The organism is Pseudoalteromonas maricaloris (assembly GCF_024746855.1).
In the GTDB taxonomy this organism is placed as follows: Bacteria; Pseudomonadota; Gammaproteobacteria; order Enterobacterales; family Alteromonadaceae; genus Pseudoalteromonas; species Pseudoalteromonas maricaloris.
Genome location: NZ_CP024625.1, coordinates 1538701 through 1654043, shown reverse-complemented (window position 1 = coordinate 1654043; position 115343 = coordinate 1538701). Strand labels below are relative to the sequence as shown.

The following is a 115343-nucleotide window of genomic DNA, read 5'->3' as shown; positions in this document are numbered from 1 at the left end:
CGGATTTCTTCAAAAAACGCTTCAACTAAGTCTTTGGCATCTTTCTTATTGATCCCCAGTTTTTCAAATAGGTGTTCAGCTATGTCGGCTTTAGTAAGCGCCATATCTAGTCCCTCAACGATGCATTGAATTGTTTGGCCAGTTCGGCCACCACGTTTTCTACAACCGCGTTGATGTCTTTCTCTTCGAGCGTTCTATCAACCGCTTGCAATGTTAGAGCAATGGCTAAACTCTTATGATCAGGTTCAACCCCTTGCCCTTTGTACACATCGAATAAGTTTAGGTCAACTAATTGATTTCCGCCAACTTTCTCAATGCACTCTAAAATATCGCCTATTTTTACGTCATCTGCAACTAAAATAGCAATATCTCTTCTATTTGATGGGAATTTCGAGATACTAACAGCTTCTGGAAGCTGGCGATTTTCTAAAGCAGCCATGTCGATTTCAAATACATATGGCGTATCTTTAAGTTCTAACGGCTTTAATAGCTGAGGGTGAACTGCACCGATGAAACCAACCTTTTTACCGTCTGCATAAATTGCAGCTGATTGACCTGGGTGCAAACCATCGCTCGCTTCTGCTTTAAAACTAAAGCGTGCTTTGTCGTTACAAAGTGCAAGCAAAGCTTCTACATCGCCTTTCACATCAAAGAAATCAACTTTACGTGAAGGCACAGACCAATGTTCGTTATGCGTGTTACCATACGCGATGCCACCGATCACAGCGGTTTGACGTACGCCGTTTTCTGCGTTGTCGTCTTTGATAAACTTAAGGCCCGTTTCGAATAAGCGAATACGTGACTGTTGGCGGTTTTGGTTATAAGAAACCGCATTGATCAAGCCTGTCATCAGGCTTACACGCATTGCTGACATTTCAACCGAAATTGGATGCGGAAGAATTAATGCATCTGCTTCTGGGTGTAACTGCTGTTGTGCTTTTGGATCAACGAAGCTATATGTGATGGCTTCTTGATAACCACGGCTTACTAACTCATCTCTAAAACGCGCTACAGGCAAACGTGCTTCTTGATGATCTGTCATCTTTAACGCAGCGGTTGGCGCCACATTTGGAATATTGTTGTAGCCAAATACGCGCGCAACTTCTTCAATTAAGTCTTCTTCAATACTAATGTCGAAGCGATAGCTTGGTACTTGAGCTTGCCACTGGCCACCTGCAAATGTTACCGCTAAGCCCAGACGTGTTAAGATGTCTGATACTTTAGCATCTTCGATATGATAACCGATCACGCGGTCTAAACGCTCACGGCGTAAAGTGACTTGACGCTCTTTTGGTAAATCAGTTTCTGACACAGCTTCAACAATCGGCCCTGCTTCACCGCCAACGATTTCAAGTAGCAAGCCTGTTGCTCTTTCCATCGCATCACGCTGCAGTACCGGGTCTACACCACGCTCATAACGGTGCGATGCATCAGTATGCAAACCGTAGCTGCGAGCCTGGCCTGCAATCGCAAGCGGTGCAAAGAACGCGCTTTCTAACAAGATGTCTTTTGTCTCGTCACTAACACCTGACTGTTCGCCACCAAAAATACCTGCCATCGCAAGTGCTTTATTATCATCAGCAATCAGTAGTGTTGATGGATTAAGCTTCGCCGTGTTGCCGTCTAACAATACTAGCTCTTCATTCTCAAAGGCATTACGTACTTTAATTCCACCTTCGATTTGGCTTAAATCGAACGCGTGCATAGGGTGACCTAGCTCAAGCAATACGTAGTTCGTAACATCAACAACTGGGTCAATTGAGCGTACACCGCAGCGGCGCAGTTTTTCTACCATCCAAAAAGGGGTCTCTGCTTTAACATTAACGCCCTTGATCACACGACCTAAGTAGCGTGGACATGCTTCGCTGTTTACCAGTTCAATAGAGATTTTATCATCAATCGTTGGCGTAACTGGCGTGATAGCAACTTCTGTTACGTCGATGCTGTTTAGTACTCCAACTTCACGAGCCAGACCTTTGATCCCTAAACAGTCGCTACGATTAGCCGTTAAATCGACATCAATCGTTACATCGTTCAAGCCGAAGTATTCACGAATATCTTGACCGATTGGCGCATCCATAGGGAGTTCTAAAATACCGTCTGAACTTTCCGCCATACCAAGCTCTTCAAACGCACACAGCATACCGTGAGACGGCTGACCGCGAAGTTTAGCTTTCTTAATTTTGAAATCGCCTGGAAGCGTTGCGCCCACTTTAGCAACCGCCACTTTTAAACCGGCACGGCAGTTAGCGGCACCACAGACAATATCTAGTAGTTCGTCTTCGCCTACGTTTACTTTTGTTACTCTAAGTTTGTCAGCGTCTGGGTGTTGACCACATTCAACCACTTCACCGATCACCACACCTTGGAAGTCACCGGCAACAGGGTCTACACCATCAACTTCTAAACCCGCCATTGATAATTGCTCAGATAGCGCATCAGTATCAATTGCTGGATTGACCCACTCGCGTAACCACTTTTCACTGAATTTCATACTTTTGTCGCTCTTATCTGAATTGGTTTAGGAATTTTAAGTCGTTTTCGAAGAAAGCTCTTAAGTCAGTTACGCCATAACGTAACATCGTCAAACGCTCAACCCCCATACCAAAGGCGAAACCAGTGTATTTTTCAGGGTCAATGCCTACCGAGCGCAGTACGTTCGGGTGCACCATGCCGCAGCCTAGTACTTCAAGCCATTTACCATTTTTACCTTTTACGTCCACCTCAGCTGAAGGTTCTGTAAATGGGAAGTATGAAGGACGGAAGCGAATCTCCATATCTTCTTCAAAGAAGTTGCGTAGGAAATCGTGCAAAATCCCTTTAAGTTCTGTAAAGCTTACGTTAGTGTCTACCATCAAGCCTTCAACTTGGTGGAACATTGGCGTATGTGTTTGATCGTAATCGTTACGGTATACACGACCTGGCGAGATAATTCGCAAAGGCGGCTGCTCAGCTTCCATAGTACGGATCTGAACGCCACTGGTTTGTGTACGTAGTACCAATTTAGGATTGAAATAGAAAGTATCATGATCGGCACGCGCTGGGTGGTGCTCTGGAATATTTAGCGCGTCAAAGTTATGAAAGTCATCTTCAACCTCTGGGCCAGATTTAACAGCAAATCCTAGCTCACCAAAAAACTGCTCAATACGCTCTATGGTGCGAGTAACGGGGTGAAGGCCACCAGCTGGCATTGTACGACCCGGCAACGTCACATCAATCGTCTCAGCTGCTAGCTTCTGCTCAAGTGCTGCATTGGCTAACGCTTCACGTTTTACCGTAATCGCATCTTGTACTTGGGTCTTAGCTTGGTTAATCACTTGACCTGCATCTTTACGCTCTTCTGGTGCTAGTTTGCCTAGCGTTTTAAGAAGACCTGTGATCTCACCTTTTTTACCAAGGTAGTTAACTCTAACTTCCTCAAGGTGCGCAATTTCGCTTGCCTGCTCAACGGCTTCAAGCGCTTGCGCTAAAATATTTTCTAAATTCATTGTCTACCTGATCTTTGCTGAGGTAATTTGCTGTTATTTAATCTCTTATGATAACTGAATTGCAAGGCGATATTCTAGCCCTGTTACAGCTTTAAAGTGGCTTTTATAAAAGGAATTGTTAACTTTCTTTGCGCAGCCATGGATGCGTGATCGAGTTTATCCAATACATCAAGTAACGCGCGCATATCACGACTCAATCTCGTGAGCAAAAATCGCGCACATTCATCGGAGAGCTCAAGGCCACGCATGTGTGCTCTTTTTACTAAGGCTTCGGCTTTATCATCATCACTCATCGAGCGGATCTGAAAGGTCGTTCCCCAGGTTAGACGCGATTCTAAGTCTGGCAGTGACAAATTCAGCATGTTGGGCAACAGATCGGCAGTAACCACAAGGCATTTGCCTTTTTCATTAAAACGATTGAAAAAGTTAAATAAGGCTTTTTCCCACGCTTCATCTCCTGCAACCAAATGCACATCGTCTATACAAACTACATCCAATGCATCGAGCCCATCTAACACTAACGGACCAAAATCCAACACTTCTCGCATCGACAATAAAATAGTCGAGAGTCCAAGCTCTTGCGCTTCAATGCACGTAGCATATAGCAAGTGCGACTTGCCAGAGTCTGCCAATCCACACAGATAAGTGTACTGAAATCCGGCTGAACGACGGGCAAGACCATTTTTTAAGTGGCTTACTTCCAATGAAGCTTCGCCGCCAAAATACGAGGCAAAGGTTTCGTCATCAGGCAGCGTCACTGGCAACGCCATTTGACGTGGCGATTCCATCCTATTTACCCACCCAATTGTATTTAAGGTTGTTGTCGTCTGCGATTTGATAATAGGCTCTCGGGTCTTCGTACGCCTTAAAGCTTTGCTCCAATGCAATCGTTTTACGCAAGTCTGATACGCTTGAGGTATGTTCAATCGCAAACTTCACAGCTGTTTTCGCACGGTAGATCACATCAACATCCACCACGGTACTCATAGATAGAAAACGACGCTTCGCCATTTCTACATCCGTAAATGACTGTAATTGCTCAACCACAATTTCAGTTCGATGCGCTTCTAGAGTGAGATTAGGATCGATAACATATTTCTGAGCTAAGGTGCTAGATAGCTGGTTCACCATATCAATAATAACTTGCTGCTTGTCACCGACATACTGCTCAGGCTCAAAATATTCGGCATCAGTGTAGCGCCAGTCTAGCTGCCAAGAATTTGTATGGGCAGGCTGAAACAAACGTGCGGTGATAACGCGCTCCGCCTCATAACGCAATGACGCTTCCTCAACTTCATTAGAAAAGTTTCCCCATACCTCTGCGATACTCACATTGCTGCGATCTTCAAGATCCATCAAAGGAACAACCACTGGCACGCCCCATTCGTCTGCGGTGTCATAAATAAGGCGTTCGAGTTGAGGGTAACTTTCTTGCGTAACAAACTCTCGGCGGAAGTTATCTTCAATCACCATCCAAATCGCGACCATAGGACGGCGGTTACCCCAAAGCGGTAGGCCAGCTTCTCTGACTAGATCTTCGACCTTACCAGGCTCAAACTCCACCTTAATTTTGGTTACGCCTTGTCGATCATAATATTCATATCTCAGCATGTAATCTGAGATGCGCTTAAGGCTCGCTTGGATAGAAGGGTGAGAAAAATCATCGGCTTTACCTGTGAGCTTTTGCAACACTTTTAATAATGCCTGTTGGCTCGCTTGCGCTCGCGTTGCGCGAGATTTGTCGCTAACACTCAGCGAGGCTTCATATAAATTTTGAACTTCTACTGCTTTTGCCGTCATAGCAAAACAAAACAGTGCAATAAGGATCAGCCTGATGATCATAATGTCCATGTTTTTCTGACTATAAAGCCTGATCCTAAATCAATCATCTGCTTAAAGCAAAGGGCAACGAGCAATATCATGAAATTTTATAAAAACATGATAAATAACAAAATATTAATCTTATATTCAGTGTTATTTGAAGCTAAATGAGACCTGATTCTTGCCCTTTCCTTTAGACTCGTATAGCGCTTGATCCGCTACTTTTAATAACGATTCCGCACTGAATTCCACGCTCTCAGAAACCGCCATGCCGATGCTACACCCGACATTGACCAACTCACCATTGGTAAGCAAGATATCTTCATTTATCACGCTCAACAGGCGATTTGTTAAGCTTTCAAGCAAGTCTCTGGCAATTTTTTCATTGATCACAAAGACAAACTCATCTCCACCAATACGACACACAAAATCATATTCTCGTAACGCTTCTTGCAGACGTCTTGCTACATGTACCAAAACCTCGTCACCACTATGATGGCCGTGATTATCATTGATCGGCTTGAAGTTATCTAAATCGAGATACCCTAAATATACATTTACTGGCTGTCGCATCGAACGAGCGGACATTTTATTCAGCTCGTTAAAAAGGTATTTTCGGTTCGCCAGTTGCGTAAGGTTATCGTGGTAGGCATCAAACTCTAGCTTTTCTTGAAGTGATTTGCGCTTTTCGACCTCTGTTCTTAATTCTTCTAAACTCACACTAAGTTCATGGGTGCGTTTTTCTACCATTGCTTCCAATTCAAGCTCATGGGTTCTCAGGGCTGTATTCGCTTCAATGAGTGCTTGCTGGTTTGCAAATGCATCCATCGCAGACGCAATAACATGACTAACGGTATACAACAAATCCACCATGGCTTCTGAGTATTCATCGCTACGACGGTAGGATTGGATCACAAACGCGCCTAAATGCTTGTCGCGATTGATTAGCGGAAAGCACAACCATTGCTTGGGGAAACTGCCTAACATTTCAATAACCCCTTTCTCGGTCAGTGCCATCAAAGCGTGCTCAGAATAGTTCTTTACACTGTCAGAGCGCAGCGCATAACTAGTAAGCGTTTTGTCTATTTCTGTGCTAGTTAGGCTATTTAATTCCTCGAGCGAAATACTGTCTTTGACATCATGGAAATAGGGAAATTCAAACTCGCCATCTTGTCTTTGCAAAACCACATAGAAATTGTCCGCGTAAGTAATTTTTTGCACAATACAGTGCACATTCAACAAGAAGTGCTCCAAAGATTCGCTGGTGTTTAAACACGAAACGATATCTGTCATGCTATCTATTACTTCAGGAAGTTCTGCCATCATTGAGCGCCCTTTTGAATCGTTAATTCTCAATCTCACAAAAGCTTAACTAGCAGTGCTAAAAATTACCAGAAATCAATTACTTTTTTATCCGCTCATCTAGGTGCCCGAGGTCTGTTGACCTTTCAATCTGATGTGTAACACTTTAAAATTTGCTGACTAGAGTCTAAACGGAATACATAATGAAATACTTACATACTATGGTACGAGTACGTGATCTTGATGAATCCATGAAGTTTTATTGCGACCTCTTAGGTCTCGTTGAAGTGAAACGTTATGACAGTGAACAAGGCCGTTTTAGTTTAATTTATCTCGCCGCCCCTGATCAAGTTGAGCAGGCGCAGCAAAGCTTTTCTCCTACTATCGAACTTACCTATAACTGGGATCCGGAAGAATACACTGGTGGTCGTAATTTTGGCCACTTGGCCTTTGCCGTAGAAAACATCTATGCACTTTGCCAAAAGCTGCAAGATGCCGGTGTGGTGATCAACCGACCACCGCGCTGTGGTCACATGGCATTTGTTAAATCTCCAGATGGCATTTCGATCGAATTACTCCAACAAGGTGATGCATTGCCTTCAGCTGAGCCTTGGCAGTCAATGGAAAACACGGGTAGTTGGTAATAATTGCTGGTAATCACTAAAGTACCGGAGCGATGTATCTAACCTGAAATCAGAATAACTACGCTCCTTTCCCCCTTACTTCAATAAGCAAGATGGTAGCTTTTAAGCAATTTCACCAGTTGCTTTTTGAAAGGCTTGGAATCTAACACCTGTTGTAGCGCCTCAAAATCCGATGCTGAATTTTTAGGCGCCAATATTGCTCTAAAATAGGTTTCATGGGGATTTTGAGAAAAGTGAAACACTCGCTTCCAACCATTTTTAGCAACAAGATATTCTGTCGTAGAGCGACTGACAATGGCAATACTCACCCGCCTTTTGAGGATCATCTCCAATAGAGCTTCTTCGGAATTTACGTTCACTCGCTGGATATTGGCTTGCTCCACTCCTTGGTCCAAGTGGCGATAGTAGTACCCAGCAATGGCGCCAACTTGATTACCGTACAATGAGCTAGGGTGATAATACTCAAACGGTTGCTCTACATGCGAGACGAATTCGTCCGTGTCATACATTAACGGGCCGCTCCACAAATACTTTTGTTTTTTGCGGTCATCAAACCAAGCTGGGTTTACCCCTAAAATAAATCCTTTGAGTGTTTGCTGTTCAAGCTGCTTATCTAAGCGTTTACGTGGTACAAAACGTACTTCTACCTGCAGCTCTTTTTGCACGGCATTAATAAGTTTTGCTAAATCAAAATAAAGACCTTTTTGCGATTCTAGATCAATAATATAGGGCGGCTTGTGATGATATACGTAGAGAATTTGGGTTTCAGCGGCTGTCACTGAAAAGGCCACCATTAACCAAGTGGAAATGGCAATAAAGTACTTTTTTAACACTGAGTGCCTCGTGTCTAACCTAAACTTTTAATACAGTCTAAAACTACAGCCTAGCTCCTTCTCGGCATATCGGTTAATTCCTTTCACATGTTTTTAAATGAGCAAAGGGACCAAAGGCCCCTTATTTTACAAAAATATAACAAAAACAAATTATGAACAAGTAATAACTGTGATCTCTATCACCCGTTTTATTACTTTCATTATGTCTGCCTTAGTATTAGGCAATTACTGACAACCATCTTTGTTATAAGACACTTTCAGCGCTGCCCCCGTTGGTGCGCCTGACACTTTCAAGTATCCCCAATATTCAGATTGCACACTTATCTCAATGCACTCTTGGTTACCTTGATTGAACGAGCTTGCATCCACATTAGTGCCATTTGGCCATCCTGCATTGCTGTATTCAAGCCCAAGATCACCACTACCATGAGCTGTTTTGATCACCACCGATTGTTGACCACTTACATTCTCAAGGCTAAACCACATCGGCTCTTGGCTTCCAAGGCAAATTGTTTCATCCGCTGCTAATCTACCATTAGAGACACTACCCTGCGACTGACATACGTCCTCTATTGTTGAATTTGTTGCGATTTCTCCTAACAACTGCACATTTTCAAAGCGATTATAACCATGCAGCATAATGTAATAGGTGCCAGCGGTAGGTGTAGTGATTTCACATACCTCTTCGTTACCGGATTGGTATGGTCTGCAATCATATTCGCTGAACGTTGGCGCCGAGCCTAACTTAACGTAAAGATCGGCATCACCTGTACCTCCAGACGTGCTGATGACTAATTTATCAGTGCCAGCAGCGACATCGATTGAAAATGCAACTTGTTCATCTTGCTCGCCCGCAACCGTGACAGGTACGCCAGACTGTAGTTTGTTTGAAGTCGTTGCGCTTACAGTAGCCACTGTATTACTAGTGTGATTCAAACCGCTAGGATCGCTCACCGTTAAGCTAATTTGATACTCGCCTGCTTGCACATAACTGTGCGTGGGATTGGCTTCATTACTTTGGCTACCATCACCAAAACGCCACAGATAAGTGAGTACATCACCATCAGGGTCGACACTACCTTGGCTTGAAAATAGTATCGCTTGATTAACATCACCAGAGTATGGCCCATTAACCTCTGAAGTAGGTGCGTTATTCTGACCACCAGCAGCAAGCTCGTTGCACCATTGAACAAACTCTGATTGATACTGTGATGCGAGGCGGTCCATACGGGCTTGGTACGCATTCCAATTTGCTTGTCGCGTTTCCTGTCGCATTGCGAGCACTTCATCAAAGTGTTTTTCATACAGGAATCTCACCCCTAAATAACCCCAACGGTAAATTCTATCTTGATCAAAACCGTCATACGTCGTGCTGAAGATTTCGGCTAGCGTATATACTGAGCCATCTTTGATTGTGTCTATTGCGGCTTGATTATCATTGAGGTTTGCAATGTACTCAGCCACCCCTTCACTCCACCAGACGATAGGCTTAGTCGGAGCATTAAAGTCACCATACAGGTCAAAACGCCCATCAAGATAATGTACGTATTCATGCTCTAAGTTCCAGATGTAATGATCCGGCTTTGCATAACTGGCCTCGTATGCAACAAAATTAGCAACGTTATTCACATCGCTAGGATCACCCTCTAAATACATACCACCGTTGTCGGTGCTGATTTTAAAAATGGCTTTGGCATATTTTTTATAGTCTGCACTGCTATTAAAGATATTCACTTGCAGAAAATCATTGTTATCATCGGCAACCGGTAAGCGGCCTGTTTCCAGCATGGTGTGGAATCGCCCTTCTTCCGCTTCCATGGTTTGACACGCTGAAGTCAATTGCTGAGCGGTGAGTGCTTGTGATCTAATCTTTATTGTATCGCTACAACTATGTTGTTGAGAAAGTACTTTGCTCTCAAGTTCTTTATCAAAATTACAAATACCAAACTGGCCACAATCAGCATAATAGGTCGCGACATCAGCCGCAGCTAACCAGACACCATCGCCAAAACCATAACTGTTATAACGCGAGAATAAAGCGGTTAATTGCGTGTCGACTGACTCTTGAATAGCTGCACCATTGTATAATTTAAGTCGAGCCAATTCGCTCGCAGCATTGATGATTAGATATTCAGAATCTGAATTTACCATCCAAGTTTGTGCGGTGAAGCTCCCTAGTAAACTCACCAATTGTTGATCGTTTTTAACCAAAGCGACAAAGTTATCATTCCACTGACCTCGATATAAGATAGTGAAAATGCCGTTTACCGCACTGCGCATATTCCACTTTTGAGCGTAACTTTCATTCCATTTAGATAGCCATGCTTTTACAACTGGCAGATAGTGCCCCTGTAGTTCCGATGAGTCCATTGTAGTAATAGCCTCACCGAGTACTTTACCATGAGCATCATTGTCGTCGTAGAAATGGCTATTACCAACAAAAGCATCCAACGCATCTTTCACCGCAGGCTTAACCCAAGTAGCAAAAGTCACCTGGTCATTGTAAAACTCAACATAAAAGCCAGCGCGAATAAATAAATAAAGCGCTTCGAGGTCGGCACTGCCGTTGCCTGAATAGCTTTGCGAAAGCGATTTGGCATTTTGCGCCGCAGCGTACATTTTATCTGAAGTGAATACTTGTGTTTGGATGCTGCTGTCAGCGGAGAACAAAGCATTGATACAGCTCGTACCCTGTTGCTTTATTTCAGTAACAATTTGGCTACTGCTCGCACTTGCTAAGCTATTTAAATCACATGCAGCAATCGCTTCACTTTGGCTTACTGCCATCGCTTGCAATAATGGCGTGTGTTTAGCAGATAACAGCGGCATGCTCCTAGTTGGTGTATGTGCAACGGGTGCTCTATCATGCAAATTTTTGTGCTCATGGCCATGGGAAATGTTCGTTTCCACTTGAACCGATGCATCGAGCGGCTTAAAGAGTCGCTGTGATTCTTGATGTGCGTTGGCTGAATTTATTGCTGTAAGCGCAGATAGCGCCAAAGTGAGTTTTGTAATTTTCATCATTTACCTTTCCTGTTGTGTATCCAAACCCGATTGGGTTATAGGTTTTTAACACTAAAATTACAATGTATACAATATATTTTATATAACTTTATGGAATAGTGGCTCGACGGAAAAGCCACCATAATCTTAAAAGCGGGTATCCAAAGGGGGAAGGTCGTTGGTTATAAATTCACCCAATTGGTTGATCTTTATGATTAAAAGTCCAACCAATTGACGAAAAGAAGGAATAAAAATTTATAGTGAGTGGAATAAATTAGATCTTATCAATATGGGAAATGGCGCCAGAAGTGATTTTTACTCTCACTCGATAAGTGGATAGCGTGATTGAATAAACACCGTCATTTGGTTTTTGTGCTAATAAATGCTGTAGCCCTAACAGCAACTCATCTGTATCGTTACCACTGCTGGTGTTTCTTGAATCTAGGTATTCTTTTCCCTGCTTCATAGCCTTATCCAATACCACTGAAGCGACTTGCTGAGTAGACTTATTTTTCAACGTCTTAAACAATGCGCTTTTTAATAAACTCATGGTTATTCTCCTGATAAAGATACCGGCTCATACTAACATATCATTTATGAACCGGTGCCTGATTGGTTTTGGGAACAATCCGAGTGTAACAAGCTCGCACTAAAAGTCTAAAGCAAATTCGTTTCAAACTATGTCAGATGTGTATAATCCTATTCAATCTCAACTAAATAATTGACTTGCTCGGCAAGCTGCTTACCAGAGAAAAGCTTCGGTACAAAGTGTAATAGGTTCAAGGACAGCTGGTGCTCTGAGCGGGTGGTATTTACTAAACTGGGTAAAGTGCCTAATTCGCTGCTTATATCATGCCAAACGGGATTAGCCTCATTGAGCTTGTCATAAGCAATCGTATTGAACTCAAAATTTTCAAAATATTCATCAACCAAAAACAAGGGCTGAGTGAGCTTGAGCGAATTAAGTAACTCACGAGAAAAACTGTGTCGAGCTTCTGAGCTTTCACTGGTAAAAAAGTGGCCTGGCAGGTTATAACCAATGATTAAATCAGAGCTTGCGTATAAGCTGTTGGTATACAACAAAGCAGTAAGAATAAGGTAGGTATCGTATCTCGCTAAGCTCACCCCTTGCAAAAGCTCACTCTGCTTACTAAGGTCAATCGCACAGCGACTACGCATGGTACGCCAAAAACAATGTTGATTCAGGGAGAGGTCCCGCGCGCCAGCGCCTGCCAACTTAGATTTCCAACTCGATATAAACAATTCAAACCCTTCTGTTTTGAATTGATCGACTTCAAATGACATCCTTTTCTCCTAAAATTGTTTGTACCAAAAATATACAGGCATCACACAAAGCTATAAGAATATAGAGAAATGGCAATTACACGGCATTACAGCAGCAAAAGTAGAAATGATTGTTATAGTAAAAAGCCCGCGGATGCAGGCTTTAAAAGAAAGGATTACTTGTATTCAACTTCAATGATTTCATATTCAACAGCACCATTTGGTGTTTGAATATTCACTGTATCATCTAGTTCTTTACCGATTAACCCACGCGCAATCGGTGAATTAACAGAAATCAAGTTGTTCTTAAGATCGGCCTCGTCGTCACCAACGATACGATAAGTTACTTCTTTGTCTGTATCTACATTCACAATAGTCACAGTACTACCAAAAATAACCTTGCCGTTGTTCTGCATTTTAGTCACGTCGATGATTTGTGCTGTCGAAAGCTTAGCTTCAATTTCTTGAATTCGGCCTTCACAAAAACCTTGCTGCTCACGTGCAGCATGGTATTCAGCATTTTCTTTCAAATCACCGTGTTCACGCGCTTCTGCAATATCTGCAACGATTTTCGGGCGAACAACTTTTTTTAAATGATTCAGTTCATCACGAAGCAATTCTTCGCCTCGTACTGTCATCGGAATTGATTGCATAAGTATCTCACTCATTGCCAGAGCTGACGCTCTGGCCTTGTTCTTTTTAGTTCAAACGCTGGTGTAGTTCTTGAACAGAGTTTACAGAACTTCTGTCGTCAGCTTCATTCGCTGTACAGTTTGCAAACGCTGCATTTAGCGTAGTGGTGTAGTTAGTCTTATGCTGAAGTGCACCACGACGTAACACCTTCGAGTCCTCAATAGCTTGGCGACCTTCGGTAGTATTAACGATATAGCTGTACTCACCATTCTTGATACGGTCAAGAATATGAGGACGGCCTTCGAATACTTTGTTTACGCGACGTACTTCAATACCCGCTTCTTCAAGCGCTTTCGCCGTACCATTCGTTGCATCTAACTCAAAACCAATTGCTTTCATTGTCTTAGCTAGTTCAACTACGCGTGCCTTATCACCATTGCGCACAGATAGTAGCGCGCGGCCGCCACGTGGTAAAGTGTTTGATGCACCTAATTGGGCTTTTGCGAATGCTTCGGCGAAGTTTTCACCAACACCCATCACTTCACCCGTCGAGCGCATCTCTGGACCACGCATTGGGTCAACACCTGGGAACTTAGCGAATGGCAATACCACTTCTTTCACACTGTAATATGGAGGGATAACTTCCTTCGTTACACCTTGACTTTCAAGAGACTGGCCAACCATACAACGTGCAGCAACCTTTGCAAGTGCAACGCCTGTTGCTTTTGAAACAAATGGTACTGTACGAGCAGCACGCGGGTTAACTTCAATCAGGTAAACTTGGCCGTCTTTCACCGCAAACTGGGTATTCATCAGGCCAACAACACCTAGTTCCAGCGCCATATCACGGACTTGCTTACGCATCACATCTTGAATATCTTGCGGCAGCGTGTGTGCAGGCAATGAACAGGCCGAGTCACCCGAGTGAACACCTGCTTGCTCGATGTGCTCCATAATACCGCCGATGATAACGTTCTCACCGTCACAGATAGCATCAACATCTACTTCAATTGCATCATCTAAGAAACGGTCAAGTAGTACTGGCGCTTCATTAGAAACAGACACCGCTTCTGTCATGTAGCGACGTAAGTCGTCTTCATCGTACACGATTTCCATTGCACGACCACCAAGTACGTATGATGGACGAACAACCAGTGGGAAGCCAATTTCTTGTGATTTAGCAACCGCTTCTTCTAGTGACGTTACCGTTGCATTTTCTGGTTGTAGTAGGTTTAGACGCTCTACAAGCTGTTGGAAGCGCTCACGGTCTTCTGCGCGGTCGATAGCGTCAGGAGAAGTACCAATCACTGGCACACCATTCGCTTCAAGGTCTCGTGCCAGTTTAAGTGGAGTTTGACCACCATACTGAACGATCACGCCTTTTGGCTTTTCAACACGGACAATTTCTAGCACGTCTTCCAGTGTAATTGGCTCGAAGAATAAGCGGTCAGACGTATCGTAGTCTGTTGAAACTGTCTCTGGGTTACAGTTAACCATGATAGTTTCATAGCCATCTTCACGCATCGCAAGGGCTGCGTGTACACAGCAGTAATCGAATTCGATACCTTGACCGATACGGTTAGGACCGCCACCGATAACCATGATTTTGTCTTTGTCAGAAGGATTCGCTTCACATTCTTCATCATACGTTGAGTACATGTAAGCGGTGTCTGAGCTAAATTCTGCAGCACATGTGTCTACGCGCTTGTAAACAGGCAGAATTTCAAGCTGGTGACGCTTCTTGCGAATTTCTTTTTCTGATACGCCTGCGATTTCGGCAATGCGAGCATCTGAGAAACCTTTACGCTTCAAGCGGCGCAGGAAGTCTTTGTTTAGACCTGCCATGCCCACTTCAGCGATTGTCGCTTCATCTTTTAAGATGTCTTCGATTTGCACTAGATACCAAGGGTCAACTTTAGTGAGTTCAAATACCTCTTCAACAGACATACCGTGACGCATCGCATCAGCAATATACCAAATACGCTCAGCACCCGGCTCACGTAATTCGCGGATGATCGTTTCTTTTGCGTTTGGCGCGTCAAGTGCAACGATTGGGTTCAGACCCGTTGCACCCACTTCTAGGCCTCGTAGTGCTTTTTGTAATGATTCTTGTTGGTTACGACCAATTGCCATTACCTCACCAACAGACTTCATTTGCGTAGTTAGACGGTCGTTTGAACCTGCGAATTTTTCGAAGTTAAAACGAGGGATCTTAGTCACTACGTAGTCGATTGACGGCTCAAATGATGCTGGAGTTGCACCACCTGTGATGTCGTTTTGAAGCTCATCAAGCGTATAACCTACGGCAAGCTTGGCAGCGATTTTAGCGATCGGGAATCCCGTTGCTTTTGACGCAAGTGCAGAAGAGCGCGATACACGCGGGTTCATCTCGATGATAACCATACGGCCATCAACAGGATTAACACCAAACTGAACGTTTGAACCACCCGTTTCAACACCAATTTCACGAAGTACCGCCATCGAGGCGTTACGCATGATTTGATATTCTTTATCAGTTAGCGTTTGTGCTGGTGCAACTGTGATTGAGTCACCAGTGTGTACGCCCATTGGGTCGAAGTTTTCGATTGAACATACGATGATACAGTTGTCGTTTTTGTCACGAACCACTTCCATCTCATATTCTTTCCAGCCTAATAGGCTTTCATCGATAAGCAGCTCATTTGTTGGTGACAGGTCAAGACCACGAGTACAGATCTCGTCAAACTCTTCCATGTTATACGCAACACCACCACCGGTGCCGCCCATCGTGAATGAAGGACGAATAATACATGGGAACCCGATTCGAGTTAAGATATCGTGCGCTTCATCCATTGAGTGTGCAATTTCAGCACGAGGACATTCTAAGCCGATATTTTTCATCGCCGCGTCAAAACGCTCACGGTTTTCCGCTTTATCGATTGCATCTGCAGTCGCACCAATTAGCTCAACGCCATGTTTAGCAAGCACACCGTGCTTATCTAGGTCTAGCGCACAGTTAAGAGCTGTTTGGCCACCCATAGTCGGCAGCACCGCATCAGGCTTTTCTTTTTCGATGATCTTTTCTACCACTTCCCAGTGAATAGGCTCGATGTAAGTTGCATCCGCCATTTCAGGGTCAGTCATGATAGTCGCAGGGTTAGAGTTTACAAGAATAACTCTATAGCCTTCTTCTCTAAGCGCTTTACAGGCCTGAGCACCAGAGTAATCGAATTCACATGCTTGGCCGATAACGATTGGGCCTGCGCCCAAAATCAGAATGCTTTTTATGTCGGTACGTTTTGGCATTATTACTCCGGTCTAATTAAGCGTTGCGAGATTGCATTAATTCAATGAAATGGTCGAATAGCGGTGCCGCATCATGTGGACCAGGACTTGCTTCAGGGTGACCTTGGAAGCTAAACGCTGGCTTATCAGTACGGTGAATACCTTGCAGTGTGCCATCGAACAGTGACTTGTGCGTTGCACGTAGCGTATCAGGAAGCGTTGCTTCGTCAGCAGCAAAACCGTGGTTTTGTGCAGTGATCATCACGACATCACGATCTAAGTCTTTAACCGGGTGGTTACCACCATGGTGACCAAACTTCATTTTTACTGTTTTCGCACCAGAAGCAAGTGCTAATAACTGATGGCCTAAACAAATACCAAAAATAGGTGTATCTGTTTCTAAAAATGCTTTGATTGCTTCAATGGCATAAGTACATGGCTCAGGGTCGCCAGGGCCATTTGATAGGAAGATACCATCAGGGTTTAATGCAAGTACGTCAGCAGCGGAGGTTTCTGCTGGAACAACGGTTAACTTACAGCCTCTATCAACTAACATTCTAAGAATGTTCTTTTTCACACCAAAATCGTACGCAACAACATGGAATTTTTCTTCTTCAGCAGAAAGCGTTTTAAAGCCCTCGCCTAGAGTCCAGCTTGATTCACGCCATTCAAACTGAGATTCTGTTGTTACTACTTTTGCTAAATCCATCCCTTTCAAGCCAGGGAATGCTTGCGCCGCTTCTAGCGCTTTTTGCTCATCTACTTCGTCGCCTGCGATGATACAGCCGTTTTGAGCGCCTTTATCACGTAAAATGCGAGTTAGTTTACGAGTATCAATATCTGCGATCCCTAAGATATTGCGTTCTTTCAAGTAATCACTCAATGATTGTTCGTTACGGAAATTACTCGCAAGCAGTGGTAAGTCACGGATCACTAGGCCTTTTGCCCAGATCTTGTCCGCTTCCTCATCTTCGCTGTTAGTACCGGTGTTGCCGATATGTGGGTAAGTAAGCGTAACGATTTGTTCCGCGTATGAAGGATCCGTTAAGATCTCTTGATACCCCGTCATTGACGTATTGAATACCACCTCACCGACTGACATACCGTCAGCACCGATAGCAGTACCGCGAAACACCGTGCCGTCTTCAAGGACTAACAGAGCGGATTTAGTCAAGTTAACCTCCTAATAGTAAAAAACGGGCGAAAGCAAAACGCTCAACATCCCGTCTACAAAGCGCTTGGTAACACGCAGTTATTAAAATTTTGGCAAATTCGTTATAGTCTACAGCATGAATGCCTTTTCGTCTAATACAAATCACAAAAATTATAAAAATAAGCCATTAAACTCTTTTTTTGCTTTAAAGCCTCAAAATGTTATACCTACTTCTTTAAATCTAGCACATCTTGCATATCATAAAGGCCTGCTGGCTTATCTTTTAACCACTGCGCAGCCCTTACAGCACCTGACGCAAAGGTCAATCTCGACGCTGCTTTATGTGTTAATTCGAGCCTTTCCCCCATTGTCGAGAAGTAAGCCGTATGTTCACCTACTATATCTCCCGCTCTAAGGACCGAATAACCGATTTCTTGTTGAGATTTCGCTTCATGGCTCTGGCTTCGGTCGTAAACCGCAACCTCATCATGTTGCCAGCCTTTTGCTTCTGCAATCGCCTCTCCGATAGCGAGTGCAGTTCCTGAGGGTGCGTCGATTTTGTTGCGGTGGTGCGCTTCGAAAATTTCAATATCCATGTCGTCAGCCAGCTTTTGTGCGGCTGTTTGTACTAAGTTCAGTAGCAGGTTAATGCCAACGCTATAGTTGCGAGAAAACACAATTGGGATATCTTTTGCGGCTTCGACCAACAGCGCCATTTCACTTGCTGTCAGTCCAGTAGTACCGATCACCATCGGTTTTTTAGCGGCAATTGCAGCTGATAAATGCTGCTTCATGCCCTCTGGCAAAGTGAAGTCTATTAATACGTCAACATTTTCAAGCTTACTTTGCTCGGAGCTAAAACAGATATTTGCGTCTGCTTGAGGCTGCAATTGATTAACTGCTTTATCAAGATATTGTGAATTATCTCGTACAAAAGCGTTGGCTAGCTCTACTTGTCGCGACAAATAACAGGCTTCAATCAATGCTAACCCCATTCTGCCATTCGCACCGTAAATACCTATTCTTGTCATACGTTACCCTTTTTTATTTGCGATGTTGATTATCCAAAAGGCAGCAACGATGGCTAACCGGATAATAGAAATGTGTTTTTGCGGGAGTAGAGTTTACCGTATCTGTGTGTCATAGTCAGTTAAGTTGAAAATAATAAAACATTAGACTTTAGACGTCTAAACATATAAACTGCTGCGCTCGCTCACCTATTGAAGTTGAGAGATTTTCATCTTATACCAATTGCATTAAGTAAATGGGCTATTTTGAAGCGGAGAAATAGCTTTAGTAGCTAGGCAAAAATTTTGCTATTTAGTTGTTCTAAATGAAAAATTTTTAACGACGCTAATATGCTAGTTCCCCCTTCAAATTGGTTGGAGAATTAATACAATTGGTATTAGGTGTGTTGTGCGGTTTTACAGCTGGCTATTGGCTGTGCTTTATTGTTGGGGAGTGCTATGCAACCAAATTACAATCAAACAAAGGCAAAACTATCATTATTGCCGCTGTTGACCTTTGTAGGGATTTTTCTTGGCGCAGGATTGTATTTGCAATCGCAAGGCGTTGATTATGCGTTTTATCAATTAAAAGCTCCTGTCGCGATTTTACCAGCCATCGTTCTCGCTTTTTTACTTAATAAAGATACCATCAACCGCAGTGTCGAAACTTTTATTCAAGGCGCAGGACACAGCAATATCATCACCATGTGCCTCATCTATTTATTAGCAGGTGCTTTTTCTGCGGTTGCAAGTGCCACTGGCGGTGTTGACGCTGTGGTTAACGCCGGTTTATCACTTATTCCTCCGGCATTTTTATTACCCGGCTTGTTCCTTATTTCTGCTGTCGTCTCTACTGCAATGGGAACCTCCATGGGCACAATTGGTGCAATTGGACCTATTGCTGTTGCCGTCGCGATGAAAACCGGAATTGATCCGGCACTTATGGCTGGTACCATCGTTTCGGGGGCAATGTTTGGCGATAACTTATCTATTATTTCCGATACCACAATTGCAGCAACGCGAACGCAAGGCTGTGAAATGAAAGATAAATTTAGAGAGAATCTAAAAATAGCCCTACCAGCTGCACTGCTGACTGTTTTACTCTTGGTGTTTTTAACTCCAGAGCCGCAGGTTGTAGAAACCAAGCCGTTTGATTGGTTATTAGTTTTACCATACGCATTTATTTTGGTCTTGGCGGTGATTGGTATCAATGTTTTTGTTGTGCTCTTTAGTGGTATCGTTTTTGCTGGCTGTATGGGTTTTGCCGGTGACTATCAAGGCGCTGCGTTCTTAAACGATATCTATAAAGGCTTTAGTGATATGCAGGAGATTTTCTTGCTGTCGATGTTCATTGGTGGTTTATCTGAGTTTATTCGTATCAATGGCGGCCTAGATTTTTTAGCCAAACAGATCCAAAAAATTACCAGCATTATCGCAAAATGGCACCGTCAAGTTGCAGATCAACTCGGCATTGCTGCACTCGTGCTAACAAGTAACTTGTGTATCGCAAATAACACGGTAAGTATCATAGTTGCAGGCCCTGTCGCTAAAAAACTGGCTGACGATGGAAAGATCTCAGCTAAACGTTCAGCAAGCTTATTAGATATTTTCGCTTGTGTTATGCAAGGCTCTTTACCCTATGGTGCACAAGCGCTGCTACTCGGGGCCACGTTTAAAATCAGCCCTTGGGATGTATCTAGCTCTTCTTATTACTGTTTCATTTTGGCTTTCACCGCCATTACCGTTATCTGCCTAAGAAGAAATAAAGCATAATTTATTCGGTTTACGCGCCCAACTTTGGGCGCTTTTGTTATACTTTCATTTTTAACGCTATCCGAATTAATAAATGAAAATCAACACGCTCATCATTTCCTCCTCACTCGCTTTTAGCACATTTGGTTATGCTGCTGATTGGAGTACAACACAACTACATATAAACCACGGTGATTTCAAAAACCCGTTTAGCAGAAGCGAAGCAACGGCAACGGTTTACTCATTACAACATGCGTCTGGATATCGCTACGGCGATAATTTCTTCTTTATCGATTACAGCAAAGATGACCTTAGTGATGGATACCAAGACGGTGACTTTTATGGAGAGTGGTATTCGAGCTTCTCGATGTCAAAGATTGCAGGCTTTAAGTCTTCTTTCGACGCCATAGCTGACGTTAGCTTAACCATGGGTTTCAATGCAGCCGGAGACGCTAAGGTGATGAAATACTTACCTGGTGTCAAAGTAAATTGGAATTTTGATGGGTTCAATTTTTTCTCTTCTACATTCACACTTTATCAAGACGATAGCCAAGGTATTAGTCATGGCGGTGCGCCTAAAGAAAGTGATAGCTGGATGATAGATCTCGCTTGGGGTTACCCCTTTACAATTGGCGAGCAGAAGTTCTATCTCACAGGTCACGTAGAATATATTGGCGAGCGAGAAAACGAGTTGGGTAATGACGTAAAAGGCTGGTTGCTCGCGCAGCCAGTTCTACAATGGGATCTAGGCAACGCGGTAGGTATGCCTGACAATCAGTTAATGTTAGGGGTTGAATGGCAATATTGGCGTAACAAACTTGGCACAGATACCAATGAATCTGTTCCCCAGCTACATCTAGCGTGGACTTTCTAACTCTAAACTTGCTTTTGACCTTTGATGTTATACCAATTTAACTTAATACTTGTTCAATTTGAGGAATTAAATCTGACGCTAGCTGTGTTAAAAATTTATCATTTAGAACAACTAAATAGCAAAATTTTTGCCGGGCTATCGACAAGATTTTTTTGCCTCAAAATAGACCACTTAATTAAGTAAATTGGTATTGCTCTGTGATGGTTGAGTCAAAGGTACTCATTATTTATCAGCCCCACCTGACTACATCTACTATTCAAAGTATAAAGAGTAGTGCTGTGGTAATAGTTTTTTGTGATGGATTAGTGTTCACACCAAGATAGCGCAACTTCCGGTAGCGAAGTATCCGTCGATACACTGTCGGCCACTTTTTGCTGCTCAGACAGTAACGTATTATATGACGCTATCAATTCTGGGAGTTGCAATGTATAAACATACTTCTCCATATTGCTGCCGTAATCACTTTGGAGCAATATGGGTAAAGTCGAAATAAGAAACTCTACTTGATCTGCATTTGGCTGTATGCCATTTCTACTTTTTTGAAAAATTAGCTCCTGCCAAGTAAACACAATAGATAATTCTTTATCCTCTACCGCACTTAGCTGAGTTTTCACTGTATTCATATAGCGCCTAAAGTTTTTCCACTGATTGGCAAGCAAATAAACATTTAATAAATTTAACCCCGTATAGCTCGCTTCGTAAGCTTGTTCTGCTGTTTGATGATAGAGGAAAGCTTGCCTATATAGTCTTGCAGCATGCTGATACTTACTCATATCAAAATAAACATTAGCTAAGTTATTGTTAAGTGCCGCTTCCAGTTGTTCATCCTTCACCTCAGACAATGCCGGCGCTAAAATATTGATTGCTTCTTCTAACTGCCCTGTTGTTCGATATAAAACAGCAAGATTATTAACGATAAGTGGCCTTTGCTCGTGAGTTGAGTACTTAAGAGCACATTCATAGTTTTTTTGCGCAAGCGCAGGCTTACCGATCCGGCGATAATAAATCGCGAGGTAATTTGCAATTTGCCCCTTTTCGGACTGCAAATACGCAAGCCACTCAGTTTTGTCGGAAAATAGCGCTACTATTTCACGAATTCTGACCGTATCGTTTGTTTTAATTGCAGCTTCTAAACCGGAGCGATGTAACTCATAGATACCTTTAGAGGGCTGTTCTGGAAGTTTGGGTAACGCGGCTTCATATACTCGAGTTGCTTGTGTTGGGTTAGAGATGTTTAAATCTTGAATAACCTGTAATATCTTAAACAATTCATCAGGGGCGAGTACTGTCAGAGAAGAAACAATAATTAAAACTGGTAGCACTTTCGCTCTCCGATTTCCTGATTTAAAGTAATCATAGTGGAGCTTCCGCCGGTTGGCAAAATGCCCGAGCGTGCAGAAGTATAAAACCGCTAGCGACTTCACATTAAACACATCAAATCCATTAAAGTGGGTCATCAAAATATGGACTCTGTGACTACAAAAACTAAAAGCAGCACAACAAGGTATTTACTCGATGCAGAAAGACACAGCAATTAAACAGTCACAACTTAATAGAAAGATGACACAGGCCATCGAGTATTTTACTTCGGGCCAAGTTCAAGCAGCAGAGCAAGCATTTCAGCGGCTATATCAACAGCAGCCCACCCAGCAGGTCATTTTATATCTCGCGCAATTGGCGCAGCGTAGACAAGCCGGGAGTGAATGGATTGAACAACTTGAGGCACTGCTACATAAACACCCAGATGTACCAGATAGCTATTATATTCTCGCTCGCAGTTATCAACAAAACAGACAACTACCACTCGCCGCTCAAACCTTCTATCAAGCGCTAGGATGGCGCTTGCAGCATGACGCACTGACAAACATTGCTGAAGTTCAATCATCCGAAGTACCAATACATGAAAGCGCGAGCTCAACTAAACTAACTCCTGAACACGCTTTACACCTATTACTACAAACATTGTCATCCTTAAAAAAGGCGGGATTTTATGCTTTTCCTACGGCTGGTACTTTGCTCGGGTTAGAGCGTGAAGGTCAACTCTTAGAAAATGATAAAGATGTTGATATTGGTATCGACTGGTCTCACATGAAAAGCGCAATCGAACATTTACAGCATTTTGGCTGGCAGGAAGAAGCGCAATCCTATGGACTTATAAACCCTCGATGTTTTCGCCACCAATCAGGCTTAGTGCTTGACCTTTGCGGTTATGCCACAGAGCAAAGCACTGGAGACACCATATCAGGTTTATGGATGCAAGACGTACCTTTTACTTGGAATAGAGTGACGCGTTTCTCTGCTATTCAAGTTGTGAGCATCAGCTCACCTGCTGGAGAAATTTGTTATCCCCAGTATCCAGAACAAATCTTACAAGCATTATATGGGCTGGATTGGAAAATACCTGACGCAAATTTTGATACCATCGTCTGCGCCCCGAATATTAAGCAAGATTCCTACTTATATTACTGTTATGCCTACTCTCACCTCTACACTGAGTGGAAAAAAGGCAACTTCAAAAAAATGCATGCCATGCTTAAGGTGCTATTACAATTCAAACCTCATGACGGTCTTTTAAAAAATCTTATGCAGTTCGTACAAAAGCAGATGAAATCACAACAGCCGTGCCGTGTTTTAGCGCTTGGTTATTTTGATCTGCTTCACCCTGGTCACTTAACGTATTTGTCGTTAGCGAAATCACACGGAGATTACTTAGTTGTTGGGGTCGCACCGGATGCATTTGCGTTAAAAAGTAAGGGACGAGCGTCAATAATGGATCAAGACGAGCGCTTAAGTATTATTAAGGCATTAGCATGCGTAGATAAAGCGGTTTTAGTCGGTGCACCAATGGCTGATACTGAGCGAGCAGCGCACTGGATCGCACAACAAAGAGTAAACCTTGTGATCTGCGGTGATGAATGGCAACACACGCCCCGCTGGCAGGCATTGGAAGCCGCTTTAGCACCACAAAATATTCAGGTTGTTTATATCCCTTATACCCAAGGAATTTCTAGCACTAAAATTAAAGAAAGAATACAAAACTTCAATGAGAGTTAACGCTGTGTATCTGGTGGGAGCGAGTGTTGAAACGGGTTTTTATGTACATGTTTTTTTTGCCGGAACTTCATTGCAAGCCATCGGCGGGTAAACCACCTCCCACCATCATGTTGCACTGTGCTGATGCTGTGGTAGGAGCGAGTTCACCTCGCGATGTGTTGATTGGCTTGCGAGGTTTTATATCTCAAATCTCTATACACCAGACAGCAAAAAAACCGCCGCATTACTGTAACGGGTTTTTATGTACATGGTTTTTTTGCCGGAACTTCATTGCAACCTATCGGCGGATAAACCACCACCTACCATGTTGTACTGTGCTGATACTGTGGTGGGAGTGGGAACGAGTTTACCTCGCGAGGTTTTTAAATCTCAAATATCTATATCCCAAACAGCAAAAAACCCGCTGCATTACTGCAACGGGTTTCTCTTATTTGGCCCTGGCGATGTTCTACTTTCACATGGGTAATCCACACTATCATCGACGCTGTTTTGTTTCACTTCTGAGTTCGGCATGGGGTCAGGTGGGTCCAAAACGCTATAGTCACCAGGAAATTCTGTTCATCAATGAAGTCTCCCTCATCAATGTAAATCCGGAAAAAGCTATTAAATTCTTTTGTCTACTTTAGTCTATTAACTTCTGTCGCTTATAAACCACTTTGGCGTTGTATGGTTAAGCCTCACGGGTAATTAGTACGAGTTAGCTTAATGCCTCACAGCACTTCCACATCTCGCCTATCAACGTTGTAGTCTTCAACGGCCCTTCAGTTGACTCTAAGTCAAAGTGAGAACTCATCTCGAGGCCTGCTTCCCGCTTAGATGCTTTCAGCGGTTATCAGTTCCGAACGTAGCTACCGGGCAATGCAATTGGCATCACAACCCGAACACCAGCGGTTCGTCCACTCCGGTCCTCTCGTACTAGGAGCAGCCCCTCTCAATTCTCAAACGCCCACGGCAGATAGGGACCGAACTGTCTCACGACGTTCTAAACCCAGCTCGCGTACCACTTTAAATGGCGAACAGCCATACCCTTGGGACCGACTTCAGCCCCAGGATGTGATGAGCCGACATCGAGGTGCCAAACACCGCCGTCGATATGAACTCTTGGGCGGTATCAGCCTGTTATCCCCGGAGTACCTTTTATCCGTTGAGCGATGGCCCTTCCATTCAGAACCACCGGATCACTATGACCTACTTTCGTACCTGCTCGACGTGTCTGTCTCGCAGTTAAGCTTGCTTCTACCATTACACTAACCGTACGATGTCCGACCGTACTTAGCAAACCTTCGTGCTCCTCCGTTACTCTTTGGGAGGAGACCGCCCCAGTCAAACTACCCACCAGGCACTGTCCTCAACCCCGATTCAGGGGCCTAAGTTAGAACATCAACACTACAAGGGTGGTATTTCAAGGTCGGCTCCACAGAAACTAGCGTCTCTGCTTCAAAGCCTCCCACCTATCCTACACATGTAGGGTCAATGTTCAGTGCCAAGCTGTAGTAAAGGTTCACGGGGTCTTTCCGTCTAGCCGCGGGTACACAGCATCTTCACTGCGATTTCAATTTCACTGAGTCTCGGGTGGAGACAGCGTGGCCATGGTTACACCATTCGTGCAGGTCGGAACTTACCCGACAAGGAATTTCGCTACCTTAGGACCGTTATAGTTACGGCCGCCGTTTACCGGGGCTTCGATCAAGAGCTTCGCCTAAGCTAACCCCATCAATTAACCTTCCGGCACCGGGCAGGTGTCACACCGTATACGTCATCTTACGATTTTGCACAGTGCTGTGTTTTTAATAAACAGTCCCAGCCACCTGGTCACTGCGGCTCTCGTTTGCTTACAGAGCAAGTCTTTCACAAACAAGAGCGTACCTTCTCCCGAAGTTACGGTACAATTTTGCCTAGTTCCTTCACCCGAGTTCTCTCAAGCGCCTTAGTATTCTCTACCTGACCACCTGTGTCGGTTTAGGGTACGATTCAGTATGAACTGAAGCTTAGAGGCTTTTCCTGGAAGTAGGGCATCAACAACTTCACCACCTTAGTGGCTCGTCTCGACTCTCAGCCTTGGCAACTCGGATTTTCCTAAGTCACCAGCCTACAGCCTTTCACATGGACAACCAACGCCATGCTTGCCTAGCCTGCTCCGTCCCCCCATCGCATTCATACCGAGTACGGGAATATTAACCCGTTTCCCATCGACTACGCTCTTCAGCCTCGCCTTAGGGGTCGACTCACCCTACCCTGATTAACATGGGATAGGAACCCTTGGTCTTCCGGCGGAGGAGTTTTTCACTCCTCTTGTCGTTACTCATGTCAGCATTCGCACTTCTGATATGTCCAGCATGCCTCCCGGCACACCTTCAGCCACTTACAGAACGCTCCCCTACCCCGCAGACAAAGTCTGCAGCCGTAGCTTCGGTGGTATGTTTAGCCCCGTTACATCTTCCGCGCAGGCCGACTCGACTAGTGAGCTATTACGCTTTCTTTAAAGGGTGGCTGCTTCTAAGCCAACCTCCTAGCTGTTTTAGCCTTCCCACATCGTTTCCCACTTAACATACACTTTGGGACCTTAGCTGACGGTCTGGGTTGTTTCCCTCTCCACGACGGACGTTAGCACCCGCCGTGTGTCTCCCGGATATTACTTTACGGTATTCGGAGTTTGCAAAGGGTTGGTAAGTCGGGATGACCCCCTAGCCTTAACAGTGCTCTACCCCCGTAAGTATTCGTCCGAGGCTCTACCTAAATAGATTTCGGGGAGAACCAGCTATCTCCCGGTTTGATTAGCCTTTCACTCCTAGCCACAGGTCATCCCCTAACTTTTCAACGTTAGTGGGTTCGGTCCTCCAGTTGATGTTACTCAACCTTCAACCTGCCCATGGCTAGATCACCGGGTTTCGGGTCTATACCCTGCAACTTAAGCGCCCAGTTAAGACTCGCTTTCGCTACGGCTCCCCTAAATGGTTAACCTCGCTACAGAATATAAGTCGCTGACCCATTATACAAAAGGTACGCAGTCACCCAACAAGTAGGCTCCTACTGCTTGTACGTACACGGTTTCAGGTTCTATTTCACTCCCCTCACAGGGGTTCTTTTCGCCTTTCCCTCACGGTACTGGTTCACTATCGGTCAGTTGGGAGTATTTAGCCTTGGAGGATGGTCCCCCCATATTCAGTCAAAGTTTCACGTGCTCCGACCTACTCGATTTCACTTTAGATAAGTTTTTGTGTACGGGACTATCACCCTGTTTCGTCATGCTTTCCAACATGTTCCACTAACTACACTAAAGCTTAAGGGCTGGTCCGATTTCGCTCGCCGCTACTTTCGGAATCTCGGTTGATTTCTTTTCCTACGGGTACTTAGATGTTTCAGTTCTCCGCGTTCGCCTCGTTAACCTATGTATTCAGTTAACGATACCTGCAAGCAGGTGGGTTTCCCCATTCGGAAATCCTAGTCTCAAGCGCCTCTTACTGGCTTGACTAGGCTTATCGCAAGTTAGTACGTCCTTCATCGCCTCCAACTGCCAAGGCATCCACCGTGTACGCTTAGTCACTTAACCATACAACCCAAAATGGTTTGCATCGTCAAAGACAGTTTAACTTCGCCAGAAGTTAATATTGAATACTAAAGTAGACGCTAATTAATCATCGAAATGATTAATCGGCATTTTCTTTCGAAAACTCGACAAATAACTTTACGTTATCTATCAGAATTTAATTTTTCAGCTTTTCCAAATTTTTAAAGAGCAATATCACTTAGCCATCCGGCCAAGCAACAATCATCTGTGTGGACACTTCGAACAAATAAGTTCTAAATCGTATAAGGAGGTGATCCAGCCCCAGGTTCCCCTAGGGCTACCTTGTTACGACTTCACCCCAGTCATGAATCACTCCGTGGTGAACGTCCTCCCGAAGGTTAGACTATCCACTTCTGGAGCAACCCACTCCCATGGTGTGACGGGCGGTGTGTACAAGGCCCGGGAACGTATTCACCGCAACATTCTGATTTGCGATTACTAGCGATTCCGACTTCATGGAGTCGAGTTGCAGACTCCAATCCGGACTACGACAGGCTTTAAGGGATTCGCTCACTATCGCTAGCTCGCTGCTCTCTGTACCTGCCATTGTAGCACGTGTGTAGCCCTACACGTAAGGGCCATGATGACTTGACGTCGTCCCCACCTTCCTCCGGTTTATCACCGGCAGTCTCCTTAGAGTTCCCGACCGAATCGCTGGCAACTAAGGATAGGGGTTGCGCTCGTTGCGGGACTTAACCCAACATCTCACAACACGAGCTGACGACAGCCATGCAGCACCTGTATCAGAGCTCCCGAAGGCACCAAACCATCTCTGGTAAGTTCTCTGTATGTCAAGTGTAGGTAAGGTTCTTCGCGTTGCATCGAATTAAACCACATGCTCCACCGCTTGTGCGGGCCCCCGTCAATTCATTTGAGTTTTAACCTTGCGGCCGTACTCCCCAGGCGGTCTACTTAATGCGTTAGCTTTGGAAAAGTTGTCCGAAGACCCCAGCTCCTAGTAGACATCGTTTACGGCGTGGACTACCAGGGTATCTAATCCTGTTTGCTCCCCACGCTTTCGTACATGAGCGTCAGTGTTGACCCAGGTGGCTGCCTTCGCCATCGGTATTCCTTCAGATCTCTACGCATTTCACCGCTACACCTGAAATTCTACCACCCTCTATCACACTCTAGTTTGCCAGTTCGAAATGCAGTTCCCAGGTTAAGCCCGGGGCTTTCACATCTCGCTTAACAAACCGCCTGCGTACGCTTTACGCCCAGTAATTCCGATTAACGCTCGCACCCTCCGTATTACCGCGGCTGCTGGCACGGAGTTAGCCGGTGCTTCTTCTGTCAGTAACGTCACAGCTAGCAGGTATTAACTACTAACCTTTCCTCCTGACTGAAAGTGCTTTACAACCCGAAGGCCTTCTTCACACACGCGGCATGGCTGCATCAGGCTTGCGCCCATTGTGCAATATTCCCCACTGCTGCCTCCCGTAGGAGTCTGGACCGTGTCTCAGTTCCAGTGTGGCTGATCATCCTCTCAAACCAGCTAGGGATCGTTGCCTTGGTGAGCCGTTACCTCACCAACTAGCTAATCCCACTTGGGCCAATCTAAAGGCGAGAGCCGAAGCCCCCTTTGGTCCGTAGACATTATGCGGTATTAGCCATCGTTTCCAATGGTTGTCCCCCACCTCAAGGCATGTTCCCAAGTATTACTCACCCGTCCGCCGCTCGTCATCTTCTAGCAAGCTAGAAATGTTACCGCTCGACTTGCATGTGTTAGGCCTGCCGCCAGCGTTCAATCTGAGCCATGATCAAACTCTTCAATTAAAAGTTTTTTTGAAGCCTAAGCTTCGTGCTCATTGAATTCTGATTTTGATACCTTTCGGTATCGAATTGACTGTGCTGAATAAACTATGTTTATTCTGTTGGTCACTCAGCTCAATTGAGACTCTAAATTTGTTTGCGTCATCTAGCGAACTAGAATCTGCTGTTAGAACTCAACCTGTACGAGTGCCCACACAGATGATTGCTTCATATTTTTAAAGAACGTTTCGAGTCACTTTCGCATCTCGAGGGCTGTGCATTTTACTCAACCCGTTTTTGTTGTCAACACTTTATTTTAAGTTTCTTTTCGAAGCCTCAAAACCTAAGTTTTACTTGACCCTCACCTCGTTAGCCTGTTGCTTTTCAGCGTTGCGCTCGGTGTCGGTGGATGCGCATTATAGGGAGATCCGATTTTAGTGCAACCCCTTTTTTCATTAAAACTTATAAAAAAGATTTGTTCGAACAAAAAACAAACGAAACATGTCAAAACAGTATGTTTTTTGCTCAGGAAAACCGAATTGAGGTCACGCGAGCCTACATAAACTTTAAGCATCACAGTGGAACAACTAAAACAAATGGCGTTATATAGCATCTGTTAGCATATCAACTTGTCTACTTACATATAGAAATCGAAACAAAGCCAGGTCAATTCTGCTTTATGTAGAGAAGGTGTACGTAAATTATGTGGAAGTGAAAATGCAAAGCTACTAAGAAGCAGTAAGTCTATCCAATAAGCAGGACTAGATACCTAAATGATACCTTTTATCGAAAATATGAAGATAGGTGCGTTTATAAAGGTATTGAATACTAACTTTCGATCCTTCTTATTATTGGCTAGTAGCTATAGTAATGATTCTGGGATCTAAAGAAACAATGTCTAAGTAAAAAAGATGTGGATAAATCAGTAACAGTGGCGTTTTTGTATAATAAAAAAGGTAAATAAGAAAGATATTAAGAATAAGGAGAATATGCGATATGGAGGCGGAACCCGGAGTCGAACCGAGGTAGACGGATTTGCAATCCGCTGCATGGCCACTCTGCCATTCCGCCATGAAGAATATTGGAGCGAGTAACGAGGTTCGAACTCGTGACCTCGACCTTGGCAAGGTCGCGCTCTACCAGCTGAGCTATACTCGCATTCCATTTTTCACACTGGTAAATTTGATATGTGAAAAATAAATGGTGCCCGGGGCCGGACTTGAACCGGCACGCTGTTACCAGCGAGGGATTTTAAATCCCTTGTGTCTACCAATTCCACCACCCGGGCATCGGGTGTGAAAGCAAAAATTGGAGCGAGTAACGAGGTTCGAACTCGTGACCTCGACCTTGGCAAGGTCGCGCTCTACCAGCTGAGCTATACTCGCGTTCCGTTTTGTATATAAAAACCATATAGATTTGTTACATACAAATCCCGATATAAATGGTGCCCGGGGCCGGACTTGAACCGGCACGCTGTTACCAGCGAGGGATTTTAAATCCCTTGTGTCTACCAATTCCACCACCCGGGCATCGGGCTTGCTTTCGCATGTGGATATGTTGAGAAATGGAGGCGGAACCCGGAGTCGAACCGAGGTAGACGGATTTGCAATCCGCTGCATGGCCACTCTGCCATTCCGCCGCAAATTTGGAGCGAGTAACGAGGTTCGAACTCGTGACCTCGACCTTGGCAAGGTCGCGCTCTACCAGCTGAGCTATACTCGCGTTCCATTATTTAAATCTACTTATTTACTAAGCTTCTTTAAACTTTAACTTGCTAGGTGATGCTATCTAAATTTCATTTAGATGACATACTGCCCTCTCAACACGGACGCATTCTACAGAAGTTCTGGAACGCGTCAACATAAAAAATGAATGTTTTGAATCGTTTGCTCAAAATTTATCTAAACCGCTGGGTTTATAATCATTTCAAGTCAAGAATTAGTCAATTCTCCTTTTGCAGCATAGAGATACTGGATCATAGAAACTAATGTTAGCAATGTCGCGATAGCTAAAAGTGCGTAACTTAGCATTGTCATCCAATCTGATAATTGCCAAATCAAACCTATAATAGCTAACATCTGTGCAGCTGTTTTGAATTTGCCCAGCCAAGATACTGCAACACTACCTCTTTTACCTTGTTCGGCCATCCATTCACGCAGCGCAGAAATAACTATTTCTCTACTAATAATGACAACAGCAGAAATAGTAATGAAATAATTATCATAATGTGTAGCAAGTATCACTAAAGCAACACTGACCATCACCTTGTCGGCAACAGGATCTAAAAAAGCACCAAATGGTGTTGACTGTTCCAACTTACGCGCAAGATAGCCATCGAGGATATCGGTAACGGAAGCTAACCAGAAAATAAAAGCGGCGGCAAAAAACGCCCATGAATAAGGAAGATAAAAAACGACTGCAAACACGGGAATGAGTAGCAATCTAAATGTTGTGAGCGTATTTGGAATATTCCACATAACTACTTGGTATTGTCTTTTTTTCTATGTTCGCATGATTGCTTAAGCTTTGTCATGCAAATGATTAAATATCTTTTCAGCCATTTCAGGGCTGATCCCAGGAACTTGCTTTAATTGATGTATATTTGCAGATTTAACTCCCTGCATGCCTCCTAAAAACTTAAGTAGTGCCTGACGTCTTTTCTGACCTACGCCTTCAATCTCTTCAAGCACAGATTGCGTTCTTTGTTTTTGTCTTTTATTACGATGCCCTGCAATTGCAAAGCGATGTGATTCGTCGCGGATATGCTGGATAAGGTGTAATGCAGGTGAATCACTTTCGACATTCACCGTTTTACGACCACCATCTATTAGCAATGTTTCTAATCCAGGCTTTCGGCTTGTGCCTTTTGCAACCCCTATCAGTATCGGCATTTTACTGAGTTGCCAATCAGCGAAGAAAGATTCCGCCCTACCTAACTGCCCCTTACCACCATCAATAAAAATAATATCGGGTACTTTCGCTTCATCCGACATTTTGCCGTAGCGCTTATTTAATGCAAAATCCATCGCTGCGTAATCATCCCCAGGGGTGATCCCTGTGACGTTATATCTGCGATACTCTCTATTGTTTGGCCCTTGACCATCAAACACAACACACGATGCGACCGTGTTTTCTCCCATGGTATGACTGATATCAAAACACTCCATTCTTTGAATGTCTGACAGCCCTAGCACTGCTTTTAGTTTGGCGTATCGTTTGGTGATTGAGTCTTGTGCACTTTGTTTAACTTCAATACTGTTTTGCGCATTTTTATTTGCTAATGCAAGATATTGGGCTCGTTCCCCACGAACGTTACATTTGAAATTAACTTTGCGCTTCGAAACTTGAGTCAGTGCAGCTTCTAATGCACTTCCTTCTTCTATTTCGAATGGCAATACAATTTCTTTAGCAATTCTAGAGTGGTTACCCGTTGAAATATAATACTGCCCGATGAAAGAAGTTAGCACTTCATCTGCGCCAGAATCTTTTGGTACTTTTGGAAAATGTGTTTTCGTCCCAAGTACCTTGTGTTCCCTTATCATCAGTACATGAATGGCCACTAAACCGTTCTTCTGCTCATAACCAATGACATCAAGCTCTGCAAAGTTCCCTGCAATGGACTGCTGTTCTTGCATTTGCCTTAATAAAGCAATTTGATCTCTGTGTTTTGCTGCTTTCTCAAAATCCAAAGACATACTGGCGGTTTCCATTCGTTCCACCAGTGCTGAGATGACGTCCTGAGAGCGTCCCGTCAAAAACTGTCGAACCATGGCTACTTGTTCTTGGTATTCTTCGTCGCTTACTTTGCCAACGCATGGTCCTGAACATCTTTTTAACTGATACTGCAAACAAGGTCGGCTGCGTGCGCGGTAATACGCATCTTCGCATTGCCTAACCGGAAAGATCTTCTGCATTAACCTTAGACTTTCCGATACCGCAGCACTGCTAGGAAAAGGACCAAAATATTCGCCTTTTTGTTTTCTACTACCACGATGAAATGCAAGTCTTGGATGTTGATGGGCGCTCAGGAAAATATACGGATAACTTTTATCATCTCTTAAGAGGATGTTATATCGTGGTTGGTATTTCTTAATTAAGTTATTTTCTAAAAGCAGCGCTTCGGTTTCGGTATTCGTTAGCGTTACTTCAATATGGTCAATATTACTGACCAATACTCGCGTTTTACTATCTGTGATATTTGAACGGAAGTAGCTAGAAACTCGTTTTTTGAGGTTTTTTGCTTTACCAACATAGATAACCTGGTCGTCCACATCGTACATGCGGTACACACCAGGTTCTGTTGTTAATGTCTTAAGGAAAGGTTTGTAATCAAATTCAGTCATTTAAAAAGAACTTAATGACTGCTATCTATATCGATCATTTTATGGCGAATCGCCAAGTGGGTTAATTCCACATCACCGCTCACATTGAGCTTTTCAAACATGCGATAGCGATAACTATTTACCGTCTTAGAGCTCAGGTTCAAGCGATCTGCAATATTTTGTGCTTTCTCACCTTTGGTGATCATGAGCATGATCTGCAATTCTCTTTCCGATAGCGATTGGAAAGGGTTTTCGTCATTGCGGCCACTAAATTGCGCAAGAGCAATTTGCTGAGCAATTTCTGGCGCAATATAACGCTGACCAGCATTAACCGCACGTATTGCATTGATCATTTCATCAGGGCCAGCACCTTTTGTTAGGTAACCATGCGCACCAATTTGCATTACCTTGCTTGGGAAAGGATCTTCACAATGCACGGTAAGCACAATAACTTTTACATCTGGACAGTAACGGCAAATCTTTTTGGTCGCTTCCAATCCACCAATACCAGGCATGTTCATGTCCATTAGCACAATGTCAGGCTCACTTTGGCGACAAAAGGTTACGGCTTCCTCACCGGTTTTGGCTTCTCCTACCACTTTAAAGCCACGCACATCATCTAAAATGCGTTTTATGCCAGTCCTGACAAGTTCATGATCATCAACTAAAAGCACATTAATCAATGGCACACCCTCTACATATATATTGGTAAAAGGAGCGAAGCAACCAACAGCCCCGCTTCCAGATGTTTGAGATTACCACATATTTTTTAAAAGCATAACGATAGAAACGAGAGAAAAATACAATTTTGATATGAATTAACCAAATAGTTAATTAATGAAAGAAGCAGTTTGATTATAATTTCACCGCTTTGTGATTTTAAAGGCAGCCGCTATGGCATTTTAGCCATAGCAACTTATAGTAGATTTATTTTTATATGACTCAGCTTTGCTTTGAAAATTTATCGACCCAAAGTGCAATCACACCATCACCGGTTACATTACATGCTGTGCCAAAACTGTCTTGCGCTAAATATAAAGCAATCATCAATGCCACTGCGCCCTCATTAAAACCAAGCATACTGGTCAATAGTCCAAGCGCAGACATAACCGCGCCACCCGGCGCACCAGGAGCCGCAATCATTACGACACCAAGCATAAAGATGAATGGCAACATTTCCGACAATGACGGGACAACCATCTCAGGAGAAAGCAGCATCACAGCCATTGCACAAGTCACTATGGTAATAGTCGACCCTGACAAATGGATGGTGGCACAAAGTGGTACGGTAAAATTGGCAACCTCTTCGTTAACATTATTAGATTTACTTGCACGAAGAGACACAGGAATAGTTGCCGCGCTCGACATAGTACCAATAGCGGTAAAATACGCAGGTAGCATATTTTTGATTAATTCCAGTGGATTTCTACCAAGTAACAGGCCGCTCACCACAAACAAAGTGCTTAGCCATAGCCAATGCATAATAATCGCGGCAAGCAATACTACGCCAAACGTACTCAGGGTGTCGAATACCGTACCAGCTACTGCCATTTCAGCAAAAACACCTGCGATGTAAAGCGGTAATACTGGAATAATAACTTTCGCAAGCAGTGCATCTACCACATCTCTCGCTTCGTCAGTGACACCTTTAAGTTTAGTTAAACCGCACTGGCTCATCCCAATACCAAAGATAAATGCCGTTGCAAGTGCCGTCATCACTCCCATCAGCGGAGGGATCTCAATATTAATAAAGCTATTAAGATGAGACTCTTCCACAGCTTGATAAGCAACGCCCCCGTCAAAGAATGGGATGAAAGCATTAACTAATAAAAATGCTAATGTGCCAGCAATAATGGTTGACCCATAAGCAAAGCCGACTGTCTTACCAAGTAAGTGGCCCGATCCCTTTGGTAAACCTGCTATACCTGAAGCAATAAAAAGCAGGATTATCAGAGGAATAGTAAAGCTGATAAGTTGCCCTATGATCACCTTGAAGGTGTATAAGAGCTCAACTAACACAGCCGGCAAGTACAGACCCGCCAACATACCAGCGACGATACCCGCCACTAGCTTCAATATAAGAGACATAGTTACTTCCTAGCAGATTTTCAAAGGCGTTGTTGTAACATGTTTTTGACCATCTTTGCTATTAATTCGATGGAGATAAATAGATTTGTACATTTTATGTATACATATTCGCCACCTAACGTAAATAATTGCAACTTGACGAAAATAAATTGTTTCAGCTCATTGCATATTATCTAATACTGGAAAAAGTCTCTGTAAAATAATTAAATTCATGCTTAAAGCTGTAACCTACTCTTTTGTCGCGCTTAGTCTATCTAGCCAAACATGGGCACTAGACCCAAATAAAATCCCATTTATCGACAGTTCTGCAAAAATTGATGGTGCACTTGAAGCCGATATTTGGCAACGTGCATTAGAAATAGATATCAACAACATCACTTGGCCATACGAGAACCAATCAAGTCCAGTACAAACTAAGGCCTACGTATATGAGAATGGTCAATCTTTGTTTATTGCTTTTGATGCAAAGGATCCTAATCCTGAGTTGATCCGCGCATTTTATCGTGACCGTGACCGCGCCTGGGAAGATGATCTTGTCGGCATTAAAATTGATTCATTTAACAATGCCCAAAGCGCTTACCAGTTTTTCATCAATCCACTAGGTGTACAACAAGACTCAATTGAAAACGAACTTACTAAAAGTGAGAATGGTTCTTGGAATGGGATCTGGGATAGCGTCGGAAAGATAAACAAAGATGGTTATGTTGTTGAAGTTGAAATCCCACTTCGTGTATTAAATTTTAACGACTCCCTCGCAAGCAAAACAATGGCTTTAGAGTTTCTGCGTTTTTATCCAAGAAATGAAAGGTTGCGTATCTCCAGCATGCAATTGCGACATGCAAATTCTTGCTGGATCTGTCAAATGCCGAAATATCAAGGATTTGCTAAGGCTAAGCAAGGTAGTAACTTTGCCGTTATTCCAACACTAGTCACCAATAGGCGAGAATCTCGCGACATAGATGATGGTATCGCAGAGCCATGGCAAGCCAACAATAATGTCGAGCCGGGTTTAGACGTAAAGTGGGCTATCACACCAGACACGACGCTAAACGCAACGCTAAACCCTGATTTCTCACAAGTTGAAGCTGACACGGGACAATTGAGCGTTAACAATAGCTTTAGCCTATTTTTCCCTGAAAAACGGGCGTTCTTTTTAGATAATTCCGATTACTTTTCTTCTCACCTTAACCTTATTCATACTCGGAACATTTCGGCTCCCGATTATGGCGTCAAGCTTACCGGTAATAAAAACGGTCACACTTTTGCAGGATTTATTGCCAACGATGAAAGACTCAATGTCGTTGTTCCCGGAAATCTGGGCTCGAGCGTTGTCTCATTAGAGAGAAAAAGCCAAAACATGGCACTGAGATATCGTCATGACCTAAACAAAACCTTGTCAGTAGGCGTGACATCGACTACCAGGCAAAGCGACGACTATCGCAACCAAGTTGCGAGTATAGACGCCAAATACAAGCCAACAGATAACGATACCCTGCAAGTGCAGTTAATTGGCTCAGATACAGACTATGATAGCGCTTTTGCTGAAGCGTTATGTGATAGTACGCTCGCGGAGTGCGACCTAAACGAAAGTGTACTCAGAGTGATTGACGAAGATGACCGTGGTGCTGGCTATTACGTTAATTATGAGCACAATCGCAAGCATTGGAAGGCATTTACCAGCTATCAAGCTCGCGATGCAGCACTTAGAACCGATATGGGCTTTATCACTCAGGTCGACTTTAATAAATTTCTTTTCGGCGGTGAGTACCGTTGGTATGGCGATGACAACAACTGGTGGAACCGTGCACGTTGGTACGCCGACTGGGATATTTCCCACAACGAGCAAGGCGAGTTATTAGAAAAAGAAGTGCAAACCAACTTTGCAGTTGACGGCCCGTTGCAAAGCTTTCTTGATTTCGGTGTTGAACATAGAAAACGCACTGGACTGCGACATGATGAAACCCGTTTAGCGATTGACGGCAATACCGATCTATTTACCGAGAATTCACAGTGGACCTATATGGAGTTCAAGCCAATGGCCGGCGTTTTCGCAGGTTTGAACTTAAGTAAAGGAAACCGCGTTGACCTTGCAAACAACCGTGTTGGTGATTTGTATTTCGCCCGTCCGGTTATTAACGTCAATTTTGGCAAACATTTTGAAGTTAGATTACGCCACACATACGAAAAAATGAAAGCAGATGGCGCGGAAGTTTATACCGCAAATCTGAGCGATATCCGCCTGACTTACCAATTCAACATTAATAGCTATTTGAGATTGGCAATCATCAATACAGATATTTCGAGAAACCAGAGCAATTATAACGATGATGTTGATGCGACTTATAAAAGCATCAGCACCCAACTGCTCTATTCCTATAAACTAAACCCACAAACCGTTTTCTTTGCAGGCTATTCCGATCATGGTTATCAAGACGATGATTTGTCAAAGATAACTAAAGACGAAAAGACGGTATTTATGAAGTTCAGTTATGCCTGGTTGATTTAAATATCAACCTTTAAATAACTATTGGCTATAAGCAAATTTGATATATCTTATAGCCAATCTTTCCTTTCGTTTTGCGAAATGCGCAGTAAAGTGATGGAATACAAGCAAACCTAGATTAGGGAACACAAATGACTAAAGTATATGCAGACAACAGTCTAACTATCGGTAATACACCGCTGGTTAAAATCAATCGCGTTTCTGGCGGCAATGTTTACGCAAAAGTGGAAGCGCGTAACCCAAGCTTCAGCGTTAAATGCCGTATTGGTGCGTCTATGATCTGGGAAGCTGAAAAAGCAGGTCTTCTTAGCGAAGGTAAAGAGCTTATTGAACCAACTTCAGGTAACACGGGTATTGCACTGGCTTTCGTTGCTGCTTCTCGTGGTTATAAATTGACACTTACTATGCCAAATACGATGAGCCTTGAGCGTCGTAAACTACTTAAAGCACTTGGCGCAAATTTAGTGCTAACCGAAGGCGCTAAGGGCATGAAAGGCGCGATTGAAAAAGCAAATGAAATCCAAGCAAGTAACCCTGAAAAATACGTGTTACTGCAACAGTTTGAAAACCCAGCAAACCCGAAGATCCACTTTGAAACAACGGGTCCAGAAATTTTTGATGCACTTGAAGGTAATATCGATTACTTCGTTGCGGGCGTTGGTACGGGTGGCACGATCACCGGTGTTTCACGCTATCTGAAAAATGAAAAAGGCCTAAATGTTAAGTCAATCGCTGTTGAGCCAGTTGACTCACCAGTTATCACGCAAACCCTTGCGGGCGACGAAGTAAAACCAGGTCCACACAAAATTCAAGGGATTGGTGCTGGCTTTATTCCGGGCAACCTAGATCTTGAGCTTATTGATGGCGTTGAGTTGGTGTCGAATGAAGATGCAATTGCAATGGCACACCAGCTGATGAAAGACGAAGGTATTTTAGTAGGTATTTCTTCAGGCGCAGCCCTAGTTGCCGCAAAGCGTATTGCCGAGCAACCTGAAAATGCTGATAAAAACATCGTGGTTATTTTGCCAAGCGCTGCAGAGCGTTACCTAACTAGCCCACTCTTTGCAGACACATTCTCTGAACAAGAATTAGTGCAGTAAGAGTAGAGCTTCATATTCTAGATTACCAAGGGGCATCACTGCCCCTTTGTTTTTTATATTATTCCTTTTAATTTCACTTCCTTTCACTACACTTTATCTATTCGCTACGCTTTTTTGACTTCGATGATTGTAAAGACCTTATTACTCATGTTTTTTCTCATGTTTAGTAGTTTCATCTATGGGGAGAATTTAAACGTTGCCTACTTTAAGGGTGGAGAATTTCGCCTTGTTGCTGGAGAAAAGTATCAAGGGGGCTATCTATACAATAAGAAAGGCAAAAATGCCTTCATTCATATTGTGACATTAGATTGGCCACCTTATATCGGTGCAAACCTCTGCAATAAAGGCTGGGCCTTTCAGTTTGCCGTCGCGCTGCTTACAGATTTAGATTATCAAGTGTATGTTGAATTTTTGCCTTGGGCTCGTGCCGTAAGGGCCGCGGAAACGGGAAAAGCCGATATTTTATTCCCTGAATACTATATTGAGGATTCAGCACCGTCTGACAATCACAAGAATAAGACCCGCAGAGAGCTACTTGCTTTATCTAATGCCTTTCCTGGTGGTGAAATCGGCTTTTTGAAACGAAGAGGTGAAGAAGACCGCTTTGATGGCAATCTAAACTCGGTTAAGAATGAGCTCATTGGTGTCGTGAGGGGCTATCAGAATACCCCAGAGTTTGATGCTATGATGGATAATGGTGAATTTGTTACAGTAGAGGCCGTAAATGATTTACAGCTGGTGAAGTTACTCGTCGGTAAACGCGTAAATTTAGTAATAGGCGATCCAAAAGTACTGCGCTTTACGGTCAATTATTCAGACTTACCTAGAGCTGAGAAAATTGAATTACTAAGAAACATAGAAAACGTGACGCCACCTATAAAGTATAACCACCTCTACTTTGCGCTTAGCAAGCAAAAACCACATTGGCGTGAATTGCTCAAAGACATCAATCGCAATCTCTATCAATTTGAGAACAGTGGCGAAACGCAAAGAATGATTGAAATGGTCAGTAACGAGTGTTATTGACCTCTACATAGAACTTAACGCCTAAGCATCGCGGTTTGTTCAGTACCTCTACTTAAACACACTGCATTTTTAGCTAAAATACGCTTAGGCAAATCGCTTTAGTTAATCCCTAAATACTTGTGCACTTGAACTGATAAGCGCCAATTTTTCGCTTTGCAATTGTCTATTGCAAGCTTAGTGGCCTTGGCTTTTTGGCTGATTGGCTGAAGATACACTAACTTCGGTTCAACTCCAGTTTGTACAAATAACGCCTCTAATTCCTCAATATGCTTTTGCATCGCGACGGGGTGCTTTATCTCATCGGCACGAGCCATTGCACTTGGAAGTACTTTGTAACCCCCACGCATATTAATTTTTGGCGACACGGTAACCCAAGTTTCAGCTGGCGCGAGGATCTCAAATGTACCACTGGTTTCGATCTGTGTGCTGTACCCTTTACTATGCAATAACTCGCATAATGGGCGAAGATCAAACATACAAGGTTCACCACCGGTGATCACCACATGTTTGGCTTGGTAGCCCCGCGCCTCGAAAATCGCCAAGATCTCGTCAGCACTCGCGTTCGCCCACCACTCTGAGTCAGCCTTTTTTTCTACAGTGTTATCCAATGAAACAATAAAAGTGTCGTTGGTTTCCCAGGTTTGTTTGGTATCACACCAAGCACAACCAACTGGACAGCCCTGCAAACGTAAAAAGATTGAAGGCGTACCAGTGAAGCTTGCTTCACCCTGAATTGTTTCAAATATTTCGTTAACCTTGTACAAAATGGCCCCGTGTTTAAGATAAAGTTGTCGAAAAATACCGCGAGAAAATTGTTATTTCTCCAGCGGCCGTGTAGTATATCGCGCCCTGAAGTAAACCTCTATCAAAATCGAGGCAAATCACCTATGAGCGAAAAAGTTGTCGTAATCTATTCCGGCGGAATGGACTCTTACACTGTACTAAACAAGGCTGTCCGCGAGGGCCATGAGGTTTATGCACTGTCTTTTAACTATGGCCAGCGACATGTAAAAGAGCTACAAGTTGCCGCTGACGTATGTGCAAAACTCGGCGTTGCTCATAAGGTCGTTGATATCTCTGCTATCAATCAATTATTGTCAGGCTCTAGCCTAACAGATGACATCGACGTGCCAGAAGGCCACTATGAAGAAGAGAGCATGAAGAGCACGATTGTGCCTAATCGCAATATGATTTTGCTTTCTCTTGCGGTAGGTTACGCTGTCTCTCTAAAAGCAAATAAGGTATTTTACGGTGCTCACTCTGGCGATCATGCAATTTATCCCGATTGCCGCCCTGAGTTCGTTAAAAAGATGGATGATGTTTGCCGCATTGCGAACTACGACGCAGTTGAAATTGTCAGTCCTTACCTTAACAACTCAAAAATTGATATCCTGACCGACGGTCTAAAAATGGGATTAGATTACGCTGACACTTGGACGTGTTACAACGGCCGCGAAAAAGCATGTGGTAAGTGTGGTGCTTGCCAAGAGCGTCTCGAAGCGTTTGAGTTAAACCACGCAACAGATCCGCTCCCGTACGAATAACAGTATCGAAAAAGGCCTCTGTTGAGGCCTTTTTCATATGCTTTTCAAGTGCTTCACTTTACTGGAAGCGTCATACCTTCAAATAGCTTGTCGATATCATCTTGATTTCGTAGCAAGCTTGCACGCTCTACCACATCTTTTGTGAGATGCGGTGCAAATCGCTCAATAAAATCGTACATGTAGCCTCTTAGGAAGCTTCCTTTTCTGAAACCAATTTTCGTCGTACTTGCTTCAAATAGGTGACTCGCATCGATGCAAACTAAGTCGCTGTCAGACTTTTCATCAAGTGCCATTGACGCCAATACGCCAACGCCGAGTCCTAATCTTACGTAGGTTTTAATCACATCGGCGTCTGTTGCAGTAAACACGATGTGTGGCTCCAAACCATGAGCATTAAATGCTTTATCCAGTTCTGAGCGGCCAGTAAACCCAAACACATAAGTGATCAACGGATATTTAGCGACGTCTTGCACCGTAAGTGCACTGCCTTTTTGTGCAAGTGGATGGTCTTTGGCGACCACAATACTGCGATTCCAATGATAGCAAGGTAGCATGACCAGATCACTGTACAAATGCAGTGCCTCGGTGGCGATAGCAAAGTCAGCATCACCTCGAGCGGCAGCATCAGAGATTTGTTGTGGCGTACCTTGATGCATATGTAAAGAAACTGCAGGGTATTTTTTCATAAACCCTTGGATCACAGGAGGTAACGCGTAACGAGCTTGTGTATGCGTCGTTGCGATGTTCAGTTTACCTTGATCTGGTAAGGTATGTTCATTTGCAACCGCTTTGATCCCTTCCACTTTAGAGAGGATCTCACGAGCAATATTAATAATTTCATTACCCGCGCCCGTAACATGCGTTAAATGCTTACCGCTACGGCCAAAAATTTGTACCCCCAACTCGTCTTCAAGCATGCGCACTTGCTTTGAAATACCGGGTTGAGAGGTATATAAACTTTCCGCCGTCGCTGACACATTAAGGTTGTGATTCAACACTTCGACGATATATCTCAATTGTTGTAATTTCATATTGCTTTTATTCTTATGATCTCTTGATGTTGAGCATCAGCCCATAGCAAAACCGCTTTTTTGTTAGCTAGTTTAGTGCAAAGCGATAAAAACCGCCTGTTACGACCTTATGTAGGCTAGCACATTTGGTAAAAATGAGGTAGCCAAGAGGTACTAAATATCAGCATTTTCACTGACGCTCCGACAGTCATTTGGCCAAATAGCGAATATTTTGACACGCTTTTGCAAACTCACGTGCTAAATCTGGCGACTATCTTTCACTAAAACTAACCGCTCATTTAGGCATCGACTATACTAAAAAATAATGAATTCTTTATCTTTTTTACAGGTTATTGTCGTAAACCTGTTCAGAATAGTACGAATTCATGTAAGATTAAAAAATTACACTGGTGGTTACATGAAAGAGATTTCAGTATGTTTGTTTCTATTATAATAATGTTGATTGTTGCACTTATCGTCATAGCAGTTTGGGTAAGCGCGATCCAGCAACATAAAGAGAAACAAGAAGCGGAGAGACGTAAAGAACTTGCTAAGCAAAAACGCGTAATAGAAGAAGCGGAAGACGTCATCATGAACGGCAGCAATATTCCGATGTCTGAAGTCATGATCCGTATCATTCAGCGCCGCGTGCATGACGCTTTAGCCGCAATGGTGGAGTTGTCTCCTACTTCGAAAGAATTAAAAAGTCGCTTACACGAGTCGCAAGAGCGCTTAAATACTCAGCCTGAAAAAACAGCTGACTCAGACTCGATAGCACTTCCTGACAATGACAAGCAAATTATCGCATTAGTTCAAGGCATAAAGAAATTACGCCAACTACTGCGCTCTGAGCATAGTAAAGGTAAAGTAGACACTCAATTGTTCGTTAATGAAGACCGTAGGCTGGAGCGATTTCAGCTTAAAATCAATGTTGAAAGCCAGATAAAACGAGGGCTTTCAGCAAGGACTGCAAATATGGTCGGTTCGGCAAGACAATACTTTGAAAAAGCTTACGCTACAATTTGCGCCGTCTCATACAATGATGACTATGTAAAAGAGAAAAAAGCACAGCTGGAAGGTTATTTAGAAGAGATCAGCAGTGAACTTAGAGCGTCCAACGCATCAGCGGTGAAAAAGAAAGCAGAGCAAGAACAAGACGACTTGGACGTATTGTTTGCACCGAAGAAGAAATGGTAACACCATCATTTACGTAAAAGGCTGGTCACCCAGCCTTTTTTATTACAAATGAAGTAAACCCACTTGCTTAACCAAAAGCAAACTTAACGATAAAGAGTACTGTCAGTACCCAAACGCTGATACTGATTTCATTTGCCTTATTACACGCCAACTTAACTGCCGTATAAGAAATAAAACCCAAAGCAATACCATGCGCGATTGAAAACGTGAGCGGTGTCATCAATAACACAACACTGACCGGAATAGCATCGCTCATCTCATCCCAATTAATCAACTTTAGGTTTTGTAGCATTAATACCGACACATACAATATCGCGCCTGCCGTCGCATATGCAGGAACCATCTGTGCCAGTGGCGCAAAGAATATCATGAGTAAGAAGCAGATCCCCACGACCACGGCTGTCAACCCTGTTCGGCCACCAACGGATACACCTGACACTGATTCGATGTATGAAGTCGTCGTTGAGGTACCGAGCACTGAGCCAGCAATCGTCGCAGTGCTGTCAGCTGACAGTGCCCTACCCAACCTTGGCATGCGACCATGTTCGTCAGATAATCCAGCCTTTTGCGTCACCGCAACCAATGTGCCGCTGGTATCAAATAAATCGACAAATAAAAATGCAAATACCACGCTAAGCATGGAAAGCTCAAAAATTCCGCTCAAATCCAACTGCATATAGGTCGGCGCGATGCTTGGGGGCATATCAACAACCCCATGATAATCTACAAGCCCAAGCCCCCACGCAATACCCGTTACCATTAAAATGCTGATAAGCACGCCACTTTTGACTTCACGGTACATAAGCGCCGCAATCACAAAAAAGCTCGCAATAGCTAATAGCGGGCCGGGAGAAGTGATATCACCAAGTTGTACTAATGTAGCATCGCTTGCGATAACAATTTTCGCGTTCTTTAGCGCGATTAACGCTAAGAATGCGCCAATACCTGCCGCGATCGCACGCTTTAGCACGATAGGTATAGCTTGGATCACCCACTCGCGAACTTTGAATACGCTCAAAAATAGAAATAAACAGCCCGACATAAATACCGCGCCTAATGCACTTTGCCATGTATAACCCATGCCAAGCACAACACCATAGGTAAAAAAGGCGTTTAAGCCCATTCCAGGCGCAAGCGCTAACGGATAGTTTGCCCATAGCCCCATAATAAAACAGCCGATTGCGGCTGCGATACAAGTTGCTACAAAAGCAGCGCCGTGATCCATACCAGCTTCTGCTAGCATTGCAGGGTTTACAAAAACGATGTAAACCATAGTAACGAATGTCGTCAAGCCAGCAATCACCTCTGTTCTTACATTGGTGTGCATAGCTTGCAGTGAAAATAACCGCTCAAGCATAACTAAAATTACAAATTTGAGGAACAAGTGGTTGGATTTTAACACGAATCACTTTAAAACTCGGACAAAATAGTTAAAATTCAGCTACACTCTGCTTATCAACATTATTGCGAATAAAGATATGGATCAAAATAGCACCGACAACTCAGCAAACCATGACTTAGAACAGCAGCTGCTGAATGTGCTTGAATTTGTAACGTCGCCATTAAAAGCAGACGCAAAATTCCCAGATCTTCATGACAATACCCAAGCTTTGAAAAAAGGTCTCTATTACCTAAAAGAAAAGTCTTTTCCGCTTGCGGCAAAATGGCTAAGACTGGCGGCGATGTCTGGTGATTTGAAGGCACAGTTCTTTTTAGGTTTGTTGTTTATGAAAGGTCAAGGAGTGCCACCCAGTCCTTTTCATGCAGCCGCTTGGTTAAGTTTGGCCAGCAGCCAAGGGCACAAAGGCGCCGAACAGGTACTACTAGATGTACGCCGCTTCCTTACAACTAAGCGCTTTAGAGATGCACAGTGCTATGCTGCAACACTTTACGAGCAAATCCATCAACTACAGCATATTAGCCAATAAATTAAATTTTACTCACCAAAATATAGGCTAGGCGTAGCCAAGCCTCTCTTCAGTAAACGTACGCTTACCCTCTGCAACGATCACAATAGTACAGTAGGAAAACTACTGTATAGCAGCTGAGAAAACTTCCTAATGCTTTACTCATACTGAACTTTCGTCAATTAAGCTCTCATTTCAAAAAACCACAACCATTTGTTTTATATTAAAAATTTAAACTAAATAAAAATTAAGCTTGAATATTGATTAAAAAGCTAGCAATTTTCCTTGCATTCACACACTGTATAAACTACTGTATACAAATACTGTATAGATAACCAGTGAGACAATTATGTTACACAGCAATACACTTCTACAGCCAAATAATTCGACTTATTACACACTTAACGAAATCAATAATGTAATCGTTGAAGATGAGATCGTCGCTAGCTTAGAGTTACTTAAAGTTTTACATAAATGTCAGCATAAACAAGGCTGGACGCTACTCGTTGCGCCCGATAATGTACCAAACAAGTCACTGCTAGAAAGTGCTTCAGTTGATGCAAGCAAGTTGCTCGTCATTAGGCAAAAGCACATATACGACCTTGAGTATGTACTTAAAAGTGCTATCAGCAATGGTAATTTCGCTGCGGTGGTGATTTGGACTGATATTGCATCAGTGCAAACTATCAACAAAATGGAACTGCCGGTATCTGACGTTGCGATCCACTGTTTTCAAAGCGCTTAACAAGCTACAATAACAGGATATAAATTTGTTAAAACTGAAGTTTTTATGTCTTGTTATTGCAATTCATCCCTTCCCTATTCGCAATGTTGTGAGCCGTACCTTAAGGGACAAAAATTCGCAGAGCGTCCACAAATACTCATGCGCTCTCGCTATACTGCATACTGCTTAAAAGATGCAAAGTATATTCATGACACCTACGCCCAGGCTAAACAATCACAAAACAATATCGACGATATTGCTGCATTTGCTAATTATGCACACTTTATAAAATTGGAAGTGCTAGAAGAAGTAGTAGAAGCTACTCAGGGGATCGTTGAGTTTAAGGCGCACTATATCGCAGAAAACACACACTATATACTCCATGAGCGGTCAAATTTTATTACCGAAGCAGGCAGATGGTATTACTTAGATGGTGAATTGTACGATACACCTACAACCAAAGTAGGCAGAAATGACCTCTGTCCGTGCGGCAGTGACAAAAAGTACAAAAAGTGCCACGGTACCAAAAATAACCTGAATTAGAGATTAGATACAAAGCAATAAAAAAGCTTGAAGCAAGCTAAGGATGATTAAAGGCCGTTTAGCTTATACCAGTTGTATTAAGTAAATGATCTATCTTGAAGCGGGGAAATAGCTTTAGTAGCAAGGCAAACATTTTGCTATTTAGTTGTTCTAAATGAGAAATTTTTAACGAAGCTAATATGCTATTTCACCCTTCAAATTGATTAGAGAATTAATTCAATTGGTATTAAACATGAGGCACGATAAGCATGGCGTTTTATGTCAGTCTAGTAACGAAGCAAACAGCTGTGAAATGACAAGTTTTAATACCCGTTTGTCTTAAATTTGCTCAATTTTGAAGGAGTAAAAGCAGCTAATGTTGTTACGCCGTCGCGCGTAACATACTCTGCATATCACCCGTTGCAATTTGATCATAAAAACCAGCCGCATCCATTGCCTTATCAGCAACTAAGGCCTGTTTACCTTGCGCGCTCGCCAAACGTCTTTTAACCGCTGGTTCCAAATTTTCTACGACTTCGAGTGGAATATGCTTTTTATCATTTCGTGCGGCAAAAGGTTCTGGATTTAAATTTTCTTGCAATCGCAAGGTTGCCATCGCCCCCATAGATACCAGCTGCGCGTTATGCTGACCAATAAGCATATTGTACTCTTTTGGCGCAAGCGGCTTTTGTGGACCTATTTCAAATTGCTTTTTTAGTGTTTCTTCTGAGTTATCTTTTGCGGCAGCTTCAGATTTTGGTAGGTGAAATTGGCTAAAATCTAATGCATCGGTTGATAGCATAGATAACAGCATGGCAAAATCGGCAGAGCGCGTCTCATGAACACTAATGTTCAATGCGGATCCTAATTGCGACTCACTGATTAAAACGCCATCAATTTGCATGTATTCCAACCGATTATTTTGCTAATTATGAATTTATCGGCCTTTTTCCGAAAAACTTTAGTAGTTTTCTTTACTTCGAAAAAAACTTTGTTATTATCACCGCCGTTGTTTAGGAGGGGTTCCCGAGCGGCCAAAGGGATCAGACTGTAAATCTGACGGCTCAGCCTTCGCTGGTTCGAATCCAGCTCCCTCCACCATAAACAACAGTTACAATTTCGGAGGGGTTCCCGAGCGGCCAAAGGGATCAGACTGTAAATCTGACGGCTCAGCCTTCGCTGGTTCGAATCCAGCTCCCTCCACCACTTTCAAATTGTAACGCTTTAAAATGTATGGAGGGGTTCCCGAGCGGCCAAAGGGATCAGACTGTAAATCTGACGGCTCAGCCTTCGCTGGTTCGAATCCAGCTCCCTCCACCACTTTTAAAGTAAACGCTCCAAATGATGGAGGGGTTCCCGAGCGGCCAAAGGGATCAGACTGTAAATCTGACGGCTCAGCCTTCGCTGGTTCGAATCCAGCTCCCTCCACCACCTTCTATTGCTTGCTCTCACAATAAGCTTACATATATAAACGAGCTTAAAAACAATCCAAAGCCAAAAATCAAATGTGCTGCCATACTTTTTACCCTTGCCTTATTCGGCTCTGGTAATTTAGATGCTGCTACCCCTGCACCAAAACAGGGTTGCATAATAAAAAATGGAAAAACACACGTTATTAAGCCAAAAACTAACGCAATGAAAAGGCTAGGCTCAGTCAACCAAGGCTTGCCCACGCTCAGTAGTAACACCAAGGCGAATACAATCCCAATGAGATAATGCACGCCCCAGCCAATGACACGTTCACCAAATATTGGTTTACTACGCCCGATACCTTGATGCGTAAGCTGACCTTGACACAAGTGTCCAATCCACCTACCAACCAATGCATAATCTAAGCCCTTTATGGCAAACACGCGACTGAGCATAAATGCCCACAAATCCATAACAAGCGTTGCACCTACGCCAATCACAACTGCTGGCATTAACATCATATATAGGTTTTCCACAATTTTTACTCCTCTTTTTTACTGATAGCCGCTATCCTACTAGTTCAAGTTAACTTTAAGTCAAGGGCAAGAATGGATATCAGTGAAGTAGCAAAGAAGTCTGGTTTACCCGCATCCACGCTTAGATATTATGAAGAAAAAGGACTGATCCGATCGATTGGTCGACAAGGGCTCAAACGTGTTTTCCCCCCTTCGATACTTGAACGTCTAGCGCTTATTACACTAGGCAGAAACGCAGGCTTTTCGTTAGATGAAATAGCGGACATGTTTACCCCCGAGGGTAAAGCGGATATTGATAGGGCGAAGTTACAATCCAAAGGGGATGAATTAAATGAAACCATTAAGCATTTAACTGCAATGCGAGATGGCCTCTATCACGCTGCCAAATGTCCTGCGCCAAGCCACTTTGAATGTCCGACATTTCAGAAGCTGTTAAAACGCGCAGCAAAAGCGAGACCCGAGAAATAATAGGCATAAACAGGACACTATGCTAATGCTCAATCATCAAGTCACGACCGTGGTCACGTAAATAACGCCGAGCCATTTTATGGTCGTGGCCATAGTACTTTGTTACCAAATGCCAAAATGCGCTATTGTGTGCCATGACATGAAAATGGCAAAGTTCGTGCACTACCACATAATCAATTACCCACTTAGGCGCACCAATCAAAAGCGTATTAAACGCAAGCACGCCTTTAGATGAAAAGCTGCCCCAGCGGCTTTTATAAACGCGTATTTTTAGCGTATCAAAGCGAGCTTGAATATCAGGTTGATAGCGCGCAATAACCATATCTACATAGTCATTTAGCGTTTCGCTTAACAGCGTAACTAATTCACGCCATTCATTTTTGACAGCCTTAAGTAACACCCTTTTGTTATCAAAATCAATTACAGAGATCGTGCTTTCGCCCCTTTGAATGGTAAAGGTCTCACCGAATACTTGCACAATTCCTGTTTCCAGTGGCCGAGGGCTCTCAGGTGTGATTTTTAGAGCAAGCTTTGATTTTATCCAATCGGATTTGCTTTCCACCCAATTATGTAACCAGTGCTCGCAAACTTGCTCTGGTGCATACACAAATACTTGGCCAGCTTTTATTTTTATCGCAACGCTCTTACGCTTTCGGCTTTTCTTCAATTGATATTGCAAGGTAACAAATTCTTAGTCACTAAAGCATGCATTATAATATGAGCAACTTATCAGAGTCACTGCAAACGCCATGTAAGATGATGAATTTGATCAACAATGACAATACAACCATCAATAGTGTGGTTTCTAACACTCTATAAATTAGAAAGATTTTTTCGTTAAATCACCGTATTTATTATTTTTGCTGCTACGCTTAATGAAAAAGGCATTTTGATTTAGGCAAGCTATGGCTGATAAACCCATTTGCCAATATGTGTCACCTGAGGGAAAAAAATGCAGTGAAATCGATATGGGCTCAGGTTACTGCTTTTGGCATGACAATAAATTCGATAAAGGTGGCTTGGAGCTAAGCCAAAAGCTTGAACGCTACGCCAAGCGCGGCGGTTTGTTGCAAGGCTTAGAGTTGAAGCGAGCCAATTTAGAGGGGCTCAATCTTGTTAACTTTGAAAATCATCATGGCTATGATCTATCTTATAGCAACTTTTATCGTGCCAATTTGAAAGGGGCGCACCTGTTTAATAATACCATTAAGCATGCGTCGCTAATGAAGGCCGATTTGAGAGAAGCAAGTCTGCACTGCTGTAATTTAGAAAGCACCAATTTGCTCGGCATAAAGCTTGAAAACACCCGTATCGATAATATGGAACTCGGCGAGCAATTACTACAAGAGCAGCAAGCTTTTGAAGCTCGTAGAAACCGAGCCAAAGAAGACGCGGAAGACTTGTTTCTACAATCCGAAGAGATCTATCGTTTACTACGTAAGGGCGCAGAAAACCAAGGACTATTTGAAATGGTTGGGCGCTTTACATATAAAGAGCTGCGCATGCGACATGCACAGTATCCACGCTTTTCAAAACGTCACCTTATTTCCAGCTTTGTCGACTTATTATGTGGGTATGGAGAAAAGCCGGAAAATGTCATTCGCTTCAGTTTAGGTATGATAATTACCTGTGCATTTTGCTATTTTCTATTTGGCGTTTCGTTTCAAGACCAGATAATGCAACTGGACTTAGACAACAGTGTATCTGAAAACGTCATGGCGCTGCTGAACAGCTTTTATTTTAGTGTTGTTACCTTCACAACCTTGGGTTACGGGGATATTACGCCTGTGGGGATCTCCCGGCTGATCGCAGCAGTAGAGGCTTTTACCGGCAGCTTTTCATTAGCGCTATTTGTGGTGGTTTTTGTAAAGCAAATGACGAGATGATACTCATCTCGTCATTTTTTAATCCGCGATTTCTGATTTCAGTTGTTCTAAAAAATCCAGCATATATTGGGTGCGGGTTTGTGCCTGCTCACGGGCTGCGGTGGTATGCATGTTATCTTTAATATGCAGCAGCTTAATGAAGAAGTGATCTAAGGTATATTTGGTATCGTCAGCTTTTCTGTGCTCACAAAAGGGGTCTTCTACATTGTAAAGATTACGCGCTATCGCCCCACCTACTTTCATACAGCGGCTAACACCTATCGCCCCTAACGCATCCATTCTGTCTGCATCTTGGACAATTTTGGCTTCTAATGTCGTGGGTGTGACACCGGCGCTAAAGCTGTGTGCAACAATGGCGTGATGAATAGCCTCGAGTTTATCCGTGTCGTACTTCAACTCTGTTAGGAAGGCAACCGCCTTATCTGCAGCTAATTTCGACGCCAGCGGTCTATCTGGATGATTTTTTGCTACGGCAACACAATCATGTAACCAAGCAGCAGGGATCACCACAGCAGGATCCGCCCCCTCAGCTTCGCAAAGCGACTTTGCGACTTTAACTACACGCTTGATATGAGACAAATCATGGGCGGTATCTGCACATGGTGTCGACAGCATAAACTCTTCACATGCTTTTTCTAATTCATGCATTTTTAACGTCATTAAGCTCAACTTTTATTAATATTTGACAAATAAACCCACACAAATTCAGCGGGAAAGGCATTACTGATTGTATGTTGCCACACCCTTCACTAAAATGGCAGCTATCAGGAAAGATTAGAGAAAATATATGACTTGCGCGCTATATCTGCAACCAGGCAGAGAAAAATCCCTTAACAGAAAACACCCTTGGGTTTTCTCAAAGGCCATTAAAAAAGTAAAAGGTAAACCCGCCCTTGGCGATACCGTTAAGATATACAGCAATGAGGGTAAATACCTCGCGACAGCCGCTTACAGTCCAGACTCTCAGATCCGAGCCAGAATTTGGACATTTGATGAATCACAACATATCGACCAAGCGTTCTTTGAGCAAAAACTCGCACGTGCACTAGCAGCCAGAGAATATGTTATTGCTGAAGGTGGTTTAACTGGCTTTAGATTGTGTGCCGCAGAATCAGATGGTCTGCCAGGTGTAACAATTGACAAGTTTGATAACTACTTGGTTTGTCAGTTGCTAAGCGCTGGTGCCGAACGCCACAAGGGTGAAATAGTAATGGCATTGCAATCACTATTTCCTGATTGTCATGTTTACGAGCGCTCAGATGTTGATGTGCGCAAAAAAGAAGGCCTTGATAAAATTACCGGACCGCTTGCAGGCGACGCACCAACCGCACCAGTCCTTATAAGCGAAAATGGTTTAAAGATTGAAGTCGATATCATCGGCGGCCATAAAACCGGTTTTTATCTAGATCAACGCGACAGTAGAGCCGCGTTAGAGCGCTTTGTAAAAGACAAAGAAGTGCTTAACTGCTTCTGCTACACCGGTACATTTGGCCTTTATGCACTGCGCGGTGGCTGTAGTAAAGTAATCAACGTTGACGTATCGCAGCCAGCACTCGACACAGCTAAACGCAATGTAGAACATAATGAACTAGACTTATCGAAAGCTGAGTTTGTTAAGCAAGACGTGTTCAAACTACTAAGACAGTATCGTGATGAGGGCCGTCAATTCGATACTATCGTGATGGATCCACCAAAGTTTGCAGAAAGTAAGGCGCAACTTAACGGCGCTTGTCGTGGCTATAAAGATATCAATATGATTGCCATGCAGATATTAAAGCCAGGTGGCACGTTACTCACCTTCTCATGTTCTGGCCTTATGGAACAAAACCTGTTCCAGAAAGTCGTTGCAGACGCTGCGCTCGATGCCGGTAAAGAATTGTTAATTATGGAAAGGCTAAATCAAGCAGCCGACCACCCTATTGCAGGCAATTATCCAGAAGGCTTTTACCTAAAAGGCCTAATTTGTAAGGTCTATTGATTTAGCAATTTACAGTGGTATCGGAGGAAACTTCAATACCACCTTTAGGGCTTAGGTAATCTAATTAAACTTGGTGATTTCAAGCCCTACAATCCACTGCTCGTCCTGTTCTTGACTACAGCGGATCACGGTCGCGTGAGCACTAAGTGGCTGGATCATATCGCCACTGGAATCAATGAAAATGTCAACGGTTGAATTTGCTTCAATTGGGTCGCTCACTGTCACCGACAACCCTGTGGCGCTTAAATCGTGACAAACTCCTTGGTGCACTTTACCCGACTCAAGCTCGGTTAATTTTGCAACTGCATCCACCGACATACGCATAAAACGGCGTTTATCTTCATTGATCATATAATGCTCCTACACCATTGATTTTATTTTTTCTAATAGCGATTGCATTGAAAATGGCTTTACCACATAGGCATCGCAGCCGGCATCGAATCCCGCTTTTTGTTCTTTTTCGGACTCTAAACCAGATACCATTAATACAGGAATGTCCTTCGTCTCTGGTGTATTTTTCAACATTCGACAGGTGTCGTAACCGTCAAGGCCCGGCATACACACATCAAGCAAAATAGCATCTGGAGGATCAGCAATCGCATTAGACAAGCAACTCGTGCCCGAGTTTGCATAGCTCAGCTCAAACGCCCCTGACAGCGCCACTTCGAGCATTTCATAGTTAAAATACTCGTCGTCGACCACTAGCAGATGCGGTGCATTTTTCCTTTTCTCTCGTGTGGACATATTCAATGCCGCTTCCTTCTCACAATCCAAAACTTTACTTCCTCATATAATAAAGTAACTGTCGTACTCTAAAATGCAAGTTTATATTTCGCACTCTTTTATCGAATTCAGAACGCGTTTAGCCGAAATTGGGTAAGCCGTTCCTAATGTTTGAGCAAACAAAGACACGCGAAGTTCCTGTTGCATCCAAAAAATATTTATAAGCGACTCTGGTACAGGTAATCCAGAAGGAATTTTTGCCAACTTGTCTTGATAGGCCGCAGCAACTTTTTCCAATTCTAGTACACACAGCCTATCTCTGTTTGGATCTACCGCAAGTTTTTCAAGCCTTTTTTCAATCGCTTTCATGTAACGCAAAATATCAGAGATTTTGTCAGCACCATGAGCGGTGACAAAGCCTTTAAAGATAAGACCGGATAACTGAGATTTTATGTCGCCGTGCGCGGTGATCATCGTGAGATCCACTCTGCCTTTCATACGCTTGTTAATACTGTGGGCAATACTAAGCACAGCCTCAACTTGCTTCGCAATTTCAACTACAGTGTCACCTAGCTCAGCTCGAATGTGTTCTTTGGCTTTTTCAAACGCGACGTCATCTCTGATCTCACCAAATGCACGCAGCAACTTATCAACCCCAGCTTGCGTACAGTCATCAACTAAATCATGCACTTTACCAAAGGGGTTAAAGTACAATCCTAACTTAGCCTTATTTGGTAAGTGTTGCTGCAGGTATTTAACAGGCGAAGGAACATTGAGTAGCACAAGACGGCGCAATCCTGCTTGATGCGCCGCTTGGGCTTTTACTTCGTTATCAAACAGTTCTATAGCCGCACTTTGCTTTTTATCGACTAATGCAGGGAAAGCCTTAATCTCATAATTGCCTTGCTTTTTAGTATATTGCTCTGGCAGCTCGCCAAAATCCCACTGCTGAATATCCGTCTGCTCAATCCCTTGCTCTGCCACTTGCGAAAGCGTCTCGGTCACTTGCCCTTGCAACTTTGCCTTAAGTGCCAATAAATCAAAGCTATGGGCTATCACCTTGCCTTTGTCATCAACTACCTGAAATTGCATTTTTAAGTGCGGCTCAAGTGAACTAACGTCCCAATCTGACTCGGCGACTTTGACACCTGTCATTCTGAGTAAACGGTTGGCCACCGCTTCTATAAATGAGCCTTGCATTACCTCAACGGCGGCAAGCACAGCATCGGCATAATTTGGTGCCGGCACAAAGTTACGTCTTAAGGTCTTCGGCAGTGACTTAATAAGCCCACAAACCAGCTCATGTCTGAGCGCAGGGATATGCCAATCAAAACCTTCATCTTGAACTTGGTTTAATAATGCCAGAGGAATATTGACCACCACGCCGTCTAGTGCTTGGCCTGGGTCAAAGTGATAACTGAGAGGCAAGATCAAATGCCCTTGCTGCCACGTATCTGGATAATGAATATCCGTGATATGCTCGGCGTCATGCTTCATTAACAGATCGCGCGTCATATGCAAAAAGCGTTTGTCTTTTTGCTTTTGTGAACGCCACCATTTACTAAACGCAGCACGATTATTTACGTCTTGTGGAATTCGATCGTTATAAAACGCAACCACATCTTCTTCGTCGACTAGGATATCGCGACGCCTCGCTTTATCTTCAAGCGCCTGCACTTCTTCAACCAATTTTTGGTTTGCGCTTAAAAAACCTTCGCTCTGGCCAAGTTGACCGTTTGCTAACGCTTCACGAATAAATATCTCTCGGCTAACCACAGGATCAATATCGCTATACACCGTGCGTTTGCGGCCAACGATGATCAAGCCGTATAAGGTTTGTTGTTCAAATGCGATAACCGCCCCAGCCTTTTTTTCCCAATGCGGCTCGCTATAGCTGCTATTAACTAAATGCTTGGCGAGCGGTGCAATCCAATTTACATCGATCTTGGCATTAACCCGAGCATAAAGTTTACTGGTTTCCACAAGCTCCGCAGACATCAGCCACTTAGGGCTTTTCTTAAACAGTGTTGAACCGGGGAAAATATGAAATTGGCTGTTACGTGCGCCTTTAAAAACTTGCTTTTGCTTTTCGTCCTTCACACCAATATGGCTAAGCATACCGCTTAGCAATGATTGATGGACAGCCTCATCACTTGCAGGACTGCTATTTATTTTAAAGCCGAGCTCCTCACATACCGTGGTCAGCTGATATACAATATCTTGCCACTCACGTACGCGCATATAGGCCAAAAAGTCTTTTTGGCATTGCTTTCTAAACTGGTTGCGCGTTAGTGCTTGCTGCTGCGCTTCGATATAATTCCATAGGTTTAGATATGCAACAAAGTCAGAGTGTTCGCACTCAAAGCGATTGTGTTTTTCGTCAGCTGCTGCACGTTTGTCTTGAGGACGCTCTCTTGGGTCTTGAATAGACAGTGCCGCAGTGATCACTATCGCTTCCCAAAGCGCGTTGTTTTGTGCCCCTGACATCACCATCTTGGCAAGCCTTGGGTCTATGGGTAAGCGACTTAGTTTACGACCTGATTCTGTGAGCTTGGCTTTTTCTCTGCGCTGTGCAGGAACTATCGCCTCCAACTCTTCAAGTAACGACATACCATCTTTGATATTACGGCTATCAGGCGCTTGTACAAATGGGAATTGACTTATATCACCAAGTCCAAGTGCCAGCATTTGCAAAATAACCGAAGCTAAATTGGTTCTTAGAATTTCAGGGTCGGTAAACTCAGGACGCCCTAAAAAGTCGTCTTCAGAATATAAGCGAATACAAATACCGGATGCCACACGCCCACATCGACCTTTACGTTGGTTTGCACTGGCTTGTGATACCGCTTCAATCGGTAAGCGTTGCACTTTGGTTCGATAACTGTAGCGGCTTATTCTCGCAGTACCCGGGTCGATAACATAGCGAATACCTGGTACGGTCAATGACGTTTCTGCAACGTTTGTAGACAATACGATGCGCCGTTGGCTATGGGGCGCAAAAATGCGATTTTGTTCGGCATTAGACAGGCGCGCATACAAAGGTAAAATCTCAACGCCTTTTAAATTGCGTTTTGCCAGCGCATCAGCGGTGTCACGAATTTCACGCTCACCGTTCATAAATACCAAAATATCCCCGGGTCCTTCGGCACAAAGCTCATCAACCGCATCAAAAATGCCCTGCAACTGGTCATTTTCTGCTTCGCCATTTTGTGAGTCTACATCTTCAACTGGACGATATCTCACTTCTACTGGATAAGTTCGCCCTGACACTTCAATAATAGGTGCGTCACTAAAATGTTTGGAAAAACGCTCTGGGTCAATGGTTGCTGAGGTAATAATCACTTTAAGATCTGGACGCTTCGGCAACAACTGCTTTAAATAACCCAGAATAAAATCAATATTCAGGCTACGCTCGTGCGCTTCATCAATGATGATTGTGTCGTACTGGTTGAGGAATCTGTCTTGTTGAATTTCCGAGAGCAAAATACCGTCGGTCATCAGTTTGACGTATGTATTGTCAGAAACTTGATCTGAGAAGCGAATTTTAAATCCAACTTCTTGCCCCATCTCGCAGCCAATTTCTTCTGCGATACGGGTAGATACACTTCTTGCCGCTAGTCTTCTTGGTTGTGTATGACCAATATAGCCATCCACGCCTCGACCTAACTCTAAACAAATTTTAGGCAGCTGCGTGGTCTTCCCCGAGCCTGTTTCACCGGCAACAATAACCACTTGGTTATTCGCAATGGCTGCTTTGATGTCGTCTTTTTTCTGGCTAACAGGTAATTGCTCAGGATACTCTACTGCTGGAATATTAGCACTTCTTGTTACCTTTAATTCTTGGCTTTTTGCTATTGCAGCCGCTACTTTTGCGACTACCTGCTTTTGCTTTTCTTGATCGGTAATTTTTTTCGCACCATGGAGGCGCTTTTTGAGGATGAAGTGATCCTTTTTAAGACATGAATTTAGCTCTTTGAACAGCGAGTCAACCTGCACTACACGACACCTTGTGATTACATAAAACGCCGTGTAGTTTATCAAATCAGATTAGACGAACCCAACTAAATTTGGTTAGGAATTGAGATTTTTGCTGTTATTCTCAAGGCAACTCCTCATGGGTTAACTTAACAGCTCGTAAATTTCATCGCTTTATACGTAGCGGTGACCAGAGACATAAGCATCATGTAAATGCTTATCCAACGCTAATAACACATTTGCACGACTGATAACCCCAAGTAAGCGCCCTTCATCGTCAACTACCGGGTACACTTTGGGCTTATTACAAATCATCAAATCTGCCATTTGCACTATGCTGTCTTCGCGTTTTACACACAGAGGCTCTTTTGTCATCACATCGGACACCACGCTATGAGACTCATTTTGATAGGTCGCCTCTAACATTTTTTTGAGACAATCCTGCTCAGATAAAAACCCAATAACCCGCCTTGCTTCGTCTATAACCGGCCCGCCCGACTGGCCGCTTTGTAGCAGCTTTTCTACAGCTGATTCTACGCGCATGTCCTGTTTGAATGTTACGGGGCGATGATTTAAGTAGTCTGCGACTTTTATTGATTGCATTGCTCATCTCCATTAAAAACGCCAGCTATCATGATAATAGTAGCTGGCGTTTGAAGAACTTGCTTAATCTCAACGAAATATTGTTTTACTCGCTATAAATACCAACATAGGTCGGTGTTGTTGACGACTTGCTCGCACGATACATTCCAGCGGTATTAAATGGCATGCTAATATTTCCTTTAGGGTCAACTATGATCACCCCTCCCGTGCCACCAATTGGATATAGCGTATCAAAAATCACTTCTTGCCCCGCTTTTTCAATCGACTTGTTTTGATAAGCGACACGAGCACAAATATCAGCTGCGACATTATATCGAATAAAATACTCGCCATGTCCCGTTGCTGAAACAGCACAAGAGCGGTTATCCGCAAATGTGCCCGCACCAATAACCGGTGAGTCACCTATCCGTCCGAAGCGTTTAGCCGTCATGCCACCAGTTGACGTTCCAGCAGCTAAATTCCCCTGCTTATCGAGTGCGACAGCCCCCACAGTTCCCATCTTATATTGGCTCTCTAATTGTTGGTGTGCCGCCTGATAGTCTTTGGTCGCCGCTTCTTTCATCTGCAATCGCTTTTTCGCCTTTAGGAGCGATTGATAGCGAGCATCGGTGTCAAAATAGCTGTTTTCCACTAACGTAAATCCGCGTTTCTTAGCAAAGTCTTCCGCACCTTCACCACTTAGCATGACATGTACTGAATGCTGCATCACTTCTTTTGCCAGGTTGATTGGGTTTTTAATGTGCTTCACCCCCGCCACAGCGCCCGCTTGGCGATTACGACCATCCATGATTGACGCATCTAGCTCATGCCCTTCATCATAAGTGTACACGGCCCCCTTACCAGCATTAAAAAAAGGCGAGTCTTCAAGAATATTAATGGCTGCCGTTACCGCATCAAGGCTTTCCCCACCTTGTTCTAGTACCTTATACCCCGCTTCAACGGCTTCTTTTAATTTAGCTTTGTATTGTTTTTCTTTTTCTGGTGTGAAGTTACTGCGCTCAATCGTACCAGCTCCTCCATGAATGGCGATCGCAAACGGTGGCGCTTTCTCGTCAGCGACAGCAGCTGTCGCCGACAAGGCTAATAAGGCTGCTAACAAAGAGATTTTTTTCATTTTTATACCTTGGTTCGTTGTTAAACTTCAGCATGAGGTGAATTTTAGAACGATGCAAGCTTTCGCGTTAAAATTGTCAAGCTAACCTATTTACAGTGTGGTTGAAAGAAACTCATGAGCAGCAAGACACAACAGCAAATTTGAATATTTTTCAATCAATTCATGGTTGTTATTTCGACCACGAAATGGAAACATATTTATTACTTTGAAATAACTCAAAGTAATAAAATAACGAAATTCGACAGGAATCGATATGAAAAACATTCTAAAAATTGCAGTTTTTAGCACACTACTGCTTGGTACTGCTCAAGCCGCGTCTACTCAAGAGCAAATTAAAGTTATTGATTACAACACTTTTTATGACACCCAAGTAAACAATGTTGACTGCGGTGGCTACTGGGATGAGCGACGTGTGTGGGTATGTGACTACCGTACAGAGCTCGTTGATGTGAGTTATAAGACTTGCCACTACAAATTAATAGCAGGTGAACCTTACGGTCCCTATACTTTATGGCAAACTAAAACCGTACTCGCGACACAAAGCTGCCCCGGAGGTTGGACTATTCCTCATCCAATCCCAAACTATCAGGTGCCTGGAGGTGCCTATGTTCATCAACATGATACTTTTTCAACTCAACAAGAAGAACGCCGAGTAGCTTACAACTGTCGCTGGGAAACACGCTCGGTCTGGATCCCTCGTGGCGGTTCATACTGCCCTATTCCAAACGCTAAGTAATACCAATTTGTCTTAATACTTGCTCAATTTGAAGGAGCAAATTGGTGTGGCACTTATAAAATAGCATGCACAAAAAAGCGCTTCCTCTGGAAGCGCTTCTATCGAATCATTCAATATCTAAAAGCGATTAGCTCGCTTCACGCTGTGCCTTCATACGAGCAAGGCGCGCTACTTGATGTGTAGAAGTTAAGAATGCGAAGATCGGTGCTAAATAGCCACGTTTACGTAGCTCTAGGAAATCTTCGTCACCTAATTCATTTAGCTTACGCTCATCCACAAGGTAAATACCGTTGATGTCTTTTTTCTCACCACGGATTTCCACCGTTAGTGTTTGTTGAACTAGAAGCTCTTTGTCAGCAAGATACTGAGTAAACGCTTCAGTTACGCGAGCAAACTCAACATAGCTAACTAACGCTTCTTTACGACGACCTAGATATTCGGTTTCTTTACCGTCTTCGAAAAGCGCATTGCCTTCCTCTTCACCAACTAGCGGGCTTGCTTCATCAATAACAATACCAAACTGATCTTGCTCTGGGTGCTTAACCAAACCAAACGGGTAACGTGCTGCGGCCATTGGCACAAAGCTGCCAGTCCACTTATCACCATCAACAAATAGGTTTTCACCAGGCTGAAGACCAAACATAGCAACCGCTTGAAATTGACCTGACTCAGTGTTTTTAACAAACGCCATTGGGAATTCTGTCGCTACACGCGCAAACTCATGCGCCACTACAGGCATTAAGTGCTGAGTTTTAAGGAAATCAACGTTCACGCCATTTTTTACTTTGATATTAGCGTGCTTTTCGTTGTGTAAAGGCTGCACTTGTTGTTCCGCCATAATACTGCTCCATTATTTTACGTATTTGTTACTTTATTTATTGCCCCTAAGGCTAGCGGTTTTCGGGGCAAATTGGAAGTTAAATATTTATGAGAAGAGATACCGCTAACTATGGCAACCAAAAACCAAATAATTACCTCGCCTATATTCTTGAATATCTGTCTAAAAATTCTTGAATATCTGTCTAAAAATCAATCTAGACGCATCGTGCGAATCAATGACTAAAGAAGTAAAGAAATATATTAAACTCTTAGTTAAGAGTTTGATATATTGATGGTCTTGCCAACTTCCCTAGTGTAAAAAGAGAGCTAAATGAACGAAGCAATTAAACAACATATAAAATCTATTGAAAAGGTTGAACCCATTCAATTGTCGCCTTATGAAAGAGACACACCGATGATTTATATGGACTTTGGCAATATGAGCACAGTGTGGAAACAGCAAGCGCCAAGTTATCGTCCTGATTGGGTAAAACCGATAAACAGTTATCCAGGCTTATGGGCGCGAGTTTCAAATGACTATTTTGAATTTGTTAAGGAATTAGCACTTAAACTGGCTCCTTATTTTGGTGCATCACCATCACTAGAATCAATTAAACGTATCAGCTGCAATTATGCAATTGCCACCAAGTTAAATGAAGAACTTCATGCATATCAAACAATTCCACACTTCGACAATTTAAACTCAAACCAGATAGCATTGGTTCATTACCTTTGTGGTGGTGAATTTGGTGGAACTGGCTTTTACCAACACAAATCGACGGGAGTGAAGGAAGTTATCAGTGCAAATCATGACCGCTATCGAGATCACTTAGATATTGAGCTGTCACAAGGTGGCTACAAAGAAAAACAATATATCTCCAGTCACCATCCACTTTTTGACAGAACTCATTATATCGAAGCTGAGTTTGGCCGCATCGTGGCTTTCCCTAGCACTCGACTTCATTCAGCGTGTCTCGCGGAATCGCAACTTAACTCAGACGTAATATTGGATGGACGTTTAACGATTACGAGCTTCATTATTTTTGACCGACGTGAACTACCGAACGTTTAATATGCTCTAAGGTTTCTCTGTGCCCTCGTAAGTTATTACTGCAATAGCTTACTCCTTTCTGAATATCCTCCAATAGCTTCGATAATGCACTAGCCTCTCCCGAAGGCGGCTGAATCGAAAGGTGGGTATAATAATTCATGCCGTATAGAACATAGAGGTAATTGCTGACACGAAACAGATCTAAATTGGAACGGAAGTCGAATTGAGAAGGAATTTTAGCACGCCAAAGCTGTAGCTTTTCTTTTAACTCATTCGATAACGAGTTATCATTTCTATTATCAATCCAAAAAGCGCTATCATCTCTTTTTGATAAATAATAATGAAGTTTGATGAAGTCGGTCGTTGACTCCCACATCTGCGTAACATCTTCATTAAAACGCTTTTGCCTAAGTTTAATATTTTCTACATCACTCGGAAAAGCCTCTGCAAACATCCTTGCTGTAACATCAAACATAAGCAAACCTGTAGCTTCTAATGGCTCTACAAACCCTTGTGACAGCCCCATAGCCACACAATTATTTATCCACGGCGTTTGCTGGTATCCAACCTTCATTGGCAATTTTCGGACTTGGCTGAGCATCTTACTATCTTCTATATAATTCAGTAAGGTAGATCTCGCACTCTCCTCTGTTTGATACTTGCTGGAATAAACATACCCTATTCCTCTGCGTGTTGTTAAGCCTATATCCCAAATCCACCCATATTTTTGGGCGGTTGAAGTCGTGTAAGGTTTGATCGTGGCATTTGGAGTATCATAATCAACTTGAACAGCCAATGCAGTGTCTGCTAAAAGCTCACTCCCTTTATCAATAAACTTCCCTCCAAGTGACTGTTCAATCAGTAGCGATTGAAAACCGGAACAATCAACAAAGAAATCTCCCTTCACTCTTTCACCATTGTCGAGTTCTAAAGACTCGATAAAGTGCTCATCATTTAAGTTAGCCTTTGTGACATTACACTTAAGATTCTTAACGCCAAGCTTGTGTATTGCATGCTGACGCAGAAGCTCTGTAAATTTACCAGCATCAAGATGATAAGCATAATTAAAGAGTCCTGAAAACTCTTTATCTGATAACCGTTTTGGTGGTAATGCTTTTTCACAAATATACGACTGTACCGATACTAAATCTGCATACTTTTTGCTGGCTAACTCTTTATTTAATAACCAATGAGGTGTTACATCAAAAGGGCGAATATTTGGGAAATCAAAAAGGTGATGATAAAAATCTTCTTCTACTGCTGATGGATTATGACACCAATTCACGAATTTAATACTATGCTTGAAAGTGACATCACATTGACCTATAAAATCACTTTCTTTTATTCCAAAGTATTTTAGCGTGTCTTTGATTACAGGGACGGTTCCTTCTCCAACTCCGATGGTCGGAATATCGGGCGAGTCTAATAAAGTAATTGAAATATTGTCATTTTCATTAGGGTTTAATTTTTTGGCAATATGACATGCAGCAATCCATCCAGCCGTCCCACCACCAACGATTACGACCTTGCTAATTTCTTTCAAATTAATTACCTACGAAACATAGTAAAACATCAAAATCGAATTTCTATAGTACTAAATAGAAAGAAGCCCCATATAGGGGCTTCCTTGATAGTATGCTAAATCTTAAAAGCGGAAATCAACACCAAGAGAGTATCTCGCATCCCCTTTATATGACCAAGCAGCATAGCCGTCACGAATTGATGGCTTAGTACCAGCAGGGAATTCAGCTACCCCATACTGTACACTATCTTCCTCAGTTAAATTCACAGCTGCAAAACGTAGCGTAATTGCGTCAGTAACATTGTAACTTGCGGTTAAATCGAGTGATCCATAGTCATCGTGCATACGGTTACCGTAGAAGCCGGTCTCACGGATCATATACTTAGAACGCCAGTTGTAAGCAAGTCTTACGCTTACATCATCTTGCTCATAATACGCAACCGCATTGATTGTGTTTTCAGAACTATCTGAGAATAAGCCTACAGCATCAGAGAAGTTCGACTCATCAACAGAACCGTCAGCATAGGTGTAGTTGAATAGCGTGCCAAATCCACCACCTAGTTCGTGCTGAACTTGGAATTCAAAACCAAGAATATCACCACCATCACCATCAACCTGAGTGTTTACCTGCCAGTTATCTTGACCAGTCACAGGGTCAACAATTCCAACCGATTGGTTCAACGTAGTTTCACTAGTCGTAAAGTTACTGACATCTTTGTAGAACAATGTGATTGCAACCATATTTGCATCACCGTAGTAATACTCATATCCTAGGTCAGCTTGAGTAGCTTTAAACGGCTTAAGATTAGGGTTACCCTTAGTAAGCGTCTCATTACCGCGCTGAGTATCGCCATAACCTGCAATCTGCGTCGCTGCAAACATATCGTTGTAGTTAGGACGAGAAATAACTTGTGCTAGAGAAACACGTACAATGCTATCTTCACTTAAGTCGTAGGCTAAGTTAAAGCTAGGTAAGATTTCGCTGTAATCACCTTTATCTTCAACAATGCTTGAGCTCAGACCATTGTTTTGACCAATACCATTTGGATCAACAAAACCTGGCATAGGCGCAAAGTATTTAGATGATGCATCTGTTGATACATATCTCAAACCAAAATTACCTCTGTAATTTTCGCCTGAATAGTTAGCCATTAAGTAAATAGCTAAGTTTTCTTCTTCAACCGTAGAATAACCTGAACGGTCATGATACCAAGTACCAAAAGTTGCTTCTGCATTTGCTCTCATTGCATTAATGTCTGGTGTCGGAATTGTGACATTTGCATCCGTTCCTGACGTATCACTACCAGTCCAAAACTGCGTTGGGTCGATAGTATTGTGTGCATTATGCGTTGGGCGATACGAATCTCTTTCTACTTCGTGATCGGTCCAACGAACACCTGCTTTTATTGACGTAATATAATCATGATCTAGATTGTAGGTAAGATCTGCTTGGAAATATGTTTCTTCATCTTTATTTGGTGCTTTTTGAGAAGCCCAATTTTGCAGACCTCGACCGTCCCAACTAGGATCAAATTCTGAAATATTCCAGCCGCCTTTTGGCAGATTTACTGAAGACACCTTTCCTGAGTTATCTAAAACTAAACCGTTAAGATCTGCCGCAGTTCCTAAGTATGCTGCGTGGTTTATTGTTAAATCCGTTCCACCTTCAGCTGAAGTTGAGCCTAAACGAGTCTCAACCTTAAAGTTGTCGCCATGATAATTATAGGCTAAATCAATAACTTCAGATTCCATCGAAGCAAAACGAGCAAACGTTTGTAAGAATGCACGGTTTGGCGCTGGATTCTCTGCTGTATTCGAACGAACAGTACAGACATCTGACACTGCGATTTTTTTCTCACAGTTATTCAAGTTTGTGAATAAGAAAATACTGTTGTTAGCGTTATCAGCTTCTAGCTCTAATCCTAAGTAATGTAGGACAAACTCTGAATTTTCTGTTGGTGCGTACTGTGCAGTGATATCGATAGAAGTTCTTTCACGCTGCTGTTCGAAATAGTTTACTGACTCCGCACCATCCCAACCATAAGACGCTTCATTTCCGCGACGTACATATGTAGAATCTTCATACGCAACCGCCCCCATCACACCAAAAGTTTCATCAGCATTTTTCCAGCTGTAAAGCGCTGAGAGGCCAGGGTCTGTCTCTTCCGACTCTGTTGAATATTCACCTTCAACAGAGAAGAACGCTGAGTTTGAGTCCAAATCTAATGGTTTGCGAGTTTTAACGTTAACAGTACCACCCACTCCTCCTTCAACTAAATCGGCCTGTGAAGACTTAAATACTTCGATAGCGCTGATTAATTGAGGTGGTAACAATGTATAGTTGAAGCTTCGGTCGATTGCTTGTTGGTCATACCAACCAGTCGACGCAACTGACTGACCATTTAAAGTAGTCAGTGTCAATTGGTTTGAAGCTCCTCGGATAGATACTTGTTGACCTTGTCCAAATTGACGGTTTACCGCAACACCTGGAATACGACCAAGTGCTTCACCTACATCGCTGTCAGGAAACTTACCGATATCTTCTGCAGATACGGCGTCAACAACACTCGTTGCAAAACGCTTGGTATTGATAGATTCTTTTAAAGAACGGCGAATACCACGAACTTCAATGACTTCTACGTTTTCTTGTACTTGATTTTGGCTTTGACTTTCTTCTGCAACTACAACGCCTGAAAAGCCCGCACCTAGTGCGATACCGACGTTCACTGCTAGTAAGCTTTTTTTGAAATTATTAGCTAACACAGGATTCCCCTTGAATCATTTTGTTGGTTTTTTAAATCACTTCTGCCCAGTGATGATGACAACGCTGTCATCTAATAACAAACCATACACCCTAAATTACATATTCGCTACAATTTTTTTGGCCTGTTATTCAAAAAATATTCATATAGATATATATCTTATTGATAAATATAAACTTAAATATAGCCAAGATATGGTTTGTTACAAAAACGATTGGAGAATAGCACAAAAAATTTTGCTGCTGTAGGGTTTTAAGATGGAATTGTCTCAATAAAGGGACATTTTAGTTATCTGAATACACACAAGGGGATGTGTATTCAATTCCCTCATCAAGCTTGGGCAGAAGCTAAAGATGAGAATCAATATCAATGACAACGCTGTCATTATAGATTTATCTGTAAGTACTGTCTAGTTCTTTTAAGAGAATTTTTTATGACAAAGGCTTATAAAATCTACAATTAGCGAGTTAGCTATCACTATCTTTTGCACAAATTTAAATACCCCATTACGGGACTTGTTGATTTTATAATGATCGTATCTTGAATCAGTAAAATTTATTGCTTTTATTCGTAAGAAGTAAGAAGTAAGAAGTAAGAAGTAAGAAGTAAGAAGTGTTGTCGCTTCGAGCTGAATGTCCAGAGATATTCAATCAGTTGACCAAATAATCAAGACAAGGCCAGCTATCACGCCAGCCTTGCATTTTACTATTTTTAGTAGATGCACTCGGGTTACGGGCACCAAAATACGGTCAAATTAATATCAGGGTGATTTAATACAGCGCGCAGTGGTACTTCATACTCTGAGCCGGGTTGTTTTGCCGCTTCATACACCGCCTTTTTTTCATCACCAGAGATCAATAAAACAGCCGCCTTAGAGTTAGCTATTCCCGCCAAAGACAAACTCATGCGCTCGGTGATCTCACCTGTCACTTCGCTTTGATGAGCATTAATTGCGCATACAGTGTTTGTGGTCGTTAACGCGTGCTCTAGGCCCTTTGCATTTGGAAATAAACTGGCGGTATGACCATCAGGTCCCATTCCCAAAATAGTAACATCGAACGGTTTTTTCAACGCTGCATAAGCAGACTCACATAGATCAGCGCCCTCTTCTGCTGACACTGCCGCATTCTTCATTGTTACAAATCGAGCATTTGCCGCTTTGTCTTGCAGTAATGTCGACTTGATAAATGCTTCGTTAGACTTTTCGTGTTCCGGTTCGACCCAACGTTCATCAACCATAGCAACCGTAATTTTGTCCCAGCCTAGTTCAACACCAGAAAGGTAACGATACGCTGGAGCCGGTGATGAACCACCAGATACTAACAGCACAGCTTCACCATCTTGTGCAATCCCTTGGCTAAGCCCTGATTGGAGTAGCTCTGCAAGCGCTGCTGTCATCTCGTCTTTGGAGCTGAAATTTCTTTCTGTTAACTGTGCCATTACGCTTGCTCTCCCGCGTTGAACCAAACATGTTTGTTTTCTTCTAGCAGTTCATCGGCGTCTTCAGGACCCCAAGAGCCAGCACGATAAAGTGACGGAGCCCCTTTACTCTGCCAACGCTCAATGATTGGATCAACCCACTGCCACGCTTGGCGCACTTCGTCACGGTGAATAAATAAAGCAGGGTTATTTGCAGCGGCGTCTAGCATTAAGCGCTTATATGCGTCTGAATGATAGCCATTGTTATACTTTTCACTCAATGAGATATTTAGCGTCACTGGCTCTAGTTGCATTTCAAGGTTATCTAGACGCTTAGACATTAGCGTTAACTGAATACTTTCTTCAGGTTGTAATCTTATTACCAGACGGTTTGGCTGAATTGGACCCGCCGCATCACCATAAACATTGTGAGAAACAGGCTTGTACTCAACCACAATTTCAGCACAACGCTTTTTCATACGCTTCCCCGTTCTTAAATAGAAAGGCACGCCAGACCAACGCCAGTTATCAATGTGAGCACGAATAGCAACAAATGTTTCTGTTTTACTCGACCCTTCGCCCAACTCTTCTAGGTAGCCAGGTACCAGCTTACCTTCAAGGTCGCCTGGCACATATTGACCACGCACAACATTATTATCTACATCTGAGTCAATTAGCGGTCTAAGCGCTTCTAATACTTTAAGCTTTTCAGTGCGAATGCTGTTGGCATTAAGTTTATGTGGTGACTCCATCGCAACCAAGCAAAGTAGTTGCAATAAGTGATTTTGTACCATATCACGAAGTGCACCCGCTTTGTCGTAGAAGCCAGCTCTGCTTTCAAGACCGACTGTTTCAGAGATACTGATCTGAATATTATCTATGGCTTTAGCATCCCATAAATTCTCGAACAGTGCGTTTGAGAATCTAAGTGCCATCAGGTTTTGAACCGTTTCTTTACCTAGATAATGATCGATACGGAATACTTGCTCTTCCGAGAAGAACTCACCGATTTTGGCATTAATTTCTTCTGCAGATTTGCCGCAATAACCAATAGGCTTTTCAACAACTACACGTGATTGCTCAGTGATTAGCCCTTTGATTGACAATAGCTCACAACAACGGCCATAAACCGCTGGAGGAAGTGACAAGTAGAATACACGAGACTTATCTTCCCCATCAGCCAAAATATTCTTTAGCGTATCCCAGTGTTCATCTTCTTCAGTAACGTTGACTACCACAGGCACTAAAAACTGTTCAAATGCGGACCAATCTTTCTTGTTGTATTCGCCTTTGCCAAGGTGAGTTTGTAATGCGATATGTGCCGTTTCGATAAATTCTTGTTGTTTGTTTTGTTCACGAACGGTCGGTAAGATGCGAGTGCCTTCAGGTAAGTTACCTTCTTGATATGCACGATACAAGGCAGGTAGGAGTTTGCGAAGTGCTAAATCGCCTCCCCCACCAAAAATTACGATGTCAAAAGGATTAAGCATAATTCACTCTCATTAGGTTAGGCGTGCACTACAAGCACGCAGTGTTTATTCGATTTGGAGCCACTCCAAAGCCTACCAAACTCATTGTGTAACGGGTGATGATTTCGATTGCAATGCACTAGTAATATCAATTCGACTTAATACCTGCTCAATTTGAGAGATTAAGTAAGTTGGTATAAATGAGTCTTAGAAACCTGTATTTCCTCTCACAAAAATACAGGTTCTAAGTACTCCAGCGCTACCCGTTCAAAGGTATTCTGTTTACTTCCAGTTCCACTCGAAGTATTAATTTGTTCTCTTTTGCTTGTAATAAGCGATTAGACCCGCCGTTGAGCTATCATGCGGGTTAGTAACGCCTTCTTGCGTTAGCTCGGCTTCAATATTTGAAGCAAGCCCTTTACCAAGCTCAACACCCCACTGGTCAAATGAACACACATCCAAAATAATGCCTTGGCAGAAAATTTTGTGTTCATACAAGGCAATTAGTCGGCCCACAGCTTTTGCATCTACCTTATCCAAGATAAATGAAGAGGTTGGACGGTTACCTTGGTGTATTTTATGCGGGATCAACTTGTCGATTTCCGCATCCGACTTACCTTTAGCCGTTAAATCTTCACGTACCTGCTGTGCATCTACACCCGCCATCATCGCTTCCGTTTGCGCGAAGAAGTTAGACAGTAAAATATCGTGATGCTGGCCTACTTTGTTTTGCGGTTCAATCGAAGCGATAAAATCAGCCGGTACAATCACATTACCTTGGTGTAAACACTGATAAAAAGCATGCTGGCCATTTATCCCTGTCATGCCCCAAATAATTGGCACAGTCGTATAGTTTACCTGCTCTCCTGCAAAAGTAACATGCTTACCGTTACTTTCCATTTCACCTTGTTGTAAATACGCAGGCAGCATATGAAGCGCCTGATCATAAGGCAAAATCGCTTGTGCTTGATACCCCAAGAAGCTAGTATTCCATACACTAAGTAACGCCATCAACAGTGGAATATTGTCTTCGTTGTTTGCCGTTTTAAAGTGCTCATCAATTTCAAACGCACCTTCAAGTACTTCGACAAACTTATCGAAGCCTAAATAAAGTGCGATTGGTAATCCTATCGCGCTCCAAAGCGAGAAACGACCGCCAACCCAGTCCCACATCGTAAACACGTTGTCATCGCTAATACCAAACGCTCTGGTCTTCTCAAGGTTGGTGCTCACCGCAACAAAATGCTTGGCGATTGCCGCTCTATCATTTGCAGCATTCAAAAACCACTCAACGGCAGTCTTTGCATTGGTCATAGTTTCAGAGGTTGTGAAGGTTTTTGATGACACAACAAACAGGGTTGTTTCTGCGTCCAAACCTTTTAGTACTGAAGCAATCTGTACACCGTCAACATTCGAAACATAATGCACGTTTAGCGTTTCATCTGCATACGCGGCTAGCGCATCAGTCACCATTTGCGGACCTAAGTTAGAACCACCAACGCCAATCGCAACCACATCTTTGACAGCTTTGCCTGTATACCCTTGCCACTCACCTGAACGAACTCGGTTACTAAATGCTTGTAGTTTTTCTAATTCTGCATTGACTTGTTCAGTAACGTTTACACCATCCACATAAATAGGTGTATTAGCTCGGTTACGCAGTGCTGTATGTAAAACAGCTCGGTCCTCAGTGATATTTATTTTTTCACCTGAGAACATCTTTTCTCGCCAAAGCGCAATATCACTCTCTTTTGCGAGCTGCATCATCTCAGAGAATGTTTGGTCATCAATGCGTTGCTTGGAAAAGTCGAACAATACACCTGAGATTTGACGAGAAAACTTTTCAAACCTTTGTGCATCGTTTGCAAACATCGTTTTTAAATGCTGTTGCTCTACTCGCTGCGCAGAACCACTGAGCTTTTGCCAACTATCCAAATCTACACGACCACCCATTACATATTCCCCTAAGACGTAAGTGATTGTTAGTTACCTTACTTTTCAGGTAGTAACAACAAAGAAACATTATTAAACAAGCACATTATGCCAAAATGACAACGCTGTCAAATCGCTTCTTTTCAATTTTACATTGCGAATAATAACCTAAAATAAAATTTTTGACACCGGTATCATTCATTTATTTCTGCGAATTGTAGTGCTAAATTCTGTACTTATTAGATAGACTAAGAAAAACAGATGATCCTTTTATTAAGCCGATGGTCGCCTTAGCGGCTAAATATCTCAGAAATTGGGCGCTAGCTTCTGCATACATAAAGCGCTACTATTCCTCTGTGCTTAATAATGATCGATACAGACCTGTAAATAGAAGAACAACTACATGAAAGTCACTATTAATGATGTTGCCAAGCTAGCTGGCGTATCTATGAAAACCGTATCGCGGGTAATCAATAAAGAACCTTCGGTTAGAAAAAAAACCTACGATCAAGTAATGCAGGCTGTAAAAGAGCTTAATTATCAGCCTAATATCGCTGCGAGAAACTTAGCTGGTACTTCTTCATTTGCAATTGGCTTGGTCTACGACAATCCCAATGCGTATTATGTCATTGATATGCAAAACGGGGTGTTATCTCGCTGTAGAGATGAAGGATATGAGCTCGTCATCCACCCCTGTGAATCCAATTCGGAAAATATGGCCGAAGAATTCGTCACTATGATCAAACGCTCACGTCTTGCAGGTTTAGTCTTGACTCCTCCTCTATCCGAGCAACAATCCATTATTGATATGCTAGATGAGCTGGGCATACATTACGTGCGTCTACTTTCTGGTCGAGCGCAAGAAGCGAAAAATAGCGCAAATAACTGTATCTTTGTTGACGACTACGCTGCAGCCTATGAAATTACTGAGCATCTGATCCAACTTGGACATAAAAAAATTGCGTTTGTACTTGGGGATGAAGAACACAAATCAACGACGGAACGGTTAGCCGGATATCGCGATGCCCTAAAAGCACACGATATAAAACAAGACGATACACTGCTCTATCACGGTACTTACTCATTTGAATCAGGGGTAAAAGGCGCTAAAGCGCTGCTGGCCAATGGTAATCCAAACCAAATCACTGCGATTTTAGGTGGTAACGATGAGGTAGCCGCTGGAGCTTTATTTGCTGCGCGGCTGATGAACATAGAGATCCCGGGTCAATTGTCTATCAGTGGCTTTGAGGACTCTCCATTCTCCCGCCAAACTTGGCCAAAGCTTACGACTGCACATCAGGCTAACAACATTATTTCTGAACATGCTGCGCGTTTATTGTTTTCTAAAACACGGGGACATCGAAAAAATGATAAAGAAGTCTCACATGTGTTCACACCGAGTATGGTGGTTCGTGAAAGCACGGGTAGGATCACACAATAGCTATTTATTTAGTCGGCTCTTGAGCCGACTAACATCAAAAATTCTCACTATTTCGCCAACAGTTCTTCACTCTTACTCGACCATGCATTGATCAGCGCCTTGACCAGAGATGCAAGTGGAATCGCAAAGAATACGCCCCAAAATCCCCATAAACCACCAAAAAATAACACTGCAACAATGATATAAACAGGGTTGAGATCCACTGCTTCTGAAAACAATAACGGCACTAAAACATTACCATCTAATGCTTGAATAATGCCGTACGCGATGAGAATAGTCCAAAATTCTGGCGCTAGCCCAAATTGAAACAAAGCAACTGCGGCAACGGGTAAGGTAACGAGTGCAGCACCAATAAATGGGATAAGTACAGAGAGCCCAACCAACGTCCCCAGTAGTGCAGCATAACGTAAATCCAAAATAGAAAAGGTCACAAAGCTCACTACACCAACGATGACAATCTCAAAAACTTTACCACGAATATAATTCATGATTTGTTGGTCCATCTCGTGCCACACTTGTGAAATGAGCTTTCTGTCCTTGGGTATAATTTTTGAAATTCCAGATGTAAGCTCTGATTTGTCTTTCAACATGAAAAAAGCAAGCAGCGGCACTAAGACTAAATAAATCATCCAAGCGACAACGTCTTTTAATGAAGTTAATGAGGCTGACACAATGACTTCGCCAAGCTCTAACAGTTTGCTTTCCACAGAACTCACAATTGCCTGTACCTGAGTTGTAGAGATCAACGTCGGATAGTATTCAGGTAAATGTAAAAGGAAGTCCTTACCCTCTTCGACCATGGTTGGACTTTCTTGGAGCAAGTTACTTAACTGTTGCCACAAAACGGGAACGATACCAAATACCAGCCCCAAAGCGACCCCCACAAATACCGCCATTACCACTACTGCTGATAACATCCTACTGCCAGTGACACGGGTAAGCTTGTTCACTGGCCATTCTAGTAAATAAGCTATGACAATTGCGACCAGTACCGGCATGACATAACTGCCAAAAAAGTACAGCAATGCAACCGTAGCAACTAGCATCAGCAATAGAGTAACGGAATGTGGATCTGAAAACTTTTTGATATACCACGCTTTTACTAACTCAAACATCCATGATCTCCAAACACACTTCACCGCTTTCAATTTCAATAATTTGGTAACTCACCGAGTTACCATCCAAATATTTTTTTATGTCTAACAAGCTTTGATCCTGACTCATCAGCAACTTTAGTTTGCCTAGAGTATAGTCATGGCGCTTTAACCGCCACTTAAACTGAACAAATAATGCGGGACAGGTAAATTCTCGCAAATCATGCACAAATTTTGTTGTCTTGTCTCCACACAAATCACTCAATGCGGTAGCCCTCAAGGCGTTGATGGTTTATTCTTAATAGCATACTCTACTTCTTGGGAATCTTAATGCCAGGCGTTAATAATAAGGCCCGATTGCCAGCCAATCCAACACTAAAAGAAATAAATTGGTACAAAAAGCAAATTAATTGGGGTGAACTTCCGCCTTTTTATCACCTTGTCGCCTCAGCGGTAAGTGAATGTGAAGGTCTGCTCCATCACGGCTTTGATAATGCGGTAAAGCGTTTACTAGATAAGCGAAACTGGAATATCGAACTGTTAGGTGGTTATGAAGATGACAGTGGCATAATTCACTGTGACAATAAACCTCAAATAGCATTACATCAAGCATTTACTGATAGAGGCTTTGAGCTTTGGGCTTACCCAATAGCCAAAGGCACCAAAATTGATGCCTATGTTAAAGACAATCGTTTTTTGGAATTCCAAGTATGGGATCCGCATACGATGAAAAACTTACTGCGTATTAACCAACTCCATAAGTTCATTGCGTTTTACTTTGAACGCGGTGATATAGCTGACAAAGCTCTGATACTTCATGCGCACAAAGTGCTACATATGACAGTGACGTTTTTGCAAAAAGAATTGAACATCACAGGTGTTGATGGGGTCTCAATAAAAGATTTTTACCAACTTTGCGAAAAAGATGCTCGAGCATGCAATGATGAAGTCGACTTAGCTAGGATCATGCTCGGAGAAGACCTTAAAAGGGATTAAAATGCGGTTAAAGCCCCTATTAAATTCAATCGTTTTAACATTTGCGCTCGCTGCATCAAGCAGTGCTATGGCACAAACAGAGCTGAAACTACCTGATTTAGGCACTTCAGCTCTCCAAGTACTACCTATTGAAAAAGAGCAAGCGATCGGCGAAGTCATGATGATGCAGCTACGCTCGCGCTCCCCTGTGGTTGGCGATCCGGTACTTGAAGAGTACTTAACTAGCCTGGGCAATCGCCTCGTCGCCAATGCTAATGACGTACGCTTTCCATTTACTTTTTTTTGGATAAATAACAAAGATATTAATGCCTTCGCTTTTTACGGAGGCCACGTTGGTGTACATACGGGACTCATTGCGCAATCCGATAACGAGAGTCAATTAGCATCCGTTATTGGCCACGAAATTGCGCACGTTACCCAACGTCATTTAGCACGCCGCGTACAAAACGCAAAAGACAACAGCGCCTTGACCATAGCGGGGCTTATTACTGGCATTTTAGCAACCGTTGTTGCCCCGGATGCGGGTATCGCCATTTTATCCGCAAGCCAAACGCAATCATCGTTGAACCAACTAACGCATAGCCGAAAAGCCGAGCAAGAAGCCGACCGATTTGGTATGAATACATTACATAAAGCAGGCTTTGACCCCTATGCGGCCAGTGAATTTTTAACTAAGCTCTCGGATCAAATTCGCTTTAAAAATAAACCCCCTGCGTTTTTGCTTACACACCCGTTACCCGACAGCCGAGTATCGGACGTTAGACTTAGAGCACAACAATTCGAGAAAAAGCATTATCCCTCAAGCCTTTCCTACGCGTTGGCTAAAAGCCGTGTGCTTGCTCGATACTATTATTCCGAAGATGCTGGGGAAGCCTTTTTTAGAAACTCTTTAAGGCGCTCAGCAGAGCTCGACAAACGCGCCCTACAATACGGATTAGCAATTACGTTACTCGATCAAAAAAAATACGAGGAAGCTGGCAAATTATTGGATGAGTTGTTAGAAAAAGATCCAAATAACCTGTTTTATCTTGATGTGTATACCGATTATTTAATTGCGACAGAGCACTCAGACAAAGCCGTTGAGATGCTTCAAGCTCAACATCAACTTAGGCCCAATAACCAAGTTATCACACTGAATTATGCTAATGCCGCCATAAAAGCAAAACAGTATGAAGTTGCAGAGCAATTGCTTAAGATCTTTTTGCTTGAGAAACCAGACCATATCCTCGCTCGTGATTTACTCACACAAGCCTACGAAGCCCAAGAAAACAAGGCGGCTTACCATGAGTCAAAAGCGAGTGTCTATGCCCAGTACGGTGCATTTAATAAGGCAGCAGACGAAGTACAACGTGCACTCAATCATGTTGAAGACAAAGAAGATATCAAGCGTACAAGGTTAAAGGCACTACTTAGCCAATACCGTAATATGCAAAAAGAAATCGCTAAGCTGTAGGCTTAGCGATTTCTTACAGCAATAGTAAAAACGTATTTAAGCCAATTTTCTCGCACATCGCTTTTCGTCATCTCTACATTAAGCTATGATCCGCTTACATTACGACTTAGAGCAAAATAGAGCGAAATCATGTCAGTAGAAATCTATCACAACCCGCGCTGTTCAAAATCACGTGAAACCCTAGCTTTACTAGAGTCCAATGGCGTTAATCCTACCGTTATTGAATACCTAAAGACGCCAATTGATAGTGACACTTTGGCTAATTTACTTTCTAAACTTGGATTTAGTTCTGCTCACCAGCTCGTCCGCAGCAAAGAGACGCTCTACAAAGAGCTTGGACTATCGAAAGACTCGGACGAAGCGACGCTGCGCACAGCCATGCTTGAAAACCCTAAACTGATTGAGCGTCCTATCGTTGTCAACGGTGATAAGGCGGCAATTGGCAGGCCTCCAGAGTCAGTGCTTGATATCCTGTAATGAGTAAAATTCTTATTTTATACCACTCTAGCCATGGCTCTGTGGCGAATATGGCGCACGAATTTGCAGACACCATAGTGTCACAAGGCGGTGAATCCATAGTACGCGTTTTTGAGAAACGTCACGACCATGATGTGGTCGTAACAAAGCAAGATTTAGTAGCGTGCGACGGTTTGGCGTTTGGCACTCCTACACGCTTTGGTATGATGGCAGCTCAAGCGAAAGCGTTTTGGGAAACCACCAGCGATTTGTGGCTTAAAGGCGCGCTCATCGATAAACCAGCCTGCGTATTTTCTTCTTCAAGCAGTATGCACGGTGGCAATGAGGCTACTCTACTCAACCTCTCTTTACCGTTATTACACCACGGCATGATGTTGTTAGGTATCCCCTATGATGTTCCAGAGCTTTTGGCGACCGAAATGGGTGGGACGCCTTACGGTGCAACACATGTTGCAGGCAGCCAAAACAATACTTCTCTCACTCAAACAGAAATCAAAATTTGTCGTGCAGCAGCGAGTCGACTGCTACGCGTCGCGGAAAAGTTAACATGAATGAAATTGCAAAAAAGCCCATCACTAGACGCTTTCAACTCTGTGCGCTAGTCGGGTATTTTGGTCTCCTGATCCTAATGCCACTGTGGCTCTTTGTGCTTGCACCAAGAGAAGGTTACAGCTTGGGTTTTGTCTTTGTGGTGTACGTTTTGCCTTTATTACTCCCGCTTAAAGGTATTTTGCAAGATAAGCCATACACTTATGCGTGGGCAAACTTTGTCGTGATGTTTTATTTTATCCACGGCTTTACCCTGTTGTGGACATCTCCTGACGAGCTAGTGTTAGTCCTGCTTGAGATTGGCTTTGCAACATCCATGTTTATTGGTTGCACTTACTATGCAAGGCACAGAGGCCAAGAGTTAGGATTGAAGATCCGCAAGTTAAAAGAAGACCTTGCTGACGAAAAGGCAGCTCACGAACATAAAGAGTCATAATCTCGCTTGCGTAGCTAGATTAAAAAAGCGCAGTCTTCAATGAAGCAACTGCGCTTTTTTCGTATTCATGCCTTGGTATTATTCGATATGGTACGCTACTGCAACGAGAGTACAGCTATCAACACCAATACTGAAAACAATACCTGCACACCAATACTAAGCCAAGCTAACGCATTTACCCCGATAAGTGACCAAGGTGTTGAGCTATTCGGGTATAGAGGGTTACTGCGTTTTCGTCTCGCAAAAACAAAAATTGCGATAGAAGCAGCCGTAGTGACAAGTGTTGCAATGGTTTTTTCATCAACCTCATCAGTAAAAAATAAAAATAACTGAAGTGGTAGCAAAATAGCAGCAAAGGCATAAAGAATATGGACGGTTTTAATTTTTTGATACTTTGCCTCGTTAGAAAGCTCGATAATCCCGTGCTGTTCAAATGTTTGCTTAGAAGTAAGCGCCTGATTTTTCATAGCCACACGGTAAGGGGTGTCGCCATGAATATCCGCAAGCGTCGGGTCATCACCATGTTCAAAAATCATTTCGATCATAGCAGCAGAGTTCGATGCCGCCGCATAATGCATTAAGTTCCTGCCCGATTCGTCCAACTCATTTACTTTATGGTGCGGCAACATGGTTTCAACTGCACTCACAAAACCATTTTCAACCGCTAACATAATGGCAGAGCGCCCGTTGCTATCTCTTGCGGTTCCTTTCGCGCCCTGCGTTACCAGTGTAATAATCGCTGATTGCTTCACCTGTTGCTGGGTTAGCTGGAACAATAGCGCTTGTTCCAAAAGACCCGTCACTTCATCTTTGTCACACATCGCGCAAAGCAGCTCAAAAGTCTGCTGTCCATCCAGCAAACTATCCGTTGCTAGTTTAGCAGTAGCTGCTCGGTCAAGCAGACAAGTATCAATATGAGTCAATAGTGTCGTCTGTATTGCCTCTGAGCTGTTGCACCACAGAGCAACAATTTCTTTCGCACTAAACTTAAGCCCTTTCTCCAATAGCCATATCAGCGTTTTTTCATAATGTTTGTCACAGAGCAACTCCACAAACGATAAACTTTGCTCTTGTACCTGAGCTTGAATGTTAGAGTACTGACCAAGACGCTGAATAAGAGTTTTTATTAGCTCATCCTGATCAGTATCATTTTCCTCAATGTGTTGAATTACGCTATTAACGTATTGACGCTGTTTATCGTCATAGTCATCAATATGCTGAAAATAACAGGCTTCGAACGGCTCTAGCGGTCGTAGCCAAGCGAGGTAAAATAAAGGAGGTAGAACAGTGGTCGTTACGCCCTGCTCATCTTTCATTTGTTGGCAATTCGGCCATGCCTCTATGGCATCTAGAATGTAAGCACCGTTTTGTTCGATTAACCCCTTTAACAGCATGGGATACTGGGCAGGCCAAATTAACACTTGTTCCATGAATGCGCTATTATCCTCAGAATGTAAATATATGCAGCATAATTATCGCGAAATGACTAGGTGGTGAATAATATCAACAGTCGCGCTAAAATGCTCACCTATTTCAGGACAAATTTAAAAAATAGGGCTTTTTTGAGGAGCTAGAATGGGCAATCAATTAGAAACATGGCAAGTGATCTTGATCATTGCTGGTGTGTTAGGGGTGATTTGGAGCAATATTGCGTTGTTAAAATATTCCGCCAAATTTGAAATGAAAAAGAAAATAGACGAGCAAACGGCGCCTTTTGACAAAGATAAGGTAACATCCAAAAACAACACGCCTCAAAATAATCCAAAAAAGGATGAAGATTGAAGCATGTTGCGACGTTAGACGTGCTGACTAATCATTCATCCACATTTGAAATTTAATCGCACATCATAAGGCTTACCGAGCGCACCATCGGCTATTCCTCCACCTATGGTCATTGCAGCCCCTGCATCATCGACACTATTTCGACCAAAAATCCACATTGCCATACCAGCAGCCTCAACGGCGTTAGCTACGCCTTTTTGCGTGATATAAGTACTCTCAGGCGTATCACTGTTATAAATGATATCTAGATTCACAACATACGCGACCATATCAGCTTGTTTGCAATAGTGTCTGGCCTGCTTTAATGCCTCTTTACTACCCGCATCACGGCTGTCGGAAAATAACATAATATTATGCACACCATCAGACGATGGACGCACATCATCATGATGAGCACACCCGGATAACCAAACCGCTAAACCAACACTTAATAGAATTCTTTTCATCACACTCTCCTATTCATTAAGTGCAAGCTTAAGGGTTATTTCGGTTTAGTTCCGTTAGTCATTGTTTAAATTTGTAATAAGCGACACAATTGACCAATCACTGCGGTCACTTAACTTCCACGTCTACCCAAACTAAACGGTGATCGGAGCTGGCATGACGACTTTCCACTAAACGGAATAATTCATCTTCTTTGCTTGGCCAGAAAACCCCGCTGCTAATCACTCGAAAACCGAACTTGGATGGCAATACGTAATCTACACGAGCCCCCCAATGTGCGGTATAACTGCGACTCTCACTTTCCTTGCTATGTTCACTTCCCCCTCTGCTTTTTGGCGTAAAGTTCGAGAATACTTTAGGGTTATCTAATAATTGTTCTATCACGCCTGGTCTATGCTTATCGCCTTTATCAGCAGCGTTTAAATCACCGACGATGATAAATCGTGTATCATTTTTAAGGCCACCTTTAACACCATTGTCATCATAAATGTACTGGCTACGTTTAGGGTCGATATAATCAGCCATTAAGCGGATCTCATCGTGATTTCTGTTGCCATTCCTATCCTCTTCACCATCAAAGACAGGGGGAGTTGGGTGCATAGCCAACAGGTGAAACAATTTACCATTCACTTCAATTGGCAGATCCCAGTGAGATTTTGAGCTTAGCCTCAAGCTTTGCCACTCTTGCTCACTATACCAAGGCTGTCTCGTCGTCGGATCTATTGTCACCATATGGTTTGGCATATCTTTCCAAAGAAATGCCTGCAAAGTTCGGGCCTGCTCTTTTTTAATCGGGTACTTTGACAGCACAACCATCCCATATTGCCCCTCATATAACCCAAACCCTTGGGCATCACCGCCATAGTTAGATTGCTTACCGTCATTATCTAAATCATACGGTGTTGGTAATCCAGTATTGACTGGCGCAATATAAAAATAAGGGTACGATATCGGCTGCTGATCCGCTTGAGGTTGTGCTAGATAGTTATTTACAAATGCCTGTACACCTTTATTTGGTTCAGCGATGTAATCAAATTCATTGAGCAGCATCACATCTGGACGAACACGCTGAATGATTTCTGCAATATTCTTGATTTGTTGATGTTGACCATTTTGTAGCAACTTACTGAGCTTTTGAGAGTCCAGTGCTTGCCCTTTTTGTTGATAGTTCGTTGCTTCCATACTGACATTAAAGGTAGCAACACGAAGTGTTTGTGCACTTACGACCGTTGTCATTAATAAAAAAAGTAGACCTACGTATTTCATAGATTTGCCTTAAAAAATTGTGATAAATCCCGCGATGACTATTTTATTCATAATCCTTTGAAAAACGGAAATTATCTCGACAGACTCAAACGATTTAATGTTGGCAAGTTAGCAAAGAGCGGTTAAAGTTAAATGATTAACTGCCTTGTACTGCCAATGTGAAATTTGTGAGTATTTTAAAACGATTACACCTCATCACCACAAACCAAGACACCACATTTGAAGAAAAAGTGACGGCGCTGCTGACTCTTGGCCTCGATGTATTTGAGCTTGATATTGCAATCGTCAGTGAAATCCAAGCTGATGTATACACTGTAAGGCATGTGATCACTCCAGATAATTCTTTGTTGGTAGGTACGGATTTTGAACTGGCAAACACCTATTGCTGGCACACTTTACAAGCTGACAGCGCACTGTCATTTCATCACGCTGGTACCAGCGAAATTGCCACTCATCCTTGCTACGCAAACTTTGGCCTAGAGAGCTACATTGGTGCGCCAATTATTGTTGATGGTAAACGCTATGGTACCGTCAACTTTTCCGCATCCAGTGCCAAAGCTCAGGCGTTCAGTCAAGAACACTTAGATTACGTGAGTTTATTAGGTCAATGGATTGGTGTTGAAATTTCTCGGCAAAAGGCGTTAAAAAAGATACAACACCGCTCACAAGCATTAGCAGCGATGAGTCGTCTTGCTGATATTGGCTCATGGGAAGTCGACTTTAAAAAGAACAAAGTGTATTGGAGCCAACAAACGCGACTCATTCATGGCGTTGATGATAACTTTACACCAACACTCAACAATGCCATCAGCTTCTACAAACCCGGCATTCACCAAGGAAACATTAAACAAGCCATAGATGACGCCATCACCTCCAAAACCAAATGGGACATAGAGTCCATTATTATTGATGCCAACGGCAACGAAAAGTGGGTCGCCTCTCACGGTCAAGGTGAATATGAAAATGGCGAATGCGTTCGGGTTTTTGGTGCAATTCAAGACATTGATGAACAAGTCAAAATGCGTATTGCATTAGAGCAAAAGCGCGAAGAAGCGGAGCAACTTCTTAAGACTCGAAGTGAATTTATCGCCAAAATCAGCCATGAATTAAGAACCCCGCTGAATGGCTTAGTCGGCATGCTGCAAGCGTGCCGAAAAGAAACCGACATAAAAGAAATCAAGAGTAACCTGAGCGTCGCAGTCAACAGTGCAGATATGTTGATCACATTGATAAACGACGTATTAGACTTCAGTAAGTTAAATAGTAACAACCTGAAGCTAGACAATACCGCGTTTGATCTTCATCAGTTAGTCGAACAAGTTGTTGGCCTGTACAGTCCAGCCTGTCGCGAAAAAGGGCTTGCAATCAACTTCCATATTCATAAACAAGGCACAAATTGGCTCTATTCAGATCCGACACGAGTTAAACAAATTATTGCAAACCTCGTGAGTAACGCCATCAAATTTACACCAACGGGTAGTATCGATATTTATGCCGACGTGCTGGGAAGTGAAACTTCACCGGTTCTACAATTAAGTGTCTCAGACACAGGCATAGGGATTGCTAAGACCAATCAAGTACATCTTTTTCAGCCATTTAGCCAAGGCGATGCCAGTGTAAGTCGGCATTTTGGTGGTACTGGTCTTGGCCTTTCAATCGTATTTGAGCTTTGTAATTTGTTACAAGGCGAAGTACAGGTAGAAAGTGAGTTGGGTAAAGGAAGTACCTTTATCGTTACCTTCCCAATAGAGTTTGCAGACGAGGCCAACGACGTACAAGAGCAAAAGACTGAAGAGCAGCATATTTCCTTATCAGAATGTAAAATCCTGCTTGTAGATGATAATCAAATCAACGTACTGGTGATGGAAAAGTTACTGAATCAGTTTGGTGCAACTCACATCGACAAAGTTTATAACGGCGAGCAAGCCGTAAAATCATGCCAAGACAAAACCTTTGATATTGTGTTTATGGATTGCGTCATGCCGATTATGGATGGCTTTGAAGCCACTCGGAGTATTCGTCGGCTTGCAAAAGATAAACGCCAAGGACCACATATTATTGCGTTGACCGCCAATACTTCTGAGTCCGATAAGGCAGCCTGTTATGAAGCCGGCATGAATAACTTTCTGTCTAAGCCAATTCAGCTTGACGCACTAAGAGGCGCGCTTGAGCCCTTCACGCAATAAAAAAGGAGCTTGGCCTAGCTCCTTTCTTGTTATGACGTAGCGGTATTATTCCGCTGCTTTTTCTTTGCTCGCTTTAGTGCCGTTACTGCTCTTCTTTGATTGACCAGTGCGGTTAAAGATCCCTAAGCGAATTCGAATAAAGTGTAAAATCTCTCTCGCCACATCAATGTCTACAGCCTGTTCTAGCCCTTCAAAACCTGGACTTGAGTTTGCTTCACAAATTTTAAAATGCTCTTCATCGAATAATAAGTCGATGCCAGCAACATCTAGATTCAGGATATTAGCGGTCTGTGTTGCTAGCCATTCGATTTCAGGGGTGATCGGGTGTGGGCTACCTTTTGCACCTAAACTTACGTTGGCCTTAAAGTTCTTACCGCCAGAATTACGCTCCATACAAGCGACAGCACGGCCACCAATGGTCAATACACGTAAGTCTCGACCATGACTCGACTTCACAAAGCGCTGTAAAATGATATTTGCTTTTGGATTTGTCGCTTCAATAAGTTGCATCAAATCATCAAATTCACCGCGTGATTTAGACAAAAATACGCCGCTGCCCTGCGAGCCTGATAGCGTTTTAATCACCACCGGGAAACCAATTTGCTTCTCTACCAGTTCAATATTTACAGGGAACTTAACCAACATGGTTTTTGGTGTTGGTAAGTTTTGCTCTGCAAGGATCTGCTGCGCATACAGCTTATCTTTTACAGTTTCGATAGACTGTGAAGAGTTAAAACAATGTACGCCTAAACGCTCAAGGTGACGGATAATCGCAAGCGTAAAGTAAGTTGTGCCTGCCCCCATACGCGGCAGTACAAAGTCAGGTAACGCAACCGGCTGACCATCGATTAGAATACTTTCTTCATCTTCTCTGGTTACCAATAGATCAAATTGATCAGGTGAGTAAACTTGAAGATCAATACCTTCTTCCTTTGCCACCGCCATCAATCTATCTATTTCATAAATTTCAGGTTTTAACAAACTGGCAGAGTCTTTGTAAATGATCCAACCGCGCATACGAATTGCCCCTTGAGTAGCGGAATAAGAGGGTCGCTGTCGACACGAATTGTTAAGTGAAAACACCTAAGCAGGTTCGTGTATCACCGGCCCCCAAACAAAAGCGCGATTATGTGGACTCACCCGAAAACAGTACAGCAAAAAAAATTTATCGACACAATCTAAAAAACTACTCACGATTTTCAAAGTAAGATTGTGTCCCGTGGGCTTCCAAGGCGCTCTCAATCCGTTTTAACGCCAGTTTGTATACGGCATCTCGCATCTCAAGCCCTTCATCACTTCGCAGCTGCCACGCCGCTTCAAACGCACTCGATAAATATTGCGCCAATTTATTTTGCACAGTATGTTCGTCCCAGGCCTCACCTTGGCGATTCTGACACCACTCAAAATAGCTTACGATAACGCCGCCAGCATTAGCTAAAATATCAGGGATCACTATCACGCCCTGTTCATGCAAGGTTTCGTCGGCGTCCGCCTCAATGGGTCCATTGGCAATTTCGACAATATACTTTGCCGATACTGCTTTGGCGTTATCTCGGGTGATTGCGCCGGATAGCGCTGCGGGCACCAAAATGTCTACATCCAGCGCAAGCAGCTCTTCATTACTCAGCACTTTATGTTCAACGCTTTCACAGACCGAATCATCACAGTACACGGCTTTAAGTGCCTTATTGCGTTGCTTTTCTTGATAAATGCTTTCTATATCTAAGCCATCTTTACAGTAAATCCCGCCTTTTGAATCGCTTACTGCAACGACTTTATAGCCCGCTTGCTGCAATAGCCTTGCACAGTGATAGCCACCATTACCAAAGCCTTGAATAGCTACTGTTTGTTCCGCTTTATTCCAATTATTTTTTTCACTAAGCCGCTCTATCATTAAAAATGCACCGCGACCCGTGGCGGACTCTCGCCCTTCACTCCCTCCAAAAATAAGCGGTTTACCAGTGATCACGGCTGGACTTTTTTTACGGACGATTTTCTCGTATTCATCCATCATCCAACCCATGACTCTGGCATTGGTGTACACATCCGGTGCGGGAATATCTTGATCGGGTCCAATAAAATCAGCATTAGCTCTAATATATGCTCGAGCAAGGCGCTCAAGCTCCATCGGACTCAGTGATTTAGGGTCAACGGTTACGGCACCTTTACCACCGCCAAATGGCACGCCAACCGCCGCACACTTTAGTGTCATCCAAAGGGCTAAAGCTTGCACCTCACTCATATCAGACTCTTGGTGAAAGCGTATTCCGCCTTTTGTTGGGCCTAGCAAATCATTGTATTGACAACGATACGCCTTAAAATAGTCAAGCTTACCGTTGTCACGACGAATTGAGATATTGCTCGACAGCGTTCTTTGGGGCTGGGCTAACGCTTGATAGGTAGACTCGTTAATTCCTGTTTTTTCGACTATATGGTTTAATCTTTTCAACGCGTCTTGTAGTAGATCCGTACTCATCCTTTCCTCGCTTATTTTTTAATTCAACAAGTAACTGTATGAGTGCATGGCGCAAAAAGATCAAGTCCATCAACAGGGATTAATAATTATGCGATTTCCTCTAAAAAGTAAGAAGGTGCATCGTTTGGCGCTAATAAAAAGCATTGTTTCTTCGCTCTGGTTAACGCCACATAGAATAAGCGTCGCTCTTCTGCGTCGGGAAATGCCCCTTGTGCAGGTAAAAGCGCATCGACAAATGCTGGCGTTTTTACCTGTGACGGAAAGTTTCTATGCTTGAGACCAAATACTATCGTAAAGTCTGCTTCAGTCCCTTTAGCACCGTGAAAGGTGTTATGTGAAATAATAAGTTCTGGATAGAGCTGCCGCCACTGCGCAATCTTTGATTTATCAGGTAATGCTCTGTGATTTCTCGCCAGTAAGATAACAGAAGCTTTTCCTTCGTTGCGCTGCTCGATAAGATTGAGCAGTTGTTGCGCCTGCGACAATTCGTCATCCACCATAACTTTTACCACACCCTGCCCCGCCACGCCGGTGGTATGAGAAGTGATATGCTTAGTTATTTGTTCTGGGTTGCGGCAAATAAACTCACTCGCCGTATCTAAAATGGTTTGAGGATAACGGAATGTTTTATCCAAATATGTGGTCGTCGACTTACCAAAATACCGAGTAAATTCGGTGGTTAGGCGCATATCGCCACCACTAAAGCGATAAATAGCCTGCCAATCATCACCAACGGCGAACAATTGCGAGCCGGCTTTTTTATCTAGCAGCACCTGAATGAGCTTTGCCCGCACACGGGAGATGTCTTGAAATTCGTCGACCAAGATGAACTTCCACGGTGAAATAAACTGACCAGACTCTACGTAATAAATAGCCCGCTCCAGCATGTCATCGAAATCGATGCTAGACTCATTGCTTAAATACAGCTGATATTCCGCAAGAACTGGCATGATCACACTCATTTGATTACTAAATTGCGTCAGCAGTTGCTCAACCTCACCCATTATTTGAGCATGCTTCATCAAAGGTAATACCTGACTTATCAGGTCTATCGCCTGTGACGCTTGCTGTGTGCTCGAACTTTTCAGAAATAGCGCAAAGTCTCGCTCAAAGTGGCTTTCTTGTCGCAACGACTGCACGGTGTCTGCAACAAATTGTTTAAATAGTTTTTTATCCGTTGCTAGATTTGAAATTGTCGGCTTTGCCCCTGTAACCGCTTCGATGATCTGCATGCCAAGCGAGTGAAAGGTAGAGCAATTTAAGGTATCACAGAGAGGCTGACAGCGCTGACGCATCTCCGTCGCGGCATCATTACCATACGCAAGCAATAACAGCTCATTCGCCTGAGCTAATTTACGATGCAAAAGATACCCAACTTTGGCCTTGATAACGCTTGTCTTACCCGTGCCAGCGCCAGCAAGCAGTAATTGCCTGTCATCCTGGATCACACAAGCCTTACGCTGAGCTACTGTAAGGGGATTTGATTCAACGCTGTCAAAATAGTTAGCGTCTTTTGCCAAGTAGTGTTCGACAAAAGCAGACTGAAACTCAGCAATATCACGCTCATTCCAAAGTGCAATTTCTCGTACTGTTGCTATTTGAGGCTTTAACGAACTTGGCACGATATTGTCATCTAGGTGCTGCCAGCTGGACCATAAGGCACTGCAAACATGACGTACTAGAGTTTGATTATGATGGCTGAGATATCGACGCGTTAATAACTGCTCGATTTTACGAATTTTGACTTGCAAGTGCTTGCCATGGTGTAAGATCCACAGTCGTTGCAATTGTTGCACTAACTCATCTGCACCTTGATTTTTAACACTTAACACATAGGTCTCGTGACCCTGTTTGATCAGGACTTTTTGAGCAAGCCAACCACGCTGAGGTGCTGGCGGAACTGTCATAGCGCTAAAGGGGATGAAACTGTCAGCAGATTTCGACTTAAGGTGGAGGCCTTCTTTCGTACATTTGGCACTACGTACCCCATAAAACAGCCGACTAAAGAGATGTAATGCTATCAATTGGTCAATCAGACAAAGTAATTCCGTTGCAGCCATGCTAGCACGAAACCCAAAAACGCGCTTAATGAAATTTTGTCATTGCTATTTATTACCATTGATTTCAATTAACTAGACACCTTTTCATCACCATAAATCACCTTTTTGTCATCACAATTCTCGCCTTTATCACTTCTTTATACAGCGACTGCTGCATCATTTATCTATCCATCGTAATGAGAAAAATAATATGAAAAGTACTTTTAGCCAGAAACCCCACTTGATTGCGCTTTGCGTCTTATCCTGCATTACTTCCTCTTATAGTGAAGCAAATTGGCAACAGTTCACTCAGCCCGAAACACATATACCTAAAACCAATATCAAGCCCATTATTGATGGCAAGTTATCTAAAAGTGAATGGCAAGATGCGAGGCTGATTGAGGATTTTGTGGTATTTAGACCCAATGTTGGAGACCAGCCCACTCATAATATCGAAGCATATGTCAGCTATGACAGTGAATTCTTTTACGTGGCAGCAAAAATTTACCAACCAAAACATACATTGACCGACAGAGTACTCTCCCAAGGTGAATATATGTGGGACGAAGATTACTTTGGTCTAGTGCTCGACACAAATTTCGATAAATCCGATGCATATTTATTTCACGTCACTCCCTCCGGAGTAAAAGAGGATGGCCTTGTTGATGGCACCAGCTATATCGCACAGTGGAAAACGCTTTGGCATGCCAAAACTTCCGTAGAAGCAAACAGTTGGTCAGTTGAGATTGCGATCCCAATGCAATCCATCTCATTTGAGCAAAATGCCGCACTATGGGGGTTGCAGTTAAGGCATAGAACAGCAAGCCCGAACACGCAGATTTACTGGAACGTCAATAACCCCAACAATTATGCTTGGCACACTAATCAACTGGCACCAATCAGCGGTCTTCGCAACTTGAAGCAAGGTATCGGCCTAGAGCTAAAACCAAGCCTAGCACTAAAAAGCACTAATAATGAAAAAAGCGAGCTCACTCCTGCACTTGATGTGTTATACAAGCTCACTCCAAACCTATCAGCCATGCTGACTCTCAACACTGATTTTTCTGGCACAGAAGTGGACGAAGTCCCTTTAAATACCACTAGGTTTAGTCAGTACTTTACTGAAAAACGTGATTTTTTCCTGCAAGATAGTCAAATTTTCCGCTTTGGTGGCATGGATGATACCTATTCAAATGGCATGCCTTTCTATTCAAGGCGCATTGGGCAAGGTCGCCAATCCGGTCTGTTAGACATCAACTGGGGTACTAAGCTTACCGGGCAAATTGGTAACACCCGCCTAGGCATATTGAGCGTAAACCAAGAGCAAGATGCCATGCAGTCAGAAGATACTCAATTAAGTGTTGCCCGTATCATTCACCAAGTTGTAGACAAACATCAAATAGGCGCAATAGTGACGCACGGTAGCCCCAATGACCAATCAGATAGCACGCTATTCGGTGCAGACTATCGTTATCAAGGAAATATATTTGAACAGTTTCCTGTTGATGCACATGCCTATTATCAGGAAGCGGAATCGGCGTCACACAATGCTATTTCTAATGAAGATAATAAGTCTTACGGTGCGTCGATGCGCCTGCTCAGTGATACATTTTACATGCGCAACCGTTTTCAGTATGTAGGAAAGAACTTTAATCCTACTTTAGGTTTTGTGAACAGGAAAGATCTAAAATACTATGAAACGGTGAGTCACTACAGAATACGACCGCAATCAGGTTGGTTAGGTGAGCAGGTTAATTACTACCAATTTACCGGCTTTTATTATTTATGGGAGGACACGCAAGGTAAGCGTGAAGGACAAAGCATTTTTATAAGACCGCTACAAATCGATTTTAAAAGTGATGATTTTTTCTTCTTCACGCACAATCGCTATCAAAGGATGTTAACAAAACCCTTTAGCTTTACGAATAAACTCACTTTTGTGCCTAAGGAATATAATTACAACCAAAACGAAATTTACTTCAGTAGTGCCAATAGCAGACCTATTTATGTCACTTCCCGCATCACTAAGGGAGAATTTTATGATGCTGAGCTAGAGCGAGTCAGTCTTGACCTAAACTACCGCCCGAACAGACATCTATTTTTAAACTTGAGTCGTAATATGTATTACTATGAAAGAGATGGTATTAATGATCAGCTATTCAACACTCAGCTCAAAATTAACGTTGCATTTAACACTGAGTGGTCTTGGAATACGTTATTACAACACAATAACCAAACTAACAATTTCTCGCTATTTAGTCGGTTACGTTACGAGCCATCTCCAAATGCTGTCTATATCGCTAGCATCAATCGCGGTTACGACTTAGGATCTGGCTGGCATGAACGTGTAGAAACCACCGATGAGACGGCGATAAAACTAGCTTACACATATAGATGGTAAGGATCACATATTATTTTCTCTACTGTGCTCGGGTAGTGTATAAATCACTACTAAATGCCCGAGCACTGGCATAAATAATTTGACCATCTCTAACATCAAATCCGTAATAACCATCAAAACGCTTTTGGCTTAATCGCTGTAGCGAGTCATCATGAATCTTATAGGTAGTGAGTGTTGTCTCTTTATCGTTACCGGCATAAAGCACGCCTTTTTCTATAACACCTTGGTGAAAATGCGCTATTTCACCAAGTAAAGCCCCATTTTTCATCTGACCATTGAGAACATCAGCTAAGTTGAACCTATAAAGTTCGCTTTGCTGATTGTACACATACACAGACTTTTTATCTGTTTTATCAACCATTAGCCTTACCCATGATGAAGGGAGCTCTGCAACTAATTGTAGTTGACGGTTGTAGACTCTAACTTTACGCGTCTTATTTTGCTTCACTGTAATAGCAAATAACGTAGAATTAATCCAAGATTGGGCAAAGCCATAACCGTCTAAGTAGGTTTGCTGTGTTACCTTTCTCTCTTCATTGTCAAGCAACCACAATTGGTGATTATCGTGATTAAGTAGCACAAACCTATCATCGGGAGAGACAGAAAGGCCTCTCAATACTGCATGTTCTGCAATAGGAAAAATGGGTGTAGCTCGTTGTTCTGGAGCTTGAAAATAGATGTAACTATGACCAGCACGATTGGAAGCAAAGTAGATCCCGACTTGATCGTTTGCAAATGCAGGTAATCGCTCATTGCCGTTGCTATTATCTAACTCAAAACCTGCTGTTTGCCAATTTAGATCAATGTTTTTGTCGTATGTTGAGTAAATGTAATCTTTTTCATTGGGATGGCGCGCTAACTCACAACAAATTCTATCCCCCAAACTTACAAGCGTTTGTTCCTTGTCATTTTGCGTATTAAACAGTTGTAATTGGGTCGGCTTGGAAGCCGACACATAGACAACATCACCACCACCTTGTCCCCAAATTCCAAACTCAATTTGTTGCTGGATATCAGCTAGGATGGATAAAGTTTGCGACTCGATATCAAAGTCAAATAAGCGGCTGATGCCTTGGCTATTATGAGCTATTAATAACAAATCATTTGAATCGGGTTTTAAATCCACAGAGACAAAATGCCAATCTTGAGGCAAAGCAATGTTGACTAGCTCAACCCCACTTTCAAAATTAACTTTATATAATGTATTTCTATGCTCATGATTTCTGGCATGTCCCAACAACCATATCGCCTCTTGCTTGGTAGCATAGGTAAGCCGGTGAGCAACGAGATTGTCACAGCCTAACCGCTGAACATGTGCTCGCTCAATACTGTTTGCCTGTTCAGTAAAAGGAGCTTTGAACCAACCGCACTGACCTTCGTTATAACCATAAAAAATAAGACTTGTCGACGTTTGCGCAATTAAAGACTCAATGTAGTACTCTCCACTGCTCACTTCAGTACCAACATCATCGTGATTATTACCGAGATGTTTCATCCAAAGTGTATTCCCATGACCTCTAGTATCATTGATAAAACTCACTGAATTCCCTTTTGGGGCGACAACCAAACTACGCTTGGCACCCAAAACCCGAGTCAATACGCTGTTTTCACCATAACTCAGCTCAGTATCTTCAATACTGTTCCAAACGAAAACAGCAATAACGAGCAAACCGATCAACGCGCCACCAAGTACCTTATTATTATAACTAGAGCTGCTTTTCAAATATCTTTGATAATTAGGACCTTTAACATCACCGACCTTACTTATTGAAGCAATAAAGCGATAGCCCAGTTTAGGCACAGTTTGAATATATTGTGGAGATTTAGGGTCGTCATTTAGGGTTTTTCGTAAATTAGCAACCAATTTGTTGATAGCGTTATCGGTTACAATCACACCTTGCCAAATCGCATCTTGTAACTCATCCCGAGTAATTATTCGATTGGGATTGTCGAGGCAAAAAACCAGCAATGCGACCATTCTCGGATCAAGTGCGACAACTTGCCCGTGATATGTTAATTCATAGGCTCCAGTATCAAACTGAAACTCGCCAAATTGAATACGCTCCAAACTACATCTACTCCATGTAAGGCTTATTGTTATTCTTATTTACCAACCGACACTATAAGTTTGTTTGGCGTCAAATAATTAAAAAATATTTGAATCGTTAAAGTGTTTGCTAAAGCTTAGTCTATAACAATTACATTAAGTAAACGAGCCCTTTTGCAGCGAGGAAATGGCCTCTTAGTAAGGCTTCCACCCTTTGCAACCACCAATACGGTTACCTCTAAATAGGCCCAGCAAAAACTTTACTATGGTAACTACTCTTCGGATAACTAATGCCTTTCCAGCTAGATAAGAAAATAATTTAATGTGATAAAAAATAATACGTTAATCCATTTTTTTACCTAAACCTTAGGTTATTTCGTTGCGAAGCTTTTGACACATAGAATAGAGTATTTAGCCTTTTAAATTGGTTGGAAAGTGAATTTGATTGGTATTATGAGGACAGCAGACCATTGCAGTCTGCATATTAAATAAAGTGAAAATTGCGTGATTAGTATCAAGCAGCTGTTATTGTAGTTAGCTTTATTTTAGCCGCTAACGTTGCTTTACCAACCAGCACGAGCACCACTGCACCAATAATCACAGGCGTAAATAAAAAGCTCCAGCCCTCTAGTGCCAACATGATCAGTATTGGATTCGCGCCAGCCGGTGGGTGGGTGGTTTTTGTTACTAACATACTAAATACGCCAAGCCCCGTTGCTAATGCCAAAGTGAATTCGTTAACACCGATATACTGCGCAAAAATAATCCCGATTGTAGCGGTAATGATATGTCCAAATATGACATTTTTAGGCTGCGCTAGTGGGCTTTCAGGCACACCAAATACCAGCACTGCCGTCGCGCCCAAAGGTGCCATTAAAAAAATATGCTCAGCACTTATCGTTTGACTAAACGCCAATATTGCAATTGCGATAAACGCCCCTGCTCCAGCAATTAAAGCAAGTTGTATTTCTCTCATTGTATTCTTTCCCTTTCCAAAAGGTAGACCAACTTGTCTACCTCGCAAATAGTAGACAAGTTGGTCTACTTCTGTCAACCTATAATCACGCGAATAAACATGGCTGACTGATGAGTACAAAAAGACAACAACTGATCGATTGCGCAATGGGACTGTTTTATCAACATGGCATTCATGCCATTGGCATTAACGAAGTATTAAAGTCATCTGGCATTGCTAAAAAAACCCTGTACAACCATTTTGAGAGTAAAGAGGCGCTGGTGCTTGCAACACTTGAGCAGCGGCATCACCTATTTATATCTTGGTTATCTCGTTGCCTTGAAAATGCTCAAACGAATGAACAGCTCACAGAGCAGCTATTTTCAGCACTAGATCAGTGGATTAATAATAAAGTGGCGATGCTGGGCGATTTCCGTGGTTGTTACTTTATCAACACGGCGGTAGAATTTGGTGAGCTTACCAACCCAATAAATCAACTATGCCAGCGGCACAAACTTGCGGTAAAAACGTTACTTAAACAAGCGCTCAACGACGCTGATGATGCCGCTGTCGAGCGCTTGTTTCTATTGAGCGAAGGGATTATTTCAACGGCCTATACCTGTCACGATACGGACGTGGCCAAGCGGGCACTCAAGAATTAAGATATTTCTCTACTTCTGTAAAGCAAGATGCAAACTTGCTTGGTACAAACTCGATAATGTCATACCGAGCCACCTCGGCGACATAAAAGGGATCTTGACGAACAATATCAAGTAGCTCAGCTTCACTACTCGCCTTTGCCAAAATAACCCCACCAGTTCGTGGGATTTTTCTGCCAGAGGCGATAAAGGTACCATTGGCATAGAAGCGATCTAAAAACGCAATGTGAGGAGCGAGCAGCGGCTCTACCTGTTCAATTTCGGTAACATAAGTAAGGTTAACAATAAATATCGAAGCTGACATTAAGCTATTTTCCTGTGTGATTATGGTTCTGATTTAGGGGCTTTTTTACGTTGTTCTTGTTTGGCTTTCGCGACATTTTTAAAAACGGGTGGTGGAATAGGAAAAAGAGAAATGAGCGGCATTAAAGCCAAAAATAGATAGGCGCCTTTTGGCATTTTTTTGGCCCATATCACGACCTTAAAAAGTAAAAAGGACGCGATAAAAATCGCCGTAAATAACAACAATACTTCTGTGATCCCTATATCCATTATTATCTTCTCATCTATTCAATAAGCTTGATATGGAGATAAAACGGGTAAAAAGCAAGCGACGTAAAACAAATAAGATAAGAACGAAAAAAGGCCCTGTGGGCCTTTGGATTTTAGTTACTTTGGGATAATCTGCGATCAGTACAGCATCGCAGAAACTGTGCTGTGATTATCAATCGCCATCGCGATACTTAGGACTGTGATATTGACTATTGAGAATGCAAATACTTGCCTCGCCCAACCATGTAAATCTAAGTCTCTTTGGTATCCTTTTAGCGCCATCAATAACCACCAAAAACTGGTTGTACAGGCCACCGCCATAAATGCTATGCCGGTATAACCGCTAAGCGGTAGTAACATCACCACCAGTGCATAAATGGCGATATACAAAACAATGTGATGCTTGGCCTTTTCAACACCTCGCGCGACTGGCAACACCGGAATATTCGCGGCCCGGTAATCTTCAAAACGGAAAATCGCAATGGCGTAAGAGTGCGGCATTTGCCAAAGACAAAACATCAATAATAAAATGGCAGCGCCAGAGTCAAACACCCCGCTTACTGCGCAGTAACCAACCACAGGAGGCACTGCCCCAGACAGGCTACCAACCACCGTGCCATACACTGAGTTTCGTTTCATGTATAAGCTGTAAACACCGACATAAATAAAAAACCCAAATGCGGCAAAACCCAGCGCAATCCAATTGGTGAAATAGGCTAAGAGCCCAAAGCCAGATAATCCGAGTACCAGACTATGTGACAGTGCAGCAACTGAGGAAATTTCCCCAGTTACTGTCACGCGAGTTTTAGTGCGAGCCATTGCCGCATCGATATCCCTGTCGATGACATTGTTAACTACACAACCTGACGCAACGACTAAAGATAGCCCCAGTAGAGTCAAGGCAAATAGCAGCCAATCAACTTCACCTCGAGAGGCCAATAAAAAGCCTCCTGCGACTGAAATCAAGTTTCCCATAATGATCCCAGGTTTTGTCACCTGAAAATAACGACGCAGCATGACTACTCTCCTGTTAATACATCATCATGGCGTTCGATTCGTAGATGATCCAGACCGACAGCCCCACTACCATCACAATAATCAACGCACTAAAGATAAAGGAAAGCGTGCTTGCCTTGCCTTCTTCCGTAACAAAGTTCAGGTGTAAAAAGTACTTCAGGTGCACCCAAATTTGCACTAACGCGGTTGTCACTAACGTCCAAAATGTCGTGCTAGATGACAAGCTGCCACTCATCACGGCAGCAAAAGGAATGGCTGTCAAAATAACGGATAGCACAAAACCAATTAGATACGACTTCACACTACCGTGGCTGTCGTGTTCATGCTCATGAACATCCATCTGTGCTAACGCTTGAGATTCACTATGGCTCATTACATTGCCCCCATTAAATAAACAACGGTAAATACACAGATCCACACGATATCTAAAAAGTGCCAGAACAAGCTTAAGCAGCTCAAACGCGTTACCGTTTGTGGCTTAAGACCACGACGTGTCACTTCAATCATCATCACAGTCATCCAAATCAAGCCTGCCGTCACGTGCATGCCGTGCAGACCCACCAATGAGAAGAAAGAAGTCAGAAAAGCACTATGCTGCGGTCCATGACCATGTACTATTAAGTGATGGAATTCATATACTTCCATACCAATAAACACCGCACCAAAGGCAAATGTCACCGCAAGCCAAGATAAGGTTTGCGACTTTTTCTGCTTGTTTGCCGCTATCATGGCAAAACCAAAGGTAATACTACTTAACAGTAGGGCCGCGGTTTCAACCGCAACAAAGCCCAGCTCGAATATGTCTTTGCCAGACACCCCGCCTGCCGTGTTCATGTACAACACGGCATAAGTGGCAAAGAAAGAGGCAAACAACAAACAGTCCGTCATCAGATATAGCCAAAAACCGAATACGGTATTTGAACCTGTGTCATGATCTGCATGCTCGTGAGCATCTTCTAACGCATGCAGCGTAGCGGGAGTAATTGCACTCATGAATTAACCCTCCTGTAATGCGCGAGAAAGGTGGGCAGACTCAATCTGCTCAATCTCGTCAACCTGAACATAATAATCAACGTCGCTGGTGTAACAACGCTTAATAAATACCGCGATAGCACTGACAAAACCCACCGCCGCTAACCACCAAATATGCCAAATCATGGCAAAGCAAAACACGGTCAATGACGCGCTGATAAGCACTCCAGCCGGGGTATTTTTTGGCATGTGAATAGGCTGATAATGTGCAGGCTTTTGATATGCCTGTCCCTGCTCTTTCATTTCTGTCCAAGCGTCAATATCGTCAACCACAGGGGTTTTCGCGAAATTGTAGTACTGCGGAGGAGAGTCCGTTGACCATTCTAGCGTATGCCCATTCCACGGATCGCCTGTGGTGTCTTGCAATTGCTCGCGGTTTTTGTAACTCACCACTAGCTGTACCACTTGGAAAACTATCCCAAACATAATGATAAAGGCACCAATACACGCGATGTATAGCCAAATGTTCCACTCTGGCGTGTTGGTATGATTAAGACGACGTGTCATGCCCAAGAAGCCGAGCACATAAAGCGGCATAAAGGCCACAAAGAAGCCAACCAGCCAGCACCAAAATGAGGCTTTACCCCAACGCTCATCAAGCTTGTAACCCATAACTTTAGGGAACCAGTAAGCAAAACCCGCCAGATAACCAAACACTGCCCCACCGATAATGGTGTTATGGAAATGTGCAATTAGGAAAAGACTGTTGTGCAGCACATAGTCCGCGCCAGGAATCGCAAGCAGTACGCCAGTCATCCCACCAACGGTAAAGGTCACCATAAACCCTAACGTCCAAAGGACCGGCACCGTGATCCGCAAACGACCGCGATACATGGTAAATAACCAGTTAAAGAGTTTTACTCCCGTCGGGACCGCAATGACCATCGTCATGACCCCAAAGAAAGCATTAACATTGGCGCTTGAACCCATAGTAAAGAAGTGATGTAGCCAAACAATAAAGCCCAAAATAGAAATCGCACCGCTGGCATACACCATCGACTTATAGCCAAACAGGCGTTTACCTGTAAAGGTTGAAATAATTTCTGAGAAAATCCCAAACGCAGGTAAGATCAAAATATAAACTTCAGGGTGACCCCATGCCCAGAACAGATTGATATACATCATGGCATTACCACCGGCTTCATTGGTGAAGAAGTGGAAATCCATATAACGGTCAAGCGTTAGCATCGCGAGCACCGCAGTAAGAATTGGGAAAGACGCCGCAACTAGGATATTTGCCCAAGTACAAGTCCAAGTAAAAATAGGCATTTTCATTAGCGTCATGCCAGGTGCACGCATCTTAAATACGGTTACCAAGAAATTCACGGCAGTGAGCAATGTCCCAAGCCCGGATATTTGCAGTGCCCAAATATAGTAATCCACCCCGACGCCGGGACTAAACGACAACTCCGACAATGGCGGATACGCAACCCAACCGGTTTTTGCAAACTCACCAAATGCCAAGGATAAATTGATCAGAATTGCCCCGCCCGCCGTCAGCCAAAAACTGAGATTATTCAAAAACGGAAAAGCAACATCTCTAGCACCAATTTGCAGTGGCAAGATGATATTCATCAAACCAATCATAAATGGCATCGCCATAAAGATGATCATGATCACCCCGTGTGCAGTGAAGATCTGGTCATAGTGCTCAGGAGGTAAGTAACCGGCAGCGCCGCTTGTGGCCATCGCCAACTGTGTACGCATCATGATGGCGTCGGCAAAACCACGCATTAACATAATTAATGCCAAGATAATGTACATCACGCCTAGGCGTTTATGATCGATTGAAGTAATCCAATCGTGCCACAGCACGCCCCATTTTTTGTGTTTTGTGACCATTGCAGCCACAATTAGACCAACAATCGCCACCACAGCTAACGTCACCATAATGATGGGTTCGTGATAAGGGATTGCCTCGATGGATAATTTACCAAACAACGACATAATTACTCCTCAGCCTTGCCGTAATGTGGATGCGCAGCATGCTCTGGTTTGGCGTAATAACTCATTTCGCCATGGCCCTGCATGTACTTCATAACTATGGTGTGGAATAAGCCCTGCTCTACCGAGCCAAAATATTCAACGGGGTGATATTCCGAAGGCTCAGCCAGTTGCGTGTAACGACCTGCGGTTAAGGCTTCGCCGTTTGCTTTGACATCGGCAACCCAGTTATCAAAACTTGCTTTGTCTTTGGTCGCAATGGCATCGAACTTCATACCCGTAAAGCCCGCTCCGCTGTAGTTAGCAGAAAAGCCTTTGAACGTCCCCGGCTCGTTGGCAATCAGGTGAAGCTGCGTTTCCATCCCTGCCATCGAGTAGATTTGGCTACCAAGCTGTGGAATGAAAAAAGAGTTCATGGTGCTTTCGGAAGTGATTTTATACTCCACTGGTACATTCGCTGGAAATACCAGCTCATTCACTGTAGCAATGCCTTGCTCAGGATAGATAAATAACCACTTCCAGTTGAGCGATACCACCTGAACAGTGAGGTGTTCACCTTTACCTTCCAACGGCTTATACGGATCAAGTGATTGTGTAGAGCGCCAAGTGATCACCCCAAGTACAATAATAATCACAATCGGAATGGTCCAAACCACGGCTTCTATTTTGTTAGAGTGAGCCCATTTAGGTGCATAAATCTCGTGGTCACGACCGTCTCGGTACTTCCACGCAAAATATAAGGTAAGAATAATAACTGGTACTACAACGAGTAACATCAGTACAGTGGCAATGATGATCAAGGACTTCTCATCCATGCCAATTTGCCCCTTGGGATCTAAAATGCCACCACTACAGCCGGTGAGCATAAGCCCCAATGAAGCGAACGCATAATTCACAACACTACGTTTATTCAATTGATTACCCTTCAACGATAAGCTGCGGCTTATTTATCAAGCGCGCTGAGTATCTATTTGTGCAAGCTATGCTGCACAAGTTCGAATTGCACTGTATCCATCAGGGAAAATGTATTAGTGAAGGGAAAAGCTCCTTTGATACCAGTCACTAACCATTTACCAAATAATCGATACAGTAAACGGACAATCACATTTACTAAGCTTACAATTCGCCCTAAAAGGACGGTAAGTAGCCGATTAATGTAATTGAAACTGAATTGCTGACTGCAGATCCAAATCGCGTAAATCAAACGCACTGGACTCAAATATTGCGATTACGCAAACAGACAGCGGTACCCAAAAGGAGGAGCACGACAACCATGTGCGCTAGGCACCGGTTGAGGTTGAATAGCCTCAGTAGAGGCGAATGCCGTTTTACGCAGGACAACGCCAGCGCGTGTAGGCAAAATAGTATGGAAAACTAACCAATAAAGACCTATCAATAATTGTAATGACAAGATAGGCTGAGCCCAAAACTCTCCAAGCATCACCAAAACAGAGTCAGGTAGTGAATTATCTGCAAAAAGTGCTTCTAATTCAGCTACATCACCTAGCATGCCAGTGAATAATAATGCCGTGTTAAACATCATCAATGCGCTTAGCACACTGAAAATACGACCGAATAACTGCGCACGCGTGATCGTACAACCTTGATAGGTTGTGTCGTCAGTAGTAGCAGTATGTCGAACATAGCTTAACAGTGGCACAGATTATCCTGATGTTTTTATCTTGATAGAATTGATTAGTTCAGAACTTTCAGTCTAAACTGAAAATTCGCAGCGAGTATAACAAAGTCGCTATTCGATTCAAGAGATATCTGCAATGATCTATATCAAATTTTCTTGATCTATCCCTAAACTCCATCCTTCCCTAAGACAAAACCCTTACACTTACTTATTAACAATAGTTCTCATTCACAATCATTTACAAAACGTAAATATTAACATTTTTATTAACTATCAATTAGATAGCCGTCTGCACGGCTTAACGCCTTATTCATCTCTTGTTCATGCTATTTATTTTTGGTTCGTTCTAAGTATGATCCACGCCAACTAACATCGCTGTCATTTTAACTAATTCTTTGTTACTAGAGGAACTCATGAAGCAGCTGAATAAACTCCTAGGTTTGATGAAAGTGCCCAATAAACTCAGACTCAGTCTGCTTTTGTCTGTCGTGATCATTGCCCTTGTGCAACTCTCATCAGCACTCGTTTTACGAGACAGCTTAACGCAAGAAAGACGTATTAATGCAAAAAACCTAATGAAAACCACAGTTGCACAACTTAATATGGTTGCCACCGAGACCTCACTCTCCCCACAACAAAGACAAGAAAAAATAAAAAAACTCATTGATGCCGCACGCTATGGTGATGCTGGCTACTTCTTCTTATTTGACTTACACGGAAATATGGTAACGCATCCCATTAAGCCACTACTCAATGGCACCTCAATGACTCACCATCATGAACGCTTTATTCGCGAGGCATTCAGCCAGTTCGTCGTCATTGCTAATCAAAATCAACAAGGCTTTGCCCGATATGAATGGCCAAAACCGGGGACAAAGGAGCTTGAGGGCAAGCTTTCTTATATTGTTAACTTAGGGCACTATAACTGGGCAATTGGGACAGGTATTTACCTTCAAGACGTTGAAGAACAGTTTTATGACCGACTCATGTTGATGACTGCTGAAACGCTCGGCTATGCGATATTACTTATTTTCCTCTCGAGCTTGATCAGCAAAAATATTACCAAGCCACTGGATAAGCTCACCCGCACTATGGGACTCATTTCAGCGCAAAAAGACCTCACCATTGCACTGAAAAGCCACGGTAAAGACGAGCTTGCCCAAATGGCTATCGCATTTAATAAAATGAACTCGCATTTTCGTGATGTACTGCATGATATCAACGAAAACACCCATTCTTTGGCTTCCCAAGCAGAGGAGTTATCCTGTATTACCGAGCAGATCCAAGCTGGTATTGGACAACAAAATAGTGAAACAGAATCAGTGCAAAACCGCATGCAATCGCTTAATCAAGTGGCACAAGCTGTCAATAATGAGTCAAAGCGTGCGCTTGATAAAGTGACAGAGACAACCACACTGACGACCCAAGGGCTGACGCATGTAGACGAAAATGTGGCAGTCATAGCGCATGCCTCTCGTAGCGTCGACTCAGCGCAACAAGCTGTGCTCGAACTACAACGCTCATCAACCGAGATTGGTGCAGTACTTGATGTCATTAAAAAAGTGGCAGATCAAACTAATTTATTAGCATTGAATGCGGCCATCGAAGCTGCGAGAGCAGGAGAACAAGGTCGCGGTTTTGCCGTGGTGGCCGATGAGGTAAGAACACTAGCTCAGCGTACGCAACAATCTACCGATGATATTCAAGCGATCATTGATAAACTGCACAATGGCGTCGCCACAACCGTTGAAGAAATGGAGAGCTGCCGTGCAGCATCCGAGCAAAGCCTCAAAGTGAGCCAAGAATGTAAGCACGCACTAGAGCAAATCAACCTCTCCATCGCAACCGTGCATGATATTAACGTTAATATCGCCACCTGGAGTGAAAAGCAATCCGAAGATCTTATTGACATGACTGACAACATCAGTGGTATCGCAACAGTGGCAAACCAAACCGCCCTTGGCGCTGAACACACCAAAGCGTCGAGCCAGCAATTAAGCGAAATGTCACAACGACTCTCACAAATGGTAAATGAATTTAAGGTGTGACCTTGCACCTGTTTGCAGACGCGGAAGTGCGTACTTCCGCTGAGAAATGTTGGGTAGCAAGGGGTTTTAGCGCGCCAGTCACAAAGTGCTCGGCGGGTAAACCACCGTTATATCAGACTGGTTTTACTCCAGAAAAGGAGCTGCTTCATGCAGCGATCTGTAAAAACCCTCCCCCTCCTCTAAATAAACACCAGTCACAAACTGCTCGGCGGGTAAACCACGTTATATCAGACTGGTTTTACTCCAGAGTAGGAGCTGCTTTACGCAGCGATCTTTAAAAGCCATCGTCACACAACCCCACCCAACAAAATCCACAGCGATTAATCAGCATAAGGATAATGGACGTGACGCTGCTCTTGTAATTTCATACCCAAATATTCAAAGGTCCCCACCAGCATCTCAGTAAATGGTGCCGGTGCTTTTTCTTGGCATGAGGTCGACAAGATAGAAAACTGCTTTTCACGTAGCGTTCTAAGCTCAGGCTTTAACGCTTCTATGTCCATAAAGTCGGTTATTCTGTCGATAAATGCCTTCATTCTTGGTGTCACTGCATACCAATAAACGGGGGATGCAAAAATGATGTGCTCAAAACCAAGTACCCATCTAAAAAGGTTAACAAAGTCATCATCACTGTGAGAGTGTTTGTAGCAATACTCACCAATTTTATAACGGTCTAAATAGATGAGCTCAGCTCTTTTTTCTGCTGCTAGTGCCTTTGCAGATTGGTAGGTATTTCCATTGGGGTTTGAGCTTGAGTAAATAACGACTGTTTTCATAATCTTCAATTCCAGTTGCACTAATAATAAATTGGGTGCTACCTTAAAACCTCACCTTAAGTTAAGGTAAAGTACTAATTTATGGAAACTGAAAAATTATTAAGAGACGAGCCGAACCTCAGCGTCGGTAAGGTTGCCCAAAGAGCTGACGTAGCGGTGTCTGCACTGCATTTCTATGAGAACAAAGGGCTTATTCGCAGTTGGCGTAATAACGGTAATCAACGCCGTTATAAAAAGGATGTGTTGCGTCGAATTGCCATTATTAAAGCTGGCCAAAAAATGGGGATAACCCTAGGGGAGATAAAAGAAACCCTTGATACCCTACCCGATTCAAGAACACCAACCAAAGCGGACTGGGCCAAACTTTCTACAGCCTGGCAAGCAAAGCTGGACGAAAAAATCGCTTACATGCAGCGCTTAAGAGACTATGTCGATGGTTGCATTGGCTGTGGCTGTTTGTCGATGAAATCATGCCCTATCTACAACCCCGATGACATCGTTGCCAAAGAGGCTAACGGTGCAGTGTGGTTGGATGAGCCAGACAAAGCAAATAAAGCAAAATCTTGTTATGATAGCGAAAACCATTAAATAGGACACAATAATGAAAAAGACTGCCTTGTGCATGGCGCTAGCCATGGCAATGGGCCTGACTGGCTGCTCACTTTCTCCTTCGTCTGTCGAGACGACGCCTTCAGCTTCACAGCAAACAGTAGCAACAAATGCACAATTCGCTGACTTTTCTCAGCAATTTATCAATGACTTATGGAAACAGTACCCAGAAGCGTCGCTCTGGGCAGGCTTTGGCAAGTACGACGATATTATCACGGTACCAACCCAAGCGACTCGTGATGCAAGTGTTGCCTTCTCTCAGGCGCAACTGGCTAAGTTACAACAGTTCGACCTTGCTAACTTAAGCAATAGTCAAAAAATCGATTATCACTTAATTGAAAATCGCTTAAAACGCGATATCTGGCATATTGAAACCTTCAAAAGCTGGCAGTGGAATCCGTCAAACTACAATGTTTCTTATGGCTTTGCGACGATACTCAACAGCCGCTTTAAAACGGGTGACGAAAAGCTCAAGCTCGTTTTAGCACGTCTTCAATATGTGCCAGCGTATTATGAAGCAGCACAAAACAATATTAACAATCCAACGCTTGAATATACTCAGCTTGCGATTGCACAAAACCAAGGCGCATTTAGTGTATTAAACGACGAGTTGCTTGATAAACTCGCGACTTCATTATTAACAGCCGAGGAAAAAGCCCTATTCAAGCAGCGCTTCGCTGCCGCGAAATCTGCCATCAATGGATATGTATCTTACCTTAGCAACCTTGAAAAAGAGTTAAGCGAAAACGGTAATGCGCGCTCATTTAGAATTGGTGAGAAGCTGTACGAAGAAAAATTTGCCTTTGATATTCAGTCTGGCTACACCGCCAAGCAAATGTATGAAAAGGCAATGGCTGACAAAGCCCGTGTTACTAATGAAATGGTTAAGATTGTTGATCAACTCTGGCCAAAGTATTTTGCTGACAAGCCACGCCCAAAATCTGACATTGATGCGATTGCCACGCTTATCAAGCACCTTTCGGTCAAACACGTAAAGCGTGAAAACTTTGTGAGCGAAATCAAGGCGCAAATTCCAGAGCTTGAAAAGTTTGTGATGGAAAAGGATCTCATCACGCTAGACCCTGAAAAGCCGCTAGTTGTTCGCGAAACGCCTGAATATATGCGCGGCTTTGCTGGCGCTTCAATCAGTGCTCCGGGCCCATACGACAAAAAGGAGAACACCTATTATAACGTGTCTCCGCTGGACTCAATGAGCGACGAGCAAGCTGAATCGTATCTACGTGAATACAACCATTGGATCCTGCAGATCCTAAATATTCATGAAGCCGTGCCAGGCCATTACACTCAGTTGGTTTACTCTAACGAATCTCCGTCTTTGGTGAAGAGTATCTTAAGCAATGGCGCGATGATTGAAGGATGGGCAGTATACACTGAGCGCATGATGCTAGAAGAAGGCTATGGTAACTTTGAGCCTGAAATGTGGTTAATGTACTACAAGTGGAATCTACGTGTGATCTGTAACACTATCCTAGATTACGGTATCCAAGTAAAAGGAATAAGCAAAGAAGAAGGCTTAGATCTGTTGATGAATGGGGCTTTCCAAGAGCGTGCAGAAGCCGAAGGTAAATGGCGCCGTGCAACCTTGAGCCAAGTACAATTAACCAGCTATTACTCTGGTTATCGCGAAATTTACGACTTCCGTGAAACACAAAAGCAAAAGCTTGGAAAGGAATTTGATTTAAAAGCATTCCATGAAGAATTCTTAAGCTTTGGTAGTGCTCCGGTGAAATATATCCGCCAGTTAATGACGAAGTAACACAATAATGCCAGCTTTATGGCCGGCATTGTTTTTCGAAAAATTGATATCTCCCGTAGGTCGGCCTTTAGGCCGACTAACGTTTAAACCCAAAGTCTACCCTTTAAACGTTGGGGGATTGTCGACCTAAAGGTCGACCTACTTTACTATCTTCATTTCATCTAACAGGTTTTGCGCATTATCAACCTTATCCATTACCCATAACATGTAACGCGAATCAACATGGATTGAGCGGTTTAGGTTTTTATCGTAATCCCAGTCACCAATAATGCTTTCATATACACCATCAAAGAGTAAACCCACTAACTCCGCTTTCCCATTTAAGGTTGGCGAGCCCGAGTTACCACCTGTGGTATCCACGTTAGAAAGGAAATTCACCGGTACGGTATTCATGCCCCCTGTATATTGACCATATACTTTTTCGCGGATCAACTGCTGTTGCTTTTTCGGCGCGTTAAATGGTTCTACATCGGTATTTTTAGCCAGTAACCCTTCAAGCGAGGTAAATGGCGTTGCCACCAAGCCATCTTGCGGTGAATAGCCACCTACCGTACCGTAAGTGACACGGAGTGTGCTGTTAGCATCTGCGTAAACTGGCTTATTTTGCGACTTGTTGTAAGCAATAATGGCTTCCATCAAAGCAGGACGAGCAGATTGCTGCTTACCAGCCAGTTCTTTTTCTTCATCTTCGATTTGCTTCATCACTGCAAAAATCGCTTTTGCATATTGAATGAATGGATCAGAGCTTTGATTTAACTGTTCAAGTTCTAAATCTAACATCCAAAGACGGGCTTTTTCATCAGCAAGCTTAGAGTTGGCATACATCTCATCTAGCAGCGCTTGGTGCTTTGCTTTATTGAAGCCGTTTTCAAGTTGAAGCTGCTTATCGATTTCAGCTAAACGCGCTTCTTTTGGCAAGGCTGCATAAAGCTCCATGAAGTAAAGCATAATCGCTTTATCAACTGTTTCATCATAGCGGCGCGTCATACGCTGAAGCCCCGCTTTGATTTTTGGCATATCACGTTCTTGATAACCACTCTCACGCTCAGCATCAGGCTTTTGTTTTTCAACCGCCAAGCGGTAAAGTTGACGCGCTACAGACATCATTTGCGAACGGTGGATATAGCCAACCATCATATCACGCTCATAATGGGCTTGGGATTGAGCAACCAACTCGCTCAATTCATTTAGCACAGCGCCATACTTTGCTTTACGGTCTGCATCGGCATTGATCCAAGTGCTCAGATCGCGCTCAAATTGCTGCTTACGGCTGTACATACTGCCTTTTTTGAAGCTCTCAATCATAGAGCCAAAGTTTTTGATGTAGTTGTTGTAACCTGCGATGGTGCTTTCATAGGCGATACGAGCTTGAGAACCTTCTGGTGCATTTTCTTCAATCAGTGCCACATACTTAGAGTTATGTTTACGTACCATGGGGTAAACCGTGTTAAACACATAATCTACTTCAGAAGCAATACGATAACGGTTGGTACGACCCGGATAACCCGTCACCATTACAAAGTCGCCCTCTTGCACGCCTTTTGCACTCACACTCAAAAATGACTCAGGGTTATAAGGTACGTTATCTTTAGAAAACTCAGCGGGTTTACCATCTTTACCCACATATGCACGGTAAAAAGCAAAATCGCCAGTGTGACGAGGCCACATCCAGTTATCTATATCGCCACCATATTTGCCCACGCCCATCGCTGGTGTATATGCCAAACGGACGTCTTTTATCTCTAGCGATTTAATGAGGTAATATTCCAATCCACCATGAAAGGTGTATACATTACAGCGATAGCTTTCATCTTGCTCGCACTCGGCAACAAGTTGCTTGCGCTTACTGTCAATGGCATCAAAACGTGCTTTACCGGTCAGTGAGTCCGTCCCAGCATTAACTTTATCCGTTACGTTCGACACTTCTTTAGTCACATAAACGCGTGAGCCCGGTGCCGCCGGCAAGTCTTCACTTGGCTGTTTTGCTAAAAAGCCATTCTCAAGAATATTGTTATCTGTTGTTGAATTGTATTGAATAGAGCCGTATGCACAGTGATGGTTTGTCACCACCAGACCTTTAGGAGAGACAAATGACGCCGTACAACCACCTAGGCTAATCACCGCATTCATCGGGAACTCAGTGAGTTTTGAAATTGACTTAGCATCTATCTCTAGCCCTTTAGACTTTAAAATAGATTCAAGTTCAGGTAGCTGATGTGGTTGCCACATACCTTCATCGGCAGCAACGTACTGAGAAAAGGCCAACACCATGGCCGCGGAGATAGCTTTAATACGCATATTCCAATCCTAAATGTTATATTATTTTAATTGCGGTCAGTAATGTGACCCAAGATAGCGCCAAATAGCAATTTATTTCGGTGGAATTTAATAAACCAATGTAAATACTCTTCCTCAGACTCTCCACTTTACATCGTCTCAAGTGCTAAAGGTAACCCCCTCTCAGGGTATCTTGTTGGCCTGCCATAGATCATTTATACTGGCTCGAAACAAAGGCAAAGATCATCCATTCTTCAAAAGAGTTGAAGAATACGTATTCTAAGGAAAAGGAAATCATGGAAGACAAATCAAGTCGGCGTCCACTCAAGGTACGCTCAAGCACATATGCTCAGCGCGTTGCCAAATGGCTTAGCAATAAAAATATCACTCCTAACACTATTTCATTACTCAGCGTGCTATTTGCAGCCTGCTCAGCAATCTGTCTTGTGTTGTTACCACTGTCTTCTGGACCACTCATTTGGCTTTTGCCTCTGCTTGCTGCCACATGTATTCAATTTCGCTTATTGTGTAATTTGTTCGATGGCATGGTCGCTATGGAAGGTGGGAAAAGTACCGCATCTGGTGAACTTTTTAACGATATGCCAGACAGGTTTGCCGATGCTTTTGTCATTGTTGCTGTGGGCTATGGACTCCCCCAGTTTAGTTACGCAGTCGATATTGCTTGGTGTGCTGCAATACTTGCGATTATGACCGCTTACGTCAGAACCTTGGCAACGAGTACAGGAGCACCTGCCAATTTTTGTGGACCTATGGCAAAACAACATCGGATGGCTTTACTTACATTTGCATGTATTTTTACAGCGATAGAGCCTCTATTCTGGCAACAAGGGGCTGTGTTATACACGTCACTACTTATCATTAGCGTCGGTTCATTCATCACGGTATGTAAGCGAGCTATCCTTGCCTACCAATATCTTGAGGACAAACACGATGTTTAATGTCCCTGATCATTCTTTGTATGCCATGGCGTTGGTGGGACTCATTTTAATCACCGCAACGCTTGCCTATATAGTTATTAGCCGAATACAACGAGATACGGATCATCAAGAATTAAAACTCAGGATCCAATCTTGGTGGTGGATAATTGGCGCTTTTTTTGTCGTACTAGCCTCCAACACACATTTCGCACTTGCTTTTATTGGCTTTTTAAGTTTTCTCGCATTAAAAGAGTTTTTGTCCATAGTGCCGGGACGGCAAACCGATAGGCGCGCTATTTTTTGGCTATATTTGAGTATCCCACTGCAATACTATTGGGTTGCAACTCAGTGGTATGGCATGTTTATTATCTTTATTCCTGTTTATATCTTTCTATTTATCCCTATTAGAATGGTGCTCATCGGTGATACAAAAGGATTCATAAAGTCAGCTGGGATCCTTAACTGGGCCGTCATGTTGTGTGTTTTCTCTATTAGTCATCTTGGCTACTTGTTAGTTTTGCCGGTCAAAAACAGTGAGGCGGGTGCCATTGGTCTGGTATTGTATTTACTGTTTACGACTCAATTTAACGACGTTTGCCAATATGTTTGGGGAAAGCTACTCGGCAAACATAAAATCATCCCAAAAGTGAGCCCCAACAAAACATGGCAAGGTTTTATTGGTGGCGTATTTACTACTGCCACATTATCTTGTTTTGTAGCACCAGCACTTACCCCACTATCGACTTTGCAAGGCGCAGGCGCTGGGATCCTCATAGCCGTTACTGGCTTTTTTGGTGATTTAGTTATTTCAAGTGTGAAGCGCGATTTACAAATTAAAGATACAGGGGTCATGATCCCCGGTCATGGTGGTATTTTAGATAGGATGGACAGCCTACTTTACACTTCACCACTATTCTTCCATTACCTATACTATTTGCATTATTAGACTATGTTTGCACGTATTGTAAAAATACTTTTCTTTGGATTGATAATAAAACCGGTCGTGTTAATCGCGCTTGGGCTCAACGTTGTTAATCGCAATAAGTTACCAACGCATGGGCCTGCGATCCTCGCGCCAAACCACAACAGCCATTTGGATACCATGGTGTTAATGAGTTTGTTTCCGTTAAGGATGATACATAAAGTTCGACCCGTAGCCGCTGCCGACTATTTTCTCGCCAATAGAATTATCGCTTGGTTTGCACTCCATGTCATTGGTATCATTCCCTTAAATCGAAAACAAGTGACACGCAAAGCACAGCTATTTGAGCAATGTCATGAAGCGTTAAAAAAGAATGAAATCTTAATTTTTTTTCCTGAAGGTTCTCGTGGCGAACCTGAAAAAATGGCGCAGTTAAAGAAAGGTATTTTTCATCTCATTCGTGATTATAAGCCGGTGCTCGTTTACCCCGTTATGATGCATGGACTTGGCCGCTCCTTACCCAAAGGAGAAGCCCTATTTGTACCATTTAATTGCGATGTCATCGTCGGCGAACCGCTTTCCTGCACAAGCCACGCAAGCAAACTAGTACAGGAAATAGAACGACAATTTAACTTGATGCGACCACTTTGCTTAACATACCGGGCGGACGAAGAGTGATAAACTTCCCTCTCACAAGCGAAACGCCCAAAAAACGGTTCGTTACCGTGATCTCCTACCTTACTATCATATGCTTAAACAGCGGGAATTTGCTTCAGCTAATTAAACATCTCATCCGTTAATTCAAAGGGTTCCCAAGTCGCTTGCGCTGAACCAATTTCTTCTAAAATGCGTCCTTCCACGCCATCAAACGGTGCATTAGAAATCCACATTTTTACTTCACCCTTTTCACCAAAACCGAAGATAATATAGGGCTCAACATCGGTTTCTGTTTCGCCTGTGTAATGGGTAATGCTAGGTAAATTACCCGCGATTTTGTACGCCTTGTCACGCTGTACAGTTAACGCTGCACAATAGTGTTTTCCCTGCTTATAATCCCACCACTGCGCTTTTACTTTATATGGGATTTCGGCTCCCCAAAATGTCCCACTTCCTACGGCATTTCCCCAACCACCGCCTATCGCTCCTGCAGGTGGAGAAAATTTATCATCAAACACTATTTTGACCATCAAGTCACTATTTTCATAAGCTGAAATACCTATATCCAACTGTGCTAGCTCGGTATGTGAAGAGCAACTGCAAAGCAGTATTAATGCCAGTAAAACGGTAGAGAGCTTATTGAACATCCTTTTCTCCATGTCGAACATCCCTAGTCTCATTTGTTTTTTATATTAACTTTGGATTGTGGGCGCTTATCTAATTAAACATCTCATCGGTTAATTCAAAGGGCTCCCAAGTCGCCTGTGCTGAACCAATTTCTTCTAAAATGCGTCCTTTAACTCCACTAGCAAACTGAGAATTAGAAATCCACATTTTTACTTCTCCCTTTTCACCAAACCCAAAGATGATATAAGGATCAACATCGGTCTCCGTTTTGCCTGTGTAATAAGTCACGCTCGGTAAATTACCCGCGATTTTGTACGCCTTATCTCGCTGTACCATAAACACAGCACGATAATGCCTGCCTTGCTTATAATCCCACCATTCTGCTTGAACTTTATGTGGGATCTCAGCTCCCCAAAACACACCTTTCTTTTGAGCGTTCCCCCAGCAACAGCCTATAGCACCAGCGGGAGGGGAAAATCTATCGTCAAATATCAGCTTTACCATCAGGTCACTTTTTTCATAAGCGGAAATGCCTATATGTAATTTTTCGAGCTCGGAATGTGAAGAGCAACTGCAAAGCAGTATTACTGCCAGTAAAACGGTATAGAGCTTATTGTTCATCCTTTCCTCCAAATTGATTTATTTCCATTTTTATACGCTTTCCAAATTTGTACCTGCGGTAGCGCTTTTGCATTATTGTAAAACATTTCCCTTTGTCCATTTTCAGTGGCGTATTTTGCCTTTCTTTCAGCTCCATGAGCCATTTTATCCACAGCTCCCGTAAACCGAGAACTAATATGAATATAATGCTCGTATAACTTCTGCCAAGCTTGGCTTGCTGGCCCAGCTTTAAGAGCTTTAGGTACCAAAGTTGCGACCTCATTGCTAAGTTCATAAGGGTAGATACTTTGAAGACGCGCCATATCTTTTAGCGGAACGCCATGTTGAATCGCCTCGTTATACATTTGGTGCAGTCCATAATGGGCAAGGGTATTATCTATTTTACGTCTCCAAACAGGCCGGTATGTGGTGTAAAAATCCTTATCTCTTCCCGAGCGACTTGCGCCATATCTTAGCCTTTTAAAGCGGTAGACCATATCCACGTTAATACCGGGCCACTGATATTTATGTTCAATTGCCAATTTCGCCTGTTGTACTTTTGCTTCATGCTCTGGATTTCCGGGAATACCACGAATACGCTTTAAAGGATACTCAATATCAATACTGATAGGGGCATACCCGCCTCCAATATCAGAATGAACACCTGGTAAGTAGACTTCCTTATGATTAGCAAACAAGCTGCCATCCTTATTTTTTAATGAGCTTAGTGGGAATTTATCACGTCGCTCATCCCAAGCCGTTAAGTGATATACAGCCCCTGCGCTGGCCTGATTGAGATCGAGTCTAGCTGCATCGTCTAACTCATCTCTGGCATACAGCTCACCATGATCATTATCTCCATCCCCTCCAATAGACGCGACGGTATCGAAAATACCAACAAAGCGAAATACCACCTCTTTATTCGCTAATTTAGTATCTTGCTTTTCTCTCATTTCATTGATCAGATTAACAAACGCTCGTGCTGCCGCTGCGCCACGGCTAAAGCCAAAACAATCAACCAATAGAGTGTTACAAAGCTCAATTAATCCATTGTTATTTATGAACTTATCCAAGTCTGACACCGCTTCAATTAGCCTTTCGTCAAAAGAGTATGCAATTGCCAGATCGATGGTCGAATCTTTCTTTCCAGCCGAAGTGCCAACTCCTTCAATATATGAAGAAGTGGTAAACTTACCTTCATTTTCATACAACTCATGGAGCTTAGCGATATTCGTCGGCTCTTTATCATCAAAGGGGTCCAAAATATCGTTGTACTTGTTGTTGCCTGTACCATCAAAGAAGATCCCGATACTCGGTGGCTCGCTAATAAAATATAGGTGTACATTACCCTCACCTGACACTCTGTGTTTAATCAGCTGCACTCCGCCATCAGCACCAATCTTAAGTGCTTTTACTTTTTCTATATCAAGTAAGTCTGCATAGGGCACATTGTTAAAAAGCACCTGCTCCGGCACACCCAAGATTTTTGCTTTTAGACTATAGCGACCATCTTCACTCAACTTGCCGAATATCAGAGGCGTTTGTGTTGCCCCTTCAGAGGCTCTGGACAATGTGGGAGTATTAGCACCTTGGATCACAAAACTCACCGCCAACTCCCCTTCCAGCGACACCAATATGCGCTTTTCAGCCACCTCAGGTGATTTATCGACGTTAATCGAGGCCAATACCTGTTCAACCGGTGTTAACGGGTCTAATTGGCTTGCGCCAATGGGCTGATTAGGATCAACCCCACCACTGCTTGTAAAGGCATTGTTTCTAATCTCTGCTTTGAAATAAGACTTGCGTTTAACGATGATTAGCTGCTCTCTAGAACCGGCAGCACTGCCAGACCTTACACTTTGTAAGCCCTTTTTGGTCTTTATAAAAACACGAGTAAATTCGTCACGCTTAACATGGCGCCAATTATGTCTTTGTTGCAATACTATCCAATCACTGGCATGAGGCTTTAGTTGCGTTCTAATTTCTGACGGTAAATGAGTGGTTGTGGTATGGGGTGGTAAGACTTCCAGCTCATCGATTTGTTGGTCAATCAACCAATTATGTTTTTCTTCAACTATTTTCATCCTTGTTCACCAGAGTTAGTTTTTTATATCATCCTTTCGCATTAAAACAGGCTAACATTTAACCACTCAATTGGTAAATAAAATTTAATAAAATCGTAAATAAAACGTCTTATGGCGATAAGTTTTCAACGCCTAGGTCTTTGCTATATCAGCCGCAAAAGTAATGTGTGAGTTAGCCAAACTTTTTACATCATTTGTCACCCATAAATGATAGGATCGCCGCAATTGTCAGTAATGAGTCAAATTTATGCTTTCGTGTAACAACATCACTATGCAGTTTGGTGCAAAACCACTGTTTGAGAATATTTCCGTTAAGTTTGGTGACGGCAACCGCTACGGCCTAATAGGCGCTAACGGCTGCGGTAAATCCACCTTTATGAAAATCCTAAGCAAAGAGCTAGAACCAAGTGCAGGTAACGTAAACTACGATCCAAACGAGCGCATCGCTAAGCTAAATCAGGATCAATTTGCCTACGAGCAATATACGGTTGTAGACACAGTGATCATGGGTCATAAAGAGCTGTGGGAAATCAAGCAAGAGCGCGATCGCATTTACTCATTACCAGAAATGAGCGAAGAAGACGGCATGCGTGTTGCCGACCTTGAAACGCAATTTGCTGAAATGGATGGTTATTCCGCAGAAGCAAAAGCGGGTGAATTACTCCTCGGTGTGGGTATTCCAACCGAGCAACATTATGGCTTGATGTCAGAAGTTGCTCCGGGCTGGAAATTGCGTGTACTACTTGCACAGGTATTATTTGCAGAGCCAGATATCATGCTCCTAGACGAACCAACCAACAACTTGGATATCTATACTATCAAGTGGTTGGAAGACGTATTGAATCAGCGTGATTGTACTATGATCATCATCTCGCACGACCGCCACTTCTTAAACTCAGTGTGTACACACATGGCGGATATCGACTATGGCGATCTGCGTATTTACTCAGGTAATTATGATGAATACATGTTTGCTGCGACGCAAGCTCGCGAGCGCCTGTTGTCAGACAATGCTAAGAAAAAGGCGCAAATCGCTGAGCTACAGCAGTTCGTTTCGCGCTTCTCTGCAAACGCCTCAAAAGCGAAGCAAGCGACATCTCGTGCTAAGCAAATTGACAAGATCCAACTGGAAGAAGTTAAAGCATCAAGTCGTCAAAATCCATTTATTCGCTTTGAGCAGGAAAAGCCGCTATTCCGTAACGCACTTGAGCTTATCTCGCTATCACAAGGTTATGACGACACCCTATTCTCTGACCTAAATGGCCTTGTTGAAGTTGGCGAGAAAGTTGCTATCATCGGTGAAAATGGTGCTGGTAAAACGACACTACTCAACACCTTAGCAGGCCGTAAAGCGCCGCAAGCAGG

Annotated in this window: 93 protein-coding genes, 11 tRNA genes and 3 rRNA genes (2 of these 107 only partly in view); 38 read left to right on the top strand and 69 right to left on the bottom strand. The window is 43.1% G+C overall.

Features of this window, described 5'->3' with window-relative positions:
- From ihfA to CTT31_RS07055, 6 genes are all read right to left on the bottom strand, one after another.
- A protein-coding gene (gene ihfA, locus CTT31_RS07080; RefSeq protein ID WP_010377997.1) for an integration host factor subunit alpha crosses the window boundary here: on the bottom strand, positions 1-104 show its 5' portion. Its footprint begins 196 nt before the window's first position; the window shows 104 of its 300 coding nt (coding positions 1-104); it begins with the start codon at positions 102-104; the stop codon falls past the left edge of the window.
- 2 nt (positions 105-106) lie between these two features.
- Entirely contained in the window at positions 107-2494 is a 2388-nt protein-coding gene (gene pheT / locus CTT31_RS07075; RefSeq protein ID WP_260492250.1) for a phenylalanine--tRNA ligase subunit beta, read from the bottom strand.
- Between the two features lie 13 nt (positions 2495-2507).
- Positions 2508-3488, bottom strand: coding sequence for a phenylalanine--tRNA ligase subunit alpha (gene pheS, locus CTT31_RS07070; RefSeq protein WP_010604038.1), 981 nt, complete (start codon positions 3486-3488; stop codon positions 2508-2510).
- An 83-nt stretch (positions 3489-3571) separates the two neighbouring features.
- Positions 3572-4276, bottom strand: a complete 705-nt coding sequence (gene hda / locus CTT31_RS07065) for a DnaA inactivator Hda (protein WP_211859645.1) — start codon at positions 4274-4276, stop codon at positions 3572-3574.
- Position 4277: 1 nt separating this feature from the next.
- Positions 4278-5339 (bottom strand): DUF2066 domain-containing protein, encoded by a 1062-nt coding sequence (locus tag CTT31_RS07060; RefSeq protein WP_211859644.1) that lies wholly within the window; start codon positions 5337-5339, stop codon positions 4278-4280.
- A 123-nt stretch (positions 5340-5462) separates the two neighbouring features.
- A complete protein-coding gene (locus CTT31_RS07055) occupies positions 5463-6635 on the bottom strand; it encodes a sensor domain-containing diguanylate cyclase (protein WP_211859643.1) in 1173 nt (390 codons plus the stop codon).
- Between the two features lie 179 nt (positions 6636-6814).
- Here CTT31_RS07055 and CTT31_RS07050 point away from each other — a divergent pair, with 179 nt between their 5' ends.
- Positions 6815-7255 carry a VOC family protein gene (locus CTT31_RS07050; RefSeq protein ID WP_130126509.1) on the top strand — a complete coding sequence of 147 codons (441 nt, stop codon included), beginning with the start codon at positions 6815-6817 and terminating at the stop codon, positions 7253-7255.
- A gap of 80 nt (positions 7256-7335) precedes the next feature.
- Here the strand turns inward: CTT31_RS07050 and CTT31_RS07045 are convergent, their stop codons facing one another.
- The 8 genes from CTT31_RS07045 to dapB all read right to left on the bottom strand — a co-directional run bounded on the left by CTT31_RS07045 (position 7336) and on the right by dapB (position 18456).
- Positions 7336-8088: a substrate-binding periplasmic protein gene (locus CTT31_RS07045; protein WP_193521821.1), complete on the bottom strand. Its 753-nt coding sequence runs from the start codon at positions 8086-8088 to the stop codon at positions 7336-7338.
- Positions 8089-8313: 225 nt separating this feature from the next.
- Positions 8314-11112, bottom strand: coding sequence for a collagenase (locus tag CTT31_RS07040; protein WP_260492249.1), 2799 nt, complete (start codon positions 11110-11112; stop codon positions 8314-8316).
- Positions 11113-11365: 253 nt separating this feature from the next.
- Positions 11366-11641: a hypothetical protein gene (locus CTT31_RS07035; protein ID WP_039495521.1), complete on the bottom strand. Its 276-nt coding sequence runs from the start codon at positions 11639-11641 to the stop codon at positions 11366-11368.
- A gap of 149 nt (positions 11642-11790) precedes the next feature.
- Positions 11791-12396, bottom strand: a complete 606-nt coding sequence (locus CTT31_RS07030; protein WP_211859641.1) for a hypothetical protein — start codon at positions 12394-12396, stop codon at positions 11791-11793.
- A gap of 155 nt (positions 12397-12551) precedes the next feature.
- Positions 12552-13028 (bottom strand): transcription elongation factor GreA, encoded by a 477-nt coding sequence (gene greA / locus CTT31_RS07025; RefSeq protein ID WP_010377973.1) that lies wholly within the window; start codon positions 13026-13028, stop codon positions 12552-12554.
- A gap of 46 nt (positions 13029-13074) precedes the next feature.
- The gene (gene carB, locus CTT31_RS07020) at positions 13075-16293 is read right to left on the bottom strand and encodes a carbamoyl-phosphate synthase large subunit (RefSeq protein ID WP_039495519.1); all 3219 of its coding nucleotides are present in this window, start codon (positions 16291-16293) and stop codon (positions 13075-13077) included.
- A 16-nt stretch (positions 16294-16309) separates the two neighbouring features.
- Positions 16310-17446 carry a glutamine-hydrolyzing carbamoyl-phosphate synthase small subunit gene (carA, locus tag CTT31_RS07015; protein WP_010377970.1) on the bottom strand — a complete coding sequence of 379 codons (1137 nt, stop codon included), beginning with the start codon at positions 17444-17446 and terminating at the stop codon, positions 16310-16312.
- A gap of 206 nt (positions 17447-17652) precedes the next feature.
- Entirely contained in the window at positions 17653-18456 is an 804-nt protein-coding gene (dapB, locus tag CTT31_RS07010) for a 4-hydroxy-tetrahydrodipicolinate reductase (RefSeq protein ID WP_039495517.1), read from the bottom strand.
- A 435-nt stretch (positions 18457-18891) separates the two neighbouring features.
- Between dapB and CTT31_RS07005 the strand changes: the two genes are divergently transcribed.
- Positions 18892-20205, top strand: coding sequence for a Na+/H+ antiporter NhaC family protein (locus CTT31_RS07005; RefSeq protein ID WP_239361244.1), 1314 nt, complete (start codon positions 18892-18894; stop codon positions 20203-20205).
- 73 nt (positions 20206-20278) lie between these two features.
- Positions 20279-21058 (top strand): nucleoside-binding protein, encoded by a 780-nt coding sequence (locus CTT31_RS07000; RefSeq protein ID WP_260492248.1) that lies wholly within the window; start codon positions 20279-20281, stop codon positions 21056-21058.
- Positions 21059-21360: 302 nt separating this feature from the next.
- Here CTT31_RS07000 and CTT31_RS06995 read toward each other — a convergent pair whose 3' ends face one another.
- On the bottom strand, positions 21361-22380 hold the full coding sequence (locus tag CTT31_RS06995) for a tetratricopeptide repeat protein (protein WP_260492247.1): 1020 nt from the start codon (positions 22378-22380) through the stop codon (positions 21361-21363).
- A 193-nt stretch (positions 22381-22573) separates the two neighbouring features.
- Here CTT31_RS06995 and CTT31_RS06990 point away from each other — a divergent pair, with 193 nt between their 5' ends.
- Positions 22574-24112, top strand: coding sequence for an adenylyltransferase/cytidyltransferase family protein (locus tag CTT31_RS06990; protein ID WP_260492246.1), 1539 nt, complete (start codon positions 22574-22576; stop codon positions 24110-24112).
- Between the two features lie 435 nt (positions 24113-24547).
- On the opposite strand, the gene rrf is transcribed toward CTT31_RS06990, so the two are convergent.
- The 14 genes from rrf to CTT31_RS06920 form a co-directional block, all read right to left on the bottom strand.
- Positions 24548-24661, bottom strand: a 5S ribosomal RNA gene (rrf, locus tag CTT31_RS06985).
- 117 nt (positions 24662-24778) lie between these two features.
- A 23S ribosomal RNA gene (locus tag CTT31_RS06980) occupies positions 24779-27662 on the bottom strand.
- 261 nt (positions 27663-27923) lie between these two features.
- A 16S ribosomal RNA gene (locus CTT31_RS06975) occupies positions 27924-29456 on the bottom strand.
- Together the 16S, 23S and 5S rRNA genes form the textbook arrangement of a ribosomal RNA operon.
- A 973-nt stretch (positions 29457-30429) precedes the next feature.
- Positions 30430-30503, bottom strand: a tRNA-Cys gene (locus tag CTT31_RS06970).
- 11 nt (positions 30504-30514) lie between these two features.
- Positions 30515-30590: transfer RNA gene (locus CTT31_RS06965), tRNA-Gly, on the bottom strand.
- Positions 30591-30633: 43 nt separating this feature from the next.
- Positions 30634-30720: transfer RNA gene (locus CTT31_RS06960), tRNA-Leu, on the bottom strand.
- Between the two features lie 21 nt (positions 30721-30741).
- A tRNA-Gly gene (locus tag CTT31_RS06955) sits at positions 30742-30817 on the bottom strand.
- Positions 30818-30874: 57 nt separating this feature from the next.
- Positions 30875-30961: transfer RNA gene (locus CTT31_RS06950), tRNA-Leu, on the bottom strand.
- A 36-nt stretch (positions 30962-30997) separates the two neighbouring features.
- A tRNA-Cys gene (locus CTT31_RS06945) sits at positions 30998-31071 on the bottom strand.
- 7 nt (positions 31072-31078) lie between these two features.
- Positions 31079-31154 (bottom strand) — tRNA-Gly (locus CTT31_RS06940).
- 209 nt (positions 31155-31363) lie between these two features.
- Positions 31364-31909, bottom strand: coding sequence for a CDP-diacylglycerol--glycerol-3-phosphate 3-phosphatidyltransferase (gene pgsA, locus CTT31_RS06935; RefSeq protein WP_010375584.1), 546 nt, complete (start codon positions 31907-31909; stop codon positions 31364-31366).
- A gap of 42 nt (positions 31910-31951) precedes the next feature.
- Positions 31952-33775 carry an excinuclease ABC subunit UvrC gene (uvrC, locus tag CTT31_RS06930; RefSeq protein WP_130126515.1) on the bottom strand — a complete coding sequence of 608 codons (1824 nt, stop codon included), beginning with the start codon at positions 33773-33775 and terminating at the stop codon, positions 31952-31954.
- A gap of 11 nt (positions 33776-33786) precedes the next feature.
- Positions 33787-34437, bottom strand: a complete 651-nt coding sequence (gene uvrY / locus CTT31_RS06925) for a UvrY/SirA/GacA family response regulator transcription factor (protein WP_010606537.1) — start codon at positions 34435-34437, stop codon at positions 33787-33789.
- A 259-nt stretch (positions 34438-34696) separates the two neighbouring features.
- Positions 34697-35842, bottom strand: a complete 1146-nt coding sequence (locus CTT31_RS06920; RefSeq protein WP_211859635.1) for a dicarboxylate/amino acid:cation symporter — start codon at positions 35840-35842, stop codon at positions 34697-34699.
- Between the two features lie 211 nt (positions 35843-36053).
- On the opposite strand from CTT31_RS06920, the gene CTT31_RS06915 reads away from it, so the two are divergent.
- The 3 genes from CTT31_RS06915 to CTT31_RS06905 all read left to right on the top strand — a co-directional run bounded on the left by CTT31_RS06915 (position 36054) and on the right by CTT31_RS06905 (position 40471).
- Complete coding sequence (locus CTT31_RS06915; RefSeq protein ID WP_260492245.1) at positions 36054-38348, top strand: carbohydrate binding family 9 domain-containing protein; 2295 nt, start codon at positions 36054-36056, stop codon at positions 38346-38348.
- A gap of 128 nt (positions 38349-38476) precedes the next feature.
- Positions 38477-39445 carry a cysteine synthase A gene (gene cysK / locus CTT31_RS06910; protein WP_010375573.1) on the top strand — a complete coding sequence of 323 codons (969 nt, stop codon included), beginning with the start codon at positions 38477-38479 and terminating at the stop codon, positions 39443-39445.
- 159 nt (positions 39446-39604) lie between these two features.
- Positions 39605-40471 carry a substrate-binding periplasmic protein gene (locus tag CTT31_RS06905; RefSeq protein ID WP_017218900.1) on the top strand — a complete coding sequence of 289 codons (867 nt, stop codon included), beginning with the start codon at positions 39605-39607 and terminating at the stop codon, positions 40469-40471.
- A gap of 98 nt (positions 40472-40569) precedes the next feature.
- Here CTT31_RS06905 and queE read toward each other — a convergent pair whose 3' ends face one another.
- Entirely contained in the window at positions 40570-41235 is a 666-nt protein-coding gene (gene queE / locus CTT31_RS06900; protein ID WP_211859632.1) for a 7-carboxy-7-deazaguanine synthase QueE, read from the bottom strand.
- A 123-nt stretch (positions 41236-41358) separates the two neighbouring features.
- Here queE and queC point away from each other — a divergent pair, with 123 nt between their 5' ends.
- Positions 41359-42015, top strand: a complete 657-nt coding sequence (gene queC, locus CTT31_RS06895; RefSeq protein WP_010375567.1) for a 7-cyano-7-deazaguanine synthase QueC — start codon at positions 41359-41361, stop codon at positions 42013-42015.
- Positions 42016-42068: 53 nt separating this feature from the next.
- Here the strand turns inward: queC and cysB are convergent, their stop codons facing one another.
- Positions 42069-43046, bottom strand: a complete 978-nt coding sequence (gene cysB, locus CTT31_RS06890) for an HTH-type transcriptional regulator CysB (protein ID WP_010375565.1) — start codon at positions 43044-43046, stop codon at positions 42069-42071.
- 414 nt (positions 43047-43460) lie between these two features.
- On the opposite strand from cysB, the gene CTT31_RS06885 reads away from it, so the two are divergent.
- Positions 43461-44222 carry a hypothetical protein gene (locus CTT31_RS06885; RefSeq protein ID WP_010375563.1) on the top strand — a complete coding sequence of 254 codons (762 nt, stop codon included), beginning with the start codon at positions 43461-43463 and terminating at the stop codon, positions 44220-44222.
- A gap of 67 nt (positions 44223-44289) precedes the next feature.
- Here the strand turns inward: CTT31_RS06885 and CTT31_RS06880 are convergent, their stop codons facing one another.
- Positions 44290-45579 (bottom strand): NCS2 family permease, encoded by a 1290-nt coding sequence (locus tag CTT31_RS06880; RefSeq protein WP_045987891.1) that lies wholly within the window; start codon positions 45577-45579, stop codon positions 44290-44292.
- Positions 45580-45700: 121 nt separating this feature from the next.
- Here CTT31_RS06880 and CTT31_RS06875 point away from each other — a divergent pair, with 121 nt between their 5' ends.
- From CTT31_RS06875 to CTT31_RS06865, 3 genes are all read left to right on the top strand, one after another.
- A complete protein-coding gene (locus CTT31_RS06875; protein WP_010375560.1) occupies positions 45701-46150 on the top strand; it encodes a tetratricopeptide repeat protein in 450 nt (149 codons plus the stop codon).
- 328 nt (positions 46151-46478) lie between these two features.
- A complete protein-coding gene (locus CTT31_RS06870) occupies positions 46479-46874 on the top strand; it encodes a SulA-like leucine-rich domain-containing protein (RefSeq protein WP_010375559.1) in 396 nt (131 codons plus the stop codon).
- Between the two features lie 45 nt (positions 46875-46919).
- A complete protein-coding gene (locus tag CTT31_RS06865; protein ID WP_211859631.1) occupies positions 46920-47396 on the top strand; it encodes a YchJ family protein in 477 nt (158 codons plus the stop codon).
- 361 nt (positions 47397-47757) lie between these two features.
- Here the strand turns inward: CTT31_RS06865 and CTT31_RS06860 are convergent, their stop codons facing one another.
- Complete coding sequence (locus tag CTT31_RS06860; RefSeq protein ID WP_211859630.1) at positions 47758-48279, bottom strand: VC2046/SO_2500 family protein; 522 nt, start codon at positions 48277-48279, stop codon at positions 47758-47760.
- Between the two features lie 112 nt (positions 48280-48391).
- On the opposite strand from CTT31_RS06860, the gene CTT31_RS06855 reads away from it, so the two are divergent.
- The 4 genes from CTT31_RS06855 (at position 48392) to CTT31_RS06840 (ending at position 48806) form a co-directional block, all read left to right on the top strand.
- Positions 48392-48476, top strand: a tRNA-Tyr gene (locus CTT31_RS06855).
- 20 nt (positions 48477-48496) lie between these two features.
- Positions 48497-48581, top strand: a tRNA-Tyr gene (locus tag CTT31_RS06850).
- A gap of 29 nt (positions 48582-48610) precedes the next feature.
- Positions 48611-48695 (top strand) — tRNA-Tyr (locus CTT31_RS06845).
- A 26-nt stretch (positions 48696-48721) separates the two neighbouring features.
- Positions 48722-48806 (top strand) — tRNA-Tyr (locus CTT31_RS06840).
- A 17-nt stretch (positions 48807-48823) separates the two neighbouring features.
- Here the strand turns inward: CTT31_RS06840 and CTT31_RS06835 are convergent.
- Complete coding sequence (locus CTT31_RS06835; protein ID WP_249122478.1) at positions 48824-49321, bottom strand: DUF2938 domain-containing protein; 498 nt, start codon at positions 49319-49321, stop codon at positions 48824-48826.
- A gap of 72 nt (positions 49322-49393) precedes the next feature.
- Between CTT31_RS06835 and CTT31_RS06830 the strand changes: the two genes are divergently transcribed.
- Positions 49394-49789 carry a helix-turn-helix domain-containing protein gene (locus CTT31_RS06830; protein ID WP_039492270.1) on the top strand — a complete coding sequence of 132 codons (396 nt, stop codon included), beginning with the start codon at positions 49394-49396 and terminating at the stop codon, positions 49787-49789.
- 22 nt (positions 49790-49811) lie between these two features.
- Here the strand turns inward: CTT31_RS06830 and CTT31_RS06825 are convergent, their stop codons facing one another.
- Positions 49812-50468, bottom strand: a complete 657-nt coding sequence (locus tag CTT31_RS06825) for a M48 family metallopeptidase (protein WP_260492244.1) — start codon at positions 50466-50468, stop codon at positions 49812-49814.
- 226 nt (positions 50469-50694) lie between these two features.
- Here CTT31_RS06825 and CTT31_RS06820 point away from each other — a divergent pair, with 226 nt between their 5' ends.
- Complete coding sequence (locus CTT31_RS06820) at positions 50695-51675, top strand: ion channel (protein WP_010606522.1); 981 nt, start codon at positions 50695-50697, stop codon at positions 51673-51675.
- Positions 51676-51693: 18 nt separating this feature from the next.
- Here the strand turns inward: CTT31_RS06820 and CTT31_RS06815 are convergent, their stop codons facing one another.
- Complete coding sequence (locus tag CTT31_RS06815) at positions 51694-52335, bottom strand: HD domain-containing protein (protein WP_211859628.1); 642 nt, start codon at positions 52333-52335, stop codon at positions 51694-51696.
- Between the two features lie 127 nt (positions 52336-52462).
- On the opposite strand from CTT31_RS06815, the gene CTT31_RS06810 reads away from it, so the two are divergent.
- Positions 52463-53653, top strand: coding sequence for a class I SAM-dependent methyltransferase (locus CTT31_RS06810; protein WP_010375545.1), 1191 nt, complete (start codon positions 52463-52465; stop codon positions 53651-53653).
- A 60-nt stretch (positions 53654-53713) separates the two neighbouring features.
- Here the strand turns inward: CTT31_RS06810 and CTT31_RS06805 are convergent, their stop codons facing one another.
- The 5 genes from CTT31_RS06805 to CTT31_RS06785 form a co-directional block, all read right to left on the bottom strand.
- A complete protein-coding gene (locus CTT31_RS06805; RefSeq protein WP_010375543.1) occupies positions 53714-54004 on the bottom strand; it encodes a PilZ domain-containing protein in 291 nt (96 codons plus the stop codon).
- A gap of 9 nt (positions 54005-54013) precedes the next feature.
- A complete protein-coding gene (locus CTT31_RS06800; RefSeq protein WP_010375541.1) occupies positions 54014-54397 on the bottom strand; it encodes a response regulator in 384 nt (127 codons plus the stop codon).
- Positions 54398-54478: 81 nt separating this feature from the next.
- Positions 54479-58372 (bottom strand): ATP-dependent RNA helicase HrpA, encoded by a 3894-nt coding sequence (hrpA, locus tag CTT31_RS06795; RefSeq protein ID WP_260492243.1) that lies wholly within the window; start codon positions 58370-58372, stop codon positions 54479-54481.
- 153 nt (positions 58373-58525) lie between these two features.
- Entirely contained in the window at positions 58526-58954 is a 429-nt protein-coding gene (locus tag CTT31_RS06790; protein ID WP_010375537.1) for a CBS domain-containing protein, read from the bottom strand.
- An 85-nt stretch (positions 58955-59039) separates the two neighbouring features.
- Complete coding sequence (locus CTT31_RS06785) at positions 59040-60068, bottom strand: isoaspartyl peptidase/L-asparaginase family protein (RefSeq protein WP_039492281.1); 1029 nt, start codon at positions 60066-60068, stop codon at positions 59040-59042.
- Between the two features lie 253 nt (positions 60069-60321).
- Between CTT31_RS06785 and CTT31_RS06780 the strand changes: the two genes are divergently transcribed.
- The gene (locus CTT31_RS06780; RefSeq protein ID WP_039492283.1) at positions 60322-60804 is read left to right on the top strand and encodes a hypothetical protein; all 483 of its coding nucleotides are present in this window, start codon (positions 60322-60324) and stop codon (positions 60802-60804) included.
- Positions 60805-60931: 127 nt separating this feature from the next.
- On the opposite strand, the gene CTT31_RS06775 is transcribed toward CTT31_RS06780, so the two are convergent.
- The gene (locus tag CTT31_RS06775; protein ID WP_010375531.1) at positions 60932-61642 is read right to left on the bottom strand and encodes a SapC family protein; all 711 of its coding nucleotides are present in this window, start codon (positions 61640-61642) and stop codon (positions 60932-60934) included.
- 312 nt (positions 61643-61954) lie between these two features.
- Between CTT31_RS06775 and CTT31_RS06770 the strand changes: the two genes are divergently transcribed.
- Complete coding sequence (locus tag CTT31_RS06770; protein ID WP_260492242.1) at positions 61955-62695, top strand: DUF6445 family protein; 741 nt, start codon at positions 61955-61957, stop codon at positions 62693-62695.
- On the opposite strand, the gene CTT31_RS06765 is transcribed toward CTT31_RS06770, so the two are convergent.
- From CTT31_RS06765 to pgi, 5 genes are all read right to left on the bottom strand, one after another.
- Positions 62661-64217: a tryptophan halogenase family protein gene (locus CTT31_RS06765; protein WP_260492241.1), complete on the bottom strand. Its 1557-nt coding sequence runs from the start codon at positions 64215-64217 to the stop codon at positions 62661-62663. The two genes, CTT31_RS06770 and CTT31_RS06765, sit on opposite strands and share 35 nt — an antisense overlap.
- A 102-nt stretch (positions 64218-64319) precedes the next feature.
- Positions 64320-66959 (bottom strand): TonB-dependent receptor, encoded by a 2640-nt coding sequence (locus tag CTT31_RS06760; protein ID WP_260492240.1) that lies wholly within the window; start codon positions 66957-66959, stop codon positions 64320-64322.
- A gap of 728 nt (positions 66960-67687) precedes the next feature.
- A complete protein-coding gene (gene pgl, locus CTT31_RS06755) occupies positions 67688-68398 on the bottom strand; it encodes a 6-phosphogluconolactonase (RefSeq protein WP_211859624.1) in 711 nt (236 codons plus the stop codon).
- Complete coding sequence (zwf, locus tag CTT31_RS06750; protein ID WP_039492296.1) at positions 68398-69867, bottom strand: glucose-6-phosphate dehydrogenase; 1470 nt, start codon at positions 69865-69867, stop codon at positions 68398-68400. Before zwf ends, pgl begins: the two co-directional genes overlap by 1 nt.
- 285 nt (positions 69868-70152) lie before the next feature.
- On the bottom strand, positions 70153-71799 hold the full coding sequence (pgi, locus tag CTT31_RS06745) for a glucose-6-phosphate isomerase (RefSeq protein WP_260492239.1): 1647 nt from the start codon (positions 71797-71799) through the stop codon (positions 70153-70155).
- 382 nt (positions 71800-72181) lie between these two features.
- Here pgi and CTT31_RS06740 point away from each other — a divergent pair, with 382 nt between their 5' ends.
- Positions 72182-73219 (top strand): LacI family DNA-binding transcriptional regulator, encoded by a 1038-nt coding sequence (locus CTT31_RS06740; RefSeq protein WP_211859621.1) that lies wholly within the window; start codon positions 72182-72184, stop codon positions 73217-73219.
- Positions 73220-73266: 47 nt separating this feature from the next.
- Here CTT31_RS06740 and CTT31_RS06735 read toward each other — a convergent pair whose 3' ends face one another.
- On the bottom strand, positions 73267-74334 hold the full coding sequence (locus tag CTT31_RS06735) for an AI-2E family transporter (protein ID WP_253107024.1): 1068 nt from the start codon (positions 74332-74334) through the stop codon (positions 73267-73269).
- Positions 74335-74643: 309 nt separating this feature from the next.
- Between CTT31_RS06735 and CTT31_RS06730 the strand changes: the two genes are divergently transcribed.
- The 5 genes from CTT31_RS06730 (at position 74644) to CTT31_RS06710 (ending at position 78224) form a co-directional block, all read left to right on the top strand.
- On the top strand, positions 74644-75309 hold the full coding sequence (locus tag CTT31_RS06730; RefSeq protein ID WP_045965430.1) for a hypothetical protein: 666 nt from the start codon (positions 74644-74646) through the stop codon (positions 75307-75309).
- A 1-nt stretch (position 75310) separates the two neighbouring features.
- Complete coding sequence (gene bepA / locus CTT31_RS06725) at positions 75311-76762, top strand: beta-barrel assembly-enhancing protease (RefSeq protein ID WP_260492238.1); 1452 nt, start codon at positions 75311-75313, stop codon at positions 76760-76762.
- A gap of 129 nt (positions 76763-76891) precedes the next feature.
- Positions 76892-77239: an arsenate reductase (glutaredoxin) gene (gene arsC / locus CTT31_RS06720; protein ID WP_260492237.1), complete on the top strand. Its 348-nt coding sequence runs from the start codon at positions 76892-76894 to the stop codon at positions 77237-77239.
- On the top strand, positions 77239-77790 hold the full coding sequence (wrbA, locus tag CTT31_RS06715) for an NAD(P)H:quinone oxidoreductase (protein ID WP_260492236.1): 552 nt from the start codon (positions 77239-77241) through the stop codon (positions 77788-77790). The genes arsC and wrbA overlap by 1 nt, the downstream gene beginning before the upstream one ends.
- Complete coding sequence (locus tag CTT31_RS06710) at positions 77787-78224, top strand: DUF2069 domain-containing protein (RefSeq protein WP_010375505.1); 438 nt, start codon at positions 77787-77789, stop codon at positions 78222-78224. The genes wrbA and CTT31_RS06710 overlap by 4 nt, the downstream gene beginning before the upstream one ends.
- Positions 78225-78319: 95 nt before the next feature.
- Here the strand turns inward: CTT31_RS06710 and CTT31_RS06705 are convergent, their stop codons facing one another.
- Positions 78320-79654: an ankyrin repeat domain-containing protein gene (locus CTT31_RS06705; RefSeq protein ID WP_260492235.1), complete on the bottom strand. Its 1335-nt coding sequence runs from the start codon at positions 79652-79654 to the stop codon at positions 78320-78322.
- Positions 79655-79799: 145 nt separating this feature from the next.
- Here CTT31_RS06705 and CTT31_RS06700 point away from each other — a divergent pair, with 145 nt between their 5' ends.
- Positions 79800-80006 carry a DUF2897 family protein gene (locus CTT31_RS06700; RefSeq protein ID WP_069019746.1) on the top strand — a complete coding sequence of 69 codons (207 nt, stop codon included), beginning with the start codon at positions 79800-79802 and terminating at the stop codon, positions 80004-80006.
- 35 nt (positions 80007-80041) lie between these two features.
- Here CTT31_RS06700 and CTT31_RS06695 read toward each other — a convergent pair whose 3' ends face one another.
- Entirely contained in the window at positions 80042-80452 is a 411-nt protein-coding gene (locus CTT31_RS06695) for a hypothetical protein (protein WP_017218873.1), read from the bottom strand.
- A gap of 106 nt (positions 80453-80558) precedes the next feature.
- A complete protein-coding gene (locus tag CTT31_RS06690; RefSeq protein WP_260492234.1) occupies positions 80559-81716 on the bottom strand; it encodes an endonuclease/exonuclease/phosphatase family protein in 1158 nt (385 codons plus the stop codon).
- A gap of 167 nt (positions 81717-81883) precedes the next feature.
- Here CTT31_RS06690 and CTT31_RS06685 point away from each other — a divergent pair, with 167 nt between their 5' ends.
- Positions 81884-83902, top strand: a complete 2019-nt coding sequence (locus tag CTT31_RS06685; RefSeq protein WP_260492233.1) for a hybrid sensor histidine kinase/response regulator — start codon at positions 81884-81886, stop codon at positions 83900-83902.
- 45 nt (positions 83903-83947) lie between these two features.
- Here CTT31_RS06685 and CTT31_RS06680 read toward each other — a convergent pair whose 3' ends face one another.
- The 3 genes from CTT31_RS06680 to CTT31_RS06670 form a co-directional block, all read right to left on the bottom strand.
- A complete protein-coding gene (locus CTT31_RS06680) occupies positions 83948-84919 on the bottom strand; it encodes an ATP-grasp domain-containing protein (RefSeq protein WP_010375495.1) in 972 nt (323 codons plus the stop codon).
- A 169-nt stretch (positions 84920-85088) separates the two neighbouring features.
- On the bottom strand, positions 85089-86378 hold the full coding sequence (locus tag CTT31_RS06675) for a Glu/Leu/Phe/Val family dehydrogenase (RefSeq protein WP_260492232.1): 1290 nt from the start codon (positions 86376-86378) through the stop codon (positions 85089-85091).
- A gap of 86 nt (positions 86379-86464) precedes the next feature.
- Positions 86465-88438, bottom strand: a complete 1974-nt coding sequence (locus tag CTT31_RS06670) for a UvrD-helicase domain-containing protein (protein WP_260492231.1) — start codon at positions 88436-88438, stop codon at positions 86465-86467.
- A gap of 190 nt (positions 88439-88628) precedes the next feature.
- Between CTT31_RS06670 and CTT31_RS06665 the strand changes: the two genes are divergently transcribed.
- Entirely contained in the window at positions 88629-90818 is a 2190-nt protein-coding gene (locus CTT31_RS06665) for a carbohydrate binding family 9 domain-containing protein (RefSeq protein ID WP_260492230.1), read from the top strand.
- Between the two features lie 19 nt (positions 90819-90837).
- Here the strand turns inward: CTT31_RS06665 and CTT31_RS06660 are convergent, their stop codons facing one another.
- Both CTT31_RS06660 and CTT31_RS06655 read right to left on the bottom strand, forming a co-directional pair.
- Positions 90838-92886, bottom strand: a complete 2049-nt coding sequence (locus CTT31_RS06660; protein ID WP_260492229.1) for a winged helix-turn-helix domain-containing protein — start codon at positions 92884-92886, stop codon at positions 90838-90840.
- Between the two features lie 493 nt (positions 92887-93379).
- Positions 93380-93841 carry an HPP family protein gene (locus CTT31_RS06655; RefSeq protein ID WP_039492336.1) on the bottom strand — a complete coding sequence of 154 codons (462 nt, stop codon included), beginning with the start codon at positions 93839-93841 and terminating at the stop codon, positions 93380-93382.
- A gap of 110 nt (positions 93842-93951) precedes the next feature.
- Between CTT31_RS06655 and CTT31_RS06650 the strand changes: the two genes are divergently transcribed.
- Entirely contained in the window at positions 93952-94482 is a 531-nt protein-coding gene (locus tag CTT31_RS06650) for a TetR/AcrR family transcriptional regulator (RefSeq protein ID WP_260492228.1), read from the top strand.
- Here CTT31_RS06650 and CTT31_RS06645 read toward each other — a convergent pair.
- From CTT31_RS06645 to CTT31_RS06610, 8 genes are all read right to left on the bottom strand, one after another.
- Positions 94472-94783: a YciI family protein gene (locus tag CTT31_RS06645; protein ID WP_045989089.1), complete on the bottom strand. Its 312-nt coding sequence runs from the start codon at positions 94781-94783 to the stop codon at positions 94472-94474. The two genes, CTT31_RS06650 and CTT31_RS06645, sit on opposite strands and share 11 nt — an antisense overlap.
- Before the next feature lie 20 nt (positions 94784-94803).
- A complete protein-coding gene (locus CTT31_RS06640; protein WP_260492227.1) occupies positions 94804-95031 on the bottom strand; it encodes a hypothetical protein in 228 nt (75 codons plus the stop codon).
- A 138-nt stretch (positions 95032-95169) separates the two neighbouring features.
- Positions 95170-96048, bottom strand: a complete 879-nt coding sequence (gene cyoE / locus CTT31_RS06635; protein WP_260492226.1) for a heme o synthase — start codon at positions 96046-96048, stop codon at positions 95170-95172.
- Between the two features lie 13 nt (positions 96049-96061).
- Entirely contained in the window at positions 96062-96421 is a 360-nt protein-coding gene (cyoD, locus tag CTT31_RS06630; RefSeq protein WP_017218861.1) for a cytochrome o ubiquinol oxidase subunit IV, read from the bottom strand.
- Positions 96421-97041, bottom strand: coding sequence for a cytochrome o ubiquinol oxidase subunit III (cyoC, locus tag CTT31_RS06625; protein ID WP_010606488.1), 621 nt, complete (start codon positions 97039-97041; stop codon positions 96421-96423). Before cyoC ends, cyoD begins: the two co-directional genes overlap by 1 nt.
- Before the next feature lie 3 nt (positions 97042-97044).
- Positions 97045-99027, bottom strand: a complete 1983-nt coding sequence (gene cyoB, locus CTT31_RS06620) for a cytochrome o ubiquinol oxidase subunit I (RefSeq protein ID WP_045989093.1) — start codon at positions 99025-99027, stop codon at positions 97045-97047.
- A 2-nt stretch (positions 99028-99029) separates the two neighbouring features.
- Positions 99030-99890 carry a ubiquinol oxidase subunit II gene (gene cyoA, locus CTT31_RS06615; protein ID WP_370649642.1) on the bottom strand — a complete coding sequence of 287 codons (861 nt, stop codon included), beginning with the start codon at positions 99888-99890 and terminating at the stop codon, positions 99030-99032.
- 362 nt (positions 99891-100252) lie between these two features.
- Positions 100253-100684, bottom strand: a complete 432-nt coding sequence (locus CTT31_RS06610; RefSeq protein WP_069019791.1) for a hypothetical protein — start codon at positions 100682-100684, stop codon at positions 100253-100255.
- A 392-nt stretch (positions 100685-101076) separates the two neighbouring features.
- Here CTT31_RS06610 and CTT31_RS06605 point away from each other — a divergent pair, with 392 nt between their 5' ends.
- The gene (locus tag CTT31_RS06605; RefSeq protein ID WP_260492224.1) at positions 101077-102711 is read left to right on the top strand and encodes a methyl-accepting chemotaxis protein; all 1635 of its coding nucleotides are present in this window, start codon (positions 101077-101079) and stop codon (positions 102709-102711) included.
- Between the two features lie 320 nt (positions 102712-103031).
- Here CTT31_RS06605 and CTT31_RS06600 read toward each other — a convergent pair whose 3' ends face one another.
- Entirely contained in the window at positions 103032-103487 is a 456-nt protein-coding gene (locus CTT31_RS06600) for a flavodoxin family protein (protein ID WP_138583305.1), read from the bottom strand.
- 81 nt (positions 103488-103568) lie between these two features.
- Between CTT31_RS06600 and soxR the strand changes: the two genes are divergently transcribed.
- Together soxR and CTT31_RS06590 are read left to right on the top strand one after the other, a co-directional pair.
- Positions 103569-104075: a redox-sensitive transcriptional activator SoxR gene (gene soxR / locus CTT31_RS06595; protein WP_260492223.1), complete on the top strand. Its 507-nt coding sequence runs from the start codon at positions 103569-103571 to the stop codon at positions 104073-104075.
- Between the two features lie 13 nt (positions 104076-104088).
- Positions 104089-105873: a DUF885 domain-containing protein gene (locus tag CTT31_RS06590; protein ID WP_260492222.1), complete on the top strand. Its 1785-nt coding sequence runs from the start codon at positions 104089-104091 to the stop codon at positions 105871-105873.
- 138 nt (positions 105874-106011) lie between these two features.
- Here the strand turns inward: CTT31_RS06590 and CTT31_RS06585 are convergent, their stop codons facing one another.
- Complete coding sequence (locus CTT31_RS06585) at positions 106012-108171, bottom strand: S46 family peptidase (protein ID WP_211859603.1); 2160 nt, start codon at positions 108169-108171, stop codon at positions 106012-106014.
- Between the two features lie 275 nt (positions 108172-108446).
- On the opposite strand from CTT31_RS06585, the gene CTT31_RS06580 reads away from it, so the two are divergent.
- The 3 genes from CTT31_RS06580 to CTT31_RS06570 are packed head-to-tail and all read left to right on the top strand — an operon-like array spanning position 108447 to position 110688.
- Positions 108447-109109, top strand: a complete 663-nt coding sequence (locus CTT31_RS06580; protein ID WP_239358437.1) for a CDP-alcohol phosphatidyltransferase family protein — start codon at positions 108447-108449, stop codon at positions 109107-109109.
- Positions 109102-110034, top strand: a complete 933-nt coding sequence (locus tag CTT31_RS06575; RefSeq protein WP_099031333.1) for a phosphatidate cytidylyltransferase — start codon at positions 109102-109104, stop codon at positions 110032-110034. The genes CTT31_RS06580 and CTT31_RS06575 overlap by 8 nt, the downstream gene beginning before the upstream one ends.
- Positions 110035-110037: 3 nt before the next feature.
- Positions 110038-110688: a lysophospholipid acyltransferase family protein gene (locus CTT31_RS06570; RefSeq protein WP_260492221.1), complete on the top strand. Its 651-nt coding sequence runs from the start codon at positions 110038-110040 to the stop codon at positions 110686-110688.
- Between the two features lie 98 nt (positions 110689-110786).
- On the opposite strand, the gene CTT31_RS06565 is transcribed toward CTT31_RS06570, so the two are convergent.
- The 3 genes from CTT31_RS06565 to CTT31_RS06555 all read right to left on the bottom strand — a co-directional run bounded on the left by CTT31_RS06565 (position 110787) and on the right by CTT31_RS06555 (position 113978).
- Positions 110787-111314, bottom strand: coding sequence for a hypothetical protein (locus CTT31_RS06565; protein ID WP_260492220.1), 528 nt, complete (start codon positions 111312-111314; stop codon positions 110787-110789).
- Between the two features lie 70 nt (positions 111315-111384).
- Positions 111385-111915 (bottom strand): hypothetical protein, encoded by a 531-nt coding sequence (locus CTT31_RS06560; RefSeq protein WP_211859601.1) that lies wholly within the window; start codon positions 111913-111915, stop codon positions 111385-111387.
- On the bottom strand, positions 111912-113978 hold the full coding sequence (locus CTT31_RS06555) for a T6SS phospholipase effector Tle1-like catalytic domain-containing protein (RefSeq protein WP_260492219.1): 2067 nt from the start codon (positions 113976-113978) through the stop codon (positions 111912-111914). The genes CTT31_RS06560 and CTT31_RS06555 overlap by 4 nt, the downstream gene beginning before the upstream one ends.
- Positions 113979-114225: 247 nt before the next feature.
- Between CTT31_RS06555 and CTT31_RS06550 the strand changes: the two genes are divergently transcribed.
- Positions 114226-115343, top strand: partial view of an ABC-F family ATPase gene (locus tag CTT31_RS06550; protein WP_010375453.1) — the 5' portion only. The gene runs 478 nt beyond the window's last position; 1118 of the gene's 1596 nt are visible here — the first part of the coding sequence; it begins with the start codon at positions 114226-114228; the stop codon falls past the right edge of the window.

Bases quoted from the DNA above. Each gene is read 5' to 3' on its own strand.
- pheT (WP_260492250.1), bottom strand. From the start codon at position 2,494: ATGAAATTCAGTGAAAAGTGGTTACGCGAGTGGGTCAATCCAGCAATT.
- pheS (WP_010604038.1), bottom strand. From the start codon at position 3,488: ATGAATTTAGAAAATATTTTAGCGCAAGCGCTTGAAGCCGTTGAGCAG.
- hda (WP_211859645.1), bottom strand. From the start codon at position 4,276: ATGGAATCGCCACGTCAAATGGCGTTGCCAGTGACGCTGCCTGATGAC.
- CTT31_RS07060 (WP_211859644.1), bottom strand. From the start codon at position 5,339: ATGGACATTATGATCATCAGGCTGATCCTTATTGCACTGTTTTGTTTT.
- CTT31_RS07055 (WP_211859643.1), bottom strand. From the start codon at position 6,635: ATGATGGCAGAACTTCCTGAAGTAATAGATAGCATGACAGATATCGTT.
- CTT31_RS07050 (WP_130126509.1), top strand. From the start codon at position 6,815: ATGAAATACTTACATACTATGGTACGAGTACGTGATCTTGATGAATCC.
- CTT31_RS07040 (WP_260492249.1), bottom strand. From the start codon at position 11,112: ATGATGAAAATTACAAAACTCACTTTGGCGCTATCTGCGCTTACAGCA.
- CTT31_RS07035 (WP_039495521.1), bottom strand. From the start codon at position 11,641: ATGAGTTTATTAAAAAGCGCATTGTTTAAGACGTTGAAAAATAAGTCT.
- CTT31_RS07030 (WP_211859641.1), bottom strand. From the start codon at position 12,396: ATGTCATTTGAAGTCGATCAATTCAAAACAGAAGGGTTTGAATTGTTT.
- greA (WP_010377973.1), bottom strand. From the start codon at position 13,028: ATGCAATCAATTCCGATGACAGTACGAGGCGAAGAATTGCTTCGTGAT.
- carB (WP_039495519.1), bottom strand. From the start codon at position 16,293: ATGCCAAAACGTACCGACATAAAAAGCATTCTGATTTTGGGCGCAGGC.
- dapB (WP_039495517.1), bottom strand. From the start codon at position 18,456: ATGACAAGAATAGGTATTTACGGTGCGAATGGCAGAATGGGGTTAGCA.
- CTT31_RS07005 (WP_239361244.1), top strand. From the start codon at position 18,892: ATGCAACCAAATTACAATCAAACAAAGGCAAAACTATCATTATTGCCG.
- CTT31_RS07000 (WP_260492248.1), top strand. From the start codon at position 20,279: ATGAAAATCAACACGCTCATCATTTCCTCCTCACTCGCTTTTAGCACA.
- CTT31_RS06990 (WP_260492246.1), top strand. From the start codon at position 22,574: ATGCAGAAAGACACAGCAATTAAACAGTCACAACTTAATAGAAAGATG.
- pgsA (WP_010375584.1), bottom strand. From the start codon at position 31,909: ATGTGGAATATTCCAAATACGCTCACAACATTTAGATTGCTACTCATT.
- uvrC (WP_130126515.1), bottom strand. From the start codon at position 33,775: ATGACTGAATTTGATTACAAACCTTTCCTTAAGACATTAACAACAGAA.
- CTT31_RS06920 (WP_211859635.1), bottom strand. From the start codon at position 35,842: ATGTCTCTTATATTGAAGCTAGTGGCGGGTATCGTCGCTGGTATGTTG.
- CTT31_RS06915 (WP_260492245.1), top strand. From the start codon at position 36,054: ATGCTTAAAGCTGTAACCTACTCTTTTGTCGCGCTTAGTCTATCTAGC.
- cysK (WP_010375573.1), top strand. From the start codon at position 38,477: ATGACTAAAGTATATGCAGACAACAGTCTAACTATCGGTAATACACCG.
- CTT31_RS06905 (WP_017218900.1), top strand. From the start codon at position 39,605: ATGTTTAGTAGTTTCATCTATGGGGAGAATTTAAACGTTGCCTACTTT.
- queC (WP_010375567.1), top strand. From the start codon at position 41,359: ATGAGCGAAAAAGTTGTCGTAATCTATTCCGGCGGAATGGACTCTTAC.
- cysB (WP_010375565.1), bottom strand. From the start codon at position 43,046: ATGAAATTACAACAATTGAGATATATCGTCGAAGTGTTGAATCACAAC.
- CTT31_RS06885 (WP_010375563.1), top strand. From the start codon at position 43,461: ATGTTTGTTTCTATTATAATAATGTTGATTGTTGCACTTATCGTCATA.
- CTT31_RS06880 (WP_045987891.1), bottom strand. From the start codon at position 45,579: ATGCTTGAGCGGTTATTTTCACTGCAAGCTATGCACACCAATGTAAGA.
- CTT31_RS06875 (WP_010375560.1), top strand. From the start codon at position 45,701: ATGGATCAAAATAGCACCGACAACTCAGCAAACCATGACTTAGAACAG.
- CTT31_RS06870 (WP_010375559.1), top strand. From the start codon at position 46,479: ATGTTACACAGCAATACACTTCTACAGCCAAATAATTCGACTTATTAC.
- CTT31_RS06865 (WP_211859631.1), top strand. From the start codon at position 46,920: ATGTCTTGTTATTGCAATTCATCCCTTCCCTATTCGCAATGTTGTGAG.
- CTT31_RS06860 (WP_211859630.1), bottom strand. From the start codon at position 48,279: ATGCAAATTGATGGCGTTTTAATCAGTGAGTCGCAATTAGGATCCGCA.
- CTT31_RS06830 (WP_039492270.1), top strand. From the start codon at position 49,394: ATGGATATCAGTGAAGTAGCAAAGAAGTCTGGTTTACCCGCATCCACG.
- CTT31_RS06820 (WP_010606522.1), top strand. From the start codon at position 50,695: ATGGCTGATAAACCCATTTGCCAATATGTGTCACCTGAGGGAAAAAAA.
- CTT31_RS06815 (WP_211859628.1), bottom strand. From the start codon at position 52,335: ATGACGTTAAAAATGCATGAATTAGAAAAAGCATGTGAAGAGTTTATG.
- CTT31_RS06810 (WP_010375545.1), top strand. From the start codon at position 52,463: ATGACTTGCGCGCTATATCTGCAACCAGGCAGAGAAAAATCCCTTAAC.
- CTT31_RS06805 (WP_010375543.1), bottom strand. From the start codon at position 54,004: ATGATCAATGAAGATAAACGCCGTTTTATGCGTATGTCGGTGGATGCA.
- CTT31_RS06800 (WP_010375541.1), bottom strand. From the start codon at position 54,397: ATGTCCACACGAGAGAAAAGGAAAAATGCACCGCATCTGCTAGTGGTC.
- CTT31_RS06790 (WP_010375537.1), bottom strand. From the start codon at position 58,954: ATGCAATCAATAAAAGTCGCAGACTACTTAAATCATCGCCCCGTAACA.
- CTT31_RS06785 (WP_039492281.1), bottom strand. From the start codon at position 60,068: ATGAAAAAAATCTCTTTGTTAGCAGCCTTATTAGCCTTGTCGGCGACA.
- CTT31_RS06780 (WP_039492283.1), top strand. From the start codon at position 60,322: ATGAAAAACATTCTAAAAATTGCAGTTTTTAGCACACTACTGCTTGGT.
- CTT31_RS06775 (WP_010375531.1), bottom strand. From the start codon at position 61,642: ATGGCGGAACAACAAGTGCAGCCTTTACACAACGAAAAGCACGCTAAT.
- CTT31_RS06770 (WP_260492242.1), top strand. From the start codon at position 61,955: ATGAACGAAGCAATTAAACAACATATAAAATCTATTGAAAAGGTTGAA.
- pgl (WP_211859624.1), bottom strand. From the start codon at position 68,398: ATGGCACAGTTAACAGAAAGAAATTTCAGCTCCAAAGACGAGATGACA.
- zwf (WP_039492296.1), bottom strand. From the start codon at position 69,867: ATGCTTAATCCTTTTGACATCGTAATTTTTGGTGGGGGAGGCGATTTA.
- pgi (WP_260492239.1), bottom strand. From the start codon at position 71,799: ATGGGTGGTCGTGTAGATTTGGATAGTTGGCAAAAGCTCAGTGGTTCT.
- CTT31_RS06740 (WP_211859621.1), top strand. From the start codon at position 72,182: ATGAAAGTCACTATTAATGATGTTGCCAAGCTAGCTGGCGTATCTATG.
- CTT31_RS06735 (WP_253107024.1), bottom strand. From the start codon at position 74,334: ATGTTTGAGTTAGTAAAAGCGTGGTATATCAAAAAGTTTTCAGATCCA.
- CTT31_RS06730 (WP_045965430.1), top strand. From the start codon at position 74,644: ATGCCAGGCGTTAATAATAAGGCCCGATTGCCAGCCAATCCAACACTA.
- bepA (WP_260492238.1), top strand. From the start codon at position 75,311: ATGCGGTTAAAGCCCCTATTAAATTCAATCGTTTTAACATTTGCGCTC.
- arsC (WP_260492237.1), top strand. From the start codon at position 76,892: ATGTCAGTAGAAATCTATCACAACCCGCGCTGTTCAAAATCACGTGAA.
- wrbA (WP_260492236.1), top strand. From the start codon at position 77,239: ATGAGTAAAATTCTTATTTTATACCACTCTAGCCATGGCTCTGTGGCG.
- CTT31_RS06710 (WP_010375505.1), top strand. From the start codon at position 77,787: ATGAATGAAATTGCAAAAAAGCCCATCACTAGACGCTTTCAACTCTGT.
- CTT31_RS06705 (WP_260492235.1), bottom strand. From the start codon at position 79,654: ATGGAACAAGTGTTAATTTGGCCTGCCCAGTATCCCATGCTGTTAAAG.
- CTT31_RS06700 (WP_069019746.1), top strand. From the start codon at position 79,800: ATGGGCAATCAATTAGAAACATGGCAAGTGATCTTGATCATTGCTGGT.
- CTT31_RS06695 (WP_017218873.1), bottom strand. From the start codon at position 80,452: ATGAAAAGAATTCTATTAAGTGTTGGTTTAGCGGTTTGGTTATCCGGG.
- CTT31_RS06690 (WP_260492234.1), bottom strand. From the start codon at position 81,716: ATGAAATACGTAGGTCTACTTTTTTTATTAATGACAACGGTCGTAAGT.
- CTT31_RS06680 (WP_010375495.1), bottom strand. From the start codon at position 84,919: ATGCGCGGTTGGATCATTTACAAAGACTCTGCCAGTTTGTTAAAACCT.
- CTT31_RS06675 (WP_260492232.1), bottom strand. From the start codon at position 86,378: ATGAGTACGGATCTACTACAAGACGCGTTGAAAAGATTAAACCATATA.
- CTT31_RS06670 (WP_260492231.1), bottom strand. From the start codon at position 88,438: ATGGCTGCAACGGAATTACTTTGTCTGATTGACCAATTGATAGCATTA.
- CTT31_RS06665 (WP_260492230.1), top strand. From the start codon at position 88,629: ATGAAAAGTACTTTTAGCCAGAAACCCCACTTGATTGCGCTTTGCGTC.
- CTT31_RS06655 (WP_039492336.1), bottom strand. From the start codon at position 93,841: ATGAGAGAAATACAACTTGCTTTAATTGCTGGAGCAGGGGCGTTTATC.
- CTT31_RS06650 (WP_260492228.1), top strand. From the start codon at position 93,952: ATGAGTACAAAAAGACAACAACTGATCGATTGCGCAATGGGACTGTTT.
- CTT31_RS06645 (WP_045989089.1), bottom strand. From the start codon at position 94,783: ATGTCAGCTTCGATATTTATTGTTAACCTTACTTATGTTACCGAAATT.
- CTT31_RS06640 (WP_260492227.1), bottom strand. From the start codon at position 95,031: ATGGATATAGGGATCACAGAAGTATTGTTGTTATTTACGGCGATTTTT.
- cyoE (WP_260492226.1), bottom strand. From the start codon at position 96,048: ATGCTGCGTCGTTATTTTCAGGTGACAAAACCTGGGATCATTATGGGA.
- cyoD (WP_017218861.1), bottom strand. From the start codon at position 96,421: ATGAGCCATAGTGAATCTCAAGCGTTAGCACAGATGGATGTTCATGAG.
- cyoC (WP_010606488.1), bottom strand. From the start codon at position 97,041: ATGAGTGCAATTACTCCCGCTACGCTGCATGCGTTAGAAGATGCTCAC.
- cyoB (WP_045989093.1), bottom strand. From the start codon at position 99,027: ATGTCGTTGTTTGGTAAATTATCCATCGAGGCAATCCCTTATCACGAA.
- cyoA (WP_370649642.1), bottom strand. From the start codon at position 99,890: ATGCTCACCGGCTGTAGTGGTGGCATTTTAGATCCCAAGGGGCAAATT.
- CTT31_RS06605 (WP_260492224.1), top strand. From the start codon at position 101,077: ATGAAGCAGCTGAATAAACTCCTAGGTTTGATGAAAGTGCCCAATAAA.
- CTT31_RS06600 (WP_138583305.1), bottom strand. From the start codon at position 103,487: ATGAAAACAGTCGTTATTTACTCAAGCTCAAACCCCAATGGAAATACC.
- soxR (WP_260492223.1), top strand. From the start codon at position 103,569: ATGGAAACTGAAAAATTATTAAGAGACGAGCCGAACCTCAGCGTCGGT.
- CTT31_RS06590 (WP_260492222.1), top strand. From the start codon at position 104,089: ATGAAAAAGACTGCCTTGTGCATGGCGCTAGCCATGGCAATGGGCCTG.
- CTT31_RS06585 (WP_211859603.1), bottom strand. From the start codon at position 108,171: ATGCGTATTAAAGCTATCTCCGCGGCCATGGTGTTGGCCTTTTCTCAG.
- CTT31_RS06580 (WP_239358437.1), top strand. From the start codon at position 108,447: ATGGAAGACAAATCAAGTCGGCGTCCACTCAAGGTACGCTCAAGCACA.
- CTT31_RS06575 (WP_099031333.1), top strand. From the start codon at position 109,102: ATGTTTAATGTCCCTGATCATTCTTTGTATGCCATGGCGTTGGTGGGA.
- CTT31_RS06570 (WP_260492221.1), top strand. From the start codon at position 110,038: ATGTTTGCACGTATTGTAAAAATACTTTTCTTTGGATTGATAATAAAA.
- CTT31_RS06565 (WP_260492220.1), bottom strand. From the start codon at position 111,314: ATGTTCAATAAGCTCTCTACCGTTTTACTGGCATTAATACTGCTTTGC.
- CTT31_RS06560 (WP_211859601.1), bottom strand. From the start codon at position 111,915: ATGAACAATAAGCTCTATACCGTTTTACTGGCAGTAATACTGCTTTGC.
- CTT31_RS06555 (WP_260492219.1), bottom strand. From the start codon at position 113,978: ATGAAAATAGTTGAAGAAAAACATAATTGGTTGATTGACCAACAAATC.